The sequence below is a fragment of the Variovorax sp. GW821-FHT09B05 genome (assembly GCF_059418265.1).
The window spans coordinates 136,957-251,615 of the sequence record NZ_JBWKPN010000009.1 but is presented as its reverse complement, the minus strand read 5'-3'; the positions used below and the strand labels follow the sequence as shown (position 1 = coordinate 251,615).

Annotated in this window: 94 protein-coding genes (1 of these 94 running past the window's edge); 40 read left to right on the top strand and 54 right to left on the bottom strand. The window is 70.4% G+C overall.

Going from position 1 to position 114,659, the window contains the following annotated elements:
• Positions 1–718 carry the 5' end (the start) of an efflux transporter outer membrane subunit gene (locus tag AC07RM_RS23860; protein WP_495336131.1) on the bottom strand. The gene continues 749 nt to the left of window position 1, outside the view, so only the first 718 of its 1,467 coding nucleotides appear in the window; it begins with the start codon at positions 716–718; the stop codon falls past the left edge of the window.
• A 141-nt stretch (positions 719–859) separates the two neighbouring features.
• Between AC07RM_RS23860 and AC07RM_RS23855 the strand changes: the two genes are divergently transcribed.
• From AC07RM_RS23855 to AC07RM_RS23840, 4 genes are read left to right on the top strand one after another with little or no spacing between them, the layout of a single operon-like run.
• The gene (locus AC07RM_RS23855; protein ID WP_495336130.1) at positions 860–1,984 is read left to right on the top strand and encodes an HlyD family secretion protein; all 1,125 of its coding nucleotides are present in this window, start codon (positions 860–862) and stop codon (positions 1,982–1,984) included.
• Entirely contained in the window at positions 1,981–3,561 is a 1,581-nt protein-coding gene (locus AC07RM_RS23850) for a DHA2 family efflux MFS transporter permease subunit (RefSeq protein WP_495336129.1), read from the top strand. The genes AC07RM_RS23855 and AC07RM_RS23850 overlap by 4 nt, the downstream gene beginning before the upstream one ends.
• Before the next feature lie 46 nt (positions 3,562–3,607).
• Entirely contained in the window at positions 3,608–4,105 is a 498-nt protein-coding gene (locus AC07RM_RS23845; protein WP_495336128.1) for a winged helix-turn-helix transcriptional regulator, read from the top strand.
• A 16-nt stretch (positions 4,106–4,121) separates the two neighbouring features.
• Positions 4,122–5,102 carry a LysR family transcriptional regulator gene (locus AC07RM_RS23840; RefSeq protein ID WP_495336127.1) on the top strand — a complete coding sequence of 327 codons (981 nt, stop codon included), beginning with the start codon at positions 4,122–4,124 and terminating at the stop codon, positions 5,100–5,102.
• Positions 5,103–5,122: 20 nt separating this feature from the next.
• Here the strand turns inward: AC07RM_RS23840 and AC07RM_RS23835 are convergent, their stop codons facing one another.
• The 9 genes from AC07RM_RS23835 to AC07RM_RS23795 form a co-directional block, all read right to left on the bottom strand.
• Complete coding sequence (locus AC07RM_RS23835) at positions 5,123–6,235, bottom strand: class II histone deacetylase (protein WP_495336126.1); 1,113 nt, start codon at positions 6,233–6,235, stop codon at positions 5,123–5,125.
• Complete coding sequence (locus tag AC07RM_RS23830) at positions 6,207–7,268, bottom strand: branched-chain amino acid ABC transporter permease (protein ID WP_495336125.1); 1,062 nt, start codon at positions 7,266–7,268, stop codon at positions 6,207–6,209. The genes AC07RM_RS23835 and AC07RM_RS23830 overlap by 29 nt, the downstream gene beginning before the upstream one ends.
• 6 nt (positions 7,269–7,274) lie before the next feature.
• The gene (locus AC07RM_RS23825) at positions 7,275–8,141 is read right to left on the bottom strand and encodes a branched-chain amino acid ABC transporter permease (protein ID WP_057590101.1); all 867 of its coding nucleotides are present in this window, start codon (positions 8,139–8,141) and stop codon (positions 7,275–7,277) included.
• Between the two features lie 10 nt (positions 8,142–8,151).
• Positions 8,152–8,850 carry an ABC transporter ATP-binding protein gene (locus AC07RM_RS23820; protein WP_208514101.1) on the bottom strand — a complete coding sequence of 233 codons (699 nt, stop codon included), beginning with the start codon at positions 8,848–8,850 and terminating at the stop codon, positions 8,152–8,154.
• Positions 8,837–9,598, bottom strand: coding sequence for an ABC transporter ATP-binding protein (locus AC07RM_RS23815; RefSeq protein WP_495336124.1), 762 nt, complete (start codon positions 9,596–9,598; stop codon positions 8,837–8,839). Before AC07RM_RS23815 ends, AC07RM_RS23820 begins: the two co-directional genes overlap by 14 nt.
• Before the next feature lie 11 nt (positions 9,599–9,609).
• The gene (locus AC07RM_RS23810) at positions 9,610–10,917 is read right to left on the bottom strand and encodes an ABC transporter substrate-binding protein (protein WP_495336123.1); all 1,308 of its coding nucleotides are present in this window, start codon (positions 10,915–10,917) and stop codon (positions 9,610–9,612) included.
• 104 nt (positions 10,918–11,021) lie between these two features.
• Complete coding sequence (locus AC07RM_RS23805) at positions 11,022–12,005, bottom strand: Bug family tripartite tricarboxylate transporter substrate binding protein (RefSeq protein WP_209544360.1); 984 nt, start codon at positions 12,003–12,005, stop codon at positions 11,022–11,024.
• A gap of 41 nt (positions 12,006–12,046) precedes the next feature.
• The gene (locus AC07RM_RS23800) at positions 12,047–13,483 is read right to left on the bottom strand and encodes an amidase (RefSeq protein WP_495336122.1); all 1,437 of its coding nucleotides are present in this window, start codon (positions 13,481–13,483) and stop codon (positions 12,047–12,049) included.
• Positions 13,484–13,610: 127 nt separating this feature from the next.
• A complete protein-coding gene (locus AC07RM_RS23795; protein WP_495336121.1) occupies positions 13,611–14,594 on the bottom strand; it encodes a helix-turn-helix domain-containing protein in 984 nt (327 codons plus the stop codon).
• Between the two features lie 177 nt (positions 14,595–14,771).
• On the opposite strand from AC07RM_RS23795, the gene AC07RM_RS23790 reads away from it, so the two are divergent.
• Positions 14,772–15,251: an SRPBCC family protein gene (locus AC07RM_RS23790; RefSeq protein ID WP_495336120.1), complete on the top strand. Its 480-nt coding sequence runs from the start codon at positions 14,772–14,774 to the stop codon at positions 15,249–15,251.
• A 5-nt stretch (positions 15,252–15,256) separates the two neighbouring features.
• On the opposite strand, the gene AC07RM_RS23785 is transcribed toward AC07RM_RS23790, so the two are convergent.
• A complete protein-coding gene (locus AC07RM_RS23785; protein ID WP_495336119.1) occupies positions 15,257–15,754 on the bottom strand; it encodes a MarR family winged helix-turn-helix transcriptional regulator in 498 nt (165 codons plus the stop codon).
• 136 nt (positions 15,755–15,890) lie between these two features.
• On the opposite strand from AC07RM_RS23785, the gene AC07RM_RS23780 reads away from it, so the two are divergent.
• From AC07RM_RS23780 to AC07RM_RS23750, 7 genes are read left to right on the top strand one after another with little or no spacing between them, the layout of a single operon-like run.
• Entirely contained in the window at positions 15,891–17,333 is a 1,443-nt protein-coding gene (locus AC07RM_RS23780; RefSeq protein WP_495336118.1) for an NAD-dependent succinate-semialdehyde dehydrogenase, read from the top strand.
• Positions 17,330–18,700, top strand: a complete 1,371-nt coding sequence (locus AC07RM_RS23775; RefSeq protein ID WP_093345479.1) for an aminotransferase class III-fold pyridoxal phosphate-dependent enzyme — start codon at positions 17,330–17,332, stop codon at positions 18,698–18,700. Before AC07RM_RS23780 ends, AC07RM_RS23775 begins: the two co-directional genes overlap by 4 nt.
• Positions 18,697–19,941 (top strand): Tm-1-like ATP-binding domain-containing protein, encoded by a 1,245-nt coding sequence (locus AC07RM_RS23770; protein ID WP_495336117.1) that lies wholly within the window; start codon positions 18,697–18,699, stop codon positions 19,939–19,941. The genes AC07RM_RS23775 and AC07RM_RS23770 overlap by 4 nt, the downstream gene beginning before the upstream one ends.
• Complete coding sequence (locus AC07RM_RS23765) at positions 19,938–20,621, top strand: HAD-IA family hydrolase (protein WP_495336116.1); 684 nt, start codon at positions 19,938–19,940, stop codon at positions 20,619–20,621. Before AC07RM_RS23770 ends, AC07RM_RS23765 begins: the two co-directional genes overlap by 4 nt.
• On the top strand, positions 20,618–22,009 hold the full coding sequence (locus AC07RM_RS23760; RefSeq protein WP_495336115.1) for a transaminase: 1,392 nt from the start codon (positions 20,618–20,620) through the stop codon (positions 22,007–22,009). Before AC07RM_RS23765 ends, AC07RM_RS23760 begins: the two co-directional genes overlap by 4 nt.
• Positions 22,006–22,800, top strand: a complete 795-nt coding sequence (locus AC07RM_RS23755; RefSeq protein ID WP_495336114.1) for an SDR family oxidoreductase — start codon at positions 22,006–22,008, stop codon at positions 22,798–22,800. The genes AC07RM_RS23760 and AC07RM_RS23755 overlap by 4 nt, the downstream gene beginning before the upstream one ends.
• Positions 22,797–23,567 (top strand): SDR family NAD(P)-dependent oxidoreductase, encoded by a 771-nt coding sequence (locus AC07RM_RS23750; protein ID WP_495336113.1) that lies wholly within the window; start codon positions 22,797–22,799, stop codon positions 23,565–23,567. Before AC07RM_RS23755 ends, AC07RM_RS23750 begins: the two co-directional genes overlap by 4 nt.
• Positions 23,568–23,818: 251 nt before the next feature.
• Here the strand turns inward: AC07RM_RS23750 and AC07RM_RS23745 are convergent, their stop codons facing one another.
• Together AC07RM_RS23745 and AC07RM_RS23740 are read right to left on the bottom strand one after the other, a co-directional pair.
• On the bottom strand, positions 23,819–25,213 hold the full coding sequence (locus AC07RM_RS23745; protein WP_495336112.1) for a hypothetical protein: 1,395 nt from the start codon (positions 25,211–25,213) through the stop codon (positions 23,819–23,821).
• Positions 25,214–25,656: 443 nt separating this feature from the next.
• Positions 25,657–26,775, bottom strand: coding sequence for a Fic family protein (locus AC07RM_RS23740; RefSeq protein ID WP_495336111.1), 1,119 nt, complete (start codon positions 26,773–26,775; stop codon positions 25,657–25,659).
• 254 nt (positions 26,776–27,029) lie between these two features.
• On the opposite strand from AC07RM_RS23740, the gene AC07RM_RS23735 reads away from it, so the two are divergent.
• The 4 genes from AC07RM_RS23735 to AC07RM_RS23720 are packed head-to-tail and all read left to right on the top strand — an operon-like array spanning position 27,030 to position 33,711.
• On the top strand, positions 27,030–28,925 hold the full coding sequence (locus AC07RM_RS23735) for a diguanylate cyclase domain-containing protein (protein ID WP_495336110.1): 1,896 nt from the start codon (positions 27,030–27,032) through the stop codon (positions 28,923–28,925).
• Positions 28,926–28,957: 32 nt separating this feature from the next.
• Positions 28,958–30,016 (top strand): TRAP transporter substrate-binding protein, encoded by a 1,059-nt coding sequence (locus AC07RM_RS23730; RefSeq protein ID WP_495336109.1) that lies wholly within the window; start codon positions 28,958–28,960, stop codon positions 30,014–30,016.
• A complete protein-coding gene (locus tag AC07RM_RS23725; RefSeq protein ID WP_495336108.1) occupies positions 30,013–33,033 on the top strand; it encodes a bifunctional diguanylate cyclase/phosphodiesterase in 3,021 nt (1,006 codons plus the stop codon). The genes AC07RM_RS23730 and AC07RM_RS23725 overlap by 4 nt, the downstream gene beginning before the upstream one ends.
• Positions 33,034–33,078: 45 nt before the next feature.
• A complete protein-coding gene (locus AC07RM_RS23720) occupies positions 33,079–33,711 on the top strand; it encodes an NAD(P)H-binding protein (protein WP_495336107.1) in 633 nt (210 codons plus the stop codon).
• Between the two features lie 102 nt (positions 33,712–33,813).
• Here AC07RM_RS23720 and AC07RM_RS23715 read toward each other — a convergent pair whose 3' ends face one another.
• The 6 genes from AC07RM_RS23715 to AC07RM_RS23690 form a co-directional block, all read right to left on the bottom strand.
• Positions 33,814–34,818: a Bug family tripartite tricarboxylate transporter substrate binding protein gene (locus AC07RM_RS23715; RefSeq protein ID WP_495336106.1), complete on the bottom strand. Its 1,005-nt coding sequence runs from the start codon at positions 34,816–34,818 to the stop codon at positions 33,814–33,816.
• A gap of 131 nt (positions 34,819–34,949) precedes the next feature.
• A complete protein-coding gene (locus AC07RM_RS23710) occupies positions 34,950–35,555 on the bottom strand; it encodes a thiamine pyrophosphate-dependent enzyme (RefSeq protein ID WP_495336105.1) in 606 nt (201 codons plus the stop codon).
• Positions 35,556–35,563: 8 nt separating this feature from the next.
• Positions 35,564–36,082 carry a thiamine pyrophosphate-binding protein gene (locus AC07RM_RS23705; RefSeq protein ID WP_398494878.1) on the bottom strand — a complete coding sequence of 173 codons (519 nt, stop codon included), beginning with the start codon at positions 36,080–36,082 and terminating at the stop codon, positions 35,564–35,566.
• Positions 36,083–36,126: 44 nt separating this feature from the next.
• The gene (locus tag AC07RM_RS23700) at positions 36,127–37,605 is read right to left on the bottom strand and encodes an aldehyde dehydrogenase (RefSeq protein WP_495336104.1); all 1,479 of its coding nucleotides are present in this window, start codon (positions 37,603–37,605) and stop codon (positions 36,127–36,129) included.
• A 117-nt stretch (positions 37,606–37,722) separates the two neighbouring features.
• Positions 37,723–38,625 carry an amino acid ABC transporter substrate-binding protein gene (locus tag AC07RM_RS23695; protein WP_495336103.1) on the bottom strand — a complete coding sequence of 301 codons (903 nt, stop codon included), beginning with the start codon at positions 38,623–38,625 and terminating at the stop codon, positions 37,723–37,725.
• A 35-nt stretch (positions 38,626–38,660) separates the two neighbouring features.
• A complete protein-coding gene (locus AC07RM_RS23690) occupies positions 38,661–39,950 on the bottom strand; it encodes an aspartate aminotransferase type Ic (RefSeq protein ID WP_495336102.1) in 1,290 nt (429 codons plus the stop codon).
• Positions 39,951–40,203: 253 nt separating this feature from the next.
• On the opposite strand from AC07RM_RS23690, the gene AC07RM_RS23685 reads away from it, so the two are divergent.
• Positions 40,204–41,046, top strand: coding sequence for an HpcH/HpaI aldolase/citrate lyase family protein (locus AC07RM_RS23685; RefSeq protein ID WP_495336101.1), 843 nt, complete (start codon positions 40,204–40,206; stop codon positions 41,044–41,046).
• A gap of 49 nt (positions 41,047–41,095) precedes the next feature.
• On the opposite strand, the gene AC07RM_RS23680 is transcribed toward AC07RM_RS23685, so the two are convergent.
• From AC07RM_RS23680 to AC07RM_RS23610, 15 genes are all read right to left on the bottom strand, one after another.
• Positions 41,096–42,022 carry a LysR family transcriptional regulator gene (locus AC07RM_RS23680; RefSeq protein WP_431513755.1) on the bottom strand — a complete coding sequence of 309 codons (927 nt, stop codon included), beginning with the start codon at positions 42,020–42,022 and terminating at the stop codon, positions 41,096–41,098.
• 46 nt (positions 42,023–42,068) lie between these two features.
• Positions 42,069–43,445 carry an MmgE/PrpD family protein gene (locus AC07RM_RS23675; RefSeq protein ID WP_495336100.1) on the bottom strand — a complete coding sequence of 459 codons (1,377 nt, stop codon included), beginning with the start codon at positions 43,443–43,445 and terminating at the stop codon, positions 42,069–42,071.
• Positions 43,446–43,458: 13 nt separating this feature from the next.
• On the bottom strand, positions 43,459–44,655 hold the full coding sequence (locus AC07RM_RS23670; protein ID WP_495336099.1) for a CaiB/BaiF CoA transferase family protein: 1,197 nt from the start codon (positions 44,653–44,655) through the stop codon (positions 43,459–43,461).
• Between the two features lie 5 nt (positions 44,656–44,660).
• Positions 44,661–45,824, bottom strand: coding sequence for an acyl-CoA dehydrogenase family protein (locus tag AC07RM_RS23665; protein WP_495336098.1), 1,164 nt, complete (start codon positions 45,822–45,824; stop codon positions 44,661–44,663).
• Positions 45,825–45,842: 18 nt separating this feature from the next.
• The gene (locus AC07RM_RS23660) at positions 45,843–46,697 is read right to left on the bottom strand and encodes an HTD2 family dehydratase (protein WP_495336097.1); all 855 of its coding nucleotides are present in this window, start codon (positions 46,695–46,697) and stop codon (positions 45,843–45,845) included.
• A 123-nt stretch (positions 46,698–46,820) separates the two neighbouring features.
• On the bottom strand, positions 46,821–48,578 hold the full coding sequence (locus AC07RM_RS23655; protein WP_495336096.1) for a sigma-54 interaction domain-containing protein: 1,758 nt from the start codon (positions 48,576–48,578) through the stop codon (positions 46,821–46,823).
• Positions 48,579–48,702: 124 nt separating this feature from the next.
• Positions 48,703–49,833, bottom strand: a complete 1,131-nt coding sequence (locus AC07RM_RS23650; protein WP_495336095.1) for a branched-chain amino acid ABC transporter substrate-binding protein — start codon at positions 49,831–49,833, stop codon at positions 48,703–48,705.
• Between the two features lie 33 nt (positions 49,834–49,866).
• Positions 49,867–50,553, bottom strand: coding sequence for an HAD family hydrolase (locus tag AC07RM_RS23645; RefSeq protein WP_495336094.1), 687 nt, complete (start codon positions 50,551–50,553; stop codon positions 49,867–49,869).
• A 14-nt stretch (positions 50,554–50,567) separates the two neighbouring features.
• Positions 50,568–51,326 (bottom strand): enoyl-CoA hydratase/isomerase family protein, encoded by a 759-nt coding sequence (locus tag AC07RM_RS23640; RefSeq protein ID WP_495336093.1) that lies wholly within the window; start codon positions 51,324–51,326, stop codon positions 50,568–50,570.
• 50 nt (positions 51,327–51,376) lie between these two features.
• Positions 51,377–52,699, bottom strand: a complete 1,323-nt coding sequence (locus AC07RM_RS23635; protein WP_495336092.1) for a phenylacetate--CoA ligase family protein — start codon at positions 52,697–52,699, stop codon at positions 51,377–51,379.
• Complete coding sequence (locus tag AC07RM_RS23630) at positions 52,696–53,181, bottom strand: thioesterase family protein (protein WP_495336091.1); 486 nt, start codon at positions 53,179–53,181, stop codon at positions 52,696–52,698. The genes AC07RM_RS23635 and AC07RM_RS23630 overlap by 4 nt, the downstream gene beginning before the upstream one ends.
• 199 nt (positions 53,182–53,380) lie before the next feature.
• Positions 53,381–53,833, bottom strand: a complete 453-nt coding sequence (locus tag AC07RM_RS23625; protein ID WP_209544425.1) for a PaaI family thioesterase — start codon at positions 53,831–53,833, stop codon at positions 53,381–53,383.
• 16 nt (positions 53,834–53,849) lie between these two features.
• Positions 53,850–54,566, bottom strand: coding sequence for a helix-turn-helix transcriptional regulator (locus tag AC07RM_RS23620; RefSeq protein ID WP_495336090.1), 717 nt, complete (start codon positions 54,564–54,566; stop codon positions 53,850–53,852).
• A gap of 7 nt (positions 54,567–54,573) precedes the next feature.
• Entirely contained in the window at positions 54,574–55,569 is a 996-nt protein-coding gene (locus AC07RM_RS23615; protein ID WP_495336089.1) for a LysR substrate-binding domain-containing protein, read from the bottom strand.
• Positions 55,570–55,663: 94 nt separating this feature from the next.
• On the bottom strand, positions 55,664–56,704 hold the full coding sequence (locus tag AC07RM_RS23610; RefSeq protein ID WP_495336088.1) for a VWA domain-containing protein: 1,041 nt from the start codon (positions 56,702–56,704) through the stop codon (positions 55,664–55,666).
• Between the two features lie 228 nt (positions 56,705–56,932).
• Here AC07RM_RS23610 and AC07RM_RS23605 point away from each other — a divergent pair, with 228 nt between their 5' ends.
• The 19 genes from AC07RM_RS23605 (at position 56,933) to AC07RM_RS23515 (ending at position 75,105) form a co-directional block, all read left to right on the top strand.
• Positions 56,933–57,442: a DinB family protein gene (locus AC07RM_RS23605; RefSeq protein ID WP_093345409.1), complete on the top strand. Its 510-nt coding sequence runs from the start codon at positions 56,933–56,935 to the stop codon at positions 57,440–57,442.
• 174 nt (positions 57,443–57,616) lie between these two features.
• On the top strand, positions 57,617–58,657 hold the full coding sequence (locus tag AC07RM_RS23600; protein ID WP_495336087.1) for an ABC transporter substrate-binding protein: 1,041 nt from the start codon (positions 57,617–57,619) through the stop codon (positions 58,655–58,657).
• Between the two features lie 34 nt (positions 58,658–58,691).
• Positions 58,692–59,783 carry an ABC transporter ATP-binding protein gene (locus tag AC07RM_RS23595; RefSeq protein WP_495336086.1) on the top strand — a complete coding sequence of 364 codons (1,092 nt, stop codon included), beginning with the start codon at positions 58,692–58,694 and terminating at the stop codon, positions 59,781–59,783.
• On the top strand, positions 59,780–60,646 hold the full coding sequence (locus AC07RM_RS23590; RefSeq protein ID WP_495336085.1) for an ABC transporter permease: 867 nt from the start codon (positions 59,780–59,782) through the stop codon (positions 60,644–60,646). Before AC07RM_RS23595 ends, AC07RM_RS23590 begins: the two co-directional genes overlap by 4 nt.
• Before the next feature lie 61 nt (positions 60,647–60,707).
• Positions 60,708–61,502 (top strand): ABC transporter permease, encoded by a 795-nt coding sequence (locus AC07RM_RS23585; RefSeq protein ID WP_444813603.1) that lies wholly within the window; start codon positions 60,708–60,710, stop codon positions 61,500–61,502.
• 2 nt (positions 61,503–61,504) lie between these two features.
• Positions 61,505–62,431 carry a polysaccharide deacetylase family protein gene (locus tag AC07RM_RS23580; protein WP_495336084.1) on the top strand — a complete coding sequence of 309 codons (927 nt, stop codon included), beginning with the start codon at positions 61,505–61,507 and terminating at the stop codon, positions 62,429–62,431.
• Positions 62,428–63,138 (top strand): GntR family transcriptional regulator, encoded by a 711-nt coding sequence (locus AC07RM_RS23575; RefSeq protein ID WP_093345398.1) that lies wholly within the window; start codon positions 62,428–62,430, stop codon positions 63,136–63,138. Before AC07RM_RS23580 ends, AC07RM_RS23575 begins: the two co-directional genes overlap by 4 nt.
• Positions 63,135–63,788: an aspartate/glutamate racemase family protein gene (locus AC07RM_RS23570; RefSeq protein ID WP_495336083.1), complete on the top strand. Its 654-nt coding sequence runs from the start codon at positions 63,135–63,137 to the stop codon at positions 63,786–63,788. Before AC07RM_RS23575 ends, AC07RM_RS23570 begins: the two co-directional genes overlap by 4 nt.
• 167 nt (positions 63,789–63,955) lie before the next feature.
• Entirely contained in the window at positions 63,956–64,687 is a 732-nt protein-coding gene (locus AC07RM_RS23565) for a DUF3348 domain-containing protein (RefSeq protein ID WP_495336082.1), read from the top strand.
• A gap of 10 nt (positions 64,688–64,697) precedes the next feature.
• Complete coding sequence (locus AC07RM_RS23560) at positions 64,698–67,355, top strand: DUF802 domain-containing protein (protein WP_495336081.1); 2,658 nt, start codon at positions 64,698–64,700, stop codon at positions 67,353–67,355.
• Positions 67,355–68,029: an OmpA family protein gene (locus AC07RM_RS23555; RefSeq protein ID WP_203207664.1), complete on the top strand. Its 675-nt coding sequence runs from the start codon at positions 67,355–67,357 to the stop codon at positions 68,027–68,029. The genes AC07RM_RS23560 and AC07RM_RS23555 overlap by 1 nt, the downstream gene beginning before the upstream one ends.
• Positions 68,022–68,690, top strand: coding sequence for a DUF2894 domain-containing protein (locus tag AC07RM_RS23550; RefSeq protein ID WP_495336080.1), 669 nt, complete (start codon positions 68,022–68,024; stop codon positions 68,688–68,690). The genes AC07RM_RS23555 and AC07RM_RS23550 overlap by 8 nt, the downstream gene beginning before the upstream one ends.
• Before the next feature lie 129 nt (positions 68,691–68,819).
• Positions 68,820–69,809 carry an SMP-30/gluconolactonase/LRE family protein gene (locus tag AC07RM_RS23545; RefSeq protein WP_490876902.1) on the top strand — a complete coding sequence of 330 codons (990 nt, stop codon included), beginning with the start codon at positions 68,820–68,822 and terminating at the stop codon, positions 69,807–69,809.
• On the top strand, positions 69,806–70,501 hold the full coding sequence (locus AC07RM_RS23540; protein WP_296783744.1) for a GntR family transcriptional regulator: 696 nt from the start codon (positions 69,806–69,808) through the stop codon (positions 70,499–70,501). Before AC07RM_RS23545 ends, AC07RM_RS23540 begins: the two co-directional genes overlap by 4 nt.
• A 54-nt stretch (positions 70,502–70,555) precedes the next feature.
• Positions 70,556–71,539 (top strand): Bug family tripartite tricarboxylate transporter substrate binding protein, encoded by a 984-nt coding sequence (locus tag AC07RM_RS23535; protein WP_495336079.1) that lies wholly within the window; start codon positions 70,556–70,558, stop codon positions 71,537–71,539.
• Positions 71,540–71,547: 8 nt separating this feature from the next.
• Complete coding sequence (locus AC07RM_RS23530; protein WP_495336078.1) at positions 71,548–72,615, top strand: hypothetical protein; 1,068 nt, start codon at positions 71,548–71,550, stop codon at positions 72,613–72,615.
• Complete coding sequence (locus AC07RM_RS23525) at positions 72,612–73,718, top strand: isocitrate/isopropylmalate dehydrogenase family protein (protein WP_296783752.1); 1,107 nt, start codon at positions 72,612–72,614, stop codon at positions 73,716–73,718. Before AC07RM_RS23530 ends, AC07RM_RS23525 begins: the two co-directional genes overlap by 4 nt.
• On the top strand, positions 73,711–74,799 hold the full coding sequence (locus AC07RM_RS23520; RefSeq protein WP_495336077.1) for a Gfo/Idh/MocA family protein: 1,089 nt from the start codon (positions 73,711–73,713) through the stop codon (positions 74,797–74,799). The genes AC07RM_RS23525 and AC07RM_RS23520 overlap by 8 nt, the downstream gene beginning before the upstream one ends.
• A gap of 21 nt (positions 74,800–74,820) precedes the next feature.
• Positions 74,821–75,105 carry a putative quinol monooxygenase gene (locus AC07RM_RS23515; protein WP_208508729.1) on the top strand — a complete coding sequence of 95 codons (285 nt, stop codon included), beginning with the start codon at positions 74,821–74,823 and terminating at the stop codon, positions 75,103–75,105.
• Positions 75,106–75,115: 10 nt separating this feature from the next.
• On the opposite strand, the gene AC07RM_RS23510 is transcribed toward AC07RM_RS23515, so the two are convergent.
• Entirely contained in the window at positions 75,116–75,436 is a 321-nt protein-coding gene (locus AC07RM_RS23510; RefSeq protein ID WP_208508730.1) for an ArsR/SmtB family transcription factor, read from the bottom strand.
• Positions 75,437–75,535: 99 nt separating this feature from the next.
• Here AC07RM_RS23510 and AC07RM_RS23505 point away from each other — a divergent pair, with 99 nt between their 5' ends.
• Positions 75,536–76,627: an NADH:flavin oxidoreductase/NADH oxidase gene (locus tag AC07RM_RS23505; RefSeq protein WP_495336076.1), complete on the top strand. Its 1,092-nt coding sequence runs from the start codon at positions 75,536–75,538 to the stop codon at positions 76,625–76,627.
• 49 nt (positions 76,628–76,676) lie between these two features.
• On the opposite strand, the gene AC07RM_RS23500 is transcribed toward AC07RM_RS23505, so the two are convergent.
• From AC07RM_RS23500 to AC07RM_RS23475, 6 genes are all read right to left on the bottom strand, one after another.
• Positions 76,677–77,360, bottom strand: coding sequence for an RNA polymerase sigma factor (locus AC07RM_RS23500; protein WP_495336075.1), 684 nt, complete (start codon positions 77,358–77,360; stop codon positions 76,677–76,679).
• Between the two features lie 68 nt (positions 77,361–77,428).
• Positions 77,429–89,161, bottom strand: coding sequence for a filamentous hemagglutinin family protein (locus tag AC07RM_RS23495; RefSeq protein ID WP_495336074.1), 11,733 nt, complete (start codon positions 89,159–89,161; stop codon positions 77,429–77,431).
• A 377-nt stretch (positions 89,162–89,538) separates the two neighbouring features.
• Entirely contained in the window at positions 89,539–90,531 is a 993-nt protein-coding gene (locus tag AC07RM_RS23490; protein WP_495336073.1) for a FecR family protein, read from the bottom strand.
• A gap of 72 nt (positions 90,532–90,603) precedes the next feature.
• The gene (locus tag AC07RM_RS23485; protein WP_495336072.1) at positions 90,604–91,131 is read right to left on the bottom strand and encodes an RNA polymerase sigma factor; all 528 of its coding nucleotides are present in this window, start codon (positions 91,129–91,131) and stop codon (positions 90,604–90,606) included.
• 3 nt (positions 91,132–91,134) lie between these two features.
• Positions 91,135–91,740, bottom strand: coding sequence for an STN domain-containing protein (locus AC07RM_RS23480; protein WP_495336071.1), 606 nt, complete (start codon positions 91,738–91,740; stop codon positions 91,135–91,137).
• A gap of 280 nt (positions 91,741–92,020) precedes the next feature.
• Positions 92,021–92,191, bottom strand: coding sequence for a hypothetical protein (locus AC07RM_RS23475; protein ID WP_495336070.1), 171 nt, complete (start codon positions 92,189–92,191; stop codon positions 92,021–92,023).
• A 36-nt stretch (positions 92,192–92,227) separates the two neighbouring features.
• Here AC07RM_RS23475 and AC07RM_RS23470 point away from each other — a divergent pair, with 36 nt between their 5' ends.
• Together AC07RM_RS23470 and AC07RM_RS23465 are read left to right on the top strand one after the other, a co-directional pair.
• The gene (locus AC07RM_RS23470; protein ID WP_495336069.1) at positions 92,228–92,851 is read left to right on the top strand and encodes a TetR/AcrR family transcriptional regulator; all 624 of its coding nucleotides are present in this window, start codon (positions 92,228–92,230) and stop codon (positions 92,849–92,851) included.
• Between the two features lie 87 nt (positions 92,852–92,938).
• The gene (locus AC07RM_RS23465) at positions 92,939–94,138 is read left to right on the top strand and encodes an MFS transporter (protein WP_495336068.1); all 1,200 of its coding nucleotides are present in this window, start codon (positions 92,939–92,941) and stop codon (positions 94,136–94,138) included.
• Between the two features lie 44 nt (positions 94,139–94,182).
• Here the strand turns inward: AC07RM_RS23465 and AC07RM_RS23460 are convergent, their stop codons facing one another.
• The 10 genes from AC07RM_RS23460 to AC07RM_RS23415 all read right to left on the bottom strand — a co-directional run bounded on the left by AC07RM_RS23460 (position 94,183) and on the right by AC07RM_RS23415 (position 106,382).
• Entirely contained in the window at positions 94,183–96,315 is a 2,133-nt protein-coding gene (locus tag AC07RM_RS23460; RefSeq protein ID WP_495336067.1) for a tripartite tricarboxylate transporter substrate-binding protein, read from the bottom strand.
• Between the two features lie 191 nt (positions 96,316–96,506).
• A complete protein-coding gene (locus tag AC07RM_RS23455; RefSeq protein ID WP_495336066.1) occupies positions 96,507–97,253 on the bottom strand; it encodes an ABC transporter permease in 747 nt (248 codons plus the stop codon).
• 1 nt (position 97,254) lies between these two features.
• On the bottom strand, positions 97,255–98,517 hold the full coding sequence (locus AC07RM_RS23450) for an ABC transporter substrate-binding protein (RefSeq protein WP_495336065.1): 1,263 nt from the start codon (positions 98,515–98,517) through the stop codon (positions 97,255–97,257).
• On the bottom strand, positions 98,514–99,377 hold the full coding sequence (locus AC07RM_RS23445) for an ABC transporter ATP-binding protein (RefSeq protein ID WP_495336064.1): 864 nt from the start codon (positions 99,375–99,377) through the stop codon (positions 98,514–98,516). Before AC07RM_RS23445 ends, AC07RM_RS23450 begins: the two co-directional genes overlap by 4 nt.
• On the bottom strand, positions 99,374–100,450 hold the full coding sequence (locus AC07RM_RS23440; RefSeq protein WP_495336063.1) for an acyl-CoA dehydrogenase family protein: 1,077 nt from the start codon (positions 100,448–100,450) through the stop codon (positions 99,374–99,376). The genes AC07RM_RS23445 and AC07RM_RS23440 overlap by 4 nt, the downstream gene beginning before the upstream one ends.
• On the bottom strand, positions 100,440–101,024 hold the full coding sequence (locus AC07RM_RS23435; protein WP_495336062.1) for a carboxymuconolactone decarboxylase family protein: 585 nt from the start codon (positions 101,022–101,024) through the stop codon (positions 100,440–100,442). The genes AC07RM_RS23440 and AC07RM_RS23435 overlap by 11 nt, the downstream gene beginning before the upstream one ends.
• A 61-nt stretch (positions 101,025–101,085) precedes the next feature.
• The gene (locus AC07RM_RS23430) at positions 101,086–102,114 is read right to left on the bottom strand and encodes a cupin domain-containing protein (protein ID WP_495336061.1); all 1,029 of its coding nucleotides are present in this window, start codon (positions 102,112–102,114) and stop codon (positions 101,086–101,088) included.
• 57 nt (positions 102,115–102,171) lie between these two features.
• Positions 102,172–103,887, bottom strand: a complete 1,716-nt coding sequence (locus AC07RM_RS23425) for a response regulator (protein ID WP_495336060.1) — start codon at positions 103,885–103,887, stop codon at positions 102,172–102,174.
• 10 nt (positions 103,888–103,897) lie between these two features.
• Positions 103,898–105,394 (bottom strand): ATPase domain-containing protein, encoded by a 1,497-nt coding sequence (locus AC07RM_RS23420; RefSeq protein WP_093345336.1) that lies wholly within the window; start codon positions 105,392–105,394, stop codon positions 103,898–103,900.
• A 208-nt stretch (positions 105,395–105,602) separates the two neighbouring features.
• A complete protein-coding gene (locus AC07RM_RS23415; protein WP_495336059.1) occupies positions 105,603–106,382 on the bottom strand; it encodes a sulfite exporter TauE/SafE family protein in 780 nt (259 codons plus the stop codon).
• Positions 106,383–107,010: 628 nt separating this feature from the next.
• Between AC07RM_RS23415 and AC07RM_RS23410 the strand changes: the two genes are divergently transcribed.
• Positions 107,011–107,781: a winged helix-turn-helix domain-containing protein gene (locus tag AC07RM_RS23410; RefSeq protein WP_495336058.1), complete on the top strand. Its 771-nt coding sequence runs from the start codon at positions 107,011–107,013 to the stop codon at positions 107,779–107,781.
• A 13-nt stretch (positions 107,782–107,794) separates the two neighbouring features.
• On the opposite strand, the gene AC07RM_RS23405 is transcribed toward AC07RM_RS23410, so the two are convergent.
• The 3 genes from AC07RM_RS23405 to AC07RM_RS23395 form a co-directional block, all read right to left on the bottom strand.
• A complete protein-coding gene (locus AC07RM_RS23405; protein WP_296783808.1) occupies positions 107,795–108,220 on the bottom strand; it encodes an ANTAR domain-containing protein in 426 nt (141 codons plus the stop codon).
• 69 nt (positions 108,221–108,289) lie between these two features.
• Positions 108,290–109,165, bottom strand: a complete 876-nt coding sequence (locus AC07RM_RS23400; RefSeq protein WP_495336057.1) for an OmpA family protein — start codon at positions 109,163–109,165, stop codon at positions 108,290–108,292.
• Between the two features lie 17 nt (positions 109,166–109,182).
• Positions 109,183–114,552 (bottom strand): YadA-like family protein, encoded by a 5,370-nt coding sequence (locus AC07RM_RS23395; protein ID WP_495336056.1) that lies wholly within the window; start codon positions 114,550–114,552, stop codon positions 109,183–109,185.
• Positions 114,553–114,659 lie beyond the last annotated feature (107 nt).

Below are 114,659 nucleotides of genomic sequence, written 5' to 3'. Positions count from 1 at the left end.
CGGTCGACATGCCCTGGCTCAGGCGCATGCGCACCAGGCTCAGCAGTTCGCGGTCGGTGTCGAGCTGCGACTGCGCGACCGCGAGGCGGGCCTGCGCGGCGCGCACGCGGAAGTAGGCATCGGCGGCTTCCGCGGCGATCGAGATGCGCACGCCCGCGTGCTCGGCCTCGGCCGCCTGCGCTTCGGCCGCAAAGGCCTCGGCGCCGCGGCGCAGGCCGCCCGCGAGGTCGAGCTCCCAGCTGGCGCCGATGCCGCTGTCGTAGAGCGAGGCATCGCGCTGGTAGCCGGGGTGCGCGCTGGCCAGCGCGCCGAGCGGGCTTTCGAGCGACTGGCGCTGCCTCGCGGCCTGCGCGTCGGCGGCGATGGCCGGGCGCTCCGAGGCCACCGCGCGCTGCGCCGCGGCGCGTGCCTGCGCGACGCGCGCGAACGATGCGGCGAGGTCGAGGTTCTGCACGAGCGCGCGCTCGACGATGCGCTCGAGCACCGGATCGCCGAAGCCCCTCCACCAGGCTTCCAGCCGCACCTCGGGAGCGGGCGACGGCACTGCGGCGTGCTGGAAGCGCTCGGGCATCGCGGATTCGGGCTTCGCGTAGTCCGGGCCGACGGCGCACGCGGCGACACCGAGCGAGGCGATGACGATGCCGACGCGCAACCGGCGAAAGCCGGGCCAACGCGGGCGGCGGGGCGGTATCGGCAACGGAGTCTGGCGGAGGTTCATGGAGGTTCCTTGGCGGCGGGATTCGAAGGTCGATCGGTCAGTTACTTGCACGATGCAAGTCGCAACTGTATAGTAACTTGCATATTGCAATCCACATGAATGCAAGCCACCCGATTCCCATCCGACCAAGGAAAACAACACATGACGGACTCCTCCGTTGAAAAGGCCCCGGCAGGAATTCCGCGGCACCGGCGCCCGCACGGGCGCAGCCTCGTCGCGAGCTGCGCGGCCATCGCCGTGGTGCTGGCCGCGGCCGTCTATGGCTGGCACTGGTGGAACGGCGGGCGCTTCGTCGAACGCACCGACGACGCCTACGTGGGCGGCGACATTACCGTCGTCAGCCCCAAGGTGCCGGGCTACATCGTCAGCGCCGCGGCCACCGACAACCAGGCGGTGCATGCGGGCGACCTGCTCGTGAAGCTCGACGACCGCGACTACCGCGCCGCCCTCGACAAGGCCGAGGCCACGGTCGCGAGCCAGGAGGCCGTGCTGGCCAACCTGCTCGCCACGCGCAGCCTGCAGCAGGCCGTGATCGCGCAGGCCGAAGCGAGCGTGAGCGCCGCCGCGGCCGAGACGCTGCGCGCGCGCGACGATGCCCAGCGGCTGCAGAACCTCTCGGCCACCGCGGCCGTGTCGGTGCAGAGCGCGCAGAAGGCCGAGGCCGACTACAAGCAGGCCGTGGCCAACGGCCAGAAGGCGCAGGCGAGCAAGCTGGCCGCCGAGCGCGAGCTCGACGTGATCGCCACCCGCCGCCAGCAGGCGCAGGCCGCGCTCGCGCAGGCCACGGCCGAGCGCGACATCGCGCGGCTCAACCTTGGCTACACCGAGCTGCGCGCGCCCATCGACGGCACGGTCGGCAACCGCAATGCGCGCAACGGCGCCTTCGCGGCGGCCGGCGCGCACATGATGTCGATCGTGCCGGCGCGCGGCCTGTGGATCGACGCCAACTTCAAGGAAAGCCAGCTCGCGCGCTTCCGTCCCGGCATGCCCGCCACCGTCGAGGCCGACGCCGTGCCCGGACGCCGCTTCCACGGCCACGTGGCGAGCCTCTCGCCGGCCACCGGCGCGCAGTTCAGCGTGCTGCCGCCCGAGAACGCGACCGGCAACTTCACCAAGATCGTGCAGCGCGTGCCGGTGCGCATCGTGCTCGACGACGCCGACGGCGTGCTCGGCCTGCTGCGCCCCGGCCTGTCGGTCACGGCCGAGGTCGATGCGCGCGACGTGCAGCTCGCGAACGCACGCACGGGCACGGCAGGCGAACCATGAGCCAGCCCGCCTCGGAGATCGTCGACCCCGCCGGCATGACCACCTCCGCCAAGGCCCTGGCCTTCGCGGCGATGTGCGTGGGCATGTTCATCGCGCTGATCGACATCCAGATCGTCTCGGCATCGCTGCGCGAGATCGGCGGCGGCCTGTCGGCCGGCACCGACGAAACGGTCTGGGTCCAGACCAGCTACCTGATCGCCGAGATCATCGTGATCCCGATGTCGGGCTGGCTGTCGCGCGTGCTGTCCACGCGCTGGCTGTTCGCCGTCTCGGCCGCGGGCTTCACGCTCACCAGCCTCCTGTGCGGCATCGCCTGGAACATCCAGAGCATGATCGCCTTCCGCGCGCTGCAGGGCTTCCTCGGCGGCTCGATGATCCCGCTGGTCTTCACCACCGCCTTCGCCTTCTTCCAGGGCAAGCAGCGCGTCTTCGCGGCCGCCATCATCGGCGCCATCGCCTCGCTGGCGCCCACGCTCGGGCCCTCGGTCGGCGGCTGGATCACCGACAGCTACTCGTGGCACTGGCTGTTCTTCGTCAACCTCGTGCCCGGCATCTTCGTCACCATCGCGGTGCCGCTGCTGGTGAAGATCGACCGCCACGACTGGTCGCTGCTGCGCAATGCGGACTACCTGGGCATGGTGCTGATGGCGCTGTTCCTCGGCTGCCTCGAGTACACGCTCGAGGAGGGACCGCGCCTCGATTGGTTCGGCGACCCCGCGATCGCGGGCGCCGCCTGGGTCTCGGGCACGGCCGGCGTGCTGTTCGTCTGGCGCTCGATGACCTACGCGCACCCGGTGGTCGACCTGCGCGCGCTGAAGGACCGCAACTTCGCGCTCGGCTGCCTGTTCTCGTTCATCACGGGCATCGGCATCTTCGCCACCATCTACCTGACGCCGCTGTTCCTCGGCCGCGTGCGCGGCTTCAGCGCGCTGCAGATCGGCCTGGCCGTGTTCTCGACCGGCGTGTTCCAGATCCTGGCCATTCCCGTCTATGCCTTCTTCGCCAACCGCGTCGACCTGCGCTGGCTGATGATGTTCGGGCTGGCCTGCTTCGCGCTGTCGATGTGGCAGTTCACGCCGATCACGCACGACTGGGGCCCGGCCGAGCTGCTGCTGCCGCAGGCGCTGCGCGGCATCGGCCAGCAGTTCGCGGTGCCGCCCGCGGTCACGCTGACGCTCGGCGGCCTCGCGATGAACCGGCTCAAGCTCGCCTCGGGGCTGTTTAATCTGATGCGCAACCTCGGCGGCGCGCTCGGCATCGCGGCCTGCGCCACGCTGCTCAACGACCGCACCAACCTGCACTTCTACCGGCTGGCCGAGCACCTCACGCGCAGCAACGAGGCCACCACCGCATTGCTCGACGGCGTGGGCAGCCGGCTGCAGGGCGCCACCGACCAGCTGGTGGGCGCCTCGGCCGCGCTGCGCCAGCTGTGGAGCCTGACCTTCCGCGAGGCCCTGACGCTGACCTTTTCCGACGTTTTCTTTGGCATCATGGTCTGCTTCATCATCGCCACCGCGATGGTGCCGCTCATGCGCAAGGTCGGGCCGCCGAAGGCACCGTCCGCCGACGCGCACTGAGTCCCGCCGACTTCCGCGCCACCGACGTTTCCAAGAAGAGCCGCCCATGACCCCGAAGACCCCCACGCCCATCAGCCCCGAGCAGCGGATGAAGTACTGCCCCATCGTGCGCAGCCTCGAGCGCGTGGGCGAGCGGTGGAGCATCCTGATCCTGCGCGACGCCTTCTACGGCATCACCCGCTTCGACGACTTCGTCAACAGCCTGCAGATCGCGCCCAACATGCTGACGCGCCGGCTCAACTCGCTGGTCGAGGACGGCCTGCTCGAGAAGCGCCAGTACAGCGAACGCCCGCCGCGCTACGAGTACTGCCTCACGCCGCTGGGCCGCGACTTCCGGCCGGTGCTGCTCTCGCTCGTGACCTGGGGCAACCGGCACTTCGCCACCGAGGGCAAGAGCGTGGTGCTGCAGGAGAAGGAAACGGGCCGGCAGATCGACCCCGTGCTGGTCGACCGCAGCAGCGGCGAGCCCATCACCGAGAGCACGCACGTGCTGGTGCAGCGGCGCCCGGCCGCGCGCACGGCCGGCGCCGCCAAGGCGTCCTGAACGGAGCAGGGATTCGATGGACGGTCTCGAGCACCTGCGCACCTTCCTCGAGGTCGCCAAGCGCGGCAGCTTCTCGCGCGCCGCCGACATGCTGGGCATCTCGAAGGCCAGCGTCAGCAAGCATGTCGCGCAGCTGGAGGCCAGCTTCAGCGTGCGGCTGTTCAACCGCTCGACGCGTTCGGTCACGCTGACCGACGCGGGCAGGCTGCTGCGCGAGCGCAGCATGCCGCTGATGGAGATGGTCGAGGACACGCAGAACGAACTGCAGGCCCATGGCGCGCGCCCGAGCGGGCGCCTGCGCGTGGCCGCGCCGCACGGCCTCGTGCAGACCGACTTCCCCGGCCTGCTCGGCGAGTTCATCACCCTGCATCCCGACGTCCACATCGACCTGCACCTGAGCAACCGCATGATCGACCTGGTCGAGGAAGGCGTGGACGTCGCCCTGCGCGTGGGCCGCATCGGCGACGAGAACCTGATCGTGCGCAAGCTGCGCCCCATGGCGCTGGTGCTGTGCGCCACGCCCGGCTACTGGGCCCGGCGCGGCATGCCGCGGGTGCCCGACGACATGCGCCGCCACGAGGTGCTCGCCTACTCGGCCGGCGGCGGCCCCGCGCACCTGCCCTTCGAGGTCGACGGCAAGCCGCACAGCGTGCCGGTGAACGCGCGCATGGACGCCAACGATGCGGCCGCCCTGATCGCCGCGGCGCTCGCGGGCGTCGGCGCCGTCTGCGTGCCCGCGCTGCTCGCGCAGCCGCACATCGACGGCGGCCGGCTCGTGCCCGTGCTCGAGGACTTCATGCCCAGCGACCTCTGGCTGTTCGCGGCCTACACGCAGCGCCGCCACAACAGCGCGGCGCTGCGCGCGCTGCTCGACCTGCTGGAGGCGCGCATGCAGACGGCGAGCGCGGCGCCGCCGAAGGCCGCGCCGGCGAGCCGCCAGCGCGCCGGTTCGCACTGGCATCCGTTCCAGGCGCTCGGGCACGCGCAGCCCGCCTGAGCCCGGGCCCGGCGTGGCGCTCAGAGCCCGTGCAGCGCCGCCATCTCGTCGATCAGCCCGCGCTGGAACGCATCGAAGCGCGCCGAGGGCTGCTGCAGGCCGAAGAAGTCGCTGAAGGGGTCCTGCACCTCGGTGCGGTGGCCCGAGAGTTCCTCGACCACCGCGAGCCCACAGAAGGGCACGCAGGCCTCGGAGTAACCGCCCTCGTGCACCACCACCACGCGGCCTTCGCTGTGCCGCGCCGCGAGCGCGTTGACCTGCTTCATCATCTGGCGGAACGACTCGGGATGCAGCTGCATGCGCGCCAGCGGATCGACCGCATTGGCATCGAGGCCACTGGCCACCACGATCAGCTCGGGGCGGAAGCGCTCGACCACCGGCGCCACGATGCGCTCGAAGGCATACATGTAGCTCGCGTGGCCGCCGCCGGGCTGCAGCGGCACGTTGACGTTGAAGCCCAGGCCCTCGCCCTCGCCGCGGTCCTCGGCGCCGCTGTAGCCGGGCGGGAAGCAGTTCTCCTGGTGCAGCGAGACGGTCAGCACGTCGGGGCGGTCGTAGAAGATGGCCTGCGTGCCGTTGCCGTGATGCACGTCCCAGTCGATCACGGCCACGCGCTTGACGCCATGGCGCGCCTTCATGGTCTCGATCGCCACCGCGATGTTGTTGAACAGGCAGAAGCCCATGCTGTGCTCGCGCAGGCAATGGTGGCCCGGCGGCCGCGTGAGCGCGAAGGCGTTGCGGTGGCGGCCCTGCAGCACGCTGTCCATGGCGGCGATGGCCAGGCCGGTCGAGAGCTTGGCGATCTCGTAGCTGCCGGGACCGAAGGGCGCGACCTCGCCGAGATCGCCGCCGCCCGCGTCGCTGGCGGCCTTGAACTTCTCGAGGTAGCTCGCGGGATGAACGCGCCGCAGGTCTTCCTCGCTCGCCATCGGCGCGCCCAGCAGGTCGAGCTGCGCGCTGAGGCCCGACACGTCCATCAGCGACTTGATGCGGCGCTTGGAATCGGGCGACTCGGCCATGCCGCTGCCGGCCATGGGCTGGACCCAGCCGCCGACCGGCAGGAACAGGGCGTGCAGCCCGCCCGGCACGTGCCAGAAGGTGCGTTCATCGTGAAAGAAGGCGGTGTTCTTCATGCGTTGCGTCCTCGGTGGTGGGGGAAATGGAAGGAGAAGAAGGGGAAATCGATGCCGCCCTGTGCGGCGGATGGCGCTGCACGCTGAGGCCGCGCCAGCCCCAGCGCTCGCGCGCCAGGCCCCAGAGGCCGCGCGGCGCCAGCAGCATCACGGCCACGGCAATGCTGCCCATGGCGATCAGGTACCAGCCGCCCGACATCGCGAACCAGGTGTTGAACAGCTCGCGCAGCCCGAAGTAGATCAAGGTGCCGATCAGCGGGCCCTCGATGGTGCCGATGCCGCCGATGATGACGATGAACATCGCGGTCACGACCCAGTTGATGTCGAAGGCCGAGTCGGGCGAGACGAACATCGTGCCCATGAAATGCGCGCCGCCGGCCAGCCCGAAGCCCAGTCCCGAGAGCACGAAGGCGATGAAGCGGTTGCGCCAGACGTTCACGCCGATGCTGGTGGCGGCCAGCTCGTTGTCGCGCACCGCCATCAGCCCGAGGCCGAAGGGCGAGCGCATCAGCAGGTAGACGCCGGCCACGGCCGCGAGGCCGATCGCGCCCGAGATCCAGAACGCGTTGCGCTGGAAGGTCTCGGCATCGACCAGCCGCACCGCCTGCAGCGGCACGCCCGATTCGCCGCCGAACAGCGGGAACTTGGCGACCAGCAGCCGCACGATCTCGGCCAGCACCCACATGCCGATCGAGAAGTAGGCATCGCGCAGCCTGAACATCAGCGGCGCCACCGCGGCCGCCAGCAGCGCCGCGCCGACGCCGGCCAGCGGCACCATCCAGTAGGGCGAAAGGCCGAGCCGGTCGGAGACCACGAACACCAGGTAGGCGCCGATGCCGACGAAGGCTTGGTGCCCCATCGACACCAGCCCGGTGTAGCCGGCCAGCAGGTTCCACATCTGGGCCATGGCCAGCACCACGAGCACCTCGCTCAGCAGGCGCAGCAGGCCGGCATCGGCCACCGTGGGCGCGAAGGCGATGGCGAGGGCCGCGGCGAGGAAGCCGATCGAGGGAAGAAGAGAGGGGTTGCGCATCGGATGTCAGGCCCGTTGGCCCGCGATGCCGTTCGGGCGCACCATCAGGACGATGAAGAACAGCAGGTGCGCATAGAGCGCGCCCGCGTTGGAATCGAGCCGCTGCCCCGCGAGCTGCGCCACGCCCAGCGCGATGCCGCCGGCCAGCGCGCCCCAGAACGAGCCCATGCCGCCGATGATCACGACCTCGAAGGCACCGAGCAGCCGCTCCACACCCGAGAACGGCGTGAACGAGCTGCGCAGCGCCAGCAGCAGCCCCGCCACCGAGGCGAAGGCCAGCGACAGCCCCATGACCACGCCGTAGACATGGCGCGGCCGCACGCCCATGGTGCGCACGATCTCGCGGTGGTCGGAGGTGGCGCGCACGATCAGGCCGAAGCGCGAGTGCCGCAGCAGCCACTGCAATGCGCCGAAGGCCAGCACCGCGAGCCCCAGCACCAGCACCGGGTACCAGCCGATGCGCAGGCCGCCGATCTCGAAGCCGGCCGTGGCCAGCGCGCCGCCGTCGAGCGCGCGCGGGTCGGCGCCGAACAGCTCGACCATCAGGTTGCGCAGCACCACCGCGATGCCGAAGGTCACCAGCACGGGCGTGAGCGGATCGTCGGTCGCCACCGCGCGGTTGAGCAGCAGCCGCTGCAGCAGGTAGCCGGTGCCGAAGGCGGCCAGCGCCACCGGCACCAGCAGCAGCAGCGGCGACACCTGCGGGAACTGCGCGGCCAGGAACACCGCGAAGTAGGCCGCGAGCACGACGAACTCGCCGTGCGCGAGGTTGACCATGCGCATCACGCCGAAGACCAGCGCCAGCCCGAGGCCGAAGAGCGCATAGAGGCCGCCGAGCAGCACGCCGTTGATGAGGGTTTCGATCCAGGCCATGGTGCTTTTCTCAGTGCCCGAAGTAGGCGTTGGCGATCTGCTGCGCGCTGAAGTCCGACGCGCGGCCGGCCAGCGTGACGCGGCCCTTGAGCAGGCAGTACACACGCTGCGCGATGCGGCAGGCGCGCGTCACGTCCTGCTCCACGATCAGCAGGGCCGTGCCCTGCGCCTGGATGTCGCCGAAAGCGCGGTAGATCTGCGCGATCACCACCGGCGCCAGGCCCAGCGAGATCTCGTCGCACAGCATCAGCCGCGGGTTGGCCATCAGCGCGCGGCCGATGCTCACCATCTGCTGCTGACCGCCCGACAGCCGCGTGGCCGGCCGGTGCCGGAACTCGCGCAGGATCGGGAACAGCGCATACACGGTGGCCAGGTTCCAGTGGCCGGCCCGGCCGCACAGCGCGCCCATGCGCAGGTTCTCCTCCACCGTGAGCGAGGCGAACAGCATGCGGCCCTCGGGCACCAGCGCGATGCCGCGGCGCGCGATGCGCTCGGCCGGCTCGGCCTCGATGGCCTGGCCGTCGAAGCGCACCGTGCCGCGGCTGCGCCGGCCCAGGCCCGCGATGGCGCGGATCAGCGTGGACTTGCCGGCCCCGTTGGCGCCGATCAGCGCCGTGGCCTCGCCCTCGCCCACGTCGAGCGACAGATCGAACAGCGCCTGCAGGTCGCCGTAGTGGCTGCAGAGGTCTCGCACTTCAAGCAGCGGCATGGGCGCCCTCCTCTGCTTCTTCCTCTGCTTCGTCTCCGACGCCCATGTAGATCTCGCGCACCTCGCGGCTGGCCATCGCGGCGGCCGGCGCGTCCTCGAGCAGCTTGCGGCCGAAGTTCAGCACCATGATGCGGTCGGCCACCGCCATCAGCGCCTGCGCGATGTGTTCGATCCAGATCATCGCCACGTCGCGCTTGAGCTCGAGCACCAGCGCGACCAGCACCTGCACCTCGGCCTCGGTCAGGCCGCCCGCGATCTCGTCGAGCAGCAGCAGGTGCGGCCGGGCCGCGAGGCCCTTGGCCAGTTCGAGCCGCTTGCGGTCGAGCAGCGGCAGCCGGCCCGCGGGCACCTCGGCGCGGTCGGCCAGGCCGGTGCGCTCGAGCACCTCCCAGGCCAGCTGCGCGGCCTGCGCGCGCGGCAGCCGCGCCGCGAAGCTGGCGGCGGCCAGCGCGTTCTCGTAGGCGGTCAGGTGCGCGAAGGGCTGCGGGATCTGGAAGGCGCGCGCCACGCCCAGCCGCGCGCGCGCATCGGCGCGCAGGCCGACCAGCTCGCGGCCCTCGAGCCGGATGCTGCCGGCATCGGGCACGGCCACGCCGGTGATCAGGTTGAACAGCGAGCTCTTGCCGGCCCCGTTGGGGCCGACCACGCCGAGGCACTGGCCGCGCGCGAGCGCGAGCGACACGCCGTCGGCCACCACGATCTCGCCGTAGCGCTTGCACAGGCCGTCGATGACGAGGCAGTCGGTCATGCGTCGCGGGCTCAGGCCTTGAGCTGCGACAGCAGCTTGAGTTCGTCTTCCACCGGGATCTGCTTCGCGGTGCTGTTGTGCGTGATCACCAGCTCGTAGGGGAACTTCGCGCCCGCGGCGGTCTTGCGCCACTGGCCCGCCACCATCGGCGTGACGGCCACGCTCTTGATCGGGCTGCCCTTGAAGTCGATGCGCCCGACCACCGAGTCGAGCTGCAGGTTGGCCAGCGCATCGCGCACCGCCTTCTTGTCTTTTGGATTGGTCGCGTTCTTCAGCGCCGCGATGCCGACCTCGAACAGCGCATGGCCGTAGCCGATGGGCTGGGTCCACTGCTTGCCGGTGGAGCTCTCCCAGTCGGCCGCCAGTGCCTTGGCGCTCTGGCCGGTCAGCGAGGACTTGAACGGAAAGTTGGGCGTCCACCAGACCTCGGTCGACATGCCGTTGCCGGCCGCGCCCAGCGACTCGACCGCGCTCGGGAACAGGAAGGCCGCCGCCATCGTCACCACCTCGGGCCGGTAGCCCGACTGCTGCGCCTGCTTCCAGAAGGTGGCGAAGTGGTTGGCATAGGCGAAGCCCGAGACGATGTTCGCGCGCGCCGCCTTGAAGCTCGAGACCTGGTTGCTGAAGTCGTCGGTCGCGATCTTGAAGAAGCCGCCGTTGGTCTCCTTGTAGCCGCGCTGCTTCGCGCCGCCCGGGATGCCGGTGGCCGGATCGGCGAAGGCATGGCCCGGGCCGTTGTCGATGTAGAGCGTGCCCAGCGAGCGCTCCACCTTGAGCGGCTCCCACATGCCGAAGAAGTTCTTCAGCACGTCGTCGGCGCCCCAGAAGAAATGGAACGAGAACGGAAAGCCCTTCTGCGGCGTGGAGCCGCGGCCGAAGGTGATGGCCTGCCACGGACCCATGGTCGAGACCATCGGCACGCCGTTGACGTCGCAGAGCTGGCCGGCCGCGAGCGCGGCATCGCTGTCCTGCACCAGCAGCAGGTCGACCTTCTCGCGCAGCAACAGCTCGCTGGCCATCGTGGCGCCGCGGTTGGCGTCGGACTGGGTGTCGCGCACCACGATCTCGACCTTGTAGGTGGTGCCCGCGATGGTCAGGCCGTCCTTCAGCGCGGCGCGCACGCGCTCCAGGCTCCAGGGGTCGGCCTCGCCGAAATTGGCGCGCACGCCCGACAAGGTCGTGAGGTAGCCGATCTTGATCGTCTTCGACTGCGCGTGCGACAGCGCGGGCACGCCGGCCAGCGCGGCCGCGCCGCCGCCGATGACGAGTTGGCGGCGCGTCAGCGCGCCGGAGGCTGCAAAAGGGAAAGCGGCGGGCATGGAATGCTCCTTGGCGATGGAGGATGGACAGGGCCGCATCCTCCCTCCGCGCGCCGGCTCGCCGTTATCGAAAACTGGCAAATCGCGGGCCGCAGCCGCCGCCCTCATTCGGGGCGCAGGTTGACCGACTTCGCGATCGCGCGGTAGCGCTCCACGTCGGCCTGGTAGCCGCGGCGCAGCTCGGCCAGCGTCTGCTCGGGCGCCACCTTGCTGCCGCCGAGCTCGATGGCGCGGCGCAGCTCGGGCTTGCGCATCATCTCGTTGAAGGCCACGTGCAGCCGCTGCTGGGTTTCCTCGGGCACGCGCTGCGACACCTGCGCGCCGGCCCAGAGGCTGTAGACGAAGTCGTCGAGCCCCTTGCTGGCGCGGATCAGCGGAATGGCGCCGAAGCGCTCGTGCGGCGCGGCGGCCGCGATGCCCAGCGCCTTGACCTTGCCGGCATCGAGCAGGTCGGGCACGTTGCCGGCCAGCGGCGCGAACACCAGGTCGATCTGGCCACCGAGCAGATCGTTGATGATCGGCGCGAAGCCCTTGTAGGGCACGTGCAGCATCTTGGTGCCGGTCTGCTGCGTGAAGCGCTCGCCCAGCAGGTGGTAGAGCGAGCCCGGGCCGATGCTGCCGTAGCTCAGCTCCTTCGCGTCGGGCTTGCGCAGCTGCGCGATCAGCTCGTCGACGCTGCCCGGGCCCAGGTCCTTGCGCGCCAGCAGCACCATCGAGGTCACGGCCATCATGCCGATGGGGCGGAAGTCCTCGGCCTTGTAGCGCGCGCTGGCGAGCGTGAGCGGCGTGAGCATCAACTCCATCGGCGAGCCCATCAGCAGCACCGAGCCGTCAGCCGCGCCGTTGGCGGCCTTCATCACGCCCAGCGATCCACTGGCGCCGGGCACGTTGTCGACCACGGCCGGCTGGCCCAGCAGCCGCGACAGCTCGGGCGCGGCCAGCCGCGCGTTGATGTCGGAGCCGCCGCCGGCCGGGTAGGGAACGATCAGGTTCAGGGTCTTGCCGGCCAGCCCCTGGGCCAGGACGGAGCCGGCCATGGTGGACAGGCCGGCCGCCAGGCCGGCACCGATCATCGAACGTCTGCGCATGCGCTTTTCTCCTCGGGTGGTTGTTGTCTGTTCTCGGAAATTCAGGCCGCGGCCAGCAGCGGCGAGCGCGCATCGGCGAAGGGCACGGCCTGGTGCCAGCCGTGCGCGAGCCGCAGCACCTCGAGGTCGGCGCCGGGCCGGCCGATCAGCTGCAGGCCCATCGGCAGGCCGCGCGTCGCGCCGTCAGGCGAGAAGCCGGCCGGCACCGCCATCGCGGGCAGGCCCGCGAGCGAGGGGCAGATGGTCACTTCCATCCAGCGGTGGTAGGTGTCCATCGCGCGGCCGCCGACCTCGCGCGGCCAGTGCAGCTCGGCCGGCAGCGGAAAGGCCTGCGCGGCCGGCAGCACCAGCACGTCGAAGCGCTCGAACAGCTCGAGCAGCGTGGCATGCCACCGGGTGCGCGTGACGGCGGCCTCGTGCAGCGCGGGCACGGCCAGCCGCTGGCCCTGCTCGATCTCCCAGCAGGCCTCGGGCTTGAGCTTCGCGCGCAGCGCCGGATCGGCATGCAGGCCCTGCAGCGCGCCGGCCACGATGAAGCCGCGCAGGCGCAGCCAGGCGGTCCACAGCGCATCGAAGTCGAAATCGGGCACGGCCGGCTCGACCGTGCAGCCCAGGGTGTCGAAGTGGCGCAGCGCCGCCTCGCACAGCGCCATCACGCCGGGGTCCATCGCCAGGTGGCCGCCGAGGTCGCCGAGCCAGGCCACGCGCGTGCCGCGCAGCTCGGCATCGAGCGGCTGCGCGAAGGCCTCGCCGTCGCCGACCAGGCTCAGCGGCGAGCGCGGATCGTGGCCGGCCTGCACCGACAGCAGCCAGGCCACGTCCTCGGGCGTGCGGCCCATCGGCCCTTCGCAACCCAGTTGCTGGAAGAACAGCTCGGGCCCGGGCCCGGTCGGCACGCGGCCCAGCGAGGGCCGCAGGCCATAGACATGGTTCCAGGCCGCCGGGTTGCGCAGCGAACCCATCATGTCGCTGCCGTCGGCCACGGGCAGCATCTGCAGCGCGAGCGCCACCGCGGCGCCGCCGCTGCTGCCGCCGGCCGCGCGGTCGAGGTTCCAGGCGTTGCGCGTGGTGCCGAACACCGTGTTGTAGGTGTGCGAGCCCAGGCCGAACTCGGGCGTGTTGCTGCGCCCGACGAAGATCGCGCCGGCGCGGCGCAGCCGCTCGACCATGATCGCGTCGTGCGGCACGAGCTGGTGGGCGAACAGCGGGCTGCCCATGGTGGTGGGGATGCCCGCGGTGGCGACGAAATCCTTGGGCGCCATCGGAAAACCGTGCAGCCGGCCCACCGGCTCGCCGCGCGCCAGACGCGCGTCGCAGGCATCGGCCTCGCGCAACATCCGTTCGGCCGGCTGCAGCGAGACCAGCGCGTTGACTTTCGGGTTGAGGCTGTCGATGCGCGCCAGGCAGGCCTGCATCAGTTCGCGGCACGAGAACTCGCGGCGCTTCAGCGCCGCGGCGAGCGCGCGGGCGCTCGGCAAGGTGGACGGAAAGGACGACATATGGCGATCGACGATAGCGATCGCGCCGCGAAGCGGGTATCAAGAATTGGCAAACCTGGCGTGCCGCGGCCCCCGGGGTTTCCCCTGGGATCGCCCGGTCGGCCCTTCAGTGGTGCATCAGCGCGGCGCCACGCAGCGTCTGCGAGGGCAACTCGCCGAACTGGCGCCGGTAGTCGGTCGCGAACTGGCTCAGGTGCCAGAAGCCCCAGTGGGCCGCGACGTCCTGCACCGAGCCGGCGCCCAGGCGCTTGAGTTCGCGCCGCACGCCGTTGAGGCGCAGCGCCCTGAGGTAGCGCGCCGGGCTCAGGCCCAGCGTTTCCTGGAAGCAGTAGTTGAGCTTGCGCTGGCTCGCGCCGATGCGGCTGCAGACCTCGAGCATCGACAGCGGCTCGTCGGGCCGCGCCATCATCAGCTCGCAGGCGCGGCGCACCACGCGGCGCTGCGCCTCGGTGGAGCGCAGCTCGCGCAGGTCCACGTCCTCGGGCAGCGCCTCGAGCCAGGCCAGCAGCACGTCGTCGCGCAGCTGCGTGGTGGCGGTCGGGTCGGCGAGCAGCGCGGGCATCGCATCGAGCGCGGCGAAGGCGCCGAGCAGCGTGCCGCGCAGCGCGCGCATGGTCGCGTCGTCGAAGTGCAGCACCACGCGCCGCGCCAGCCAGGCCGGCGGGCCGCGCTCGTCGAGGCGCTCGGCCAGCGACTGCAGCAGCGCGTTGTCGACCACGATGCCCATCAGCTCGAAGCCCGGCGGGCTGCACAGGTCGAGCTCGTCGCAGCGCCCGACCATCACCGATCCGGTATCGAGCCGCTGGCCCGAGAAGCGCGCCTCGCCCTCCTGCCGGCAGGTCAGCGCGAAGCCGCAGCACTCGGGATTCATTTCGCCGTGCTGGCGCAGCGCGCGGTTGGTGGTCTCGCGCACCAGCCGCAGGCCCGGCAGCTGCACATGGTCGAGAAAGCCCGCGAAGCTGCCGCCCGACAGCATGTCGCACTCCAGGTGCCAGCCGCTCTGGCTGCTGGCATAGGCGTCGATGTCGTGCGTGGTGAGGGTCCAGCGCTCGATGGGAAGGCGGGGGGTGGAGGCGGTCTGGCAGTTCATGGCGGATATCCACGGGGACGGGGGATCCCCTGGACCGAAGCAATCTCCAGACCAGATTGTTTCGTTGACAACGATCTCAAAGCACCGGGAGAAACCCTCGGCGCCCAGGCCTGAATTCCTTCGGATCCACGCGCCCCGAAGAGAATGCGTGGCGATCCACGAACGCCAGGAGACTGCATGAGCCCCCAAGCCACCGGCCGGCTTCAAGGAAACGACCTGATCATCGAGCGCAGGTTTCGCGCGCCCATCGACGACGTCTGGGTCAGCGTCACGAGGCCCGGGAAGACCGCGCTCTGGTTCGGGCCCTGGGAAGGCGAGGCCGGCCAGGGCATGACGGTGCGGCTCCAGCTGGTGCACGAAAAGGACCAGCCCTGGACCGAGCTGAGGATCGATGCCTGCGAGGCGCCGCATCGCCTCGCGGTCGCGACCGTGGACGAGTTCGGCGAGTGGCGACTCGAGCTGACGCTGGCGCAGCAGGACGACATCACCACGCTGCGCTTCGTGCAACGCCTGGACGATCCGGCGCTCGCGGCAGAGGTGGGACCGGGCTGGGAGTACTACCTCGACATGCTGGTCGCCGCGCGCGAGGGCCGCGCGCTGCCCTCCTTCGGCGACTACTACCCCGCGCAGAAGGCCCACTACCTCCAGGGCCTGTAACCCGCCTACTCGAGCTCGCCGCTGGGCTCGAAACCCGAGGTGCTGTCGAACAGCTTCTGCACGAGGGCCTGCAGCACGCGCCGCTCGTCGGCCGTGAGCTGCGCGAACAGCCGCTGCGCGGTGTCGTGCGCGAGCGGCACCATGTCGCGGTAGAGCGCAAGGCCTTCTTCCTCGAGCGAGACGATGACCTTGCGCCGGTCCTCGGCGGAAGGGTGCATGTTGGCCAGGCCGAGGTCGACCAGCCGGTGCTGCGCGCGGCTCACGCGTGCCTTGTCCATGCTGGTCTTGCGCGCGATCTCGAGCGCCGACAGCGCGCCGTACTTGCCGAGCACCACCACGATGCGCCACTCGGGGATCTGCAGCGCGAAGCGGCCGGCGATCGCCTGGCCCACCGACTGGCTCACGCGATTGGCGACCACCGAGAGCTGGAACGGCAGGAAGGTCTCGAGGTCGAAGGCATCGGCGATCGAGCGCGGCGGCGAGGAGGTGCGTGAACGGGGCACGGTGCGAGCGAGGAGGTGAAGGGCGCGGACAGTATAGGAACGCGTTCATGCATCGTGCCCACACAGCGACGATGGACGCACGAGGTTTGCCAGTTTTCGATAACGCGGCAGGGGGTGCGATCCCTATCGTCGCGGCATGGACTATCCCGAACTCGCCCTGCACATCGCCGGCCGATGGCGCACGCAGACCGCAGGCGGCCAACGCGCCGTCGTCGATCCCGCCACCGAAGCCACCCTCGCGCAACTGCCGCTCGCCAGCCGCGACGAACTCGCGCAGGCCGCCGAGTCCGCGCGCCGCGGCTTCGCGATCTGGCGCGCGAAGAGCGCGCTCGAGCGCTGCAACATCCTGCGCACCGCCGCGCAGGCGATCCGCGACCGGGCGAAGACCATCGCGCAGGTGCTCACGCTCGAACAGGGCAAGCCGCTGGCCGAGTCGCTGCGCGAGGTCACGCTGTCGGCCGACATCGTCGACTTCCAGGCCGAGGAGGCCAAGCGCCTGTATGGCCGGCTGGTGCCGCCGCGCGTCGAGGGCATCCTCTCGCAAGCGGTCACGCGCCAGCCCGTGGGGACCGTGGCGGCCTTCACGCCGTGGAACTTCCCGGCCAACCTGCCGACGCGCAAGCTCGCGAGCGCACTGGCCGCGGGCTGCAGCGTGGTCATCAAGCCGGCCGAGGAAACGCCGGGCACCTGCATGCTGCTGGTGCGCGCCTTCCTCGACGCGGGCGTGCCGCCCGATGCGCTCAACATGGTGTGCGGCGATCCGGCCGAGGTGTCCTCGTTCCTCATCGACCATCCCGCGATCGCCAAGGTCTCGTTCACCGGCTCGGTCGCGGTGGGCCAGCTGCTCGGCGAGCAGGCGGCGCGCCACGTCAAGCGCTTCACGGGCGAGCTCGGCGGCCACGCGCCGGTGATCGTCTGCGAGGACGCCGACTTCGCGTTCGCGCTCAGGAACTCGATCGCCGCCAAGTTCCGCAACGCGGGCCAGGTCTGTGCCTCGCCGATCCGCTTCTACCTGCCGCGCGCACGCTTCGGCGAATGGGCCGAGGCCTTCGTGCAGGCCGCGCGCGCGCTGCGCATCGGTGCCGGCACCGATCCCGCGACGCAGATGGGCCCGCTCGCGCATGCGCGCCGCATCGAGGACATGCAGCGCTTCGTCGACGACGCCGTCGACCGCGGCGCGCGGCTGCTGTGCGGCGGCCGGCGCATCGCGCGGCCCGGCTACTTCTTCGAGCCCACGGTGATCGCCGATGCGCCCGACGACAGCCGCGTGATGCGCCAGGAACCCTTCGGCCCGATCGCGGTGCTGCAGCCCTACGACACGCTCGACGAAGCGATCGCCGCCGCCAACGCCCTGCCCTACGGCCTCGGCGCCTATGCCTTCACGCGCGACCTGCAGACCGCGCACCGCCTGGGCGAAGCGCTCGAGGCCGGCATGGTCGGCATCAACCATTTCGGCGTCTCGCAGCCCGAGATGCCCTTCGGCGGCTGGAAGCAGAGCGGCATCGGCCAGGAGATGGGCGCCGAGGGCCTGCTGCACTACACCGAACTCAAGACCATCACCGTGGGAGTCCCCGCATGACGACGACAGACATCGACGCACTCAAGGAAGACAACGCCCGCTACCTGTGGCACCCCATGGCCCATCCGCAGGCCATGCAGAAGAGCAAGCCCGACATCGTCGCGCGCGGCCAGGGCTGCTGGATCTGGGACGTGGACGGCCACAAGATGCTCGACGGCGTCGGCGGCCTGTGGGCCGCGAACCTGGGCCACAGCAACCGGGCGGTGCGCGACGCGATCGTGGCGCAACTCGACGAGCTGCCGTTCTACAACGTGTTCCGCGGCACCACGCATCCGCGCGCGATCGAGCTGTCGAAGCGCATCGTGCAGACGATGGAACCCGACGGCGTGGCCGCGGTGTTCTTCAGCAACGGCGGCTCCGACGCGGTGGAGGGCGCGCTCAAGCTCGCGCGCCAGTACTGGAAGCTGCAGGGCCAGGCCGACCGCTACAAGTTCATCGCGCTGCGCCAGGGCTACCACGGCGTTCACTTCGGCGGCATGAGCGTGAACGGCAACCTCAACTTCCGCCGCGCCTACGAGCCCCTGCTGCCCGGCTGCTTCCACGTCGACACGCCGTGGCTCTACCGCAATCCCTACACGCAGGACCCCGAGGCGCTCGGCGAGATCTGCGCCACGCTGCTCGAGCGCGAGATCCAGTTCCAGGGGCCCGACACCGTGGCGGCCTTCATCGCCGAGCCGATCCAGGGCGCCGGCGGCGTGATCGTGCCGCCGCCCAACTACTGGCCGCGCGTGCGCGAGATCTGCGACAAGTACGGCGTGCTGCTGATCGCCGACGAGGTCGTCACCGGCTTCGGCCGCGGCGGCGCGCTGTTCGGCACGCGGCTGTGGAACGTCAAGGCCGACCTCTGGTGCCTGGCCAAGGGCATCTCCTCGGGCTACGTGCCGCTGGGCGCCACCGCCATCGGCGCCAAGGTGGCCGAGGTCTTCCTCAACGACCCCACGGGCCAGGCCGCGGTGGGCCATGGCTACACCTACAGCGCGCATCCGGTGGCCGCGGCCGCGGCGCTCGCCACGCTCGACCAGATCGAGGCGCTCGACGTGCCCGGCAACGCGGCGCGCGTGGGCGCGCATTTCCAGGCCCGCGTGCGGCCCTTCGTCGACCGCTTCAGCTTCGTCGGCGACGTGCGCGGCATGGGCCTGATGCTCGGCATCGAGATGGTGGCCGACAAGGCCACGCGCACCACGCTGCCGCGCGGCAACCCGATCGCCGCGAAGGTGGCGCAGGCGGCCTACCGGCGCGGGCTGATGGTGCGCATCTCGGGCCCGAACCTGATCCTGTCGCCGCCGCTGGTCATCACGCGCGAGGAGGTCGACTACATGGTCGATGCGCTCGAGGGCGCCTTCGCCGACGTGGAAGCCACGCTGTGAGCAAGGTGCCGACCGTTCTGCTGATCGGCACCGCCGACACCAAGAGCGCCGAGCTGCTGTTCATGCGCGAGTGCATCGAGGCCGGCGGCGGCCGCGTGGCGGTGATGGACGTGGGCGTGCTCGACGGCGCGCCCTTCGTGCCCGAGATCACGAATGCCGAAGTGGCCGCGGCCGCCGGCCGCAGCGTGGCCGAGGTGGCGGCCAGCGGCGACGAGAACAGCGCCATGACCCTGATGGCGCGCGGCGCCGCCAGGCTGGCCGCGCGCTGGCATGCCGAGGGCCGCATCGACGGCCTGCTGGCGCTCGGCGGCACCATGGGCACCGACCTCGCGCTCGAGGTGGCGCAGGCGCTGCCGCTGGGCGTGCCGAAGGTGGTGGTCTCGACCATCGCCTACTCGCACCTGCTGCCGCCCGAACGCATACCGCCCGACCTGATCATGGTGCTGTGGGCCGGCGGCCTCTACGGCCTCAACAGCCTGTGCCGCTCGGCGCTGAGCCAGGCCGCGGGCGCGGTGCTCGGCGCCTGCCGCCAGGCGCGCGCGCCGGCCTTCGAGCGGCCGCTGGTCGGCATGACCTCGCTGGGCTCGAGCGCGCTGACCTACATGAAGACGCTCAAGCCCGCGCTCGAGGCGCGCGGCTACGAGGTCGCGGTGTTCCACACCACCGGCATGGGCGGTCGTGCCTTCGAGGCGCTGGCCGCCGAGGGCCGCTTCTGCGCCGTGATGGACTTCAGCCTGCAGGAACTGGCGAACCAGCTCGGCGGCTCCTGCGTGACCGCGGGGCCCGACCGGCTGCTGGGCGCCGGCCGCGCGGGCACGCCGCAGATCGTGGCGCCGGGCGCCATCGACATGCTCGACTTCCCGGCCTGGCAGCCCACGCCCCGAGGCCTCGAAGGCCGGCCGGCCCACACCCACAACCGGCTGCTGGCCTCGGCGCTCAGCGCGCCTGCGTTCCGGCGCGGCGTGGCGACCGAGATCGCGAGCCGCCTGGCGCGCGCGGAAGGCGCCACCTGCGTACTGCTGCCGCTGCAGGGCATCGAGGGCTGGGACCGGCCCGGCGAGCCGCTGCACGATCCCGAAGGCCTGGCCGCCTTCACCGCCGCGCTGCGCGACAGCGTCGGCGCCACGCGCATGATCGAGCTCGACGCGCACATCAACGACGCCGCCTTCTGCGAGGCCGCGCTGCAGGTGTTCGATGCCTGGGTCGCCGACGGCACCGTGCCCGCGGGGAGGCCCGCATGAGCGCGACGCACGCAACACAGGCACTGGTGCTCGACTTCGGCGGCGTCATCAGCCGCACGCTGTTCGAGACCCATGCGCTGACCGAGGAAGCGCTCGCGCTGCCGCGCGGCACGCTGACCTGGCGCGGCCCCTTCGACCTCGCGAGCGATCCGCTCTGGCGCGACATGCAGGCCGACAAGCTCTCGGAGCGCGACTACTGGATGGTGCGCACCCGCGAGGTCGGCGCGCTGGTGGGCGAGCGCTGGGACGCGATGGAGACCTTCGTGCAACGCGCGCGCGGCGCCGATCCCGAAGCCGCGATCCGGCCCGAGGCGCTGGCCGCGATCGAGGCCGCTCGCCGCGCCGGCTGCCGGCTCGCGATCCTCTCGAACGAGCTCGACCTGTTCTACGGCGCCGACTTCCGCCGCCGCCTGCCCTTCATGGCGGCCTTCGACGTGGTGGTCGACGCCACCCACACCGGCATCCTCAAGCCCGATGCGCGCGCCTACCGGCAATGCCTCGACGAACTCGGCCTGCCGGCCGAGGCCTGCGTGTTCGTCGACGACCAGCTGCGCAACATCGCCGGCGCCGAGCGCGTGGGCCTGCGCTGCGTGCACTTCGACGTGATGCAGCCCGCCGCGAGCTACGCGCGGGCCCTCGCGCTGCTCGGCATCCCCTCTTCCTCTTCGCAACGACCATGACCCCGACCTTCGAACCCACCGTGCCGCGCGAGCGCGTGCAGGCCCTGATGCGCACCGAGCAGGAGCGCTACGCGCGCACCCATGCGCGATCCGGCGAACTCTTCGCGCAAGGCCAGCAGGCCTGGCTCTATGGCGCGCCCTCGCACTGGATGCGCCGCTGGATCGGCGGCTGGCCGCTCTACGTGCAGGACGCGAAGCTGCCCTACGGCGCGCGCTTCGTCGACGTCGACGGCCACGGCTATGCCGACTTCTGCCTCGGCGACACCGGCGGCATGTGCGGCCATGGCCATCCGGCCGTGGTGGAAGCGCTGGCGCGGCAGGCGCGCATCGGCAGCTCGCTGATGCTGCCCACCGACGACGCGGCCTGGGTCGGCGAGGAACTCGCGCGCCGCTTCGGCCTGCCCTACTGGAACCTCACGACCTCGGCTTCGGACGCCAACCGCGCCTGCATCCGGCTCGCGCGCATGGTCACGGGCCGGCCGCGCGTGCTGGTGTTCTCGGGCTGCTACCACGGCTCGGTGGAAGAGGCGCACGTCGAGCTGCGCGACGGCGCGGTCGCGATGCGCAACGACATCCATCCCAACGGCTTTCCACACGACCGCCTGTCGGCCGTGGTCGAGTTCAACGACCTGCCCGCGCTCGAACGCGCGCTGCGCGCGGGCGACGTGGCCTGCGTGCTGGCCGAGCCGGCCATGACCAACTACGGAATGATCGCGCCCGCGCCCGGCTTCCACGACGCGCTGCGCCGCCTCACGCGCGAGACCGGCACCCTGCTGGTCATCGACGAGACCCACACCATCTCGAGCGGCCCCGGCGGCTACACGCGCGCGCACGGCCTCGCGCCCGACATGTTCGTGATCGGCAAGGCCATTGCCGGCGGCATTCCCGCCGCGGCCTTCGGCCTCAGTGCCGAGACCGCCGAGCGCGTGTGGCAGGTGCTGCCCAAGCTGCATCCCACCAAGCGCCAGTCGGCGCATGCCGGCTTCGGCGGCACGCTGGCCGGCAATGCGCTCACCGTGGCCGTGATGCGCGCGGTGCTGTCGCAGGTGCTGACGCCCGAGGCCTTCGAGCGCATGCTCGCACTCGCCGAGCGGCTGGCCGATGGCGTGAACGCGAGCATCGCCAGGGCCGGCCTGCCCTGGCACGCGACCCAGGTCGGCGCGCGCGTCGAGACCCTGTTCTGCCCCGATGCACCGCGCAACGCCGCCGACGTGCGGCGCACGCGCGACGGCGAGCTCGAGGCGCTGCTGCACCTCTACATGATGAACCGCGGCGTGCTGATCACGCCCTTCCACAACATGATGCTGTGCTGCCCCGGCACCACCGAACGCGAAGTAGACGAGCACGATGCGGCCTTCGCCGATTTCGCGCGGGAGTGCAGCGCATGAGCGGCAACGATCCCTTTGGCCTGCATGGCAAGGTCGCGCTGGTCACCGGCGGCGGACGCGGCATCGGCGCCGCGATCGCGCGGGCCTTCGCCGAGGCCGGCGCCTCGGTGCTGATCGCCAACCGCACCGGCAGCGCCGGCGAGGCCGTGGCGGCCGCGCTGCGCGCGCACGGCTTCGCCGTGCAGGCACTGGCCTGCGACATCGGCCGGCGCGACGAGGCCGAGCGCGCGGTGGCCGAGGCGGTGCGCGTCTTCGGCGCGCTCGACATCGTGGTCCACAACGCCGCCGTCAATCCCTGGGCAGCGATCGACGCCATGAGCGACGAGCAGCTCGAGCGCACGCTGGCCGTGAACCTCAAGGCCTGCTTCTGGCTCGCGCAGGCGGCGGTGCCGCACCTGCGCGCGCGCGGCGGCGGACGGCTGCTCGTCACCTCCTCCGTGACCGGCCCGCGCGTCGCCATGCCCGGCAGCGCCCACTACGCGGCCAGCAAGGCCGGCGTCAACGGTTTCATCCGCAGCGCCGCGCTCGAGTACGCGCGCGCGGGCATCACCGTCAACGGCGTCGAGCCCGGCTACATCGCCAAGCAGGGCGGCTCGCTGCTGTCCGATCCCGCGAAGGCCGCGCGCATCGCGCGCCACATCCCGATCGGCGAGCTGGGCCGGCCCGAGGACATCGCCCTGGCGATGCGCTTCCTGGCGAGCCCGGCCGCGCGCTACATCACCGGGCAGACCATCGTGGTCGATGGCGGCTCGACCCTGCCCGAGAGTCCCTTCTTCGCGGAGCAGGCATGAGCGGACGCTTGCAAGGCAAGGCCTGCCTCCTCGTCGGCGCCGCGAGCGGCATCGGCGCCGCGGTGGCCGCGCGCTTCGCAAGCGAGGGCGCGCGCGTCGCCGTCGCCGGCTGGCCACGGCCGCAACCGGTGGGCGACGGCCCCGCGCTCGACTGCGACGTGACCGACGACGCCGCCGTGCGCGCGGCCGTGGCCGCGGCGATCGCGGCCCTCGGCCGCATCGACGTGCTCGTGAACTGCGCCGGCATCGTGCGCAACGACGACGCGGCCGACATCGACGACGAGGACTGGCGGCGGCTGCACGAGGTCAACCTCGGCGGCACCATGCGCTGCCAGCGCGCGGTGCTGCCGGGCATGGTGGCGCAAGGCGGCGGCGCGATCGTCAACATCGCCTCGGTGGCGGCCTTCAATGCCGGTGCCGGCATGGCGAGCTACGCCGCCAGCAAGGCCGGCGTGGTCGCGCTCACGCGCTCGGCCGCGCAGGCCTACGGGCCGCGCGGCGTGCGCGTCAATGCACTGTGCCCCGGCTGGGTCGACACGCCGATGAGCCGGCAGGAGATGCGCGACCTGGCTGCCGAGCGCGGCATCTCCGAGGAAGCCGCGCATGCACAGACCGTGGCGCGCATCGCGCTCGGGCGCATGGCCTCGGCCGAGGAGATGGCGGCCGCGTGCCTGTTCCTCGCGAGCGACGAGGCGTCGTTCGTGACGGGTGCGGCGCTGGTGGCCGATGGGGGGGCGCGGGTGCCGGCTTCGGCGCGGGCGGCGTAGCAGGCTGTTGAATTTTTTCGTGTCGAACTGACCGATGTAGCCTGCGCAAATCCAACAGGCCCAAATGGACGCCTTTGGGAGCCAGCTCGGGCCTCGCGATCACGCTTCCGTGCTGCTTTCTTCGACCAGGCACAGGCCAGTCGCCGCCTCATGGCATCGCTCCTAGCGGCACGCCGTACGCATTCGGGCCGTCCGCACGACAGGAAAATGAGCTATCCCTGTGATCAAACGACAGGCTGATTTTGCGAGAGTCACAGCAATGGCTCCATCCAGGCTCGGAGCGACGGCGTGTCGTAAATATCTCCCGAAAATATGTGTTCAGGAATGAGTGGCTCGTTTGCCTTCCGGCTCCGACCAATCCATACCTTTTGGGGGACGGCCATCTGCAAGCCGCTCGGCAGATCAACCACCGTGATGTCGAGGTAATCGGAGTCCGAGCTGGTCGATTCACCTACATGCAAAGAACCCGGGACTGCGAGCACCAGATCCGAAAAATTCAGGCAGGCGCTCGCGCAGTGCTTATCGGTCAACAGAACAACCCGACCTTTGAATGAATTTCCGTCGGGAGGGGGCGGGTACTGGCTTCCTTCAATTGCACTATCGGCTACCAACACACTCGGCCCGGATTTTTCATGAGCCTCTTTCAGGAAATTTTTCATTTCCAGAATCTTCTTGTATCTAATGCTCTTTGGCCCAGTGCGTACCAATTCATCACGCGCAAGACGATCAAACCAATCGACTGAAATTCGAGAGGGGCGCCACCAAGCCTGCGCGCCACTGTCGATTGTCGGTGTATCTCGACGCATTAGTGCTGCGAGCAATTGATAACCGAAAAGGCTGCTACCACCGTTGTTGCCACGCGCATCAAATACAACGACCTCTGCTTTCTCCGGAATAGTTTGAATGGCCGAAATGGCGTTCTCCAATTCATTTTCTGCCAAGCGAGCAGGCAGAAACTGCTGCGCATATATCCAATATCTATTCTCACCCCATGATTCAACGCCTATCCGCGGTTGTTGCACATTGAAGAAAGAAGTACCTTCGTCCGAATTTTTCCAATCGAGCTGATGTTCGATGGTTTTTCCATTCGATTCGAAAGTACAAGTGCGCGGCGTTTCTGCCTCCCAGATGCTGTCACGAGGAATTCGATTGGAGAGCAGCAGTGCCAGCCTGTCCAGAACGGATCCAAGCTCGGTACGCCGGTCCACGAAAGGCGCTATGTAGGTATCTATGTATTCGAAAGGCTTCAATCCATCGCAGGCGATCAACATGGCGCCTTTTTCCGGCAGCGAAGTTGGCCATTTTGAAGCGGCATGCACAACGCGCCATTCGCCACTCCTCAATTGCGCAGTCCACCCGGCCCACATTGCCTTGCTGGAGGCATTCGGATCCCAGACGGCTACATGACCATCGCGAAAGCCTGAGATGTAATAGCGCACCGCTGCCAGTGCTTGGGCCCGGTTCGCGGCCCGCATTGCCAATTTCATAGCTTCGTCATAGCCTCGAATGAACCAATCGTTGAACGCTTGGTCTGTTTTCAATGCCACTGCCGGATGGGCATCAAAAATGACCTGCTTTGCTCGTGCAAGATCCGACAAGGCGATTGCAGAATAGTTTGGATCCGCTGCATTTGATGCAATATGCAAGGCGCCCAATAACAGGAAGCAACACTTGAGTCCTCGCAGAATGAGCCGCCTCGCTAATGATTCATTTTTACAAGCACGTGCACCGGTCTGATGGAGCGTCGCTTTGCAGCGTAAGATATATATCGCCATAAAAATAAATGCGCCCGAAACGCGGGCTCAACTGATTTTTTTAAGACTCCCTGCCGATACAGGAACTGCACCGCATTCAGTCCTCCCTCCCGCATCATCGAGTCATTGGATACTTGAATCACACCCCTGCGGTAACGACTACCGCCCCATCGAGAGCAACTGGCATCCTCACAACGCATCGCCGGCAGCGCCGCGGCGGTCGTCGCGTTCATGGAGACTGCGGCCACGGGCAGCAACACCGACAGCTCGATCCGCATTCCCACGACGCTGTGCCAGAGCAACGCGGGAAGCGGGTCCCGGGTGCGCCTTGAGGCTCAGGAGTCCATGAGCTCGTAACCCGTACTGCGCCCACCTCCCGCCGACTTCTTCAGCACCCCCAGCGCCAGCAACTGCGTGATGTCGCGCAGCGCCGTGTCCGGCGAGCACTTGGCGATGGCGGCCCACTTGCTGCTGGTGAGCTTGCCTTCGAAGCCGTCGAGCAGGCGGTTGAGCAGCTTCGCCTGGCGTTCGTTCACCGGCGTACCGGCCCAGCGCTGCCAGAAGCGCGCCTTGGCCAGCACGCCGTCGAGCGTGAGCTGCGCGCTGGCGGTGGCCCGACCCAGCGTGCCGAGGAACCAGGCCAGCCATGCGGTGACATCGAGCGAGCCCTTCTGGGTGCGCTCGAGGATCTCGTAGTAGGCCTTGCGCTCGCGCTGGATCTGCGCCGACAGGCTGTAGAAGCGCTGCCCCGCGCCATCGGCACGGGCAAGGAACAGGTCGCCGACGGCGCGCGCGATGCGGCCATTGCCATCGTCGAAGGGATGCAGGGTGACGAACCACAGGTGCGCCAGGCCCGCCTTGAGGAGGGCCGGTTCGTCCGTCTCCCGGTTGGCCCAGTCCAGGAACGCTTCCACCTGCGCGGGCAGCGTGTCCGCGGGCGGCGCCTCGAAGTGGACCTTGCGGCGATTCACCGGGCCGGAGACGACCTGCATCGGACCGGTCGCGTCATCGCGCCAACAGCCCACGGCGATCTTCGACAGGCCCGAATAGCCGGTCGGGAACAGTGCCGCGTGCCAGCCGAACAGACGCTCGGCGCTCAGGGGCTCGCCACTGCGCGAAGTGGCGTCGAGCACCATCTCGACCACGCCTTCCACATGCCGGTCGACGGGCGCCAGCGCGCCGATGTCGAGCCCGAGCCGGCGCGCGATCGACGACCGGACCGAGGCCACGTCCAACACCTCGCCCTCGATCTCGCTGGTCTTGACCACGTCGTCGGTCAGCGCCGCCAGGCTGGCCTGGTCGCGCAGCGCGAGCCCCACGTCGGCCAGGCGGCCGAGCAAGGTGCCCTGGGCGCGGCTGACATCGGCCAGGGGCTGGGCCAGGGCGGGCAGGTCGTAGCGCCACCGGGGCCAGTCGTCGGCCTGCCAGATGTAGAGGTTTTCTCCGCGCTCCATGCGGAGATTAGACGCCTGATTCGCCGCAAGCACAAACCATTCACCGCAATATCTGCGGTGAATGAGCCGTGCAATCACCGCACGAAAAAGCGGAAACGGCCCCGATCCGGCCTCCCTCGGGAAGACCCCCAAGCCGTTCGTCGGCCACCCGTGGCAACCAGGCCACGTCCCGCCCCACCCACCGAAGTCCGTAGGACACAATTGCAAACTTCTTCATTCATGCCGCCTGGCAGCGGCGCGTCTCCGTTCGCCCCATGTCCCTGGTATCCGCGTTCGTCCGGTCTCGCGCCTTCGAGGATGAGGACGGACCGGCACGCCCACGCGCCGCGCACCGCAGGCCCTGCCGGCACTGGCTGCTGGCGCTGTGGCTGCTGTTCGCCGCGCTGACGCCGGCCCTGGGCGCGCCGCCGCCCGACACCCGGGCGCCGGTGCTCTCGCTCGCGCGCCAGGCCGCCGGCCTGCCCGCGGTGCTGCAGCTCCAGTTCTTCGAGGACACGACCCGCGCCCTGGGCATCGACGAGGTCCGCACCCCGGCCCAGGAAGCGCGCTTCACCCTGCCCGACCAACCGCTGCGCGGCCAGGAATCCGACCGCGTGCTGTGGTTCAAGCTGCAGATGCAGCTGCAGGATCCGGCCGACGCGGCACGCGAATGGCTGATGCTGGTGCCCACGGTGTCGACGCGCGACATCCGCTTCTATGGCCCCTTCGACACCACGGGCCACGCGCTGGCCGAGCCCGTGGTCACCGGCATGCGCCACCCCTGGGCCACGCGGCCGGCCGCCTCCGAGCAGATGGCCTGGCGCTTCGAGCTGCCGGGGCCGGGCGTCTACACGGTGTACTTCCGCGTCGAGTCGACCTTCGCGCGCATCTACGACGTGACGCTCTGGGACCCGGCCGACTACCTGCAGTCGACGCAGGACAAGCGCATGTTCGACGGCGTCAGCTACGGCCTGCTGCTCGGGCTCACGGTCTATGGGCTGGTGCTGTTCGTGGTGTTCGGCGAGGCGCTCTATGCCTACTACATGCTGGCCTGCCTCTGCGGCCTGCTGGCGCTCGCGAGCATCAACGGCCATGCGCTGCGCTATCCCTTCGCCCACTGGCCGGCCGGCGCCGGCTTCGCCTACACGGCCGGGCCCGCGCTGTGGGCGCTGTGCAAGCTGCAGTTCGGCCGGCGGCTGCTGCGGCTGTCGCACTTCGCGCCGCTGCTCGACCGGCTGGTGCAGGCCTTCTCGGTCGCGCTGCTGCTGGCCATTCCCTACGCGCACTGGGGCGCGCATCCGCTGATCACCTTCCGGCTGGTGCAGATGTCGGTGGTGGCCTCGACAGCGGTGATGGTGATCGGCGCGATGTTCGCGATTCGGCGGCGCTACTGGCCGGCCGTGCTCTATTGCATCGGGGTCGGGCTGCTGCTGGCCGGCATCGGCGCGATCGTGTTCGCGAGCTGGGGCTGGATCGAATGGGCGCCCGGCCAGATGAACGTCTCGCAGGCGGCGCTGGTGGCCGAGTTGGTGGTGTTCGCGGTGGCGATGGCCTCGCGGCTGCGGCTGGTGCTGCGCTCCGAGCAGGCGCTGACGGCGCGCACGCAGCAGCTGGTGGAAGCGCTGGGCACCGACGCGCTGACCGGCGCCGCCAGCCGCGCCGGCCTGGAGAGCCGCGGCGAGGAATGGCTGCGCAACGGCCAGCCCTTCGCGCTGATGCTGCTCGACCTCGACGGCTTCAAGGAGGTCAACGACGGCCACGGCCACGCGGTCGGCGACGCGGTGCTGGTGCAGACGGTGGCGCGGCTGCGCGCGCAGCTGCGCGCGAGCGACACGGTGGCGCGCCTGGGCGGCGACGAGTTCGCGATCCTGGTGCCGGGCCGGCCCTCGCGCGAGGCGCTCGCGCAGATGGCACGCCGCATCGTCGACGCCGGCCTGCAGCCCATCGAGGCCGATGGCGCCGAGGTGTCGGTCGGCATGAGCCTGGGCATCGCCTGCAACCCCGAGGACGGCCGCACGCTGGCACAGTTGCTGCGTTGCGCCGACCAGGCGATGTACCGCGTCAAGCAGCAGCGCCAGGGACCGGGCTTCGCCTTCTTCGGCGACACGCACGCGGGCCCGGCGCGCCCCACCCAGGCCGGGCCGCTGGCCGGCGGAACGGGCATCGCCTGATGCGCCCGCCCACGCGAAGAAGGAGCCACGCCATGCCCCGCCTGCTCGCCGCCCTGCTGCTGCTCGCCGCGTTCGCCTGCCAGGCGCAGACCACGCCGGCGCCGGACACCCCGGTGCAGCGCCTGCGCATCGTCGGCGGGCTCGGCGGCATCACGCAGTACACGCGGCACGAGGAGAACTTCTGGGCCCGGGAGCTCGCCGAACGCACCGGCGGTCGCTACAGCGCCAGCATCGTGCCCTTCGACCGCGCGGGCGTGCCGGGCCAGGAGATGCTGAGCCTGATCCAGCTCGGCGTGGTGCCCTTCGGCACCGCGCTCATGAGCCAGATGGCGATGCAGTTCCCCGAGCTCGGCACGCCCGACATGGCCGGGCTCAACCCCGACATCGCGACCCTGCGCCGGGTGGTCGCTGCCTTTCGCCCCTACCTCGCGGGCGCGCTGCGCGAGCGCTACGGCGCCGAGCTGCTGGCGATCTACATCTACCCGGCGCAGGCCGTGTTCTGCAACCGGCCGGTCGCGCGGCTGGCCGACCTCGCGAAGCGGCGCGTGCGCGTGTCGAGCGCCACGCAGGCCGACTTCATCCGCGCGCTCGGCGCCACGCCGGTCTACACCGAGTTCGCGGCCATCCTGCCGAACATGCGCTCGGGCAACACCGACTGCGCGATCACCGGCACCATGTCGGGCCACACGCTGGGCCTGCATGCACTCACGAGCGCGCTCTACACCATGCCGCTGAGCTGGGGCCTCGCGGTGTTCGCGGCCAACCGCGAGAACCTCGAGGCGCTGCCGCCCGACCTGCAGGCGGTGCTGCGCCAGGAGCTGCCGAAGCTCGAGGCCGCGGTGTGGGCCGAGTCCGAACGCGAGACCACCGAGGGCATCGCCTGCAACACCGGCGCCGACGCCTGCACCAAGCCCGTCCGGGGCCGCATGACCGCGGTCGCGCCCACGCCGCAGGACGAGGCGCGGCGGCGCGAGATCTTCGCCATCCGCGTGCTGCCGGCCTGGCTGCAGCGCTGCGGCCCGGTCTGCGCGCAGGTCTGGAACGACACCGTCGGTCCCGTGGTCGGCATCCGCGCCCCGCTCGTGCGATGACACAGCGCTTCTCCCGTCGCGTCGCCGCCGTGGTCTATGGCGTGGCGCTGCTGTTCCTCGGCACGCTGGCGACCGTGGCCGCCAGCATCACCTGGGAGGCGCGCGGCCGGGCGATCGAGAACGCCGAGACGCAAGCCATGCGCTTCGTGGGCGGCTCCGAGGCGGCGCTCAACCGCGCGCTGCTGAGCATCGACATGCTGCTGGCCGGCGCCGGCGAGCAGCTGCGCGCCGTGCCGCGCGAACGCCTCGCCGAGGAGGCCGGCCGGCCCGAGGTGCAGCGACTGATCGTCAACCTGGTGCGACAGAACCTGCTGGTGCGCTTCGTCGCCTTCGTCGACGCGGACGGCACGCCGCTCGCTTCCTCCGACCGGCGCGGCGCGCGACTGCCGATGGCGCTGCCCGAAGGCTTCGCGCGCTCGGTGCTGGCGCAGCCGCTGTCGACCATGGCCGTGAGCGCGCCGATCGCCAGCCCGGCCACGCTGCAGAAGGTGGTGTTCTTCGCGCGCGCCGTGCCGCTGGCCGACGGCAGCCGCGTGCTGGCCGTGGCCGAGGTGCAGATCTCGCTGCTGGCCATGGTGACGACGCAGGGCGCGGCGATCCCGGGCCTGGAGATCACGCTCGAGCGCGATGCCGGTCCGCTGCTGGTGAGCGTGCCGGCACGCGACGACCTGCTGGGCCGGCAGCTCGAACCCGCGCTCAGTGAGCAGACCAGCGACGGCAAGCCCGTGCGCATGGCCGCGCGCCTGAGCGGCGTGCCCGCGATCCTGGTGGCGCGCCCGACGCTGCACCGCAACCTGCTGATCGTCGCGAGCATCCCGCTGGCCGCGGCGCTGCGCGACTGGCGCGAGGAGCGCGACCGCATCGCGTGGACCGGCGCCGTCATCGGCGCGCTGATCCTCGCGATCGCGGCCTTCACCCACCTGCAGCTGCGGCGCCAGTGGCAGTCGCGGCAGGAGCTGGTGCGCTCCAAGGCCACGCTCGACCAGGCGCTCGAATCGATGATCGGCGGCTTCGTGCTGCTCGATGCCGACGACCGCGTGCTGGCCTGGAACCGCAGCTTCGTCGCGATGTTCCCGTGGGTGCGGCCGCTGCTCGCGCCGCAGTTGCCGTTTCGCGAACTGGTGGCCGAGACCGCGCGCCACGTGGTGCACGAGGGCGGCCCGCCCGGCTGGATGGCGCTCAACATGCCGCAGCTCGCGCAGGACCATTCCGAGCAGGAGGCGGTGCTCGAGGACGGCCGCGTGCTGCATGCCACGCGCAGCCGCACGCCCGACGGCGGCACCGTCTGCGTCTACCAGGACATCACGGAGAAGCGGCGCCACATGGCCGCCATCGTCGAGAGCAAGGCCCAGCTGCAGGCCACGCTCGAGGCGCTGCCCGACCTGCTGCTCGAGGTCGGCCTCGACGGCATCTGTCACGGCCACCATGCGCCGCGCGTGCCGCTGCCGGGCATCCAGGTCGACCAGCCGGCCGGCCGCCGGCTGCAGGAGCTGCTGCCGCCGCAGGCGAGCGCGGAGGTCATGGCGGCGTTGAAGGAAGCCAATGAGACCGGGCGCTCGAGCGGCCGCCAGTTCGAGCGCCGCTACGCGCGCAGCAAGGCCTGGTTCGAGATCTCGGTCTCGCGCAAGGCCAGCGGCGCGCAGGCCGATCCGCGCTTCATCGTGATCCTGCGCAACATCACCGAGAGCAAGCAGGCGGCCGACGAGGTCGAGCAGCTCGCCTTCTACGACACGCTCACCGGCCTGCCCAACCGCCGGCTGCTGGTGGACCGCATCAAGCACGCCATCGATGCCGTGCCGGGGCGCTCGCGCTGGAGCGCGCTGCTGTTCCTCGACCTCGACAACTTCAAGACCGTGAACGACGCGCACGGCCACGACACCGGCGACGTGATGCTCAAGCAGGTGGCGCAACGCCTGACCGCCTGCCTGCGCCGCGGCGACACGGTGGCGCGGCTGGGCGGCGACGAGTTCGTCGTGATGCTGGCCGAGCTGCACGAGCGGCGGCTGATCGCGACCTCCGAGACCGAGGCCATGGGCGCGGCCATCCTCGAGCAGCTCAACCGGCCCTACCAGCTCGGCGGCCAGCAGCACCACAGCACCTGCAGCATCGGCGTGGCGCTGTTCGACACCGCCGATGCCTCGCTCGACGAGGTCATCAAGCAGGCCGACATCGCGATGTACTACGCCAAGACCGCCGGCGGCAACGCGCTGCGCTTCTTCGAGACCAGCATGCAGACCAGCATCACCGCGCGCGCGGCGCTCGAGAACGAACTGCACGCGGCCGTCGAGCAGCGGCAGTTCGTGCTGCACTACCAGAGCCAGGTCACGAGCGAGGACCGCGTGGTCGCCGCCGAGGTGCTGGTGCGCTGGCAGCATCCGACGCGCGGCCTGCTGGCGCCCGGCGAGTTCATCGCCGCGGCCGAGGACACCGGGCTCATCATCCCGCTCGGCCTCTGGGTGCTCGAGACCGCCTGCCGCCAGCTCGCGGCCTGGAGCGAGGACCCGCGGCGCGCGCACCTGCAGCTGTCGGTCAACGTGAGCGCGCGGCAGTTCCGCACCGACGACTTCGTCAAGCAGGTCGCCCGCGTGCTCGAGCGCACCGGCGCCGATCCGCGCCAGCTCAAGCTCGAGCTGACCGAGAGCCTGCTGCAGTTCAAGGTCGCCGACACCATCGCCAAGATGAAGACCCTGGCCGGCATGGGCATCCAGTTCTCGATGGACGACTTCGGCACCGGCTTCTCGTCGCTGTCGTACATGATCCAGTTGCCGCTCAACCAGATCAAGGTCGACAAGTACTTCGTGCACGGCATCGGCCTGAACCCGAAGGTGGAGCTGGTGATCCAGACCATCATCGGCATGGCGCTCAACCTCGAGCTGCAGATCGTCGCCGAAGGCGTGGAAACGCAAGCGCAGCGCGAGTTCCTCGCGCGCCACGGCTGCCACCTGTACCAGGGCTATCTGTTCGGCAAGCCGAAGGCGCTGGAGGCCTACGAGCAGGACCTGGACGCGCAGGCCTGATCGGGCCGCACAATGGCTTCCGGTGAACCACGCGAGGCGATCGACATGAAACTGCTGCTGTTGGGTGCGACGGGATTGGTGGGCGGCCGGGCACTGCAGCTCGCGCTCTCGAACGACGCCTTCTCCCAGGTGATCGCGCCGACGCGAACGCCGCTCGCGGCCCACGCCAGGCTGGTCAACCCGGTCGCCTCGCGGCTCGAGGACCTGGTGCCGGCCTGCATCGCGCACCGGCCCGATGCCGTGGTCTGCGCACTGGGCACGACGCAGGCGAAAGCCGGTTCGAAAGAGGCCTTCCGCCACGTCGACCACGAACTGCCGGTCGCGTTCGCCGAGGCCGCGCATGCCGCCGGCGTGGGCACCTTCGTGATCGTGACGGCCATGGGTGCCTCGGCCAGCTCGCTCTTCTTCTATCCGCGCACCAAGGGCGAAGTGGAGCGGGACGTCCGCGCGATCGGCTTCCGCTCGCTGACGATCTGCCGGCCCAGCCTGATCGGCGGCGAGCGCCATGAGGAAAGGCGCGCGGAAGGCATGGCGCTGACCTGGGCGCGGCGCCTGGGGCCGGTGCTGCCGGCGCGATGGCGTGTCAATCCGGAAGCGGCCATTGCCGCGGCGCTGCTCGACGCGGCCATCGCCGCGAAGCCCGGCTGCCACTTCATCTCCTCCGACGCCATGCATTGAGCGGCAACGCGAAGGCCACGGGTGACTGGGTCCTTCGCAGCGCCCCCAACCTTCGACTGGGCCACGAGTTCGACCGGGTTCATGCGAGCCCCATCGGCCGCGTCACTCGGGCTTGATGCCCGCGGCCTTGACCAGCGGGCCCAGCCGGTCCATGTCCGCGCGCAGGGCGCGCGAGAGCTGCTCGGGCGCGCCGCCGAGGATCAGCGCGCCATCGGCCTCGAGCCTGGCCTTCACGTCGGGCGTGCGCAGCGTCTCGTTGAGCCTGGCGTTGAGCGTCGCGACGATCGCCGCCGGCGTTCCGGCCGGCGCCACGATGCCGTACCAGCTCACGAGCTCGAAGCCCGGGAAGCCGCTCTCGGCGATGGTCGGCACGCCTGGCAGCGCGGGCGAGCGCTGCGCCGAGGTGACCGCGATGCCGCGTACCTTGCCGCCGTCGATGAAGCCGCGCATCGTGACGCTGGTCCCGACCCAGGCGTCGAGCCGGCCGCCGAGCATGTCCGGCATGCCCTGCGCGATGCCGCGATAGGGGATCAGGTTGAACTTCGCGCCCGACTGCTTCTGCAGCAGCTCGGTCGCCAGCAGCGGGCTCACGGTCGGATAGCCGATGCTCACCGAGCCCGGATCCTTCTTCGCCTTCGCGATGGCGGCCGCGAGATGGGCCGCGCCGCTGGCCGCGTCGACCGTGAACACATAGGGCGTGGAGGCGATCAGCCCGATCGGCTGGAAGTCCTTCAGCGGGTCGAAGGGCAGCTTGTCGTAGAGCGAAGGACTGAGCGCGATGTGATCGGTGAGCGTGAGGCCGAGCGTGTAGCCGTCGGCCCTGGACTTGGCCACCGCCTGCAGCGCGATGTTGCCGTTGGCGCCCGCGCGGTTGTCGATGATGACGCTGGTCTTGAGCAGCTCGCCGAGCGTCGGCGCGAGCACCCGCGCCAGCTTGTCGCCGCCGCCGCCCGGCGGGAAGGGCACGATCAGGCGCACGGGCTTGTCGGGGTAGTCGGTGTCGGCGCGTGCCGGCAGGCACGAGGTGAAGGCGAGCGCGAGGCCCAGGAGGCTCGCGACGGCGAGGCCGCGGCCCCGCGTGTTCGATGCGCTGTGGGTGTGGCCCATGTGATGTCTCCGGTAAGTTGTTGTGTGGCCAGCGGCCGCGCCACGGCCGCCGGCGTTCGAGCCAGCCGTTGTGCGGCCTCCACGCATCCGCGACGTCGCGGTGCACGAAGGGTTCGCGGCGGCCGCGGGCCTCAGACGTGCGCTTCGGCGCCCAGCAGCGCGGTACGGAAGCGGCTGCGCAGGAACGGGCCGTCGCGTGGCGGCAGCGCCGTCGGCGCGGGGTCGGTGGTGACCTTGAGGGTCGCGAGCACCGGGCCCTGGCCGTGGAGGATCCTGTCGACCGCCTCCTCGAGCTCCGCGGCCGTGCGCACCGTCAGCGCCTGCGGGAAGCCCGTGGCCTTCGCGACCTCGGTGATATTGACGCCACGGCCCGCGTGGGCCGGCTGCATGCCGGTCTCGGCGTAGTGCTCGTTGTCGATCACGACGACGGTGAGGTTCTCGGTGCGGTCGACCGCGGCGGTCGCCAGCGAGCCCAGGCCCATCATCATCTCGCCGTCGCCGACGAACACGATGACGCGCTTCCTCGGCTGCGCGCGGGCCAGGCCCAGGCCCACCATCACGGCGCCGCCCATCGCGCCCCAGAGGTAGAAGTTCTGCGGACCGTCGCCCGCGGCGGCCACGTCGAAGGTCGGGTTGCCCAGGCTGGTGATGGCCAGCGCCTCGCCCCGGTCGCGCAGGATGCGCGCCACCACTTCGCGGCGATTCAGGACGGCTTGGTTCTTGGCTGTGGATGACATGGCGGTGCTCACTTGTTGAAATTCTTCGTGCCGATGACGCGCTGCCCGATCAGCACCGCGACGCTGCGCCCGGTCTGGTAGGCGAACTTCGCGCCGGCGAGCACGGTGGGCGGAACCTCCTCGGGCGAATCGGCGCGGTACACGTACACGCCCGAGTCCTCGAGCACCGCCTGCGTCGACTTGCCCATCGCGACCTGCCAGGGGTTGAACTCGCCCCACTCGCCGCGCATCGTCACGATCATGAACAGCGGCATGCGCGTCTCGTGCTGCAGCGACAGCATGTTGATGCAGTTGCCGACACCGCTGGACTGCAGCAGCAGCACGCCGCGGTCGCCGCCGAGCCAGGCCCCGCCGAGCATCGCGACCCCCTCCTCCTCGGTGGTGAGCGAGACCGCGTGGATCCCGGGGTCCGCCTCGCACAGGCGGATCAGCTGGCTGTGGCCCGCGTCGGGCACGTAGGCGACCTGCCGGACGCCGAGGTTCTTGAAGCCTTCGAAGATTTGCTGGGGCCAATCGATGGTGGACATGGGAGTGGGTGGGGTGGTGAATGATGGAAGGAAGGGATCGATGCTCAGCGCATGACGAAGGGGTTGGCCGTCGCCGCGCCGGTGTTGATCCAGACGCTCTTGGTCTGCAGGTATTCGTTGATCGCGTCCATGCCGTTCTCGCGGCCCAGGCCCGAATCCTTGTAGCCGCCGAACGGCGACATGAAGCTCACGGCGCGGTAGGTGTTGATCCACACCATGCCCGCCTGCAGCCGCTCGGACATCCGGAACGCGCGGCCCATGTCGCGCGTCCACACGCCCGAGCCGAGCCCGAAGCGCACGTCGTTGGCGATGCGCACCGCGTCGTCCTCGTCCTGGAAGCGGATGATCGAGAGCACGGGGCCGAAGACCTCTTCCTGCGCGATGCGCATGCCGTTGTCGACGTCGCCGAAGATCGTCGGCTGCACGAACCATCCGCTGCCGCAGGCCTCGCCCGTGGCGGGACCGCCGCCGAGCAGCAGCCGGGCGCCCTCGTCCTTCGCGATCCGGATGTAGCTCAGCACCTTGTCGTACTGGGGCCGCGTGGTCACCGGGCCGACCTGGGTGTCCATCGACATCGGATCGCCCATGCGCGCGGTGCGCGCCAGCGCCAGCAGGCGCTCGACCACCTCGTCGTACACCGCCTCCTGCACCAGCAGGCGCGAGCCCGCGATGCAGGTCTGGCCGGTGGCGGCGAAGATGCCCGAGACCGCGCCGTTCACGGCGTCGTCGAGCTTCGCGTCCGCGAAGACGATGTTCGGCGACTTGCCGCCGAGCTCCAGGCTCACGTGCTTGAACTGGCGCGCTGCCGCCTCGTTGATGGCGCGGCCGGTGGCATCGGCGCCGGTGAAGCTGATCTTCGCGACCCGCGGATGCTCGACGAGCGTGGCGCCCACCTCGCGGCCGAAGCCCGTGACCACGTTGACCACGCCGGCGGGAAAGCCCGCCTCCTCGAACAGCCGGGCGAACTCCAGGCTCGATGCCGAGGTGAACTCCGAGGGCTTGATCACCACCGTGCAGCCGGCGGCGAGCGCGGGGGCGATCTTCCACGTGGCCAGCAGCAGCGGCGAGTTCCAGGGCGTGATGGCGGCCACCACGCCGAGCGGCTCGCGGCGCGTGAAGTTGAAGTAGCCCGGCTTGTCGAGCGGCATCACGCGCCCCTCGACCTTGTCGGCCAGGCCGCCGAAGTAGTAGAACCACTGCGGGATGTAGTGGAGCTGCCCCAGCATCTCGGCCAGCAGCTTGCCGTTGTCGCGCACCTCGATCTCGGCCAGCCGGCGCGCATCGCGCGCGATCAGGTCGCCGACGCGGCGCAGCAGCGCACCGCGCTCGGTGGCCGTGAGCCTGGCCCAGGGCCCCTCGGTGAAGGCCCGGTGCGCCGCCTGCACGGCGGCGTCGACGTCGGCCGCGCTGCCCGAGGCGATCTCGGCCCAGGTCTCGCCGGTGTAGGGGTTGTGTGTTTCGAACCAGGTGCCGCCGAGGGGGGCGGCTTCCTGTCCGTCGATCCAGTGTGAGTAGCGTTTCATATCGGTGGACGAAGCTTCCTACATCGATGCGCGCGGCGCCATTTGCGATTCGCAAACAGGCACTTCAGGAGTGCTCAAGACGGCGCGCGACGAATGGGGCATGGATGGGTCCGAGGCCTATTCCTTGGCCACGTAGGCTTCAGCGGGCTTGTCGCTCGGATTGGCCCAGGCGTTCTTCGTGGCCTCGCCCAGCGGCAGGTTGATGGTCACGTCCACGGGCGGGATCGGCTTCAGGAACCACTTGTCGTAGAGCCTGGCGAGCTCGCCCGATCGGGCCTGGGCCTTGATGCTCTCGTCCACCGCGGCCTTGAACGCGGGGTCGTCCTTGCGGATCATGATCGCGATGGGCTCCACGGCCAGCACGTCGGGCAGCAGCCTGAAGTCCTTCGGCGACTTGGACTTCGCCGCCAACGAGGCCAGCACCGAGGCGTCGAGCACGAAGGCATCGGCGCGGTCGGACTCGAGCAGCAGGAAGCTGTCGGAATGGTCCTTGCCGTAGACCTCGGAGAAGCTCAGGTTCTCGGCGCGCTTCTGCTTGCGCAATGTCTGCAGCGGCGTGGTGCCGGTGGTCGTGACGACCGTCTTGCCCTTGAGGTCCGCGAGCGCATGGATGCTCGAACTCGCCTTCACGAGGATCTTGGTTTCCTCGATGTAGGTGGTCAGGCCGAAGGCCACGTCCTTCTGCCGCGCGGCGTTGTTGGTGGTCGAGCCGCACTCGAGGTCGACGGTACCGTTCTGCACCAGCGGGATGCGGTTCTGCGAGGTCACGGGCTGGTACTTGACCTCGAGCTTGCGGCCGAGCGACTTCTCGAGGTCCTTGATGATGTTGGCGCAGACGTCGAAGTGGAAGCCCGTGTACTGGCCGTTGCCCAGCGTGTAGGCCAGGCCCGAGGACTCGCGCACGCCCTCGGTGATGGCGCCCGAGGCCTTGAGCTTGGCGAGGGTGTCGTTGGCCTGCGCGAGCGCGCCGCAGGCGGCCAGCGTGGCGATGACCAGGATCGATGCTTGTTTCTTCTTCATGCGGAAAGCTCCAGCGGGGATGGGGAAAAGGGAGGTCAGGCGGCGCGCGCCGCCAGCAGCTGCTCGGCGGCGGCCAGCCGCACGCACAGCGCCACCACTTCGGCGGCGCGGCCCAGTTGCTCGATCGACGGCGAGGACGGCGCGATGCGCAGCGTGCGGTCGAGCGGATCGATGCCGCCCGGAAACGGCGCGCCGGCCGGCGTGAGCGTGACGCCCGCGCGGCCCGCGAGCTCGACCACGCGGCGGGCCGTGCCGGGTTGCACGTCGAGCGCGATGAAGTAGCCGCCGCGCGGTCGCGTCCATTGCGCGATGCCCAACGGGCCCAGTTCGCGCTCGAACACATCCAGCACGCGGTCGAAGCGCGGCGCCAGCAGCGCGCGGTGGCGCAGCATCAGCATCTCGAGACCCACGCGGTCGCGCAGCAAGCGCACATGGCGCAGCTGGTTGAGCTTGTCGGGCCCCACGCTGCGCACCGCCGCATGACCGAGCCACCAGCGCAGGTTCTCGGGCGAGGCACCGAACAGCGCGACGCCGGCACCGGCGAAGGTGATCTTCGAGGTGGAGGCGAAGACCAGCGGCCGGTTCGCATGGCCGTGCGCCTGGCAGCGCTCGGCGATGTTCGCGATCTGCACCTCCTCCACGCCGAGGTGGTGCAGACCGTAGGCGTTGTCCCAGAACAGGCGGAAGTCCGGCGCGGCCGTGGGCATGGACGCGAGCGCCTCGACGACCGCGTCCGAGTACACGGCGCCGGTCGGGTTGCTGTACTTGGGCACGCACCACATGCCGCGCACCGACGGGTCCTGCACATGGGCGCGCACCGCGTCCATGTCGGGCCCGTCGTCGTGCAGCGGCACCGGGATTAGCCGGATGCCGAAGGCCTCGCAGATCGCGAAGTGGCGGTCGTAGCCGGGCACCGGGCAGAGGAAAGCCGCGCCCGAGGGCACGGCATGCCATGGCTCGCCGCCGCCGGGCACGCCGGCGCGCCAGGCGTGCGAGACGCAGTCGTACATCATCGACAGGCTCGAGTTGCCGCCGGCGACCACCTGCTCGGGCGGCACGCCGAGCATGAACGCGAACAGCCGCCGCGCTTCGGGCAGGCCCTGCAGGCCCATGTAGTTGCGGCAGTCGGTGCCGTCCTCGGCGAGGAAGTCCTGCGGGCCGGGCAGCGCCAGCAAACCCTCGGACAGCGCGACCTGCTCCGCCGACGGCACGCCGCGCGCCATGCTGAGCTTGAGCGGCTGCGCGCAGAGCGCTTCATGGGCCCGGGCCCACTGTCGATGCAAGGTGTCGAGTGCCGGGCGGGAAGCGTGGATCAGTTCGTTCATGGGTCCGTGGTGTTGCGCACGGCGTTGCATGCCGGCGCGCGGAGCTTCCTGGATCCGCGTGCCGCGCGCTATTTGAGATTCGCAAACGGGCACTTCGCGAGCCCTCAAGTCACGGGCGGTGCGGGGGTCGATGTCGAACAGGGCCTGCTCGTCCGGCCGGTGTTTGGCCACGCGCAATGGCGGCTTGTGGAAGCGCAAATTGCGCGGCCCGCGCGCGGTGGGCATTCTTCAGGGCGAACTCACTGGCGAAACCATGACACTGCCCCAACGCTCCTTCCTCTTCGTGCCCGCGAACCGACCCGACCGCTTCGACAAGGCGCTGGCCTGCGGCGCCGATGCCGTCGTCATCGACCTCGAGGACGCGGTGCCTCCCGAGAACAAGACCGAGGCGCGCCATTCCGTGGCCGCCTGGCTGGCGGCCCACCATCGCGTGATCGTCCGCATCAACGCGGCCGACACGCCCTGGTTCAAGGACGACCTCGCGCTGGCCCGGCTGCCCGGTGTCGCGGGCATCATGCTGCCGAAGACGGAGCGCATCGACGAGGTGTTCAGCGTGTCGTGCATCGGCGCGGGCACGGCGGTGTTTCCGATGATCGAGACCGCGGCCGGGCTGCACAACGTCCACACCATCGCGCGGGCGCAAGGCGTGCAGCGGCTGGTGTTCGGCTCGATCGACTTCCAGCTCGACCTGGGCATCTCGGGCGACGAGCTCGAACTGCTGCCCTACCGCGCGCAGTTGGTGATGGCCTCGCGCCTGGCCCGGCTGGCCGCGCCCATCGATGGCGTCAGCACCTCGATCGACGACCAGGCCGCGCTCGCGGCCGACACGCTGCGTTCGCGGCGGCTCGGCTTCGGCGCCAAGCTGTGCATCCACCCGAAGCAGGTGGGCGCGGTGAACGCGGCCTTCTGCGCCAGCGCAGAGGAGCTCGCCTGGGCGCGCCGCGTGCTCGAGGCGGCCGCGCGTTCGGCGGGCGCCGCGGTCGCGGTGGACGGCAGGATGGTGGACCGCCCCGTCATGATGCGTGCCCAGGCGATCGTGCAGGAAGCAGGCGAGCGTGCGTTGCGGCTGGCCGGCGCGGCAGCGACGCAGTCATGAACAAGAGCGCCCCGGTGCTCGCGCCCTGCTCGAGCCCGGGGTCTGAAAATCAATCGGCCTCGCCGCCCGGGGACCGCGTGGCCGACAACGCATCGGCCTTCAGCAGCTCGACCAGGTCGCGCGCGAAGCCCGGCAGCGCCTCGAGGCTGCGAAAGCAGATCTGCAGGTTGCGCAGGGCCCAGTCGTCCTCGAGCTGGATGACCTGGACCGCCATGTACTGCCGGTAACGCTCGGCCGAGGTGCCCGGCATGATGCTGATGCCGACGTTCGATTCGGTCATCTTGCAGCAGGCCTCGAAGTTGCCGACCTGGATGCGTGGCCTGAGCACGCGGTTCATGTCGCGGGCGATCTGGTTCAGGAACGAATGGATGGCCGTGCCCTCGTTGAGCACCACGTGCTCGTATTCGAGGGTCTCGGCAAAGGGCACCGGCGAGCGGGCCGCGAGCGCATGGCCATCGGGCACCACCAGCACCAGCCGGTCCTCGCGATAGGGCACGACCTCGAGCCCCTCGGTGCGCACGCGCCCCGAGACGATGCCGATGTCGGTGTGGCCGTCGGACACCGCGCGCACGATGTCGCCGCTGCCGCGCTCGCGCAGGTCGACGTTCACGTCGGGATGGGTGATGAGGTAGCGGCTCATCACGGCCGGCAGGAAATCGGTGATGGCGGTCGTGCTCGCGAACACGCGCAGATGGCCCTTGATGCCGCTCGCGTACTCCTGCAGGTCATTGCGCAGGTGCTCGAGCTGGCCGACCACCAGGCGCGCGTGATAGGCCAGCGCCTGGCCCGGCGGCGAGAGGGTCACGCCCTGGCTGCTGCGGTACAGCAGCTTGGTGCCCACGCTCTCCTCCAGGTTCTTGACGCGGATGCTCGCCGCCGAGACCGACATGAACGTGGCCTCGGCGCCTCGCGTGAGGCTGTTGGCCTCGGCGATGGCCAGGAACAGCCGCAGGTCTACCAGATCGAAATGGATCATCTTGCTTTCCGACTTTTCCCCTCGCCCGCCGCCGCCCTTCCCTGAGTCAACGAGGAACGACAGGCTCCAGCAGGGGACCGACGCGCGGCACCGACATCAGCGACCAGACCCAGCCAATGACGCTCTGCATCTCGGCGGCCGTGGCGCCGTGGCGGTAGAGCGCCAGGCGCGTCGCCTTCTCTTCCAGTTCATGGCGCTCGAGGGTGTTGCCGGGATCGCCCTTGGGCTCGTCGACGCGGCCCTCGAGACGACGGCCGTCGATGGTATCAACATGCACCTTGCCGATCCATCGCGCCGGGTAGGCCCGGTCCACCTCGGGGTCGAGGACCATGCTGACCTTGTCGTGGAAGGCCGAGACCGCGGCGTCCTTGAAGTGCCCGTCGAACTCCGCCAGGCCCGCACGGCCATGCACGGCCACCAGGCCGAGCACGGTGCCCATCGAGAACTTCGACTGGTGCACGGTCTGTGGATCCGTGACCGGGCCGAGGACGTCGATGGCCGCCTGGTGCACCTGCGCCGTCACCGCCTTCACGTCACCGGCCGCGAGCTGGTGGCGCTGCAGGATCTGCTGCAGCGCATCGGCCGCGGGATGCGTGTGGCGGCACGAGGCGTGGAACTTGAACGAGGTCTCGGGCAGCGCCCAGCGCGTACCGAGGCCGTCCGTGAGCCGGGCCGGATCGGCATCGCTCGACATGCCCGCGGCCATGCCCTGCGCGCCGGTCAGGATGCGCCGCGCGCCCGTGAAGTCGTCCTTGGCCAGGTAGGCGGCCGTGAGGCCGGCGCCGGCCGCGTGCGCCGTGTGCAGCTGCTTCGAATCGGCGGCATCGCGCAGGAACTCCCACAGGCCCGAGGCCTGGGTGCCCGCGGAACCGATCGCATGCAGCATCTGCTCGGGCGTCAGCGCCAGCAGATGGCCGGCCGTCACCGCGGCCGCCACGGCACCCGCGGTGCCGGTGGTGTGGAAGATCTTGTAGTGCGAGCGGCCCAGGAACTCGCCGACGCGGATGCCGACCTCGTAGCCGGCGACCGCCGCGGTCAGCAGCTGCGCGCCGCTGAGGCCATGCGCCTGGGCGATCGCGAGTGCCACCGGGAACACCACGGCCGCCGGATGGAACACGGAGCCGTTGTGCACGTCGTCCTGCTCGGCGAAGTGCGAGGCAGCGGCATTCGCCATCGCGGCCATCAGGGGGCTGGAGCGCGTGCGGTGGATCAGGATCTCGCTGCGGCCGTCGCCCGCGCCCATGGCGGATGCGAAGCGGGTGATGGTCTCGACCGGGCGCGCGCCCTTGCCGGCCAGCGCCGAGCCGATCCAGTCGAGGAACAGGTCCTCGGCGCGGCGCAGCACGGCCGGCGGGATGTCGTCGGCCTTCAGGTCGGCGGCGAAGCTCGCCAGGATGGACTCGGGGGTGTTCGAGGTCGTCATGTCGGATGTTCTTTCAGAGGATCTGGCTGTCGCGCAGGCGCGCGATGTCTTCGGGACCATAGCCCAGCGCTTGCAGGATGGCATCGGTGTGCTCGCCCAGCGCGGGAACCGGGTCCATGCGCGGCGCGAAGCGGTCGTTGTCGGCCGGCGGCTTCAGCGCCGGGATCGGCCCGACGGGCGAGCCCACCTCGCACCAGCGCTCCCGCGCGCGCAGCTGGGGATGGGCCCACACGTCGGCGATGTCGTTGACGCTGGCGTTGCCGATGTGGGCGGCATCGAGCCGCTCGATGCACTGGGCCGCGGTCAGCGGCTGCAGCAGCGACTCGATCAGCTGCTTGAGCTCCACCCGGTGGGCGCTGCGCTTGGCATTGGCATCGAAGCGCGCGTCGGTGGCCAGTTCCGGGTGTGCGAGCACCTGTTCGCAGAAGGCCTTCCACTCGCGCTCGTTCTGCAGGCCGAACAGCACGGTCTTGCCGTCGCCCGCCATGAACGGGCCGTAGGGATAGATGCTCGGATGGCTGGCGCCCGCGCGCGCGGCCTGCGCCTGGCCCTCGAAGCCGTAGTAGAGCGGGTTGCCCATCCATTCGGCGAGGCACTCGAGCATCGACACGTCGATGTGGCTGCCCTCGCCGGTGATGCCGCGCTGGATCAGTGCCGCCAGCACCGCGCTGTAGGCATACATGCCGGCGGCGATGTCGGCCACCGAGATGCCGGCGCGCGCCATCTCCTCGGGTGATCCGGTCACCGACAGCAGGCCGGCCTCGGCCTGGATCAGCAGGTCGTAGGCCTTCTTGTCGCGGAACGGTCCCGCGCTGCCGTAGCCCGAGATGTCGCAGACGATCAGGCGCTTGTGCGTCGGGCGCAGCGCTTCCTCGGACAGGCCGAGCCGCGCCGCGGCGCCGGGCGCGAGGTTCTGCACCAGCACGTCGGCCTGGCCCAGCAGCTTGGCGAGCACCTGCCGCGCCTCGGGCTGCTTGACGTCAAGGGTGATGCTTTCCTTGGACCGGTTGATCCAGACGAAATAGGAGGCCTCGCCCCGCACGCGCCGGTCGTAGGCGCGCGCGAAGTCGCCGGCGCCCGGGCGCTCGATCTTGATGACCCGCGCACCCATGTCCGCGAGCTGGCGCGTGGCAAAGGGCGCCGCCACCGCGTGCTCGAGCGTGACGACGGTGATGCCTTCGAGCGGGCGCCTGCCTTGGGTTCGCGTCATGGCGCTCAGAAGGAACGCGGCAGGCCGAGCAGGTGCTCCGCCACGTACGCGTAGATCAGGTTGGTGGAGATCGGCGCGACCTGGTAGAGGCGCGTCTCGCGGAACTTGCGCTCGATGTCGTATTCGTTCGCGAAGCCGAAGCCGCCATGGAACTGCAGGCAGGTGTTGGCCGCTTCCCAGCTCGCCTTGGCCGCCAGGTACTTCGCCATGTTGGCCTGTGCGCCGCAGGGCTGGTGCGCATCGAACAGCTCGCAGGCCTTGAAGCGCATGAGGTTGGCGGCCTCGACCTCGATGTAGGCGTCGGCGATCGGGAACTGCACGCCCTGGTTCTGGCCGATCGGGCGGCCGAACACCACGCGCTCGTTGACGTACTTCGTCACGCGGTCGATGAACCAGTAGCCGTCGCCGATGCACTCGGCCGCGATCAGCGTGCGCTCGGCATTGAGCCCGTCGAGGATGTACTTGAAGCCCTGTCCCTCCTCGCCGATCAGGTTCTCGGCCGGGATCTCGAGGTTCTCGAAGAACAGCTCGTTGGTCTCGTGGTTCACCATGTTCGGGATCGGCCGCACCGTCATCCCGCTCTTCTCGGCGGCGCGCAGGTCGACCAGGAAGATCGACATGCCCTCGGACTTCTTCTTGACCTCGGCCAGCGGCGTGGTGCGGGCCAGCAGGATCATCCAGTCCGAATGCTGCACGCGCGAGATCCAGACCTTCTGGCCGTTGACGACGTAGCGGTCGCCCTTCTTCACGGCCGTGGTCTTGATCTTGGTGGTGTCGGTGCCGGTCGTGGGCTCGGTCACGCCCATCGACTGCAGCCGCCATTGGCCCGAGGCGATCTTGGGCAGGTAGAGCTGCTTCTGCTGCTCGGAGCCGTGGCGCAGCAGCGTGCCCATGTTGTACATCTGGCCGTGGCAGGCGCCGGAGTTGCCGCCCGAGCGGTTGATCTCCTCCATGATCACCGAGGCCTCGGTCAGGCCCAGGCCCGAGCCGCCGTACTCGGCGGGGATCAGCGCCGCGAGCCAGCCGGCCTTGGTGAGCGCATCGACGAAGGCCTCGGGGTAAGCGCGCTGCTCGTCGATCTTGCGGTGGTATTCGTCGGGGAACTCGGCGCAGAGTGCGCGCACGGCATCGCGGATGTCTTGGTACTTGTCGACGGCGTTCTTCGTCATTGGATCGCTGCTTGGGGGTTAGAAAAAACTGGCGCGGGCTTCCATCGCCAGCACACCGTCATGGTTGCGTGCCCACAGCGTCTGGGAACCGTCGGCCTGGGCCTTGCCGCACAGCTCGAAGGCAGCGGTGTCGAACAGGGGATGCACGGCCCGGAAGGCGAAGCCGCGCACGCGGCGCTGCGGCAGCCGGCGGCTCGCGAGCCCCAGCAGCAGCGTGGCCACCATCGGGCCATGGACCACCAGGCCCGGGTAGCCCTCCACCTCGGTGGCGTAGGGCCGGTCGTAGTGGATGCGGTGGCCGTTGAAGGTCAGCGCGGAATAGCGGAACAGCAGCACCGGATCGGGCACGACGGTCTCGCGGTAGTCCTCGTCCGTGGCCGCCTTCGTTCCCGCCGGGGCGGGCGCGCCCGCGGCCGGCATGTCGCGATAGACGATGTCCTGCTCCTCGGTGATGGCCAGGCCCCTGGCATTCGAGATCTCGTGGCGGACCTTGACGAAGACCAGCGCCCCGCTCTTGCCCTGCTTGGCATCCACGTCGAGGATCCGCGACTGGCGCGTGATCTCGTCGCCCACCTGCAGCGGATGGTGGAACTGCAGCTCGCCGCCGGCCCACATGCGGCGCGGCAGCGCGATCGGCGGCAGGAAGCCGCCGCGCAGCGGGTGGCCGTCGACGCCGATCTGGTCCTGGCGCGCCAGCGGGATGAAGTGCAGCCAATGCCACAACGGGGGCACGTCGCTGCCCAGGTTGAAGGCGAGGTCGTCCCGGTCGAACGTGGCGGCCAGCGCCGACAGGGACGCGGCGCCCACGTCGTCGCCCCTGCGCTCGGTGCGGCCGATCCAGGCCCGGAGGTCGACGGAGGTCTCGGTAGTCATGGCCGCAGCATTGCCCGATCCGGCGGAAGGCGCAATTTGCCATTCGCAAAGTGCGCCTTGTTGGACATTCAACGCGCCGGCAGCCGCCCGGTGCCGGACGCCTTCGCGCCCATGCCATCGGGGTCAGTGCCCGGCCGGCCGCGCCTCCTCGGCATCGAAGGCGCCGCGCCCGCCGCGCTGCAGCCGCAGCCCATAGCCGCGGATCTTCGCGTAGAGCGTGGGTTTGGCGATGCCGAGCCGGCGCGCGGTCTCGGTCACGTTGAAGCCGCAGGCACGCAGCGCATTCGCGATCGCCTCCTTCTCGACCTCCTCGAGCGTGCGCACCTCGGAGGCCGGGCGCACCGGCGGCGGCGGCGCGGCGTCGGGCTTCGGGCCGCCGGAGAACCATGCGGGCAGGTCGTCGACGCATGCGGTCTCGGCATCGGTCATGTTCACCAGCCGCTCGACGGTGTTCTCGAGCTCGCGCACGTTGCCGGGCCACGGATGCGCGACCAGCCGCTGCATCAGGGCCGGCGAGACGCGGAACACGTTCTTGCGCAGCAGCTGCGCGTACTTGCGCAGGAAGTGGTGCACCAGCACCGGCACGTCCTCGGGCCGCTCGCGCAGCGAGGGCAGCTCGATGCCGATCACGTGGCAGCGGTAGTAGAGGTCCTCGCGGAACTCGCGCCGCTCGATCATGGCCTGCAGGTCGCGGTTGCTGGCCGAGATCACGCGCACGTCGATCGGAATGCTGCGCGTGTCGCTCACGCGCACCACCTCGCGCTCCTGCAGCACGCGCAGCAGCTTGGCCTGCACGTCGATCGGCAGCTCGGAGATCTCGTCGAGGAAGATGGTGCCGCTGCTGGCCGCCTCGAACTTGCCGGGCCGGCCCTCGCGCGTGGCGCCCGTAAAGCTGCCGGGCGCATAGCCGAACAGCTCGCTCTCGATCAGGTCGCGCGGCAGCGCGGCGCAGTTGATCGCGATGAAGGGCCCCGCGGCGCGCGCGCTGGCGTTGTGGATGGCCTGGGCGAAGACCTCCTTGCCGACGCCGCTCTGGCCGATCAGCAGCACGTTGGCGAAACCGCGCGCGGCCTTGCGCGCGGCCTCGACGGCCGCCACCAGCGGCGGCGCCGTGCCCACCACGTCGTCGAAGCTGTAGCGCGCATGGTTGCCCGCGATGCGGTCGGCCATGCGGCGCGCGCGCTGGATCTCGCGAAAGGAATTCACGATCGACACCACCTGGCCCGCCGCGTTCTTGATCGGCACCGCGGTATCGACCAGGTGCAGGTGCCGCTGCGGCGAGTCGATGATCAGCTCGCGGTCGATGTAGCCCTCGCCGGTTTCCAGCAGTGGCTGGATGATCGGCGCGAAATCGAGCAGCGAGCCGAAGGGCTTGCCGATGCTCTCGCGCGGATGCAGGCTCAGGATGCGGCCGGCCGCGGCATTCATGTGCTTGACCATCAGGTCGCGGTCGACCACCAGCAGGCCGTCGGTGATGTGCTCGACGATCGCGGACTGCTCCTGCAGCAGCGCGCCCTGCTGCTCGGCTACCAGCTCGGCCGAATGCGCCGCGGCCCACAGGTGGGCCAGCAGGCGCAGTTCGTCGCCAAGGTCCGCGCTGTCCGGCCGCGCGAGCAGCGCCACGAACAGCGCCTCGCCGGTCTTCGAATCGGCGGCGCGCAGGTGCAGGCGATCAAAGCCCTGGGGCTGCACCACCGGCAGGTACGGCGCCAGCGCCGCGCCCTCGGCCGGCAGCGCGGCCATCAGCGCCGAAGCCTCGATGCCGGGCGCGGTCCAGGCGCGCCGCAGCACGCGCCCCGCGCCGAACAGCAGCGCGCCGTGGCCCTGGGCAACCGCCCGCTCGACCAGCACGTCCCAGACCTCGTCGAGCATCGGCGTCATCGCGTTCCTTGTCCTCGTCAGCCCGGCGCGCGCGGCGAGGACGCCGCGGCCGACCGGTCGCGCCGATTCTGCCAAGGAAGCGCGGGCGGCGGAACGCTGGTGCCATCCCTCGGCACACGCGCGCTCACGGCTTGCGCTCGACCGGCACCAGCTTGCCGCCGGCGATCTGGTAGGCCGTGACCGGCGCCTTGAGCCACTCGCCGGTGGCATCGAACTGCACCGGGCCGAGCATCGACTCCATCTTCAGCGTCTTCAGCGCGGCCGTGACCTTCTTCGGCTCGTCGCTGCCGGCCTGCTGCATCGCGCGCGCGACCACCAGCGTCGCCACGTAGAAGGCCGGCGCATAGGCGTCGATCGGCGCGTCGAAGGTCTTGGTGAAGCGCTCGCGGAAGGCTGGGCCGCCCGGCAGGCTGTCGAGCGGGCGCCCGCTCTGCGCGCAGAAGTAGCGGCCCTCGAGCAGCTTGCCGCCCAGCGGCACCACCTCGGCCGTGCAGATGCCGTCGCCGCCGAGCAGCATCGCGTTGATGTCGAGCTGGCGCATCTGGCGCGCGACGCCCGCGCCCTGCGCGTAGTAGCCGCCGAGGAACACCGCCTCGGGCGCGAGCCCCTTGAACTTGGTCAGGATGGCGGTGAAGTCGGTGGCCTTGTCGTTGGTGAACTCGCGCCCCACCACCTCGAGGCCCAGCCCCTTGGCGGTCTGCACGAAGATGTCGGCCACGCCGGTGCCGTAGGCGGTGCGGTCGTCGATCACCGCCACCTTCCGCAGGCCGCGCGCGGCGGCGAACTCGGCCATGGCCGCGCCCATCACGTTGTCGTTGGCCGCGAGCCGGAAGATGCTCGCGAAGCCCTGGCGCGTGAGCTGCGGGTTCGAGGACGCGCCCGTGATCATCGGGATGTCCTCCTGGCTGTAGATGCGCGAGGCGGGAATCGAGACGCCCGAGTTGTAATGCCCGATGACCGCGCGCACGCCGGTGTCGACCATCTTCTGCGCCACCTGGGTGCCGGTGCGCGGGTCGCCCTGGTCGTCCTCCGAGACCAGCTCGAAGCGCGCGCGCCTGCCGCCGATGCGGAAGTCCTGCGCGTTGAGATCGGCGATGGCGAGCTTCACGCCGCGCTCGTTGTCGCGGCCCGCGTTGGCCTGCGGACCGCTGAGCGGGCCGGCATGGCCGATCTTGACGACCAGGTCCTGCGCGCTGGCCGGCAGGAGGGAGGCCCACAGGCCCAGGGAAGCAGCAAGAAGCAGGAAACGGCGCATGTTCTGTACCTCGAAGTGAATGGAAGAAACCGACTAGTCCAGGAGGGCGAGCACGCCCTCGAGAGTGGGGAACTCGTGGTCGGGCCGCGGTTGCCAGACGCTCAGCCGCTCGGCGCCGCGGTTGATCCAGGCCACCTGCATGCCCAGCGGCTTGGCACCGTCGATGTCGGCCCAGCTCGCGAGCGAGCAGTGCAGCACCGACTCCGCCGGCACCGCAAGGCGGTCGAGCGCGAGCCTGAAGATCGATTCCGAGGGCTTGTAGGCCCGTGCCATCTCGGCCGTGGTGACCTGGTCGAAGAAGCGCACGAGCTGGCTGCGCTGCCACAGGTCGCTGTCCATGTTGGTGATGGGCATCAGCGGAAAGCGCTCGGCCAGCCGTTGCAGGATGGCCTCGACCTCGGAATGCGGCGGTGCCGACTCGACCAGGTGGCCGAGGTACAGCTCGTTGAGCAGGTCGATGTCGAGCCGCGCCGTGACGCCGGGCTCGATGGCCTCGAGCGTCTCGCGCAGCGCCTCGCGCGCCACCTGGCGATAGGGGCGCCAACGCCCGCCGCGGTAGCGCTGCACGTTGCGGATGTCCCAGTCGAGGTAGAGCTCGAACAGCGGCCGCTCGGTGCGCAGGCCGGCCTCGGCCAGCACGGCCTCGATGCCGGCCATGCCGCCGCGGTCGACGTCGACCAGGGTTCCGAAGTAGTCGAAGGTGATGGCGCGGACGTTCATCGCGGTCTCCCCGTTCAGGCGCGACGCCCGAACTTGAGCACGCGCTCGGCGGCGTCGGGCGTGGCGAAGGCGGCCACGGTGGCCTCCTGCTCGAGCTCGAGCGCCACCGCGAGGTTCGACTGCGCCTGCATCGTCACCACGCGCTTGAGCCGCGACACCGAGCCCTGCGACTTCGAAGCCACCACCGCCGCCACCTCGAAGGCGCGCGCCAGCACCCGCTCCGGCGGCACCACCCAGTTCGCGAGCCCCAGGCGCAGCAGGTCGGCGGCCGACTGGCGCTCGCCCAGCAGCCAGAGCTCCATCGCGCGCTGGTGGCCCACGGCCTGCGGCAGCAGCCAGGTCACGCCGCCGGTCACGAACTGGCCCCAGTCCATCTCCGGGAAGAAGCACACCAGGTCCTCGGAAGCCACCACCAGGTCGCAGTTCAGCAGCCATTCGAAGCCGCCGCCGACCGCGAAGCCGTGGATCGCGCCGATCACCGGCGTGCCGCCGAACATCAGGTCGCGCGTGATGGCCTGAATGCGCTCGATGTGATGGCGGATCGAGGCCGGCGTGCGCGTCTGCTCGCCGAACTCCTTGAGGTCGTCGCCGGCGCAGAAGGCCCGGCCCGCGCCCGAGAACACGATCGCGCGCACGTCGGCCGAGGACTGCGCCTCGCGCAGCGCCTCGTGCAGGTCGTCGAGCACCACAGCGCTGATGGCGTTGAGGCGCTCGGGCCGCTGCAGCCGCACGTGCGCGATGCCGTCGCTGGTTTCGAGGGTGACGTAGTCCATGGCGAAAAATCCTTTGCTCGTTCGTTTGTTCGTTGGTCCCGGGCGGGTCTTCAATGCTTCTCGACCCACTGGGTCTTGCCGTCGGTGCGTTCGTAGAACTCGAACGGCACCATCTCCACCAGCGCACTGGCGCCCGCGCGCTCGCGCACCGCGATCTCCAGGCGGCGCGCGGCCGCGTCCCAGTCGGCCGCCGCGAGCCCCGCGGCCGCTTCGGCCCGCAGCTCGACGCGGTCGTAGGGACCGGGCCCGCGCAGCACGATGCGAAAGTGCCCCGAGCTCAGCGCGGGCAGCGATTCGATCGCCGTGCGCACCGCGCTCGGAAACACGTTGATGCCGCGCACGTTGAACATGTCGTCGGTGCGCCCGCTGACGCGGAAGCGCCAGGCAGTGCGGCCGTCGGGACCGGGCTCGGTGCCGGTCACCGTCACCACGTCGCGCGTGCGGTAGCGCACCAGCGGCTGGCACTCCTTGCGCAGGTGGGTGCAGACCAGCTCGCCGACCGTGCCCTCGCGGATCGGCAGCCGCTGCAGGGTGGCGGGATCGAGGATCTCGGCGAACACCACGTCGCCGGCGTGGAACAGCAGGTCGGTGGTCCAGTCGGTCTGGCCGCCGAGGATGCTCATCACCTCCGACAGGCCGAAGTTCGCGTTGCGCACCTTGAAGCCCCAGCGCGCCTCCATCTGCGCGCGGAACTCGGTGTTGTCGAGCCCAGCCTCGCCGCCGAACAGGCCCAGCTTCAACCCCAGGTCGGCCGGCTGCAGCCCTGGATAGTGCTGGCGCAGCACGCTCTCGAGCAGCGCGGGATAGGACGGCGTGCACGAGATCGCCGTGATCTTCAGGTCGAGGATGGCATCGATCAACTGCCGCGTGTTGCCCACGCCGAAGGGCAGCACGGTGGCACCGGCCGCCTCGAGCGTCGTGTGGTCGGTGAAGCCGCCGGTCCACATGCAGTAGTTGAGGCAATGCACCACACGGTCGCTGGGCCGCAGGCCCGAGGCCCACATCGAGCGGCCGCCGACCTCGGCCACGATCTCGGCATCGCGGCGCGAATTGGCGAGGATCAGCGGCCGGCCCGTGGTGCCCGAGGTGCGGTGCAGCCGCACCACGCGCTTCTCGGCGCAGGCCACGTAGTCGCCGAACGGATAGTCGGCCTCCTGGCTCAGGCGCAGTTCGTCCTTCTCGGTCAGCGGCAGCTCCTGCAGCTCGTCGAGCGTGAGCGCGCGGTCGAGCCAGCCCGACAGCTTGCGCCGGTAGAAGACCGAGCTGGTGCGCACGTAGCGCCACTGCTCGGTCCAGCGCGCTTCCTGCAGCGAACGCAGGGTCGCGGGCGCGAGCGTCTCGACCTCGGGATGCAGCATCGCGGCGGTGCTCATCGCGCAGCCTCCGCGGCCTCGTTCGCGCGGCGCAGCGCCGTGGCCTCGACCGCGGCGGCCGGCACGATCGCGCGCGAATGCTCGCCCGTGGCCACGACGCCCGCGTCGTCGCGCGCCTCGACCTCGAACACGTAGAGGCGCTTCTCGCGGCGCAGCAAGGTCGCCTTCGCGCGAACCACCTGGCCGGGCGCCGTGGGCGCGCCATGCACGAGCCGGACCACGTGGCCGACCGACATCTCGCCCGCGCGCAGGGCGGGCACGAGGATCGCCGCGCAGGCGCGCTCGAGCAGGCCGACCAGGGCCGGCGTGGCGAGCACCCGCGGATAGGCTTCGCCACTTTCTTCGGCGAAGGCGCTGGCCAGGTGCTTCGGCGCGACGACGAGCGTGGCGCTGCCGGTCGCGCCCTCGCGAAGCGCGGGCCGGCCGTCGGGATCGGCGCCGTGCGCGCCGGGTGTTTCGGGGGTGGCTGTGGTGGAGGTCATGCACACGACATGGCAAGCGCCGTGCCAACGCCAAACCTCGTGTTTTGCACGCCGAAAGCGATAGTTTCGAGGCTTTTCAGGGCCTTTTGACGCCCTTCATGCCATCCACGCGCGGCCACCGAACAACTCCTGAACGTTCAGCTTCTGAACGGACGGCAGCATTCGACCCACCCGCCATGGTGGCGGTCGCCGCGGCCCGTCAGTGCCGGATGTCCTCGCGCCCCACCACCGCCATCAGCGTGGCCGTCATGGTCGCGATCAGCGACTCCTTCCCCTCGCGCAGCGCATAGGCCCGGCCGTCGCTCACGCTGATCGTGCGGCCCGCCTTGGTCACGCCGGCGCGGAACACGAAGCGCTCGCCGGCCGCCGGGGCCAGCAGGTTGATCTTGAACTCGACCGTGAGCACGGCCGCCTCGGGCGGCATCAGCGAGAAGGCCGCATAGCCGCAGGCGCTGTCGAGCCCGGTGGCGACGATGCCGGCATGCAGGAAGCCGTGCTGCTGGGTCAGCCGCTCGGAGGCCGGCATCGCCAGCTCGACCTCGCCGGGCCGCACCTCGACCAGTTCGATGCCGAGCGCGCGCATCGCGTTCTGCCGCTCGAAGCTGGCCCTCACCCGTTGCGCATCGGCGGGGTCGATCGTCTCTCGCACCATGGAATCGCTCCGTTCATCACGTGGAAACCAGGGTGTGTACCCGCTGCCGCAGCGCCGGGTCTTGGAAGAATCGGCCAACATCGCCGCCGGCCTCGGCGCGCGAGCGCGCGACGAAGCGACCGGGCGAGGTGCCGGCGCGGCGCTGGAAGTCGGCCGACATGTGCGACTGGTCGGCATAGCCGCGCGCCTGCGCGGTGTCGGCGAGGCCGGCCGGCGAACGCGCGAGGTCGAGCAGCGCGCCGCGAAAGCGGTGCAGCGCCTGCCAGGCCTTCGGGCCCAGGCCGACACTGGCGTCGAAGCGGCGCCGCAGCGTGCGTTGCGACACCGCAGCCATCGCCGGTGCTCCGCCGAGGCGTGGGCAGAGGTCGGCCGCGAGCGCATCGAGCGCATGGACCACCGCGTCGAGCGATCCCTCGATGCCGATCGGCCCGAGCTCCGGCAACGCGCCGGGCGATGGCTGCGCATGCGCGCGAAAGCCGACCACCATGCCCGCGAGCGCGCGCTGCCGGGGCCGTGCGGCGGCCACGGGCCGCGACCACGAGGCCTGCCATGGCGGGTCGTCGTCCGGCCGCCGCAGGTAGCGGATCTCGGAGAACGGCGTGGCGAAGCGGTGCCGGCCCGGCGCGGTCAGGGTGCCGTCGTCGACGAGGATGAACAGGTGGTCGAGCAGCGCGCGGTGCGCCGCGAGCGGTGCCAGCTCGACGTAGACGCTGTTGCCGCGCTCGCCGCTCACGCGGCGCTCATGCGGCGTTCTGGCGCCGTGCCACCGGCGCCTCGTCGTCGACCGCATCGCCGATCGCCGCGCGCGTGAGCACCGCCTGCTGCTGCAGCCATGCGCCGAAGGCCTGGAGCTCGGGCCGGTCGGCGCTGCGCGGGCCGCTCACGAGCCAGTAGGCCATCGGCGAATCCATGCGCTGGCGCGGCAGCACCTCGACCAGGTCGCCGTTGGCCAGGCTCTCGGCGATCAGCGGGCTGCGCGCCAGCACCACGCCCTGGCCGGTCAGCGCGGCCTGCGCCATCTGGTAGTCGTAGTTGAAGTAGAGCCAGCGGCGCGGCTGGATCCGGGCCAGGCCGTTCGATTCGAACCAGCGGCGCCAGACCAGCCACTCGACATAGCTGGGGTGCGCATCGCCGACCTCGATCAGCGTGAAGCGCGCGAGGTCCTCGGGCTTCTCGATCGGCGGGTTGCTCTTGATGAGCCAGGGGCTGGCCACCGGCGTGAGGTGCTCGCCGAACAGCCGCACCGCGCCCTCGGGCATGTGCTCGGCGCGGCCATAGCGCAGCGCGAGGTCGATGTCGCTGACCTCGAGGTCGATCACCGCGTCGGAGGCATCGATGCGGATGTCGATGTCGGGATGGTCGCGCTGGAAGGCCTCCAGGCGCGGGATCAGCCACATCGAGGCGAACGAGGCGAAGGTGGTCAGCCCCACGCTCTTGCGCGACGCGCTCTGGCGGATCTGGCGGATGGTGGCGTCGATGCGCGGCAGCGCCTGCTGCACCGACAGCAGCAGCAAGGCGCCCGCGCTCGTGAGCTCGACCGCGCGCGTGTGGCGCAGGAAGAGGCGCACGCCCACCTCCTCCTCGAGCGCCTGGATCTGGCGGCTCACGGCCGGCTGCGTGAGCGACATCTCCTCGGCCGCGGCGCGGAAGTTCAGGTGCCGCGCCACGACCTCGAAGGCGCGCAGGTTGCCAGCGCCGATGGGGCGTGTGCGCAGGAGGAACGGGGAATGCTGCATGGAGGATCGGCCGGTGGATGCGACACGGTGGCCGGCGGGCCAGCGGGTGCAGCCGCGATTGTGGCGCCGCCGCGCGGGAGCGGCAAACCGCGGCTCAGACGATGCGCCCGAACCACAGCACCGACAGCCCCGCGCCCGTGATCGCGAGCAGCGCCGACAGCAGCGCCAGCAGGCCCGAGAGCTCGTTCTCGCGCGGCTGCACCTGCACGCGCGAGCCGAGCTTCTCGTAGACGCCGTGCAGCGCCTCGGCGGTGCCGGCGTGGTGGTACTCGCCGCCGGTCATGCGCGCCACCTCGCGCAAGGTGGGCTCGTCGAGCTTCATGTAGATCGCCATGCCGTCGGGCGCGGCGATGTCGCCGTCGAGCGTGCCCATGCCGATCACGTAGACGCGCACGCCGCGGTCGGCCGCCATCTTCGCGGCCTCGAGCGTGTCGATGCCGGTGGTGCGGCGGCCGTCGCTCAGCAGGATGATCGCGGCGGCATCGTAGGAGCCGGGCGCCACCGGCGTGATCTGGCGCGGCGGCGGCTTCGCCTTGTCGTCCAGGCTGCGCCCGCGCGGCGCGTTGCCGCCGAAGGTCATCTCGCCGAGGCTGATGTTGTCCTGCGGGAACAGCTCGGCCAGGCACAGCACGAGCGCGTCGCCGACCGCGGTGCCCATCTGCATCTGGAAGGCGTCGATGCTGGCCGCGAGCGCGTCGCGGTCGAGCGTGGCGCGCTGCGCGACCTGGCTGCTGCCGGCGAAGGTGACGAGGCCGACCTCGATGCGCCGCGGCAGCTCGCGCAGGAAGGACTTGGCCGCCGCCTGCGCGGCCTCGAGCCGGGTCGGCTTGACGTCGTTCACGCGCATGCTCAGCGAGACGTCCATCGCCAGCATGATCGAGGTGCGCGCCCAGGGCAGCGGCACGCGCGCCACCGGCCGCGCGGCGGCGAACAGCAGGCCGGCGCAGGCCAGCAGGAACAGCGCGGGCGGCAGGTGCCGGCGCCAGCCGCGCCGCAGCGACGCGGCGCCCTCGGTCTGCAACCGACCATAGCGCTGGGCCAGCCGGCCGCGGCGCCGCAGCAGCCAGGCATAGGCCAGCGGCAGCGGCGCGAGCGCCAGCAGGAACCAGAGGTAACCGGGCCACAGGAAGGACATCGGCGCTGCCTTGGAGGTGGAGGATGCGGATCGGCCGTACGCCGGCGCATCCGCAAGCATCGTGCCCATGAAGCCGCGCCCGCGCAATCGGCCGCCCGGCCAGGCCCTGCATTGATGCGGGGCTCTTATCAGTGGGCCGGTTGCATTTCATTGGACCGCGCCATGGGCGCCGGGGATCATCGTGCCCCGAAGCGCGCCGCGCCGCGGCGCTTCGCCAGGAGACCTCCGATGAGCGCACGCACGCTGCTGACCTCGATGTTCCGCTACAAGGCCTGGGCCGACGAGAGCCTGTTCGCCGGCCTGCTGGCCGCGCGGGGCACGCTGCCCGAGGACGACCTCGAGGCGGCCTGGGCCACCCTCGACCATGCCCATGCGGTCGATGGCATCTTCAGGGCCCACCTCGAGGGCCGGCCCCATGCCTACACCGGCACCCATTCGCCCCAGCGGCTGGCGCCCGGGCACCTGCTGCAGGCGGTGCGCGACAACGACCGCTGGTTCGTCGCGCACGTGCAGGCGATCGGCGACGACGACCTGGCGGCCCCGCTCGCCTTCGACTTCACCGACGGCTCGGCCGGCCGCATGTCGCGCGAGGAGATGCTGGGCCACGTGATCGCGCATGGCGGCTACCACCGCGGCGAGGTCGGGCAGATCCTCACGCGCCACACGGGCTCGTCGCCGCGCGACACCTTCACGGCCTACCTGCACGAGGCCGAACCGGCGCGCAGGCTGCGCGCGTAGCGCCCCTCCCGGATTTCTCTCGTGGCACCCCGCGCCTGCGGGTTGGCACGGATTTAGCTTCCTGCATGGATTGTGCACAATTTCTTTTGAAGAGCGCACAATTGTTGGGCTGACTGGCGGCTGCCACGGCCTTCCATCCACCCATTTGGGGCATCGCCCCCCAAGGACATGCAGATGAATCGCTCAGCATCCGGCCTCTCGCGCCGCGCCTTCGGGCAGGGACTCCTCGCCGCCTCCACGCTGGCCGCGCCGGCCTGGGTGCGCGCCCAGGGCAAGGGCCGCGAACTCGTGGTCGGCGGCGCGGGCAGCCACAAGGCCTTCCTCGATCCGCTGATCCCGGTGTTCGAGAAGCAGACCGGCTGCAAGGTGATCTTCGAGGGCACGCGCTCGCTCGTGAACCTCGAGAAGATGGTCAACAACAAGGGCCGCCAGTACATGTCGGTGGTGCTGATGGACGACCCGGTGATGATCCCGTCCGTCAAGGAAGGCGTGCTGGAGCCGCTCACCGCCAAGGACATCCCCAGCCTCGCGAAGCTCAAGCCCGGCACGGTCCACATGGACGGCATGTGGGCCAACTACATGCAGTCGACCACCGGCGTGGCGGTCAACACCGGCAAGCTCAGGCAGCTGCCCTCGTACGCGGCGCTGTGGGAGCCGGCCAACAAGGGCAAGGTCGTGATCCCCTCGCTGCAGAACACCGAGGGCCTGTCGATGTTCCTGGTGGCGGCCGCGCTCGAGACCGGCAAGCCGATGAAGGATGCGCAGTACCAGCCCGAGGCCGCCTTCCGCAAGCTCAAGGCGCTCAAGCCCAACCTGCTGACCGTCTACACCCAGCTGCCGCAGGCGCTGAACCTGCTCGAGCAGGGCGAGGCCACGGCCATCGCGGGCATGATCGGATTCAACGCCTTCGATCGCAAGGCCAAGGGCGCGCCGATCGACTTCGTGCTGCCGAAGGAGGGCGGCATGGCCATGCCGACCGGCATCGCCAAGGTCCGGGGCGGCCCGCAGGCCGACCTCGCCAATGCCTTCGTCGAAGCGATGCTCGGTGCCTGGCAGCAGCAGATCGCCGAGATCTCGCTCGCGATGCCCACCAACACCGGCGTGGCCGCACCGGCCGGCCTGCCCAAGGGCGAGGTGTTCATTCCCGACTGGGCCTACATCGCCGAGAACCGCAAGGCCTGGGTCGAGCGCTGGGACCGCGAGATGGCACTGTGAGGCGCGCGCCGCGAACCCCGACGGGAAGCAACGCATGAGCACCCTCGAACTGAGCGGGATCGTCAAGCGCTACGGCGCGCAGACGGTCGTGGACGGGCTGGACCTGCAGGTGGGTTCCGGCGAATTCGTGTCGCTGCTCGGCCCCTCGGGCTGCGGCAAGACCACGCTGCTGCGCATCGTCGCCGGGCTTGCGGCGTGCGACGCCGGCACGGTGCGCGTGGGCGGCAGCGACGTGACCGCGCTGCCCGCGCACCAGCGCAACATCGGCGTGGTGTTCCAGAGCTATGCGCTGTTCCCGCACCTCACGGTCAGCGAGAACATCGCCTTCGGCCTGAAGGCCCGCGGCACGCCGCGCGCCGAGCTCGCGCAGGCGGTGGACGCGGCGCTGCGCTCGGTGCGGCTCGCGGCGCTCGCGGACCGGCCGATCTCGGCGCTGTCGGGCGGCCAGCAGCAGCGCGTGGCGGTGGCGCGCGCGATCGCCACGCGGCCGCGGCTGATCCTGCTCGACGAGCCGCTGTCGGCGCTCGACCGCAAGCTGCGCGAGACCATGCAGGTCGAGCTGCGACAGATCCTGCGCGACGCGGGCATGACGGCGATCTTCGTCACGCACGACCAGGAAGAGGCGCTGGTGATGTCCGACCGCATCGCGGTGATGAACCGCGGCGCGATCGAGCAGCTCGACGCGCCCGAACACATCTATGGCCAGCCGCGCACCGAGTTCGCGCTCAACTTCGTGGGCCTGTCCTCGCAATGGCGCGGCACGCTCGACGGTGCGCGCGTGCGCACCGCCTGCGGCGAGATCGAGGTGCCGGCCGAGCGCGCGCGCGACGTCGGCGCGGGCGGCCTGCGCCACGAGGTGCTGGTGGGCGTGCGCCCCGAGCGGCTGCGCGCCTCGCGCGATCCGCAGCCCGCGGCCGAGGGCATGAACCGGCTGTCGCTGGTGGTGAGCCAGACGGTCTACCGCGGCGCCAACCGGCTGGTCTACTTCAGCGCGCCCGGCGGCGGCGCGACGCTGCTCGCGGAATTCCCGGCGCACGACGACCTGGCGCCGCGCCCCGGCGAGACGCTGTCGGTGCAATGGCCGGTGGCCGACACGCTGCTGTTCGCGGCCGAGGCGGCGCCATGAGCGGCGCCATGCGCCGCGCCGAAGGATCGCCGGGCTGGCTCGCCGTGCCGGGCGCGGGCTACCTCGTGCTGCTGTTCGTGCTGCCGCTGGCCGCGCTGCTGGCCACCAGCTTCCAGGGCGAACAGGGCGGCTTCTCGCTCGCGGGCTACGCGCGCTTCGCGACCGATCCCTTCAGCGCCGTCGTGGTCTGGAACACGCTGAAGATCGCGCTGCTCGTCACGCTGCTGTGCCTGCTGATCGGCTACCCGGTGGGCTTCGCGATGGCGCGCGCCTCGCTGCCGGTGCAGGGGCTGATGTTCCTCGCGCTGATCCTGCCGCTGTCGGTGGGCGTGGTGGTCAAGAGCTTCGCCTGGACCATCCTGCTGCGCAGCAACGGCCTGGTCAACCAGGTGCTGCTGGGCCTGGGCCTCGTCGACGAGCCGGCGCGGCTGCTGTTCAACGAGCGCGGGCTGGTGATCGCCGCGGTGCACGTGTTCCTGCCCTTCATGGTGCTGCCGGTGTTCACGGTGGCGCGCCAGATCGACTCGCGCCTGGCCGAGGCCGCCGCCACGCTCGGCGCGAAGCCGCTGCATGCCTTCGTGCGCGTGACCTGGCCGCTGTCGCTGCCGGGCGTGGTGGCGGGCTCGGCCTTCGTGTTCTCGATGGCGGTGTCGATGTACGTGATCCCCGCGCTGCTGGTGGGCGACCGCTACCAGACGCTGCCCGCGCTGCTGGCGCGCGCCTACCTGTTCATGCGCGACCGGCAGTCGGGCTCGACGCTGGCGGTGATCCTGCTGGCCATCGCCGTGGCGGTGGTGGTGGGCAGCACGCTGCTCACGCGCCGGCTGCAGGCGCGCGGGCAGCAGCAGGGAGCCACAGCATGAGCGCCGCGCCGGGCCGCCCCAAGCAAGCTCGCACCGCAGTGCGAAGCACGGAGGTACTTCGATGAGCGCGCGCTGGAACCGCATCGCGGGCGGGCTGCTGATGGCCGCGACCGCGGTCTTCATGCTGGCGCCGCTGGTGGTGGTGGTGCTGGTCTCGTTCAGCCCCTCGCCGGTGTTCAACCTGCCCGAAGGCCAGTGGTCGCTGCGCTGGTACCGCGCGATGCTGGCCAAGGAGGGCCTGGCCGACACCGTGCTGCTGTCGGCCGCGGTGGCCGCGGGCGCGACGCTCGCGGCGCTGGTGCTCGGCACGCTGTGCGCGATCGCGATCGAGCAGGGACGCTTCCGCGGCCGCGAGGCGCTGCTGGCCTTCCTGGTATCGCCGCTGATGATGCCGGGGCTGGTGATCGGCGTGGCGCTGCTGCAGGCCTTCCGCGCGGTCGGGCTGGCGAACGTGTTCTGGAGCCTGCTGATCGGGCACGTGGTCATCACCCTGCCCTACGTCACGCGCACGGTGCATGCGAGCCTGGCGCTGTTCGACACCCGGCTGCTCGAGGCGGCGCAGACCCTGGGGCTGTCGCGCCCGCGCGCGCTGCTGCAGGTGATGGTGCCGGCGCTCGCGCCGGCCTTCCTGACATCGGGGCTGTTCGCCTTCCTGGCCTCGATGGACAACTACCCGATCTCGATCTTCCTGACCGACGCGCGCAGCAAGACGCTGCCGATCGAGATCCTGCACTACCTGGAGGAGTCGCCCGACCCCACCATCGCCGCCATCTCGGCCTGCCTGATCCTGCTGGCCGCCGTGGTGCTCTTCATCGCCGAAAGGCTGGTCGGCCTCCGCCGGCTGGCCCAGTTCTGACCATGGCCGATTCATCCCCTGCTTCCACTCCACCCGCCACGCGCGACTTCATCGGCTACGGCCGCGACCTGCCCGCCGTGCGCTGGCCCGAGGCGGCGCGCGTGGCCGTCTCCTTCGTCGTCAACTTCGAGGAAGGCGCGGAGTTCTCGATGACCGACGGCGACAGCCGCAATGAGGCCATCTACGAGGTGATCGACGGCCAGCCGGTGCCCGACCGCTGCATCGACAGCCACTTCGAATACGGCACGCGCGTGGCCTACTGGCGCATCGCCGACCTGTTCGAACAACATGGCGGGCACTTCACGCTCAGCGCCTGCGGCCGCGCGGTGGAGCGCTCGCCGTGGCTGGCGCGGCACGCGGCGCAGGCCGGCCACGAGGTCTCGGCGCACGGCTGGCGCTGGGAGCGCGGCATCGACCTCACGCTCGACGAGGAGCGGCGGGCCATCGACCGCTGCTGCACCGCGATCGAGGCCGCCACCGGGCGCCGCCCCGTGGGCTGGCACACGCGTTCCAACCCGAGCCCGCACACGCGCCGCCTGCTGGTGGAGCGCGGCTTCCTCTACGACAGCGACGCCTACAACGACGACACGCCCTATCGCGTGGCGGTCGACGGCCGGCCGCACCTCGTGCTGCCCTATGCTTTCGACACCAACGACATGCAGTTCCAGAACACCCAGCGCTTCGATACCGGCGACGCCTTCGCCGACTACGTCTGTGCCGCCTACGACTGGCTGTGGCGCGAGGGCGGCCACGCGCCGCGCATGCTGTCGGTGGGCCTGCACCTGCGCATGATCGGCCGGCCCGGACGCATCGGCGCGCTCGAGCGCATCCTGCGCCACCTCCACGACAAGGGCGGCGCCTGGGTGACCAGCCGCGAACGCATCGCCCGCCACTGGCTGGCGCACACCGATGAGGGCACGACCGCATGAAGGAACGCGAGGACGCGGTCTACGACACGCTCTCGCGCGCGCTGCTGGCCGGCGCGCTGGCGCCCGGCGCGCCGCTGCGCGAGACCGCGCTGGCCGAGGTCTTCGGCGTGAGCCGCGAGCGCATCCGCAAGATATTGCTGCGGCTGGGCACCAACCGGCTGATCGAGATGATCCCGAACCGCGGCGCCTTCGTGGCCGCGCCCTCGCTCGAGCAGGCGCGCTCGATCTACGACGCGCGCCGCATCCTCGAGGGCGGCATCGTCGCCCACCTGGCGCAGAACGCGGGCGCCGAGGCGCTGCGCCGCCTCGACGAGCACATGGAACGCGAGCAGGCCGCGCTGGCCGAGGGCGACCGCGCCACCTCGGTGCGGCTGTCGGCCGACTTCCACATGATCCTGGCCGAGGCCACGGGCAACACCTTCATCCTGCAGCAGATGCAGGAGCTGGTGAGCCGGACCTCGATGCTGGTGGCGATGTACGAGGCGCCGCATTCGGCGCAATGCGCCTGCGACGAGCACCGCGACATCTTCACCTCGCTGCTCAAGGGCGACGGCGGTGGTGCCGCGCGCGCGATGCGCTCGCACCTGTCGCTGGTCGAGACCCGGCTGCGCCCCGGCGCGGCCGCGCCCTCGCAGGACGTGGTGGGCGTGCTGCTGCGCATGTGGGCCGGCCAGCGCGCCGCGCAGTCCACGGACGAAGGCCGATGAGCGACGCCACGCTGCTGGTGCTCAACCCGAACACCAGCCAGGCGATGACCGAGGCCGTGGTGTCGGCCGCCCGCGCGCTGCTGCCGCCGGGCCTGCGGGCCATCGGCTGGACCGCCTCCGCCGGCCCGCCGGTGATCAAGGACCGCCCCAGCTACGACGCGGCCGCGGCCGCGATGCCCGCGCTGCTGGCCGAGGCGCCGCGCGCCGACGCCATCCTGCTGGCCTGCTTCGGCGACCCCGGGCTGGCGGTGCTGCGCGAACGCGCCGGCGTGCCCGTGACCGGCCTGGCGGAGGCCGCCATCCTGGCCGCGCGGCAACGCGGCGAGCGCTTCGCGATCCTCACGGCGGGCGCGGCCTGGGTGCCGATCCTCACGGACTGCGCGGCGGCCGGCGGCGCGGCGCACCTGCTGGCGGGCGTGTTCGCGCTCGATGGCGATGGCGCGGCGCTGCGCGCCGATCCCGAACGCTTCCGTGCGCAGGTGCGCGCGCTGTCGGCCCGCGCGCGCGCGGCCGGCGCAAGGCGGCTGGTGCCCGGCGGCGCGGCCTTCGAAGGGCTGCGCTTCGATTGGGCCGAGGGCCTGGCGGTGGACCGGCCGGTCGAGGCGGCCGTGGCCTTGCTCGCACACGCGCTGCCCAAGCCCCCAGCCTGAGCGCCGGGCCCGGCACGGGCAGGTTGGATTTCGATACAAAATTCCCGCCGCCTCGGCGGCCCGCGCCGCCCCTGGCGAAACGCCGTTCGCGCCACTGCCAGCGGGCCCGGCCCCGGGATTCCCCCGAGGGTCGGCGGTGTAGACTGCCGGGTTTTTCCGACTCTGGCATGGCGCACGTTCCACAGCGCACTGGTTTCAACGGTTCGGCGCTCGTCCGCTTGCTTTCCCGACTGACCGATGGCGACATCCGCGAATCCGAACAGGCTTCGGCGGACCGGCTGAGCCTATGGTTCGGCTGGACCGACGCGATCTCGCTGTCGGCCGCCCTCAACGGCACGCCGGCCAGCCTGCCGCCGGCCCCGCGGGGTTCGGTGCGCGCCGATGAAAGCGAATGCGCGCGCGTGCGCGCCGCGCTGGCCCAGGCGATCGCCGAGGACGGCAGCTTCGCGCCCGCCAAGGCACGCCCCGCCGCGGCCACCGCCGACGCCGAGACGCCGCCCGACTTCGCGCCGATGCGCCAGCGCTACCTCGCGCGGCAGCAGGCGATGGAGACGGCCATCGGCCCGTTGCGCGGCCGGCTGCGCGCGCGGCTCGCGGCTGGTTCGCACGACATGGCGCGGCTCGCCGCCGTCGACGTGGTGATGGAACAGGTGCTGGGCGCGCGCGAACGCAGCCTGCTGGCGAGCGTGCCGGCGGCGCTCGAGAAGCGCTTCGCGCGGCTGCGCAAGGCCCGCCAGGACGAGGAAACGGGCGCGGAAGACAACGCCGCCGGCGGTCATGCCGACTGGCTCGCGGTCTTCCGCAAGGACATCCAGGACGTGCTGCAGGCCGAACTGGACTTTCGATTTCAACCGGTCGACGGGCTGCTCGAAGCCCTGCGCGCCGGTCACAAGGGCTGACTGGATACACATGACCCGATTTCTCCATCACGCCGTGTTCGTCGCGGGCCTGGCCGTCGTCGGCTGGGTCGGCGCCGGCTACATCGGCACGAACACGCTGGCGCTGGCCGTCACCGGGCTCGTGGCCGCGTTCTACCTGATGGGCGGGCTCGAGCTGCACCGCTTCCAGCAGGCCACGGGCTCGCTGGTGCAGGCGACGAACGCGCTGTCCGAGCCTCCGGCCAGCCTCGGCGACTGGCTCGCCTCGCTGCACCCCTCGCTGCGCAACGCGGTGCGCCTGCGCGTCGAGGGCGAACGCGTGGGCCTGCCCGGGCCGGCGCTGGCGCCCTACCTCGCGGGCCTGCTGGTGCTGCTGGGCATGCTCGGCACCTTCCTCGGCATGGTGGTCACGCTCAACGGCACCGGCGCGGCGCTGCAGGGCGCGACCGACCTCGAAGCGATCCGCGAATCGCTCTCGGCCCCGGTGCGCGGCCTCGGCCTCGCCTTCGGCACCTCGGTGGCCGGCGTGGCCGCGTCGGCGGCGCTGGGCCTGGTGTCGGCGCTGTGCCGGCGCGAACGGCTGCAGGCCTCGCAGGCGCTCGACGCGAAGATCGCGAGCACCCTGCGCGTGCACTCGCAGGCGCACCGGCGCGACGAATCCTTCAAGCTGCTGCAGCGCCAGGCCGACCTGATGCCCGAGCTGGTCGGCCAACTGCAGGCCATGATGGGCGCGATGGAGCGCCAGACCCAGGTGCTCAGCGAGCGCCTGATCGGCAACCAGGCCGAATTCCACGGCAAGGCCGAGGCGGTCTACGCCGGCCTCGCGAGCTCGGTCGACCAGTCGCTCAAGCACAGCCTGATCGAGAGCGCGCGCGTGGCCGGTGCCGCGATCCAGCCGGTGGTCGAGGCCACCATGGCCGGCATCGCGCGCGAGACCGCCTCGCTGCACGGCAGCATCGCGCAGACGGTGCAGCAGCAGCTCGAGGGCCTGTCGTCGCGCTTCGAGGCCAGCACCGGCCGCGTGGCCGACACCTGGCAGGGCGCGCTCGCCGCGCACCAGCGCACCAGCGAGGCGCTGTCGAGCGACCTGCGCGGCTCGCTCGAAGGCTTCGCGCAGAGCTTCGAGCAGCGCTCCACCGCGCTGGTCGATGGCGTGTCGACGCGACTCGAGACCACGGTCGGCAAGGTGTCCGACACCTGGCAACAGGCACTGGCGCGGCATCAACAGACGAGCGACAAGCTCTCGGGCGACGCGCAACAGGCACTGTCGGCCGCGGCCACGGCTTTCGAGGCGCATGCGGCCTCGCTGCTGCGCACCGTGGGCGACGCACAGGGCGAGCTGCAGGCCGCACTGGCCGCACGCGACGAGCAACGGCTCGCGGCCTGGACCGAATCGCTGACCTCGATGGGCGCGGCCTTGCAGAAGGAATGGCAGCAGGCCGGCGCGCAGGCACTGGTCCACCAGCAGAAGCTGCTCGACACCCAGGCCGATCTCTCGTCGCGCGACGAGGAACGGCTGTCGGCATGGACCCGCTCGCTCGCGGCGATGGCCTCGTCGCTGCAACAGGAATGGCAACAGGCCGGCAGCCATGTGCTGGGCCATCAGCAGAAGCTGCTCGAAACGCAAGCCGACCTCGCCGCGCGCGACGAGGAGCGCCTCACGGCCTTCACCGGCTCGCTCGAGGCCATGGCCGCTTCGCTGCGGCAGGAATGGCAACAGGCCGGTGCCCATGCGCTCAACCATCAACAGAAGCTGCTCGAGACGCAGGCCGACCTCTCGTCGCGCGACGAACAGCGCCTCGCCGCCTGGACCGGTTCGCTCGAGTCCATGGCCGCCTCGCTGCAGCGTGAATGGCAGCAGGCCGGCGCCCATGCGCTCGACCATCAGCAGAAGCTGCTCGAGACGCAGGCCGACCTCGCCTCGCGCGACGAGCAGCGCCTCGCGGCCTGGACCGGCTCGCTCGAAGCCATGGCCGGCGCGCTGCGCCAGGAATGGCAGCAGGCCGGTGCGCACAGCGCCGACCAGCAGCGCCAGCTGCTCGATGCGCTGACGAAGACCGCCGGCGAGATGTCGTCGCAGCACGAGGCGCATGCCAAGCGCACCGTCACCGAGATCGCGCAGTTGCTGCAGGCCGCCGCCGAAGCGCCGCGCGCCGCCGCCGAGGTGGTGTCGGAACTGCGCCAGAAGCTGTCGGACAGCATGGCGCGCGACAACACGATGCTCGAGGAACGCAACCGCCTGCTCGAGACGCTGGGCACGCTGCTCGACGCGGTCAACCATGCCTCGACCGAGCAGCGCAGCGCGGTCGACGCGCTGGTGGCGGCCTCGGCCGAGGCCATGGAACGCGCGGGCAGCCGCTTCGCCGAACAGGTGGAAACGCAGACCGGCAAGATGGCCGAGGTGGCCGCGCAGGTCACGGGCAGCGCGATCGAGGTCGCGAGCCTCGGCGAGACCTTCGGCTTCGCGGTGCAGCGCTTCGGCGAATCGAACGACAAGCTGGTGGCGCACCTGCAGCGCGTGGAAGGCGCGCTCGGCAAGTCGATGGCGCGCAGCGACGAGCAGCTGGCCTACTACGTGGCGCAGGCGCGCGAGGTCATCGACCTCAGCATCATGTCGCAGAAGCAGATCGTCGAAGACCTGCAGCAGATCGCCAGCCGGCAGCCAGCCGCCGTGGCCAGCGAGGCGTGATGCGCCAGGACGCGGACATCGACGACGCCGGCCTCGACACCAGCGTGCCGGTCTGGGCCGTCTTCGGCGACCTGATGTCGGGCCTGCTCGGCGCCTTCGTGCTGATCCTGGTCTGCGCGATCGGCATGCAGCTCGACCTCGCGGCCAGGCTCGAATCCGAGGTCAAGCAGCGCCAGGCCGAGGCGCAGCGCCGCGAGGCGCTCGAGAAGGCGCTGGCCGGGCCGCTGGCCGCGGGCCGCGTCACGCTCAACAACGGGCGCATCGGCATCAGCGGCAGCGTGCTGTTCGCCTTCAACTCCGCCGACCTGCAGCCCGAGGGCCGGCAGGTGCTGCGCAGCCTCGCGGCGCCGCTGGCCACCTACCTGCGTTCGCGCGACGAGATCCTGATGGTGAGCGGCTTCACCGACAACCGCCAGATGCGCGAGGGTGCGCGCCTGTTCGCCGACAACTGGGAGCTTTCGGCCCAACGCGCGCTGACCGTGACCCGCACGCTGATCGAGGAAGGCGTGCCTTCCTCCTCGGTGTTCGCCGCGGCCTTCGGCGCCGAGCAGGCCGTGGCCTCGAATGCCGATGCCGATGGCCGCGCGAAGAACCGGCGCGTGGAGATGGCGCCGACGCCGCGCCCATCGTATGCGGCGAGCACCACCGGCACTGCAGCGAAGGCCCGTGAGTAGCGACGCGCCCATCGACGCGAACGACGACCCGCTCGCGGTCGTCGCGGTCTGGCGCGCGCGCGGGGCCGAGCGCTTCGATCCGGTGCGGCTGCATTTCATCGAGACGCTTGCGAAGCGCACCGCGGCGCAGCGTGGCGAGGCCAGGCGGCTGCTCGACGAGCGGCTGCGGCAGTTGCTCAGTGCGTATGGCGAGGACTTCGAGAAGGCGGGGCCGGAGATGGCGGCCGCGGCGGCGCAGCCATTGCCGCGCGGTGCGCTCGCAGAGCTCGTCGAACATATCGCGCGCCAGTCGCCGCTGCCCGAAGCGCCGGCATCGAGCGGTGCCGCACCGACCCGCGCCACCATGGCGAGCTCCGCCGCCGCGCCCGCCGAGCTCAAGACCATGCGCTACTTCCGCGGCACCTGGTCGCGCCTGAGCGCCGATCGCCGGCTCACGCAGTCGCTCGCGAAGATGCCCGAGAACGCGGGTCCGCTCAATTCGCACCACCTCGTGCACCGCGCGCTGATCCTCATGCGCGATCTGTCGCCGGAGTACCTCAATCGCTTCATGACCTACGTCGATACGTTGCTGTGGGTGGAGCAGTTGCAGGCCAGCCAGGCTTCGGCACCCACGGCGCGAGCCGAAGGCGCCAGGAAATCCGGTCGCGGCAAGACGCCCTGAGCGGGCACTCCCCTCGAGCCCACGCGGCTCTCCAGCTCATCGACCCGCTTCGTGACTTCGGGCGCACGCGCGTGCCCCGGGTTTACCCCAGATAGTGACGCGTGCATCAATGCATACATTAATAAATGCATGAGCACCCCACCCCCTGACATCCCGCGCCTCTCCCCCGCCGGCGCCGCCTGGACCGGCACCGGCCTGCACCGCCCCGAATGCGTGCTGGCCACGCGCGCCGGCGATCTCTACTGCGCCGACTGGCGCGGCGGCGTGACGCGCATCCATCCCGACGGCACCCAGACCGCCTACCTCGGCCACGAGATCGACGGCGAGGTCATGAAGCCCAACGGCATCGCGCTGCGCGCCGACGGCAGCTTCCTGATCGCCCACCTGGGCGCGCAGACCGGCGGCGTGTTCGCGCTCGAACGCGACGGCCGGGTGCAACCGCTGCTGCGCACGGTCGACGGCCTCGACCTGCCGCCGACCAACTTCGTGCTGCCCGATGCACGGGGCCGGCTCTGGATCACGGTCAGCACGCGGCAGACGCCGCGCGCGCTCGGTTATCGCCACGATGTGGCGGATGGCTTCGTGGTGCTGGTCGACGCGCGCGGCGCGCGCATCGTGGCCGACGGCCTGGGCTACACCAACGAGTGCCTGGTCGACCGCGACGGCGCCTTCCTCTACGTCAACGAGACCTTCGGCCGCCGGCTCTCTCGCTTCGCGATCCGGCCCGATGGTTCGCTGGGCACTCGCGAGACCGTGGCCCGCTTCGGCGCCGGCACCTTTCCCGACGGCCTGGCGCAGGACGTCGACGGCGACTTCTGGATCACGAGCATCGTGAGCAACCGCCTGATCCGCGTCGGCCGCGACGGCGCGCAGTCGGTGCTGCTGGAAGACGCCGACCCGGCGCGCCTCGACGCGGTGGAAGACGCCTTCCAACAGCACCGCATGGGCCGCGAGCATCTCGACACCGTGCACGGCCACACGCTGCGCAACATCTCCAGCCTCGCCTTCGGCGGGCCCGACCTGCGCACCGGCTACCTGGGCTGCCTGCTCGGCGACACGCTGGCCACCGTGCGCATGCCGGTCGCCGGCCTGCCGCCCCTTCACTGGAACCACGCATGAACACCAAGCCCTCCACCACCGCCGCGGGCGCCGACACCACCACGCTCGTCGATGGCGCCTACCAGGCGATCCGCCGCCGCATCCTCGACAACGTCTGGGCGCCCGGCTACCAGGCGATGGAGCAGGAGATCGCGCTGCAGCTCGGCATGAGCCGCACGCCGGTGCACGAAGCGCTGATGCGGCTGCACGGCGAAGGCCTGATCGAGGTGATCCCGCGCCGCGGCATGCGCGTGCTGCCGGTGTCGCCGACGGCCATGCGCGAGATCTACGAGATCCTCGGCGCGCTCGAGAGCGCCGCCGCCGAGAGCTTGGCGCGCAGGAAGCCCGACGCGGCCGAGCTGCAGCCGCTGGTCGAGGCCACCGAGACCATGGCCGCCGCGCTGCAGGCCAACGACCTCGACGCCTGGGCGCGGGCCGACGAGTCCTTCCATGCGCAGCTCGTGACCATGGCCGGCAACAAGCTGCTGGCCGACGCGGTCTTCAACCACTGGGATCGCGCGCACCGCGCGCGCATGGTCTCGCTGCGGCTGCGGCCCGTGCCCCACAACTCGACGCAGGAACACATGGAACTGGTCGAGCGCATCCGCGAGGGCGATGCCGAAGGCGCAGCCCGCGTGAACCTCGAGCACCGCCGGCGCGCGAGCCGCGAGCTGCTGGCCATCTTCGAGCACTACCGCTTCCAGCATCTCTGATGCACCCCGGGGGCGCCATGCAGGGCCCCATCCAAAAATCGACAGGAGACAGACTTGAAACGCAGGACTTTCATCCGTGCGGGCGCCGCCGCGCCCCTGGCCGCGACACTGGGACCGCGGGCCTTCGCGCAGAACGACTATCCCTCGCGCCCCGTGCGCATCGTCGTGGGCTTCTCGGCCGGCGGCGGCGTCGACCTGGTCGCGCGCCCGCTCGCGCAGCGGCTCGGCGAGGCGCTGGGCCAGGCCACGATCGTGGAGAACAAGGCCGGCGCCAACGGCAACCTGGCCGCGATGTACGTCGCCACCGGCGTGCCGGCCGACGGCTACACGCTGCTGCAGATGAACTCGGCGATGGCGACCAACAACCCCTTCCTCTACAAGTCGGGCGTGCCCAACTACCTCGAGGAGTTCACGCCGATCACCGGCATCACCGAGACGCCGCAGGCGGTCATCGTGCCGGCCTCGCTGGGCGTGAAGACGCTCAAGGAATTCGTGGCGCTGGCGCGCGCGCCCAAGACCGAGATGAACTTCGCCTCGGGCGGCGTCGGCACGCTGGCCCACATCGTGTTCGAGCTCTTCAAGAAGGAAGAGTCGCTGCAGATGGTGCACGTGCCCTACAAGGGCACCGGGCCCGCGATCCAGGACATGCTCGCGGGCCGCATGCACCTGATGATCGACAACGTGAGCCAGGTCAAGGGCCAGGTCGAGAGCGGCAAGCTGCGCGTGCTGGCCGTCACGGGACCGCAGCGCGTGTCCTACCTGCCCGATGTGCCGACCACCGCCGAGGTCGGCTTCCCCAAGCTGCTGGCCATCGGCTGGCAGGCGCTGCTGGCACCGGCCAAGACGCCGCCGCAGGTGCTGCAGAAGCTGCGCACCGCCGCCAGGAGCGTGGTCGACAAGAAGGACTGGACCGACTTCATGGCCGAGCGCGGCGCCGTCGCCAAATGGGCTTCGCCCGAGACCGTCACGCAGCGCATCAAGGACGAGAGCGCCGTCTGGGGCGAGGTCATCCGAACCGCGGGCATCACCGCAGACTGAAAGAGAGCATGAGCGACACCACCGTTTCGATCCAGGGCGACCAGATCCTCATCAATGGCCGGCCGACCTACGAAGGCCGCCACTGGAAGGACCAGAAGATCCAGGGCCTGCTGTTCAACAGCCGCATGGCCAACGCCATCGCCGACGACGAGAACCCGAGCACGCGCGGCGTGTGGGCCTACCGCGACGGTCCGTGGGACGCCGATCGCAACACGCGCGAGTTCTGCGAGGCACTGCCCGAGCACCGCGCGCACGGCCTGCTGGGCGTGTGCCTCAACCTGCAGGGCGGCAGCCCGCACGGCTATTCGCAGATCCAGCCCTGGACCATCAGCGCCTTCGAGGCCGACGGCACGCTCAAGGCCGCGTGGGCCGAGCGGCTGCGGCGCGTGCTCGAGGCCACCGACCGGCTCGGCATGGTGGTCGTGCTCGGCCTGTTCTACGGCCCCGCCACGCGCCACCTGGCCGACGAGCAGGCGGTGCGCCGCGCGGTCGACCAGAGCGTGGACTGGCTGGTGACGCAAGGTGCGCGCAACGTGCTGCTGGAGATCGGCAACGAGATCGATCACACCGTCTACCACCACCGCATCATCGAGGCGCCGCGCTGCCACGAGCTGATCGAACAGGCACAGCGGCGCTCCGAAGGGCGGCTCGACACGCCGGCCGGCCGGCTGCTGGTGGGCGCGAGCCTCTTGAAGCCGCGCACCGACGCGCACAACATCATCGGCGCGAGCGACTTCCTGCTGCCGCACGGCAACCACGTCAACGGCCTCGCGGGACGCGAGCAGTCGAACCCCGACGGCATCCGGCTGCAGCTGCTGCGCCTGCGCAACTCGCCCGCCTACCGCGGCCAGCCGATCTTCTACAACGAGGACGACCACTTCGATTTCGAGCACGAGGACAACCACCTGCTCGCGGCCGTCGAGGGCTATGCGGGCTGGGGCTACTTCGACTACCGGCGCTCGCGCGAGAAGCTCGAGGACGGCTTCCAGTCGCTGCCGGTGGACTGGCGCATCGGCTCGGCGCGCAAGAAGGCCTTCTTCGGCAAGCTCAAGGAAATCACCGGGGGTGCGGCATGAAGGCCAGCCACCACATCGCCGTGCTGCCCGGCGACGGCATCGGCCGCGAAGTCATGGACGCGGCGGCCCAGGTGCTGCATGCGGCGGGTGCCAGGGCCGGCATCGGCTTCGAGCTCGACACCCGCCCCGCGGGCGCCCAGCACTACCTCGACAGCGGCGTCGCGCTGCCCGACGAGACCCTGGCCGTGTGCGAGCGCGCCGACGCGATCCTGTTCGGCGCCATGGGCCTGCCGCACGTGCGCGGCAGCGACGGCACCGAGATCATTCCGCAGCTCGACCTGCGCTTCCACTTCGACCTCTACGCGGGCGTGCGGCCGATCCGCACCTTCCGCGGACTGCGCACGCCGCTGTCGGACCCGCGCGCGCAGCAGATCGACCTGGTGCTGGTGCGCGAGAACACCGAGGGCCTGTTCTATGCGCGCGGGCGCGGCGATGCGCGCCGCGATGCGCAGGGCCGCACCGTCGAGGTCTTCGACACCATGCGCATCACGCGCCACGGCACCGACCGCATCTGCGCGTTCGCCTTCGAGCTCGCGCAGCGGCGCGCCGAGCGGCTGGGCCGCGCGGGCCGGGTCACCAACGTCGACAAGGCCAACGTCTTCGAGTCGATGGCCTTCTTCCGCGAGGTGTTCGAGGACGTCGCGTCGCGGCACCCGGCGATCGGCGCCGACAGCGCCTATGTCGATGCGATGGCGCTGAACCTCGTGCTCAAGCCGTGGAGCTACGACGTGCTGGTGACCGAGAACATGTTCGGCGACATCCTCTCGGACCTGATCGCCGCGCTGGTGGGCGGCATGGGCATGGCGCCCTCGGCCGACCTCGGCGAGCGGCACGGACTGTTCCAGCCCGCGCACGGTACCGCGCCCGACATCGCGGGCCAGGGCAAGGCCAATCCCACGGCCATGATCCTGTCGGCCGCGATGATGCTCGACTGGCTGGCCGAACGGCATGGCGACGCGCGCCTGGGCGATGCGGCACGCGGCATCGAGCGGGCCGTCGAGGCCGTGTTCGCGGGCGGCGCCGTGCTGCCCTTCGAGTTCGGCGGCGGCGACGGCACGCGCGCGATCACCGAGGCGGTGCTGGAGCGGTTGCGCCATGCCTGAGGCGCGCGGCGGCACACGCCACCGGGTTGCAGTGGTCGGCGCCGGCTACTTCAGCCAGTTCCATCTGCGCGCATGGCAGGCGCTGCCCGGTGTCGAACTCGTCGGGCTCTGCGATGCGCAGCCCGAGCGCGCGGCCGTGGCCGCCCGCGGCTTCGGCGTGCCGCGCGCCTTCTCGCGCCTCGACGAGATGCTCGACGCCACGGCGCCCACGCTGCTGGACATCGTGTCGCCGCCGGCCAGCCATGCGACGCTGCTGCCGCAGGCGCTCTCATATGGCATCGCGACCATCTGCCAGAAACCCTTCTGCACCGACTACGCGCAGGCACGCGAGCAGAGCGAACGCTTCGCGCGAGCCGGCGTGCCCTTGGTCGTGCACGAGAACTTCCGCTTCATGCCCTGGTTCCGCGAGGCCCGGCGGCTGATCGACACGGGACACATAGGCCGCCTGCACGGCGCGAGCTTCCGGCTTCGGCCCGGTGACGGACAGGGGCCACGCGCCTACCTCGACCGGCAGCCCTACTTCCAGCAGATGCCGCGGCTGCTCGTGGCCGAGACCGCCATCCACCTGATCGACAGCTTCCGCTTCCTGCTCGGCGAGGTGGCCGATGTCTCGGCGCGGCTGCGACGCCTCAACCCCGCGATCCAGGGCGAGGATGCCGCCACGATCGAACTGGGCTTCGCCGGCGATGCCATCGGCCTCATCGACGGCAATCGCCTCAACGAACACGCGGCCGCGAACCAGCGCCGCACCATGGGCGAGATGTGGCTCGAGGGCGAAGGCGGCGTGCTGCGGCTCGATGGCGATGCGCGCCTGTGGCTCAAGCCGCATGGCGAGCCCGAGGCCGAACTCGCCTACGACAGCGGGCCGTCCAGCGAATTCGGCGGCGGCGCGGTGGCCGCCCTGCAGGCCCATGTGCTCGACGCGTTGGAGCGCGGCATCGCGCCCGAGAACAACGCCTCGGCCTATCTGCAGAATCTGCGCATCCAGGAAGCCGTCTACGAGTCCCACCGCAGCGGCCGGCGCATCCGCATGAGCGACTTCGAGCCTGCGGCCGATGCGCATCTGCGGCCGGTCTTCTGATCCATCGAGAATCCATTCGCCATGCACATCGTCACCGTCCACTTCCACATCGCCCCCGAACACCGGGAAGACTTCCTCCGCGAGATCAAGGCCAACGCCTCGCGCTCGGTCGAGCACGAGCCCGGCTGCCGGCAGTTCGACGTCTGCGTGGCGCCCGATGACGCGGGCCATGTCTTCCTCTACGAGGTCTACGACGACCGCGCGGCCTTCGACGCGCATCTCGCGAGCGCGCACTTTCAGCGCTTCAATAGCCTGACGACGGATTGGGTGGTCTCGAAGCAGGTGGAGAGCTTCGAGCGGGTCTGAGGCGACGCCCCTAGCCCTGTCTCGCGGCCGGCTCCTGGGCCGCGAGCACGGCCTTCAGCAGGCCGGGAAAGCGCTTGTCCACTTCCTTGCGGCGCAGCTCGTTCACATGCGCGGGGCCGTCGGTGCGGGTGCGCACGATGCCCGCCTCGCGCAGCACCCTGAAGTGATGCGACATGCTCGACTTCGCCCTGCCCCCGCCCAGCGCGGCACAGCTGGCTTCGCCGCAGCCGGCGAGCTCGTGCACCACGCGCAGCCGCTCGGGATCGCTCAGGGCATAGAGGACCTGGGTCAGCGAGACATCGTCGAGGGCCGGATGGTTGAGGCTGCGCATCGCGCGACCATAGCACGGATCGGCTTTTGTCCTATTGTTCGATAGTTATCGAACTAAGGTACGATCAGACCTTGTCTTCACACCTTCTCCAGGGATCCGATGCCAAGCCTCTTCTCGCCTTTCGCTCTGAAAGATGTCACGCTGAAAAACCGCATGGTCGTCTCGCCGATGTGCCAGTACTCGGCCGTCGACGGCGTGGTCAACGACTGGCACCACGTCCATCTGTCGGGCCTCGCGCGCGGCGGCGCGGCCCTGGTCATCGCCGAAGCCACGGCCGTCTCGCCCGAAGGCCGCATCACGCCCGGCTGCGCCGGGATCTGGACCGACGCGCAGGCCGAGGCGTGGCGCAGGATCGTCGCCTCGGTCAAGGCCGCCGGCGCCGTGCCCGGCATCCAGATCGCCCACGCCGGGCGCAAGGCGAGTGCCAACCGGCCCTGGGAAGGCGACGACCACATCGCCGCCGACGACGCGCGCGGCTGGCAGACCATCGCCCCCTCGGCCGTTGCCTTTGGCGGCGGCCTGCCGAAGGTGCCCGAGGCCATGACGCTGGCCGACATCCAGCGCGTCAAGGCAGACTTCGTGGCCGCGGCCAAACGCGCGCTCGATGCGGGCTTCGAATGGCTCGAGCTGCATTTCGCGCACGGCTACCTGGCGCAGAGCTTCTTCTCGACCTGGTCCAACACGCGGACCGATGCCTACGGCGGCGACTTCGAAGGCCGCGCGCGCTTCCTGATCGAAACGCTCGCCGCCGTGCGCGAGGTCTGGCCCGAACGCCTGCCGCTCGCGGCCCGCTTCGGCGTCACCGAGTTCGCGGGCCAGGACGACCTCGAGGAAGGCATCGAGCTCGTGCGCAGGCTCAAGGCGGCCGGCCTCGATTTCATCGACGTCAGCATCGGCTTCTCGACACCCAAGGCGAAGATCCCATGGGGCCCGGCCCTGATGGCGCCGATCGCGCAGCGCGTGCGCCGCGAGACGGGTCTGCCCGCCACCACGAGCTGGTTCATCAGCGAGCCCCGGCAAGCGGACGAACTGGTCGCCGGCGGCACCGTCGACCTGGTCACGCTGGGCCGGCCGCTGCTTGCGAATCCGCACTGGCCGTACCGCGCCGCGCTCGAGCTCGGCGTGGACAAGGCGGCCTGGACGCTGCCTGCGCCGTATGCGCACTGGCTGGAGCGGTATCGGTCTTCGTGATCGCCGGGCGCGCCAGCCGAGCTGCGTGGATCCCGCTGTCGCGCCCTGGTCATTCGCGGCCGCTGGCGCGCATCGGGGCGACGACTTTCTCCTGCCATCGTCGAGAAGGACCCGGTCGGGGCGAAGAGACTTCCGCCCACGCTGTATGACCGGACGCATGGGCGCAATAGTCCAGGGCCTGACGAAGTGCAGTGTCCACCCTGCGCAGAGAGATGCAATGCCGGTCCGCCACGTCCTGGCGGGTCATCTCCTCTATTCGCAGCGCAACGAGTACCGAACGATGCCGATGCGAAAGCCGCTGCATTGCCTCCTCGACGGCCTCCACGGCCGAACGCGCCTCGGCGATGGCATCCGGGCCGGGCGCATGATCGACCAGGAGATCGAGTGCGCTATCCCACTCGGCCACGTACTGCCAGGACCGATCGTGGCGCAGGCGATCCATGGCCAGGTTGCGAGCCGTTCGGTAGACGTAGGCCCCGGGACTGCGCACGGGCTCCGATGCCGTCATGTCGCCCAGGCGCAGCCAGGCGTCGTGCAAGCACTCGCTGGCCCGATCGGAACAGCCGAGATCGCGGGCCAGCCGGCGATGCAGGTACGCGTAGTTCGCCGTCAGGAACGCCCGCAGCACCACGCAGGGGAGCTCGCCGTTGCCCACGAATTCAGGATCGGGATCAAGAGACGATGCATCGGCCGCGCCGGCGACGCCCGGACAACACGAAGAATGTGCATTCATAGCGGACCGCCTTCGCTCATCGCCCCTGGGAACAAGGACCGAGACCGAAGTCGAGCGGGGAAAGCGTCTTACTTGGCATGCCGCAACCTGGTCTTCTCGGTTTCGGTCAGCAACGACATCACGGACGCGTCGAACTGGTTGCCGTGTCCGAAGACCTGCACGGAGTGGGCAGGGTCGTATCGAAGCGAAACGCTCGATGGCGAGCCGGGGCGCGGCGACGGCGATGTATCCGCACCTCCCGGGGACAGGCTTTCGTTGCCGAAGCCCAGCACCCGCACCGTGAACACCGACGGCAGGCTGCGCCGCGCTGCGTCCCGCTCGTTTCGCAGGGATTCCTGCGCCGCCATGGCCGCCGACGCCGCCGCCGCGCTGGCGTTGGTCAGTGCACCGATGTTCACCGCAGCCACCATCGGCAGACCGGTCGCTTCGCCTTCGACTTGAATGTTGTCGGCGTTGAGCACCTGCAGCGCGGCGATGTTGAGGTTGCTGGCGACCCGGATGCCGGCATCGCCCGCATCGATGGTCCCCCTGGGCGCGACCAGGTCCACGTCGCCTTCGCCCACGGTGCCGATGCCGGCGCCGCTCATGTCGCGCTTTTCCTGCACGGTGATGTTGCCGTCCGCGTCCGACGTGACTTCCGGCGCCTGCGGGATGCGCACCGTCTTCGCGCCGCGGCCGGCGTCGATGTCGCCCTGGCTGGACCACAACACCTGGTCGCTGCCCAGGGGCTCGGCCTGCGAGACGAAGGACAGGATGCGCGAGCGGTTCACGATGATGTCCCGGTCGGCGAACACATTGACCTGCCCCGGCGAGGCCAGCGTCACCAGGCCGTATCCGTCCGGCACCACCGCGCCCAGCCCCGCCACCTGCAGGCCGCCACCGGGGGTGAAGACGTTGATGTCGCCCCCCTGGTGGGTGCGCGCCGCCATCCGGGTCGCGGCGATGCTGCCCACGCCGGACCAGCTGCTGCGCCAGTTGTCCGGCAGGTCCGCGGCGTAGCGAACGGGCTGGCCTTCGGCCGTCGCACCGCGGAACAGCGTGTCGATGGCCGCGGAGCCGCGGCGGTAGCCGCCGTTGATCGGACCGTTCTGCCCGTCGCCCCCGTTCTGGTCGCGCCCTCCTTCGCGCAGTTCATAGACGAAGACCTGGCGCAGGAACTGCTCGCGCACCAGGGGCGGCAATTGCCGGTATTGCTCCCACGCCTGCTGCGGGCTCAGCTTGCCGTCCGCGCGGCCGGTCAGGCCGGCGACCTTGTCGGCACCGAGCACGCCTTCCACGAAGGACCCCAGGCCCCGGCGCGTGAGCTTGGGCAGGTCGCCGCGGTGGTCCACGCCGTCGGTCAGGTACAGCGGCGCCACCGTGCCGTCCGCCAGGGTGGTCTTCAGGTACTGCGGCATGGCGGCCACGTTGGCCGGGTTCAGGTAGGCCGACTCGAAGGCGTCGTAGCTGGCGGCCCTGTTCATGCCGGCCATCAGGGTGATGTCGGCACCCTCGACGGGCAGGGCCTTGATGATGTTCGTTTCCTCGCCGCGCGGCGTGGCCGACACGTAGTCCCAATAGCGATTGCCGTTGGTGTACAGCGAGAAGTTGTTGCCCTGGATGTCGCGCCCGGCCAGCAGCAGCAGCTCCCCCGGCCCTTGCAGCGCGGTACGGCTGCCCCTGTCGTAGTAGTACGAGGCCGCGCCTCCGCTGGCTCCCGCATAGGGATGCGACAGGAACCGGTTGGCGACGGCCAGGATGTCGTTGCCCGCCGCCAGCACCGTGCTGTCGGTGGCGCGCAGGTTTCGCGCGCTCAGCTCGAAATTGCGGATGTCGGTGCCGGCCTGCACGCGCACCGATTCCGACGCGATCAGGTTCAGGTCGCTGATGGAACCGGCCCCCGCGTAGAGGCGGCTGGGCGCGAAGTCGTGCGCCTGCATCGGCAGCGTCTGCGGGTTGTCGAACAGCTCCGCCCCCCCATTGGCGCTGTTCGTCAGGAAGGCATTCGTCACCGAGAAGCCGCCATAGACGGACTTCAGCGGCGCGCCAAACGCCGACGCACCGCCCAGCACGGTCGTGAGGCCTGTCCACGGGCGGAAGATCGAGGGCCACTTGTCCAGCGTGGTCTGGGTCATCACGATGGCCCCCGTGTTCAGCAGGCTGCTGCCGCGCAGGAAGCGCAGATCCTGGGCAGCCAGCAAGGAGAGGTCGCTGGTGTTCTCCGGCGCCATCGCCAGCAGGCCTGCGATGTCGATGCTTCCGCTCAGGGCCGACACGCTCAGCTTGGCCGGATACAGGCCCACCATGTCCGTCTGGAGCTTGGTGTCCGTCATGCCGTTCACCAGCTTGGTGGTGTTGCCCGTGTCGTTGCCCGCCACGTATTCCGACTGGTTTTCCAGGCGCACGTTGCCGCCGGTGGACACCAGCGTGACGGCGCTGCGCTCGGTCTGGCTGCTCATGAACATCGCATGGCTGGCCCCGCCACTGGTGTCCTTGTCGGCCTGGTCGATGTAGGCACGGCGTATCTGCATGGGGTCGATCACGGTCTGCAGGACCAGGTCGCCCAGCGTCTGCAGCTTGAGCGTGGCGTCCGACAGCGCCAGCACGGGCGCGATGTCGTAGGCATAGGTGGCGCCGGACCCGTTGCTCGACGTGCCGGTCATGACATAGCCGGCGGCGCTGGTGCCGGCGTCGATCTCGCCGGCGCCGCGGCCCACGTAGTACTGGCCGGCCTTCAGGGCGCCGCCCGCGCTCACCTGCAGCTGCCCGCCGTTGCGCGTCACGATGGAGGCCGCGGCATCGCCGGCGGAACGCCCGCCCGTCACGCGCATGGTGCTGGGCAAGGCCACCACCAGGTTCACCAGGTCGCCGCCCGCCGACAGCTTCACGTTGCCGCCGCCCAGCGCGCCCAGGCCCTGCTGGAAGCTGGCGTGGTTCACCCACCAGCTCGGTTGCTGGCCCCGGTCGGACATGACCGGCGCCCAGCTGTCGCCCATGTTGTACGCGTCGTAGTAGCCGGTGGGGCTGCCGAACTCGCCCCCGTAGCGCCCCTGGCGGAACAGCCATTCGGTCAGGATCTGGTCCGAACGCACGCCCTGCTGGGTCGGCGCGCGCACGCTGCCCTGGACCGCGACGTCCAGGTGGCCGCCCGCGGTGCCGTACTGGGCATCGACGCTGGCGGTGTCGAAGCCGCCACCCAGGGTGGGATCGGCCTCGGCCCGGCCCGCCGTGTACAGCGCGGACTCCTTGTGGGCGAGCACCAGGTCGCGCCCGGCGCGCACCGTCAGGTCGCCGCTGCCGGTGCGCACCAGCTTGCCCGCGCCCGACTCGGCACCGGCCGTGCCCACGCGGATCGTGCCGGCATCGCTCGCGAGCGCACCCGGCGCCCGCGTGGCCAGTGCGTCGACCGAATTCAGGTCCGCGCCCGCCACCAGGCGCAGGTTCCACGACGCGGCCTGCTGCAGCCGCGCCGCCCGGCCCGCGCCGTTGTCGCGGCCCGCCACGTCGAAGCCGTCGCTCAGATGGCCGTCGATGTTCAGGTCGCCGCCGGCGCGCAGCGTGAGCGTGCCTTCGCGGTGCGCCGCACCGAAGCTGTCGAACAGATTCCAGTCGCGGCCCAGCGTCAGGTCGCCCGGGCTGGTGATCTCGATGCCCGCCGCCAAGGTGTAGGCGCCGGCGTTGCCGCCCAGCCGCGTCAGGATGCCAGTGTGGCCTGCAAAGGCATTGGCCTCGGCGATCGCCCGCGGGGCCACGGATTCCACCGTTCCGTCCGTGCTGGCATGGCGGCGCACGCCTTCGAGCACCGCGGAGCGCGCGCCCTGCACGGCGGCGTTCAGCGCCGTGACGTTCAGGCCGTCGTTGCCCGCGGTGCGCTGCGCCCGCAGTCGCAGCTTGCCGCCTTCGCCGCCGCTCAGGTCCAGCGTGCCGCCGGCCAGGTTCAGTTGGCCGTCGACCGCTTCCAGGTCGATGCGGCTGCTGCCCAGGCCGTCGATGGCGTCGGTGGCATGGGCTGCGAGCACCGCGCCAGGCTGCATCGTCAGCCCCGCCCCGCCGACCAGGCGGATGCTGCCGCCGTAGGCCGCGTTGGCCTCGACGCGCGCCGTGCCGTCGACAGAGATCACGCCGCGGTCGGTGATGACTTCGAAGTCGGCCACCCGCGTGGTGCCCGCGATCGTCAGGTCGCCCTGGCGGACGCGGAACTGCCGCGACCGGCTGAAACCCGAATCGTTGAGCGTTCGCGCCAGCGCGCCGAAATCGTCCAGCCGATCGATGGCCAGCGCAAAGTTGCCGCCATTGCCCCCGGCACCGGCCTGCGCCTGCAGCGTGCCCCCGAAGTGGACCCGGCCGCCGGCCGATGCATCCACCGTTAGGCGGCCGGCGTCGCCGCCGTGCGGATGGGCGGACAGGTCCAGCAGGCTGCCCGGGGCCAGGTCGATCAAGCCGCCCCGCGTCGCGAGGCTGATCTGGCCGGCATCCACGTACTGGGCCGCGTCGAAGAAGACTTTTTCCAGGCCGCCCGCGTGCAGGCGGCCCGACTCTGCGACCGTGAGCTTGCCCGTGCCGGCATCGACCGCAATGCTGCCGCCCAGCGCGAGCACCGGCAGCGCCACGGTCACGCCCTGGCCCGACAGGCTCAGGCGCGCGCCCAGGCTGGCGCGGCCCAGTGCCGCCATCTCTTGCGCATCCAGTTGCGCCTCTTGCTGCAACACCAGCTGCCCCTGCGTTCGCAGGGCCTGGTCGGCGCCGGACACCCCTTGCAGCACCGGCGTGCGCAGCGTCAGCGCCGCCGTCCCGGCGTCCAGGCCCCCGGTGCCTTCGCCGGCGATGCGCCGGCTGGCCGACAGCAGCACCTGGTCGAAGCCGGACATCGTCTTGTCGCCCGCGCCCAGCACCAGTTCGCCTGCCGACAGCTCGAGGCGACCACTGCCCGTGCCCGCGCTGCCGAGCGACGCGCCCGTGTTCTGCAGCGTCAGGTGGGAGGCCTGTACCTGCACGGCATCGGCGCCATGACCGCGCAGGGCCGCGGCGTCGAACACCACCTGCGCCAGGCCGCGCATGTCCAGCGAGCGATAGAAGTCCAGGCTGCCGTAGCTGTGCAGCGTCAATGCCTGCGCGCGCGACAGCTGCGCCAGGGCGTCGGCGTCCAGCACCAGGCCGCCGCTGCCGCCGCCGATGCCGATGCGGCTCGCGGCCACCGACAAGGCCTTGCCCGACAGCTGCGCGCCGGCAGCCATCTCGGTGTTGCTGGTGGCGTCGAGCAGCAACGCCTCGCCGCCCTGCAGCAGCGCGCCGGCGCCGATGCGCACCTGGCCGCCGACCGTGGTGTCGACGTTCTCGCGCAACGCCCGCACGGCCTGGCCACTGCTCACTCGCACCAGCGCACCCCAGTCCCTGGAGGGTGTGACGATGTGGTCGTCGCTGGTGTCGTTCGGCGTGTTGTTGTCGCTCCACACGGCCGCCACCTGCGGCTTGAGCACCAGGTTCGCCTCGTCGCCCGAGGCCCGGCCGTCCGCGCGCAGCACGCTGCCCGACTCGATCGACACCGCATTCGCCGCGGCCAGGATCACCTCCGGGCCGCTCAGCGCGGTGCCTGCGGTGTTGCGCAGCACCACGTCGCTGGCGGCCACGTCCACCTGCAGGCCCCGCACATCGCCCGTGCGCGTGCCGCCCACCAGCAGGCTGCCCGCGCCGAAGCGCGTCAGGCTGCCGGCGTCCACGACCAGGTAGCCGTCGGCGCGCAGGTCGTTGCTGTCCTGCCCCGCGCCGACGATGGCGATCTTCGCGGCGGCAATGTCCACCAGGCTGCCGCGCCCGCCCGCATCGGGTTGCGCGCGCAGCTCGCCGTCCAGCGTCAGCGCGCGGTCGGCCTTGAACACCACCGCGCCGCCATCGCGGGCCAGGCGCGGGGTCACGACGTCCTGCCCTGTCAGGCGGTACTGCGTCAGCTTGAACGCGTCCGACGAGAAGAAGGCGTTGCCCCGCGCTTCGTTGTATTCGCTGACCTTGCGCACCAGGCTGGCGGGCAGCACGCGCCAGCCCGAGGCCGTGGCATCGCGCGCGCCGCTGATCGTGTCCTGTTCCCGCCCGGCCACGATCGTCGAGCCGTCACGCAGGCTCGCCACCTCGCCACGGGACGCAGCCCACGCCGGCAAGGCCTGGCCCGTGCTCTGCACCGCAAAGGCGCCGGGCAGCAGCGCATAGCGTGCCGGCAGGAGCGTGTACCAGCCGGCCCCCAGGCCGCCGCCGGCCAGCCAGACCTTCCGGCCCGCCGCACCGCCCGCCACGGGCGACAGGCCCTGGTAGCCCGGCAGCACCGCGTACATGCCGGGCAGCGTCAGCACGTCGTGCGAGCCGCCCGAGCCGGGCACGTGCTCCCACGCATGCAGATCGCCCCCGCCCGCGATGTCCACCACCGCGCCCGCGGCCATGGCCACGTCCGGCGCTTGCAGGAGCACGCGCTTTTCCGGCAGGGACGACAGATAGCGGTTTTCGTCCAGGGAACTGGCATCGCCGGCATTCGCACGATTGCGGCCCTGCGGGTTGGCAGGGTCCAGCCAGTATTCGGCGTTGCGCAGGCTGCCGTAGAGCACGTCCAGGCCCGCGCCGGACACCGAGGTCAGGCTGTTCGTGCCCAGCGTCAGGCGCTCGCTGGCATTCAGCGCAATCTGCCCGAAGGGCGCGCGCAGCACGCCGTCCTGCTCGATGACGGGCGCGTTCAGCGTCAGGCTGCCGCCGGCCGACAGAGGCGCCGCGGCGCTCCCGTTGCCGCGCACGGTGATGGACCGGTCCGAGTTGATTCGCGCCGTGACGGCCGTGGCCGGGTAGACCTGCGCGGCCTTGATCTCCAGCGCGCCACCCACGTCCAGCGTGGCCCTGAGCTGGGAGTCGTCGTAGTCGGTGCCGCCTTCGCTGTAGGCCCCTGCCACGAAGCGCAGGTCGGCGGTTTCCAGCACCGTGCGTTCGAAGCCGCGCAGCTTGACGTCGACGGGCGACGCAGACTCGCCCTTCGCACCCCTGCCTGCGATGTCGATGGCCTGGCTGGCCGACAGGATCAGTTCGCCGGCATTGCCGGCCGTGGCGCCGACCGTGCCTGCCAGCGGGTTCAGTTGCAGATGGCGGGCGTGCAAGCGCACCACGCCGCCCTGCCCGTCGCTGCTGATGACCGGGGCGGTGATGCCCAGGCGACCGGCGACGCTCAGGTCGACGCCGCCGGCCAGCCGCACGCCCACTTGCGTGGAATGCAGATCGACCGCCGAGAAGCCCGTGTCCTGCAGCGCCTTCGCCGACACGTGCAGGGTGCCATCCGAGGTGGCGATGTTGCCGATGTCGATCTTGTGGGTCAGTGCCGTTCCGGTGCCGCTCCAGAAATACTTGTTGAGCAGTTCGACCACGCGCTTGTCGATGCTCGCGTCGTGCTCCCACGGCGCCCTGTCGGCGCCCGGTCCCGCGGCAAGCGCCGCACCCGCGTCGAGGACGAGCCCCTGGCTGCTGGACACCGACGTTGGCAGCATCGTGTTGAGCGCGGTGCGCATGGCACTGCTCATCTTGACGTCGCCGGCGTACTCGTCGTGGACGTCGAGGTTGCCGCTGGTGCCGATGATTCGCGCGTACCTTTCGCCGTTGAAGGTGTACGTGCCGGTGGGGCTCTTGTAGTAGAGGAAGGAGCCGATGTCCGGCGCCACCAAGTCCCCGGACGCACTCCCGGCCGCGCTGGTGTCCGTGATGGACAAGGACCCGCCCGCGGCCTGGGCATTGCCGCCGTGGGCGCGAAGCCTGGCATTCATGGCACCGCCGGCCGCGGCCGCCATCACGACCGCGCCGCCATCGCTGCCCAGTTCCTGGTTCACGCGCCGCAGGGCGCCGAGCGCACCCGTGCCGCGATCCCAATACGCCACCGTGCCCCGCGCGCCCGACACGTCGATCAGCGCACCCGCTTGCGCATCCAGCGTGCCGGCATTCAGCGTGACCGTGCCGCCCGGCAGCACCCTGCCCTGGGGCAGGCGCATGACCGGGTCGTGGAAGATTTGCGCCACGCCGGGCAGCAGCAATTCGGCCCCGTCGGCCAGCGTCAAGGTGTTCTTGGCGCGGATGTTCAGCGTCCCGGCCGGCGCCTGAAGACGGCCCGCCACGAGCACGGAAGCCTGCCCGGACCCGTCGGCGTCCAGCGAGATCGCGCCGCCGGTTTCGGTCTGGATGCTGGCGTTCGCGTCGATGCGGATGCCGCCGCCGGACGCGGCGGTGGCCAGCGACAGGCCGCCGGGCGCGCGCGCGGCGCGGCGCGGCTCGCTCAATTCGTCCAGTGCCCTGGGGGCCAGCACATCGCCCAATGCGCTGCCGCTGGGCAGCGTGCGCAGCGTCGATACCGCGGCGGGCATGTCCCAGCTCGCGGGTTGGATGTGGACCCGTGCGCCTTCCGCGACCACGATGTCTCCGCCGAGCGAACGGATGCCGATCGTGCCGAAGCCGCGCTCGGCGTACAGGGTCTGCGGCAGGTGCAGCGGCTTGGCTGCGCCCGATGCACTTCCGCCCGTTGCCCCGCCCGCGGGCGCGGAGCCGCCCACCTGCACGTCACCGGTCGCAGTGAGGGTGAGCCGGGACGCATCGCCCCCCGCCCAGCCGCGCAGGTCCAGCGTGTCGAGCGCCGTGTTGTCGAACGCCGTCAGGCTGATGGCCCCGCCATTGCCCGCCTGCACCTTGCCCGCCTTGCCGCCCGACGTGACACCGGACAGCCAGCCGCCACCGGACACGTCCAGCGCCGCGCCGGCGGCCACGTCCACGTTGCCGTACACCGTGCCGAGGCCCTCTTTCATCGGGGTCCCCAGTGCAATCGAGCCACCATGGATGGCGCGGCCCAGCGTGACGCCCCCACCGGTGTCGTTGACCCACTGGCCCGCGACGCTCAGCAGGCTGTTCGCACCCAGGCGCAGCACGCTGTCCGCCTGGCCGCCTGCGCTCAGGGCAATGGAGCCACCCGGGGCGATGAGCTTGCCCTGAATGTCGAAGTTGCCGGGGAGGCCCTGGCCGTCGTAGACCGCGGCCGTGAAGCGCGCCCCCGGCTGCAGATTCACCACCGCGTTGTCTTCCAGCACGAAGCCCGTGTTGAGGTTCAACTCGATGGCGCCCAGGCCTGAATGGCTCAGCCCCGCGGCGGACAGCCACGTCGTGCGGCCCACGCCCGCGCCGGCGCCGGGGGATTGCCCTTCCGGCTCGGTCAGGAAGGCGTCCCTGCCCAGCGGGCTGTCGATGGAGAAACCCGCCGGCAGCAGCGCGGGCCTGTCGCTGATGATGACCTGCCCCAGGGTCCACATGCCCTCTTGCGCCCGGTTGGAACCCACCGTGAGGCGGCCGGCCCGAGGCAGCTCGGACGCTTCCTGCACCCGGTCGCCGGGCTGCACCGAGCCCCTGAACTCACCCTCCAGGATGAAGGCGCTGCCGGCACGGATGTCGATCGAACCGGCATTCCGGCCTTCCTCGTAGCCCGGCTCCCAGCGCCGCCCCGACAACAGCGGATTGACATAGGTCTGCGTGACACCCCAGCGCGCATGCGTGTACTGGTACTGGCCCGCGATGCCCTCGTAGGTCATGTCCGCCGGAGCGGACGACATGGTGTAGCTGCGTCCGTCCACGCCTCGCAGCAGGGTTTCCGTGTTCCAGCCGTCGCTGTAACGCACCGAGCCGCCGGACACGTCCAGAATGGATCCCGGCCGCGTGATCACCGAGCCGTTGGATTGGATCGTGATGTCGCCGCCTCGCGCCGCCAGCTCGGACAAGCCGATCAGGCCGTTGCCCACCCAGCCCGTCACGTCCGCCAGCGGGGTGCCGACCCAGACGCCCTTGACCGCCTTGCCGGACTCGTCGGTGACCCATTCGACCCCCGCCATCAGCCCCTTGAAGGTCCCCGACTTGCGTCGATCCACGACGACCTTCCGGCCGTACAGCCAGGTATTCGCTTGCAGGTGGGAGTCGCGCAGTTCGTTGATGCGCAGTTCGGCTTCGATGAAGTTGCTGGCCATGTCCACCGGCATCTGCATCAGTCCCGCGGTACTGACGGTGGCATGTTCACCGATGAGAATGCGGCTGCCGTCGCCCACCTGGGTGTTGCGCTGCAGGGCCGCAGGGTTGGCCTGGGCCTGGATGTCGATGTTGCCCGCAGCGGCGGTGACCTGGGCACGGGTCTGCACGTCGATCGTCTTGCCGTAAAGCTCGATGCGGCCGGGCTGGTAGCGGTTGGCCAGCGAGCCGCTTTCGATCCGGGTGGTGTCCTGCCAGTCGTTGACGACTTGCGTGATGCTGTCCGGCCCGAGGGTCAGCGTGCCGCCCGACCAGGCCGCCAGGTGCGAGACGTTGGCCGCCAGATTGATGTCGATGTTGTGGATGCCCTGGCCCCAGGCGTGCAGGCGGATGGAGCCGGTCCGGTTGTTCAGCGCGGTGCTGGCTTGCAGGATGCCGTTCTGATTGATTTCGCGCGACACCATGGTGATGTCGCCGTGATCGGCCTGGACGATGCCGGTGTTGAGCACGCTGTAGCCGACCTGGGCCGCGCGCTGCTCCATCAGCGGCATGATGTCGGACACGATGCGCCCGATGAGGTAGGGCTGGAAGGCGGGCGCTGTCTGCGGATTGATCAGGAACTTGGCCGGAAAGACCCAGGGCCGCACCGACGAGGCGACGGCATCGAAGCCGCGCACGGTGGGGCTGATTTCCCTGGCTTCCAGCCACACGTTCTCGCCGGCGCCCAGCAGCGTCTGGCCACTCGGTGTCCGGATGCTGCCCGCATTGCTGACCTTGGGTGCGAACATCAGCACGTGGCCACCCTGGCCCGTGATCTGCGCACCGGCCAGCACCTTGACGTCGCCTGGCGGCTGGCCCGGATCGAAGGCCGGGCCCATGTCTTCGAACAGGACGTTCGAATCAGTCGGCATCTGCTTGGGGTTCTCGCCGAAGGTGGGAACCCCGACGCCGACTTCCAGGCCGCTCCAGTAACCGGGGTCGCCCGCCTTCGCGCCCAGGCGCGTGTTGAGACCGGCCTTGAACTGTTCGTCGCTGAGTTTCAGGCTGGAGGCGACCAGGTTGCGCACGTTGACCTGGCTGCTGCCGGTGAACAGGATGCCGTTGCGATTGATGAGGTAGACGCTGCCCTCGGCCTCTATGCGGCCGGCAATTTGGCTGGGGCGGCCGCTGGGATCGTTGATGCGGTTGAGCGCGATCCACTCGTTGACGCCGGTCTTGGCCTGGGTGCCGCCACGCTGGTCGAACTTCACCGTCGTGTTCTTGCCGACATTGAAGGTCTCCCAGTTCAGGATCGCCTTGTCGGCGGTCTGCTCGATGGTGACCGTGGTCCTGCCGTCCGCTGCTGCTTGAACGGGATTCCTGGCATTGAGCCAGCCGGCCGTCAGCGAATGGGTGTCGACCTTCAGGCCGCCTTCGGCCAGGCCGTCCTGCGGAGATTCGCCGCTGGCCAGCGCCTCGGCCCGCTTCTGTGCCTGCTGCGCCTGTTGCGCGGCGATCGTGCGCGCGGCCAGGTTCAGGTTGTTGATGGAAGCCTGCAACTGCTGGCTCGCCGCGGCCGATGGCTGCGCCGGGTTGATCAGACTGGACGCCGGGGTGCCGTTCGGCAGTTTGCCCGTTGCGATCACGCCCGCCCGAGTGGCGCCCTTGTCGGCGAACCACGCCGGACCGAACACCCGCTGAGCGTGCACGCTGCCGAGGACCCCACCCGCGGCCAGCGCCACCGCGATGGCCCGCGCGACTGGCGCCATCCTGAAAACCTGCCGCGCCGCGCGTGTCGGTCGATTCTTCTCGTTGTACCCACTGATGGTCATTTCTTGTTCCCGCCGAAGTAAGGACTGTGCCGAAGGGGCTGCTCGCGTCGCGCAGGCAAGCCGCATTCAAGAAGCCCCTGCGATGGCGATCAAGAGCCAACGCGCTAGGAGCCGTCAGTTCCTTGACGGGACGGAAACGTCGAATTCCAGAAGAATATTTTTGGACTCGTTGCGGGCACGCGCTCGCCGCTGCGGCCTCCATCTGAAAAGTCCTTGCAGATCAACGGCGGGGACGCGCTGCACCTCGGCAAAGTCACGAAAGCTTCACAGTGGCTGCGCACGACAACCATGAGAAGCTTCGACAACGCCACCGATCATTCGACGTGGACCCGACGCGACGTCGAGACAGAGTCACCACCCGCCCCCGGGACCTGCCCCTAGCTCAGGACCAGCACACCGGCGGGGAGCGACCGGGCGTTCAAGCCGAAGGAACGCTGCATCTGGAGCAATGCCAGATCGAGACGGTCGAGCCTGAAGGTCGCGGTGACCGTTTTCTCCCGCAGCGAATCCGCCATCAGCACCACACGCCCGGGGCGGTAGCGATTGATCTCATCCAGCACCGCGGACAAGGGGACCTGCTTGAACACGAGTTCACCGCGCCGCCAGGCAGAAGCCACCTTGGGGTCGACGGTGGCGATGCCGCTGATCGAGTGATCGCGGTAGACCGCTTGCTGGCGTGCCAGCAGCAGACGGTCGCCGGCCGGATGCTCGATGCGTACGCGCCCCGCCAGGCAGGTAACGCACACCCGTCCTTCCAGGCGGCTGATCTCGAAGCGAGCCGATTCGGCAATGCTGCGACCGGCGCCAGCCACGACGCTGAAGTCGCGCGCACTGGCCAGCATCTCGATCGCCGCTTCGCCGTTCAGCAATTCCAGCCCCACGGTCTGGCCGTCCGAGGTCAACCGTCGGACGCTGGTCCGGGTGTTCAAGGTCACGCCGATCTGATCGGACAACGCGATCGCACGCTGCTCGCCGGCGACCGTGCGCCAGTCCGCATTCCATTCATTGGCCGCGGGCCACAACCCCAAGGGCGAATAGACCGCCACCCCCGCGACACCAGCCACGGCTGCCGCTCCGGCCGCGCCCAGGAAGGCCCGGCGGCTCGCCTCGGGCGTGCGCAGGGTTTCGCGGTGAAGGTTCGCCGCTTCGGCGTCGCTGCGCACCAGACCGTTCAGCGCGGGTTGAAGCACTCGCCACTGCTGCCGGGCCTCGATGAACGCCGCTTGATGCAAGGGACTTGCGTCACGCCAGCGCCGGAACGCCTGTGCCTCCCATTGCGTCGCGGCGCCCGAATGCAACTTGCGCACCCAGGCGCGCGCGTCTTCGCGCAGGGTCTCGGGCAGCTTCAGTGGTTGAGGGTGCGTCGTCATGATGGTCTCAGGGGGCCCGTACCTTGTAGACGGTTGCGGACGCCGCAATCCTCAAACTGTTTCTTCGTGCCGTCATGAGAACCCGCCGGATTTCGGTTCCAGTCGCGAGAACAGAAAATCCTGCGCGGCTTTCAGTTCGTACTCGACGGTCCGTACGGGAATACCGAGCCGCTTGGCCACGTCCCGCTGGGACCAGCCCTCCAGCCGAATCAGCAGCAGGATTTCGCGGCGGCGCGGCGGCAAGCGCGACAGAAGGTCATCCAGCGCCTCCAGCTGCGAACGGGCTTCGGCCACCTCGGCGGGACCGGGCGCCGGGTCCGGCAGTTCGTTCATCAGCGCCTCGATGTCGTCGGACAGCAAGACCTGGCTCTGCGCGCGCCGCACATCGATGGCCAGGTTGACCGCCATGCGCAGCAGGTACGCCTGGGGCGTGGCAATGGGCCCCGGAATGGACTGGCTGCGCTGCAGCTTCAGCCAAGTCTCGTGCAAGGCGTCTTCCGCCAGTTCGGCATTCCCCAGCCGCAGGGCCAAGCGTTGCTTGAGCTGATCGTAGCGTTGAACCAGGAAGCTGCGCAGCAGCGGGATGACGTTCTCCGTCATGCGTCAGTGCACCGTGGCGCAGCGGGGTCCGGGCAATACGTCGTGCGGGAGGATGGCGAGCGTGAGCGGCAGAGCCAGGTCCGCTGGTGGTGGGCCGTCCATCTTCAGATTCGCCAATGCCGCGAGCATGGCCGCATCCCGCCCAGGATCCCCCGAAGACGAAACCAGGCTGGCCTGGCTGATGTGGCCCGACGCGGCCACCCGCAGTTGCAGGATCGAGCGGTAGTGGCCCGGGGCAGTGCGGAGATCGGCACACAATGCCTCCCAGACACGGGCCTGAACCAGGGCGTCGTACCGGCGTTGCGAACCGGCAGCCGATGCCACCGCGGGCGCCCCTGCGACGCGCTTAAGTATGAAGGCACCGGAAAGCTGGGTGTCCACGTCATCCGCAGTGAAGCCTGTGCCGGCCAGCAAGATCCGCAAGGCTGCATGCGAGGTATAGCGCCCTCGCACCGGTGCGGAAGTTCGCCCGGCCACCCATTCGTCGATGAACATCACCGATCGCCCCGACACCGTGGCGTATTGCGCCAAGGCAGTCACCAATGGCTGCGCCGGCACATCGAAGTCCAGCATCTGCGATTCGGACGAAGCGCCAGTGGCGATATCCACCGACTGCGCGTCAGTGCCCGCGGCGACCGCCTTCGCTGTCGATATCCAGGCGATGCAGACGCAAACTGCGGTACACGTCAGGCCGGAGGCAACGGCTCGCACGAGCCTGTCGTCCTTGCCCCGGCCAGAGCCCCGTACGACAACTCGCCCACAACCACCATGCACGGAAGCCGACAAGGAAGAAGAGGATCGTATCGGCAAGCTTGTGGACGGCATTTCAACTACTGCGAGGATCACATTCGCGAATGACGGTCTCGTGACCACCGGCATGGCAGCCCCCTCACCCATGCGTCCACCGCGCATGCAGCCAGCGCGCGAATCCATCGAGCTGATACCCCAGCGTCCCGATCGGCACGATCCAGTTGATGCCGATGGCCAGCCGGATGCCCGCGAGCAGGTCTAGGGAGCGCAGTTCAGCGGCCGGGAAAGCCTCGCCTTTGCCGGTCCGCATAATAGGGATCGATCATTCCCTATATACTCGCCGCCCATGCCCTCCTCCCCTTCGATCCAGGTCAACACCACGCGGGGCCGCGGCCGCCCACGCGAGTTCGACATGGACGAGGCGCTCGACAAGGCCGTGCTGGTCTTCCGCGAACGCGGCTACCACGGCACCTCGATCACCGACCTGACATCCGCGATGGCGCTGACCTCGGGCAGCGTCTACAAGGCCTTCAAGGACAAGCGCGGCATCTTTCTCGCGGCCTTCGACCGCTACAAGGAGAGGCGCGATCCGCTGATCCGGGCCCAGGTCGAGCGCGGCGCCACGGGCCGCGAGCGGCTGTTCAACGTGCTCGGCTTCTTCGCGGGCTCGTCGCATGGCGTCGAGGGCGAGCGCGGCTGCCTGGTGGTCGGCACGGCCACCGAACTGGCCACGCTCGACGACGAGGTCGCGCAGCGCGTCAAGCGCTCGCTCGACCGGAACGAGGCGCTGCTCGAGGAACTGATCCGGCAGGGCAAGGACGACGGCTCGATCGCCACCGCCCTCGACGACAGGACCGCCGCGCGCCTCGTGCTGTGCGTCCTTCAGGGCATGCGCGTGGTCGGCACCACGGGCCGCAGCAAGAAGGAGATGCTGGCGGTCGCCGAGGCCGCGATGCACATCTTCGACTGACCTTCGACCGATCTTTTTTTTGCCAATTTGGGACATGAACATTTCCTTATTTGGCGTTTTCCTTTCTTCCACGCTCTCACGCTCCCCATGACGACCTCCACGAACACGGCGACGCCACGCGCCACCGCCGCGCAACCCCATGCCTGGCTGGTGCCGCTGGTGGCCACGGCCTGCGGCCTGGCCGCGGCCAACCTCTACTACGCGCAGCCACTGGCCGGACTGATCAGCGCCGCGCTCGGGCTGTCGCCCGCCGCCACCGGCCTGATCGTCACGCTGACGCAGCTTGGCTACGGACTGGGCCTGCTGTTCATCGTCCCGCTCGGCGACCTGGTCGAGAACCGGCTGCTGGTGCTGGTCCTGCTGTGCATCGATGCGTTGTCGCTGCTGGCCGCGGGGCTGTCCACCCATCCGCTGCCCTTCCTGGCGGCGGCGCTGTTCATCGGGCTCGGCACCGTGGCGGTCCAGGTGCTGGTGCCCTACGTCACCCACCTGGTGCCCGAGGCCCGGCGCGGGCGTGCCGTCGGCAGCGTGATGAGCGGGCTGATGCTGGGCATCATGGGGGCGCGGCCGGCGGCGAGCTTCGTCGCGCAGCTGTCGTCATGGCACCTGGTGTTCGTGCTGTCCTCGGCGCTGATGCTGGTGCTGGCCCTGGTCCTCGCGCTGGCGCTGCCGACGCGCACGCCGTCGCACCGGCTGCGCTACGGCGAGTTGCTCGCATCGATGGTGCGGCTCGCGCGCACCACGCGGGTCCTGCAGCGGCGCGCGCTCTATCACGCCTTCCTGTTCGCATCGTTCAGCCTGTTCTGGACCGTCACGCCGCTGCTGCTGGCGAGCAGCGCCTACGGGCTGTCGCAGGCCGAGATCGCCCTCTTCGCGCTGGTGGGCGTGGCGGGCGCCGTGGCCGCCCCCTTGGTCGGCCGTGCCGCCGACCGCGGCTGGAGCCGCGGCGCGACCATCGGCGCCATGCTCGCGGTGGCGGGCAGCTTCCTGATGGCCCACTTCACCCATGGCGGATCGCCGCTGTCGCTGGGCCTGCTGGTGGTCGCGGCGGTGGTGCTGGACTTCGGCGTGGCGGCCAACATGACCCTGGGGCAGCGCGCGATCTTCGGCCTCGGTGCCGAACTGCGCTCGCGGCTCAACGGGCTCTACATGGCGACCTTTTTCCTCGGTGGTGCGGTGGGGTCGGCACTCGGTGCCTGGGCCTATGCGAAGGGCGGATGGCCGCTGGCGTCGTGGATCGGGTTCGCGTTGCCGGCGATGGCGCTGGCGTGGTTCGCGACGGAATGAGCGCGACCGTCGAGGCCGTCACGCCCGAAGACCCGGCAGCGCGATCAACGCCCCGACGAAGAAAGCGCACGCAGCCAGCGTTCGCGCTCTTCGTCTTCCAGCGCCAGCAAGCGCTCGGGTGAACCGCCGCCGCCGACCACCTGAAGGTCTTGCAGCTGCTTTTGCACCTCGGGCCTGGCAAGCACCTGGGCCACGGCTTGCTGCACGATGCGATTGGACGCGGCATCCGAATTCGCGGGTGCCCAGAGGCTGAAGTGGTCGTACGTCGCGTAGCCGCTCAAGGGCGCGCTCGAGGCCAGCGTCGGCCACGACACACCGTCGAAGCTTTGCGGGCGCGCCGGGTCGGCGGTGGTGCCCAGCACGCGCAACTGGCCGCGTCGTACGGCGACCGCCACGCCGTTCACGGGCGCGAACAGCAGGTCCACCGCATGCTCCTTCGTGACGACGTCGGAGTCGGGATACATGCCCTTGAAGACCACGCGTTGCACATCGACGCCACTCAGCGCGCGGAACTGGCCGAAGGCGAGGTGGCCGGTCCAGCCGTCTTCGCCCGTGCCGATGCGCAGGCTGCCGGGGTGGGCCCGCGCGTAGGCGAGCAGGTCGTCCGTGTCGTGAATGCCCAGCGTGTCGGCCCTCGTGCTGTCGATGGCCAGCACCAGCGGCTGCGACGCCAGCAGCGTGACGGGACGAAGGGCCTGCATCAGCGCATCGATCGGCGGGCCCTGGTGCACGCCCTCGATCCCTCCGCGCGGCAGCCTCAGTGCCGCGAGCAGGATCTTCTCGTTGCCGCCCTCCGTCATCAGCCGGCGGTAGTCGGCCTCGGTGGCTTGCGGCACGTGATCGACCTGCACGCCGCGTCCCAGCAGCCGGGGCAGGTGGCTCGCCAGCATCCCGGCATAGTGGCTGCTGCGGCCACCGGGTGGAAACGGCACGGTCACGTGCAGCGTGGGCTGCGGCACGGCGGCCAGCCATTGCCCCGCATCGTCGAGCAGGCCGTAGCGTATCTCCCATGCGCGGGCGGTGGACGCGTTGCGCACCAGGGCTTCGGCCACCCAATGGCGGCCCATGCGGTGGAACTGCCGGATGATCGGCCGCTCGTCCTGCCACCCGGGCGGCCGCCAGTCCTGGGGGAACGCGCCCGCGACGACGGCATAGCCATGACGGAACGCTCGCGCCTCCTGGAACTGCGGCGCGATCGCCCATTGGCCCTGCGCGTTCCGGTAGCCCCATCGGCCGGTGTCCGCATCCTTGGCGGGCCGCAGTGCGGCGTCGGTGTTGCTGCCGTGCAGCCGTTGCCAGCGGCACGCGTGCGGCGTGCTGGCGTTGCGCTGGCGATCGAGTCCGACGGCGGTGCACAGCCGGATGCGCCGCTGGGCCGTCGCGTCGGGCAGCCCGCCGAAGATGAACGGGATCACCATCCTGCCTCGCGCGTCGATGAGGCCCGAGCCAGTGGAGCCGGGTGCCGGCCTCTGCCGCTGGTAGTCCATCCATTGCGCCGTGGTGATGTCACGCGGCGGCGGCGGCGTGCGCCACTGCCCCGCGGCATCGCGCAAGCCGGGCTGTGCGTAGACCGTGTCCACCTGCAGGTCGGAAGCCGCTGGCCTGGATTCGTCGGGCATCAGGTAGGACAGGGCGGCGGGGGAGTCGATGGATGTCGTGTCCTTGCCATCGCAATGCACGGGCGGCACGGCCCACTGCCCTTGCGCATCGATGCGCCCGATGCCTACGGTGGTCCGTTGACCGCCGCCGGGCTTTTGCTCCACCAGCCACGCCTTGAGCGTCGGCTGGAGTGCGCCGTCGATGCCGATGATGCCGATGCGCTCCAGCCACGCGACCTGCCAGCGGCCATCGCAGAAGCTGCGCGCCGTCGGTGACAGGAAAAGCACTCGCCCGTCGAGGGCGTCGAACAGCGCGGGCGCGCGCTCGCTGTTCCTGCCCGGATTCAGGCTCAGCCAACGCGCCTTCTCGATCAGGTCCGGGGCGATGCCGATGGTGAAAGTGAAGATGTCTTCCCAGGGCGGTGCTGATGCATTCACCGGCCGCAATTGCCAGGTTGGCTGCATCGGCACAGTGCCCGGGTCGGCCTGCAGATCCTGGTAGGTCGGCGGCGCCGCGTTGGCCGAGCCGAGGGCGATGCAAAGCCACAGCAGGATTGCGAAGAGAGGCAGGCGCTTCATGAAGCTCGCCTGGTCGTGGCAGACAGGGGGATCGGTCTTTCGCTCATGGCTTCCGGTTCTTTTGCCGGTTGATTCTGCTTAAAAAACCAATGTATTCAACGCTTTGTATGAAGTCCTTGCGTCATTCAGAAGGCTGAATTTTCCAGTTCGCTTTCCTGTTCGGTTGCCCCTGCCTGCCGCACGCGCTCCCCTCACCCATGCAGCCACCGCGCATGCAGCCACCGCGCCAACCCATCGAGCAGATACCCCAGCGCCCCGATCAGCACGATCACCGCCATCAGCTCCGAATAGGCGAGCCGGTCGCGCGTGTCGAGGATGAAGTACCCGAGCCCGGCCGACACGCCGAGCATCTCGGCCGGCACCAGCACGATCCAGATGATGCCGATGGCGAGCCGCACGCCCGTGAGCAGGTGCGCGGTGATGCCCGGCAGGATCACGCGCAGCACGGTCTCGCGGCGCGTGGCCGACAGGCTGCGCGCGAGCGTGAGCCAGTGCGGATCGAGTTGCGCCACGCCGGCCGCGGTGTTGAGCAGGATCGGCCACACGGCCGCGAAGGCCAGCAGGAAATACACCGGCAGGTCGCCCACGCCGAGCACCATCACGGCGATCGGCATCCACGACAGCGGCGAGATCATGCGCAAGAACTGGAACACCGGCGTGCTGGCCTGCGCGAAGCCGCGCCACAGCCCGGTGAGCACGCCCAGCGGCACGCCGAACACGATCGCCAGCGCCAGGCCGACGGCCACGCGCTGCAGGCTCAGCAGCGCGTGCTGCCAGATGTCGGGGCCGGAGACGAGGCGCGCGAGCGCCAGCGCCGACGGCCAGGGCGCGAAGGCCGCGGCGATGGGCGTGCGCTGCGCGAGCCAGGCGCTGCCGGCCCACCACAGCACGAGCGCCAGCGCGAGGCCGGCCAGCGGCAGTCCGAGGCGGCGACCCACGTCAGACCGCGATGGTCTCGCGCCGCTGGTAGTCCGGCGCCACGCCGAACACCTGCGGCCCGCCCACGGCCTCGATCGCCTTGCGCACGAAGCGGTCGTCGACCAGGTCGCGCGCCACGAACTTCGGATCGAGCGCGCGCAGGAAGGCGTTCTCGCCCTCGACCCGGGTGCCCTGCACGGCGCGCACCAGTTGCTCGGTGTAGGAGGCGAAGGGATAGGGCTGGAAATCGATGCGCCGCTGGCTCCAGCCCTTGTGACGCACCACGCCGCTGGCCTCGTAGCTCGCGTAGTCGGTGGCGGCCAGCACCTTGGCCAGGGTCTGCGGCGGATGCGGCGTGTAGCGCCGCTCGCCGGCATTCGACAGCAGCCGCGCCGCGTCGAGCCGGTTGTCGCGCGTCCACAGCTGGGCCTTGACGATCGCGTGGGTCACGCGCTGCGCCCACTCGGGCTTCTCGGCGATGTCGCGCTCGGCCAGGAAGGTGACGCAGCAGGCGTGGTCCTTCCAGACGTCGCCCGAGAAGCGCAGCACCTTGCCGACGCCCGCGATCTCGGCCGCCGCGTTGAAGGGCTCGGCCACGATGAAGCCCGCGATGGAACGCGCGGCCAGGGCCGACACCATCTCGGCCGGCGCCAGCACCACGAGGTTGACCTCCTTCGGGCCCACGCCGCCGCCGGCGCCCGCGCCCTTGGTGACGGCGCTGAGGCCCTCGGCACGCAACATGTCCTGCAGCAGCACGTTGTGGATCGAATACCAGAACGGCACAGCCACGGTCTTGCCGCCGAGGTCGGAGAGCTTGCCGATCTCGGGCAGCACGGTGAGTGCCGAGCCGTTGATGTGGTTCCAGGCCGCGATCTTGGCCGGGAACTTCGAGCCGTAGCGCACCCACAGCGTGGCCGGCGTGAGCAGGTGGATCACGTTGACCTGGCCCGCGACGAAGGCCTCGACGATCTGCGCCCACGAACGGAACATGCGCGGCGCCTCGGCACGCAGCCCCTCCTTGTCGAACAGCCCGCGCGCATGCGCGATCAAGAGCGGCGTGGCATCGGTGATCGGCAAATAGCCGATCTTCACGGGCTGGTCGTCGCCCTTGAAGCCTTGGGCCATCGCATCGCCGGCCGAGAGAAAAGGCGCCGCCACCGCCGCGCCGGCCAGAGCCGACAGCCGCAGCATGTCGCGCCGCGTGAGGCCGCAGTCGCAGGCGGACGAGGCGCAGACATGGGTGGCGCGCAGCGCGGCGCCGTGGGCGGGATTCGGGTCGGTCATTCGACGGGCTTTCTTTCTGGCATGCCGGGTGGCGATTCGATGGAGGAATGACGGCGCGTGGCCTGCAGCGCGGCGAGGATGTCGAGCCGCAGCGCGGTGAAGGCGGCGCCATCGCTGCGCGGGCGCGGCATGTCGACGCGCCATTCGCGCACGATGCGGCCCGGCCGCTCGCCCATCAGCAGGATGCGGTCACCGACGAGGATGGCCTCGTCGATGTCGTGCGTGACCAGCAACGCGGCGGTGCGCCAGCGGTGCACCACATCGACCAGCAGTTCCTGCATCTCGGTGCGGGTGATGGCGTCGAGCGCCGAGAAGGGTTCGTCGGCCAGCAGCAGCACCGGCTCGCGCGCGAGCGCCCGGGCCAGCGCCACGCGCTGTGCCATGCCGCCCGACAACTGCGACGGATAGAGCCCGCCCTGCCCCGCGAGCCCCACGGCCGCGAGCGCGTCGTGCACGCGGCGCGCGCGCAGCTCGCGTTCGAGCTTCGGCTGGCGCGTGAAGTCGAGCCCGAAGCCCACGTTGCGCGCCGCATCGAGCCATGGCAGCAGGCCCGGCTGCTGGAACACCAGCGCCGCGCGCGGATGCGGTGCGCTCGAGGCCTCGCCGAGAAAACGGATCTCGCCCTCGGCATGCCCGACGCCGGGCACCTCGAGCCGCGCGAGTTGGCGCAGCAAGGTGGACTTGCCACAGCCGCTGCCGCCGAGCAGGCAGACGATCTCGCGCGGCGCCACCGCGAGCGACACGCCGCTGAACACCGGCCTTGCCGCATCGAAGCCGAAGGCCAGATCGCGCGCCTCGAGCACCGGGTGCGGCGCGTTCGCGGCATCGTCGAGGCCGATCTCGGCAGCCAGGGCGCTCACGATGCGGACTGCGCCGCGCGGCGCGCGAGTTCGCCACGCAGTTGCACCACGCTCGGCGTCACGATCGGCACGAACGCCACCTCGCGCCAGTGCCGCGCCAGGCTCAGCGGCTGGTCGCGGTGGTAGCCGCGGCCGCCGCTGGCCTGCAGCTCGAGCTGCACCGCGGCCTGCGCGATGTCGGCCAGCGCGAGCCGGGCGCGGAACAGCGCCTCGGGCTGGGTGCGGAAGCGGCCATCGGCGATGCCCGCGTAGAGCCCATCGACCGTGGCATCGAGCGCTTGCCGCTGCTCGACGAGCGATGCGTCGAGCACCGCGCGCCCGGCACCGCCGATCTGCGCCGCGGTCGCGAGCGCGGCGCGCGCGAGCCCGATCGACAGCCCGCATTGCAGGCCGAGGAACTCGGGCCGCGCCGTCGGCAGGAAGCGGTTGGCCTCGTCGTGGATCAATTCGTCGGCCGCGAGCCGCGCGCCTTCGATGCGCAGCGAGGCGGTGTTGCTGCCGCGCAGCGCGATCAGGTCGAGATCGGCGCTGCGCTCCACGCCCGCCTGCCCGCCCTGCAGCGCAGCCACGAGAGGCGCGCCGCCATCGGCACGCTGCACCACCACCGCGGCCACGAAGCCCTGCGGCCGCAGGTTGGTGCACCACGGCACGCTGCCGTCGAGCCGCCAGCCGGGCGCGCCCTCCTGCCGCGTGGCCGTGATCTGCAGCGCCTCGATGCCGCCGAGGAACTTCATCGCGTTCGACAGCCCCGAGGCACCGGCCAGCGAGCCGTCGAGCAGCGCGGGCAGCCAGCGCTCGCGCAGCGCCTGGTTGGGCGACTGCAGCAGGTATTCGATGAAGACGCGCTGGCCCCAGAAGGTGAAGGCGGCCGCGAGCGAATGGCCGGCCACCGCGGCGATGGCCTCGATGGCATCGCGCACGTCGCCGCCCTGACCGCCGATCACACGCGGCACGCCGAGCCCGAACAGCTGCGCGCCCGCGAGCCGCGGCAGCACCGCGTGCGCCTGTGCGCTGTCGCTGTCGAGCGCCTCGGCCTGCGCGTCGAGCCAGTGCCGGTCGGCCTCAGCCAGCATGGGCGGGCGCTGCGTCGGCGCGCAGGTTCTCGGGCAGGTAGGGCTGCAGTTGCAGGTTGACCGCGCTGCCGGCCAGGCTGTTGGCGAAGTTGCACAGCGTGGCCAGGCTCACGCCGAGCACCACCTCGAGCACCTGACGCTCGGAGAAGCCCACGCCGCGGAAGGCCGCGAGCGCCTCGTCGCTCACCTTGCCGCGGCTCGCGATCACGGCCTCGGTGAAGGCGCGCACCGCATCGAGCCGCGCCTCGCCCGTGGCCTCGCCGCGCTGCAGCGCCACCACGGCCGAGGCCGGCAATTTGGCCTGCTTGAGCGCCGCGGCCGAATGGCCAGCCACGCAGAAGTCGCAGCCGTGGATGCGCGCGGCCGTGATCTGCAGCACCTCGCGCTCGGCCAGCGTGAGTTCGCCGCGCGCGGTGGTCTGGGCCACGCTGAGGTAGGTCTCGAGCGCCTGCGGCGAATTGGCGAGGATGCCGATCAGGTTCGGCAGGAAGCCGTTGTTGGCGGCGGCGCGCGCCACCAGCGCACGGCTGGCTTCGGGCGCGGAGGTCTCGGTGTGCAGGGTCAGGCGTGTCATGTCGGTGCGGCTCGTGTAGTGCGGAAACTGGCACCGATTCTTCGCGGCGCGCCCGCGGGCATCAATGACCGGGCGTCTCGGATCTGTGCCGGTTCGTCTCGCCCGCGGTCACGCCGGCGGCCTCGCTGCGGTCGAGCCGGCGCGCGCGCTGCCAGGCGCCCGGCTGCTCGCCGATCACGCGCTTGAAGGTGCGCGAGAACGCGGCATAGGAGTCGTAGCCCACGGCCTCGGCGGCCTGCGCGATCGACTCGCCCTGCGTCAGCTTGCGCGCCGCGATCTGCATGCGCAGCAGTTGCAGGAACTGCAGCGGCGACTGGCCGCAGGCCTCGCCGAACTGGCGGAAGAAGGCCGCGCGCGAGAGATGCACGCGCTGCGCCATGTCGGCCACGCTCCAGGGCCGCTCGGGCGACTGCAGCAGCGCCGCCAGCAAGGGCGCGAAGCCGCGCCGGCGCAGCAGGCCCCAGAAGCCGCGCGCGTTCGCGTCGCTGCGCGCCACGTGGCGCAGGCCATAGAAGAACAGCAGGCCGGCCAGCCGGTCCATCAGCACCGAGGGCTCGGTGCCGGCGCGCAGCGCCTCGCTGCGCATCAGGTCGAACAGGGTGGCGGCCGAAGCCATCGCGAGGTCGTCGGCGCGCAGCACCAGGCAGTCGGGAAAGGACTGCGCGACCAGGTCGCGCAACGGCCCGTCGAACGAGAAGAAGCCGCAGGCCAGTGCCGTTTCGCCGAGCGCGGGGCTGGCCGACAGCGGCTGCATCGCGCGCGACGCGCAGTCGATGCCGGGGTCGGCATAGGGCGAGAGGAAATGCGGCACGTCGCGCATCAGGAACACGCCGTCGCGCGGCGACAGCGCCACCGATTCGAGCCCCGGCCGGTGCAGCCAGCAGCGGCCCTCGAGGATCAGGTGGAAGCTCGCGCGCGCACGGCCCGCCGTCGAGGCGCGCCAGCGGCCGCAGTACTGGCCCACGTGGAACAGCGTGGCGTTCCACTCGAGGCTGCCGAGCAGCCAGTCGGCCACCCGGTCGGCCTGGGCATCGAACCCGGCATCGGCCGACGGGCTGGCTGCGTCGGGAATGACGGTGAGGGAAGGCATGGGCCCCGCAGTGTGGCCTAGACCCCGCGCGGCGCCAAAGAACGAATCGCTGTGAGCTTATGACCCGGAAACGATCCGTTCGCGCTCGTCCGCGGCCTGCGCCGTCGTCCGCGCACGGCCGAGCTCCGCGCTCACGGCGCCGCTGAGCGTCTCGAGGTCGAAGGGCTTGCGCAGCACGGAGTGCGAACCGACCACCTTCTGCACCTCCGCCATGTCGGCATAGCCGGTCGCGACCAGCACGGGCATCTGCGGATAGAGCCGGCGCGCGGCGGCCGCGAGCTCGGCGCCGTTCATGCCCGGCATCAGGTAGTCGACCATCAGCAGGTCGGGCCGGCGGCGCTGCAGCTCCTGCAGGCCGCTGTGGCCGTCGCTGGCCTCGCGCACGGTGTACTGCAGCAGGCGCAGGCCTTCGGCGATGCCCTGGCGGACCTCGGCATCGTCCTCCACCACCAGCACCTCGCTGCGCGGGTCCTGCCGTGCGGGCGCGGTGCCTTCGCGCTCGCGCGGCAATGCGGTGTCATCCGCCTGCTCGGGCTGCGACAGCGGAAAGCGCAAGGTCACGGTCGCGCCCTCGCCCGGCGTGCTGCGGATCTCGGCCTGTCCGCCCGACTGGCTGGCGAAGCCGTAGACCTGGCTCAGCCCCAGCCCCGTGCCATGGCCGTTGGCCTTGGTGGTGAAGAAAGGATCGAATACCTTCGACAGCACCGCGCTGGGTATGCCGCTGCCGGTGTCCTCCACGCTCACCAGCACCTGCGGCGAACCGTCGGGCGCGCTCGCCAATGCCGTGCGGATGGTCAGCTGCCCGCCTTCGGGCATCGCGTCGCGCGAATTGACCGACATGTTCAGCAGCGCCATCTCGAGCTGCGCGCCATCGAGCATCACCCAGAGTTCGCTGGGCCAGAGATCGAATGCCACCCGAACCTTCGAGCCGACCGAGACCTCGATGAGCTCGCGCAGATTGGTGACCAGCGCATTCACGCCATGCAGCCGCGGCACCAGGCTGCGCGCCCGCGCAAACGACAGCAGCTGCCCGGTCAGGCGCGAACCGCGCGCCACGGACTCCTTCGCGCGGCGCGCGTAGTCGGTCAGCTTGCCCTCGGGCGCCAGCCGCGCGATGAACTCCAGGTTGAGGTTGACCACGTGCAGCAGGTTGTTGAAGTCGTGCGCGATGCCGCCCGTGAGCCGGCCGATGGCCTCGAGCTTCTGGCCCTGCACCACGTTGGCCTGCAGCCGTTCGCGCTCGGCGATCTCGCGCATCAGCCAGTCGTTGGCGCCCGCGAGCTCGGCCGTGCGGGTGGCGATGCGCCCTTCGAGCTCGGCATTGAGCCGCTCGACCGTGGCCTTGGCCGCCTCGATATCGTTCAGGTGGCGGCGCGTCGCGTACTGCCGCTGGCGCGCGCGCAGGGCGGAACGCGCGGCGCTCGCGAGCGTCTCGGGATTGAGCGGCCGCTCGAGCAGCACCGAGTTGCCCAGCTGCTGCAGCGAGGCCTGCGCGCTGGCCGAACGCCGCCCCGACTGGCGCATCGCCAGCACCACGAAGGGCAGGTCGGACCAGGCCGGCTGCTTCGCCAGGCAGGCGCCGAGCGCGCCGTCGAAGCCGTCCGCCAGCGACTCCTCGGTCACGATCGCGGCCGCGGCCGCGGTCTCCAGTTCCGCCAGCAGCGACGACGCGTCGGGGCAGACCAGGCATTCGATGGCCTGGCCTTCGAGCACGGCCCGGATCACCTGCGCATCCCGGCCGCGCGGCGCGAGGATCAGGATGCGGTTTTCCACACCGGCCCTTTCATGGGGTCGGCGTGGCGATATCGCTATCGCCCAGCAACGGCTGCGTGCCCGTGTAGCGGGCCGCGCCCGACAGCACCCCCTGGAAGTCGCTCAGCGCCTTGCCGACCTCGACCCCGTGCGGTCCCAGGCGGAACTCGCGGATCGATTGCTCGTGCGCGTTGGTGCGGCTCTTGATCACCGAGATCGCCTTCAGCAGGTTGCCGCGCGCCTCGAAGTACCTGAAGTTCAGCATCGCATCGCTCAGGTAGCTCAGGTCCACGTCGGCGCGCATCTCGCCCACGGTGCCATGCAGCGACAGGATCAGCAGCGTGGTGAGCCCGCGCAGGTTCAGGTAGGCCAGCAGCTCGTGCATCTGCAGTATCAGGTACTTGCCGCCGGGCATGGCGTGCAGATAGGCATTGAGGCTGTCGATCACCACCATCTGCACGCCGTCCTGCTCCACCGCCATGCGCACCGAATGCGCGAACTGGCCCGGCGAGACCTCGGCCGGGTCCAGCGTGCGGATCGTGATGTGGCCCGAGCTCATGTAGGGCTCGACATCGAGCCCCAGCGCCCGCGAGCGCTGCCGCAGCGTGCCCAGGCCCTCGTCGAACAGGTAGTAGGCGACCTTCGCACCGCGCCGCGCGGCGGCCACGGCGCAGCTGATCGCGGTGGTGGTCTTGCCCACGCCCGCCGGCCCGGCCAGCAGCAGGCTGCTGCCGGGCGTCAGGCCGCCGCCGAGCAAAGCGTCGAGCGCCGGGGTGCCGGTCGAGACCAGCCGCTCGTCGATCTTCTGCTCGTGCTCGCTGGCCACCAGCCGCGGAAATACCTGCAGGCCGCCGCGGTCGAGGTTGAAGTCGTGCTCGCCGCTGCGGAACTTCACGCCGCGCAGCTTCACCACGCGCAGCCGTCGCTTGTCGGCGCCATAGTCGTTGGTGTTCTGCTCCAGGTGCAGCACGCCGTGCGCGATGCTGTGCAGGTGCTGGTCGCCATCGCCGCCCGAGCGGTCGTCGAGCATCAGCACCGTGCAGCCGCGCTGCGCGAAGAAGCGCTTGAGCGCGAGGATCTGGCGCCGGTAGCGCAGCGCGCTCTGGGCCAGCAGCCGCATCTCCGACAGGCTGTCGAAGACCACGCGCTGCGGCTTCTGCTCGTTGACCAGGCGCATCACGTCGCGCGTGGTCTCGCCGAGTTCGAACTCCGAGGGATGCAGCACGGTCTGCTCGGCCTCCTCGCTGAGCCCCTCGTCGCTCACCAGGTCGTAGACCTCGATGCCGTCGAGCGACCAGCCATGCGAAGCCGCGACCTGGGTCAGTTCCTCGGAGGTTTCGGACAAGGTGACGTAGAGCCCGCGCTCGCCCGCGGCGCGACCGGCCTGCAGGAACTGCAGCGCGAGCGTGGTCTTGCCCGTGCCCGGCGTGCCCTCGACCAGATAGAGGTGCTGCGCGGGCAACCCGCCGCCCAGGATGTCGTCGAGGCCGGGAATTCCCGTGGAGGTGAGGGATGACGAGGATGGCATGACAGCGAGGGCGGTTTTTTTTGGAAGGAACACACGCCCGGGGCGACCGGAGCCTGTCTTCGTGCAACGCGAACGACCTGGGGAGGTTCTGGCCGGATTTTCCAATGCGCCATGCGCCGCGACAGGGGCGGTTCGGGCACTTCGCGTGTAAGCCGCCGCCTCGTGAAGGCCCCGCGCGGCGGCGCCATGCCACCGCGATCGGTGGCGCTCAGCCGTGCGCGATCGCGGCCCAGGCCGCGGCGAACAGCGTCGAACCCGCGGCAGCCAGCAGTCCGCCCACCAGCCATTTGAGCGTGCGCGGCTGCAGCCGGTTGGGCAGCCGGTGGTGCAGCCGCGTGGCCGCATAGACCACCGGCATCGCGCAGGCCGCGAGCAGCGCGGCATGCCACGAGAAGTGCCCGGTCGGCACCACGATCACGAGCCGCACCAGCGAGTTGAACGCGAACATCAGCAGCAGCGCGCGCCGCACCAGCTCGCGGTCCAGCGGCTGCCGGTACATGTGGAACACGATCGGCGGCCCCGAGCTCGAGAACAGCCCCCCGAGCACGCCCGACAGGCAGCCGACGATGGCGAAGCTCTTGCGCCCCGAGATCGCGGGCAGCGGCTTCGCCTGCAACACCAGCAGCACCGCGCAGCCAAGGATCGACACCCCCAGCAGCGCGCGCAGCCAGTCGACCGCGCTGCCGCTGAGCCAGGTCAGCAGCATCAGACCGACGATCACGCCCACCGTGCTGCCATTGAGCGCCGGCTTCATCAGTTGCCAGGGCACCGGGCCGGGCCGGGCGCGGAAGTAGGTCCAGGCATTGATCAGGCTCAGCACCGTGGCCGCGTTGGCCGCGTCGCTGACGCTCGCGATATGCAACACCGAGACCAGGCCGAGGAGGATCAGGCTGAAGGCGAAGCCGGTGAGGTTCTGGGCGTAGGTGGCGAGGGCGACGCAGGCCATGAAGGCCAGCACCGGGCTGGCGCCGGAGAGAAGGTCTTGCACGGGGCGGGCTTCAGCGGCGCGGGGCGTTCAGCGCTGCTGCGCCGACAAAGCCGTTGCGAGGCCGCGGGAGCGAGAGGCGATGCGTGGGAAGCGATCCGGCTGGATCGGAAACGAACGGGGACACGGGCGAAGGCATGGGGAAGCGGGGGAGGCGCGATCGCGAGAGGAGGCGCCTGCATTTCGAGGGGGATGTCAGGGGCGACATCGGCCGTGAATTATAAGTAGGCCACCAGCGAGGGCCCGGGCCGCCGGGACACGCGCGGCCCGAACGCCTCATAGGAAAGGCGGTCTCGAGCCCGCGGTTCCCGCCATCACCGAACCAGATCACGGCCCCGATCAAGGGTCGGCCGGGCAGAAAACCCGCGCCAAAGATCACACTTTTTTCCGGAGATCGCAGCGCATCCTGACCAATTGTCGCGGCACGCAAGCAGCCTTCCCGCTCCCTCGCCACCATCCAGGACTCGAGCGCAAGGCATGCCGCCAGCGACAACCAGAAACCCCGACCATGGCCCTTGCCGCGAGAGCACCGGATGCGGACACCGTGATGCCGGGAGCCTGGCGGCATGCCATTGCGCCTTCACGGTTGGAGCTCCCGGCACCCGCGCACAGGCATGTCAGCAAGATGGAAATGAAAACGCCCTCCCTCGACAGGACCGATGGGGCAGGCGGGGCGCACGTGGCATTGATCGACGATCGGCACGGCGACGGCGGCCGCCTGCTCGGCCAGTTGCGGCGCATGGGCCACGACGCCGTCGCGTTCGCGGGACCGACGAGCTTCCTGGCCGCGCTTAGTGCCGGCGAGCACTTCGACCTGCTGCTCGTGGCGGTGGAAGACGAACTGACGCGCCGCAGCCTGTTCGCCGTCTGCCGCACGCTGGAACTGCCCACGCTGCTCGTGGTGCGCACGCGGCAGTGGGCGCAGCTCGCCTCCTGGCACGGCGCGCCGGGCTGGGACGACCTGATCGAGTTCGACGAGGTCCCGAGCGAGAGCGCGACGACGGAACTCGAATGGCGCCTGCGGGCGCTGCTGTCGAAGCAGCGGCCGCCCCGCAACGCGCCGGCCGCCACCTCGGGTTTCGGCGCCTGGGGCGACTACCGTTTTCTCGGCACGGCCAGCACGGTGCTGCACCGCCATCGCAGCATCCGGCTGCAGCCGCGCCAGTACGCCTTCGCGCTGACCCTGTTCCGCCACCTCGGCCAGGTGGTCACGCGCGAATGGCTCTGGCAATCGGTCTGGCAGACGCCCACGCCGCGCGCCGGGGCGCGCGTGCTCGACGTCTGCGCCACCAACGTGCGCAGCCGGCTCGACCTGCGCGCCGAGAACGGCTTCGTGCTGCGCGCGGTGTACGGCCAGGGCTACCAGATCGTCGCGGTGCCGGCCGAGCCCGCGCAGCCATAGCGGCCGCCTTGCTTCAGGCCCGTGCGCGCAGCGTTCCGCGGCCCCAGGCCGCCAGCGTCTCCAGCCAGGCCAGCAGCTGCGCGTCCTCGACCGGCGAGCACAGCAGCTGGAACGACCGGCCCGCGCGCAGGGCGGTCGGCACGGCATCGACGGCCTGCAGCTCGCTGCGGTGCGTCACGTACACCAGCGGCAGCGCACGGCCGGCCGCGGCCTCGAGGTCGGGCACGCGCGACAGCGTCCGCCGCGCATCGGCATGCAGGCCCACGACCACGCCGTCGAACTTCTGCCGGGCATCGAAGGCACCGACGAGGTCGGCGAGATGCACGAAGGGCACGACATCGGCCCCGAGCGCGGTGAGCGAATTGGCGGTGCAGGCACGCTGCAGCGCATCGGCGTCGACCAGCGCGATCCGCAGCCCGAGCTGGACGCGCTTGCCCATCGAAACACCGCCGTGCGTCGCGCCGCGATGCGGGCTGGCCAGGGGGCGGCTCGGCGCCGCGCGCATGGCCTACTGCTCCCCCGCCACGTCGATCTCGACCCGCCGGTTGGGCTGCAGGCATTGCAGCAGCGCCGGCGATGCGCGCGTGCCCTCGCAGTCGCTGACCACGGGCTGGCGCTTGCCCATGCCGGCGGTCCGGATCAGCTTGCGCTCGATGCCCTGCTGCACGAGCAGGTCGCGCACGGTGTTCGCGCGCGCCAGCGACAGGGCCTCGTTGTAGGCATCGCCGCCGAGCCGGTCGGTGTGACCGGTCACGATGACGTAGTGCAGCGCGCGGAAGCCGTGGCGCAGCTCGCCGGCCAGGCGCTCCACCCGTGCACGGCCCTCGGGCAGCAGGTCGGTGGCCGCGGCGCCGTCGAAGCGGAACAGGCCGTCGGCGCTGAGCGTGAGCTTCTGCGGCGGCGCGAGCCTGGTGCTGGCGGGAATCGGCGTGACCGCGGGCGGCTGCGCGAGCAGCGCGCACTCGGGGTTCTTCCACCATGCGCCGGTCGCCAGGTTGTCGGCATTGAAGCGCACCATGTACTGGCAGGTGGTGTAGTCGCTGCCCTTGCCGTTGTAGAAGTGGAAGATGTAGTTCCACTCGCGCACGCCCCACAGGCCCTCGCTGAAATGCGGCCAGCCCAGTAGCTCGCGCAGCGGGTCCTTGCCCATGCCGGGGCGCACCCGCTCGAACGCCTTCGGCGCCGGGAACGCGCCCTGCTTCCAGTTGGCCCTGGCCGGATCCGGAAACTCCTCGGGCTTCGGCGGCGCGGGCTGCTCCGCGGCGGCGCGCGCCTGCGCCTCCTTGTCGATCGCCGCACCGGGCGACGCGCAGCCCTGGATCAGCGTCCCCGCGATGACCAGCAGGGCCAGCCCCGCCGCCTGCTTCGTTCGACTCGTGCTCATCGTCCTTCTCCCCGTGCTCAATTGAAGACCCATTCCGCGCCCACCGTGGCCGACGCGCCGGCACGGCTCAGGCCGACGCCGCCGGTCAGGCTCCAGGCGTTGCTCTCGGCCGTGCGGCGGAAGCTCACGCCCATCGCGCTCTCGCCCTTGAAGACGCCATAGCCCATGCGCATCACCGTCTTGCCCGGCACGTAGGAGCCCGGCATCTGCACCGCCATCGCGGCCGCGACGCCGGCGTAGGCATTGCGCGCCACGCTGCGGATCTCGTTGCCCAGCGCATTCGCGCGCATGTCGGTGTAGGCGTTGTTGGCGGCGCTCGACTGGTTGAGCTGCTGCACGTTGACCGCGTCGGTGGGCGCGACGCCCGGCGCCACGTTCTGGATCGTCACCGGCCCGTTGGAGGCGCCGTTGCCCATCGTCACGCTGTTGTAGTTGACGGTGCCGTCGGGGTTGGTGTCGTAGCGCACCGTGCTCTGCTGCACCGCCTGCAGCTGCCGCACGTTGACCGCGTCGGTGGCCTGCGTGCCGCCGGCCACGTTGGTGATCTGGCGTTCGTTGCCGCTCGCGCCGACCGACAGCGCGCCCTGCGCGGAAGCCACGGCCACGCCCGAGAACATCTCGCGCTGGCCGTTCATGCCCGCGCGGTCGGCCACCGCGCCATTGCCCAGCGCCACGCCGTTGCTGCTCGAGGCCAGCGAGTTGCCGCCGAGCGCGAGGCTGCCCGCGCCGATGGCGCGCGCGCCGTTGCCGGTGGCGACCGCGCTGTGGCCCAGTGCCTCGGCGCGCGGGCCGATGGCCACGCTCTCGGCACCGGCGGCGTTCGAGTCCGCCGCCTGCGAGTTGGCATGGAAGTACTTGATGCCCGAGCCGGTCTGGATGTTGTTGATGGCCTGGTTGGTCGCGTAGAGCTGGCTGCCGTTCACCGCGTTGGTGCTGGTGGCGCTGATCTCGCCGGCCGCGACGTTGGTGATCTGGCGCTCCTTGCCTTCCGAGCCCACGCTGACCACGCCCACCGGCTTGGCGCCGGCGAACTTGTAGGTCGTGCCCTGGATCGTCACCTCCTCGGTGGGCCTGGCCTTCGAGGTCGTCGAGTCGTTGCCCAGCGCCACGCTGTTGTCGGTGCTGACCACGGCACCGGTGCCGATCGCCACGCCCCTGTCGGCCTTGACGACCGCGCCCGATCCCACCGCGGTGCCGTCCTTGCCGCTGGACGTCGGCGCCACGTAGGTGGTCGGCGAACCGGTGATCCACTTGTTGCCCGCGCTCGCGGCCTGGCTGGCCACGGCCTGCAACTGCGCCACGTTGACCGCATCGGTGAGCGCCGAGCCCGCGGCCACACCGGTGATCTGGCGCAGCAGGCCGTTGGCCGCATCGCCGACGCCGACGGCGCCCGACGTGGCGGTGGTGGAGGCGATCGCCTTCGATGACGCGGCATCGGCGCCCGGCGGCACATAGCCCGCCGTGCCCGCCGCGCGGTCGGCCGCCGAGAGCGCGCCCAGCGCCACGCCGCCATCGGCGGTCGCGGTGCTGCCCGCCCCCACGGCCACGCTGGCCGTGCCCGCGGCGGTCGAGGCCGCGCCGGCCGCCACGCTACCGTTGCCCAGGGCCCGCGACCAGGCACCGAAGGCGGTGCTGTCGATGCCGCCCGCGGTCGAGAAGTAGCCCACCGCGGTGCCGCGGTCGCCGAGCGCCCAGGCGGCGTTCCCGAGCGCCGTGGCGCTGGCGCCGGTGGCCTGCGCCGCCGTGCCCATGGCCACCGCGTCGTCGCCCGCGGCCTTCGCGTCCTTGCCCGAGGCGATGGCGTCGGCACCGGTCGCGCCGTCGTTCTGCGCGTTGCCGCCGCCGGTCGAGTTCACGCTGTAGTACCTGGTCTTGCTCTTGTCCACCGTGTCGTTGAGCTGGCTCACGTTGACCGCGTCGGTGGCGGCCACGCCCGGCGCGACGTTGGCGATCACCTTGCCGCCGGCATCGATGCCCGAGGTGGTCACGCTCGGACCGCCCGCGATCGTCAGGCCGGTCGATCCGAGCTTGACGTCCGGACCCACGGCCACGCCGGCGTTGTTCATCACCGTGTCGCCCACGGTCACGCTGTGGTTGACCTTGACGTCGTCGGCGAGCTTGAAGTCGAGGTCGGTGCCCGTGCGCTGGATCGCGACGTTGCCGTCGGAGCTGCCGAAGTTCACCTTGCCGCCGGGCGCCACATTGCCGCCCGTGGCTTCGCCGTTGGCGGCCACGTTCCAGCCTGCGCTGGCGGTCTGGTCGACGAGCTTGAGTTGTTCTTCGGTCGCTGCGCGGCCCACGGTCGCGAATGTCGGGTCGGTCAGGGTCTTGTTGCTCAAGCCCTGGATGTCGTTCGTGACACCGCTGAGGTTCACAGTACCGCTGCTCACGCCGCCAGCCGACACCGCCGTCGTGGTGGTCCCATTGTTGACCGTCAGGCCCGTCGTGTTCACGACGCTCTGGCCCACCGTCACGCTGTTGTTGACCTTGACGTCGTCGGCGAGCTTGAAGTCCAGATCGGTGCCCGTGCGCTGGATCGTGACGTTGCCATCCGAGTTGCCGAAGTTCACCTTGCCACCCGGTGCCACGTTGCCGCCCGTGGCTTCGCCATTGGCCGCCACGTTCCAGCCCGCGTTGGCAGTCTGGTCGACGAGCTTGAGTTGCTCTTCCGTTGCAGCACGGCCCACGGTCGCGAATGTCGGATCGGTCAGGGTCTTGTTGCTCAGGCCCTGGATGTCGTTCGTGACACCGCTGAGCTTGACGGTGCCGCTGCTCACGCCACCGGCCGACACGGCTGTCGTGGTGCTCCCGTCGTTCACCGTCAGGCCCGCGTTGTCGACCCGGCTGTTGCCCGTGCTCAGGCTGCCCGCGGCCGTGAGGTTCACGTCCTTGTTGAGCGCCACCTTCACCTGCCCGTCATTGGCCACGCCGTTCTGCGTCACGGTCATGTTGCTGTCGCCATTGAACGTGACCTTGCCGTTCGCGCCGATGTTGGCCGTGGTCGAGCCCGCGCCATTGGCCGTCACGTTCCAGCCTGCGCTGGCGGTCTGGTCGACGAGCTTGAGCTGTTCTTCGGTCGCTGCGCGGCCCACGGTCGCGAATGTCGGATCGGTCAGGGTCTTGTTGCTCAGGCCCTGGATGTCGTTCGTAACGCCGCTGAGGTTCACCGTGCCACTGGTCACGCCGCCCGCCGATACGGCCGTGGTTGTCGCGCCGTTGTTGATGGTCAGGCCCGTCGTGTTCACGACGCTCTGCCCCACCGTCACGCTGTTGTTGACCTTGACGTCGTCGGCCAGCTTGAAGTCGAGATCGGTGCCCGTGCGCTGGATCGCGATGTTGCCATCCGAGTTGCCGAAGTTCACCTTGCCACCCGGTGCCACATTGCCGCCCGTGGCTTCGCCGTTGGCGGCCACGTTCCAGCCTGCGTTGGCGGTCTGGTCGACGAGCTTGAGCTGCTCTTCGGTCGCTGCGCGGCCCACCGTCGCGAATGTCGGGTCAGTCAGGGTCCTGTTGCTCAGGCCCTGGATGTCGTTCGTGACACCGCTGAGGTTCACCGTGCCGCTGGTCACGCCGCCAGCCGACACGGCCGTCGTCGTGGTCCCATTGGCAACCGTCAGGCCCGTCGTGTTCATGACGCTCTGGCCGACCGTCACGCTGTTGTTGACCTTGACGTCATCGGCGAGCTTCACGTCCAGGTTGGTCCCGGTACGGGTGATCGTGACGTTGCCGTCCGAGTTGCTGAAATCGACCTTGCCACCCGGGGCCACATTGCCGCCGGTCGCTTCGCCGTTGGCGGCCACGTTCCAGCCTGCGCTGGCGGTCTGGTCGACCAGCTTGAGCTGCTCTTCCGTTGCGGCACGGCCCACGGTTGCGAACGTCGGATCGGTCAGCGTCTTGTTGCTGAGGCCTTGGACGTCGTTGGTGACCCCACTGAGGTTCACCGTGCCACTGGTCACGCCACCGGCCGACACGGCCGTCGTCGTGGTCCCGTTGTTGACCGTCAACCCCGTGGTGTTGAGCACACTCTGCCCCACCGTCACGCTGTTGTTGACCTTCACGTCGTCCGCGAGCTTCACGTCCAGGTTCGTACCCGTGCGAGTGATCGTGACGTTGCCATCCGAGTTGCTGAAGTCGACCTTGCCGCCCGGCGCGACATTGCCTCCCGTGGCTTCGCCGTTGGCAGCCACATTCCAGCCGGCGCTGGCGGTCTGGTCGACGAGCTTGAGCTGCTCTTCGGTCGCTGCGCGGCCCACGGTCGCGAAGCTCGGATCGGTCAGCGTCTTGTTGCTCAGGCCCTGGATGTCGTTGGTGACGCCGCTGAGGTTCACCGTGCCGCTGGTCACGCCACCGGCCGAGACGGCCGTCGTGGTAGTTCCGTTGTTGACGGTCAGGCCCGTCGTGTTCACGACGCTCTGGCCCACGGTCACACTGTTGTTGACCTTCACGTCATCGGCCAGCTTCACGTCCAGGTTCGTACCCGTGCGCTTGATCGTGACATTGCCATCCGAGTTGCTGAAGTCGACCTTGCCGCCCGGCGCCACATTGCCGCCCGTGGCCTCGCCATTGGCCGCCACGTTCCAGCCCGCGCTGGCCATCTGGTCGACCAGCTTGAGCTGCTCTTCGGTTGCCGCACGGCCCACGGTCGCGAACGTTGGATCGGTCAGCGTCTTGTTGCTGAGGCCTTGGATGTCGTTGGTGACGCCGCTGAGGTTCACCGTGCCGCTGGTCACACCTCCCGCCGAAACCGCCGTTGTCGTGGTTCCGTTGTTGACGGTCAGACCCGTGGTGTTCACGACGCTCTGGCCCACCGTCACGCTGTTGTTGACCTTCACGTCGTCCGCGAGCTTCACATCCAGGTTCGTACCCGTGCGAGTGATCGTGACGTTGCCGTCCGAGTTGCTGAAGTCCACCTTGCCGCCGGGCGCAACGTTCGCGCCTGTGGCTTCTCCGTTGGCTGCCACGTTCCAGCCCGCATTGGCGGTCTGGTCGACGATCTTCAATTGCTCCTCGGTCGCCGCACGGCCGACAGTCGCGAATGTCGGATCGGTCAGGGTCTTGTTGCTGAGGCCTTGGACATCATTGGTGACGCCGCTGAGGTTCACTGTGCCGCTGGTCACTCCACCTGCCGAAACCGCCGTCGTGGTGGTTCCGTTGTTGACCGTCAGCCCTGTCGTGTTCACCACGCTCTGGCCCACCGTCACGCTGTTGTTGACCTTCACATCGTCGGCCAGCTTCAGGTCCAGGTTCGTACCCGTGCGGGTGATCGTGACGTTGCTATCCGAGTTGCTGAAATCCACCTTGCCGCCGGGTGCAACGTTCGCGCCTGTGGCTTCTCCGTTGGCCGCCACGTTCCAGCCCGCATTCGCGGTCTGGTCGACGAGCTTCAATTGCTCTTCGGTCGCCGCACGGCCGACTGTCGCGAATGTCGGATCGGTCAGGGTCTTGTTGCTGAGGCCTTGGACATCATTGGTGACGCCGCTGAGGTTCACTGTGC

Excerpts from the sequence above, each read along its gene's own strand:
- AC07RM_RS23730 (WP_495336109.1), top strand. The coding sequence starts at position 28,958 with ATGCCCCGCCTGCTCGCCGCCCTGCTGCTGCTCGCCGCGTTCGCCTGC.
- AC07RM_RS23635 (WP_495336092.1), bottom strand. The coding sequence starts at position 52,699 with ATGAGCACCGCCGCGATGCTGCATCCCGAGGTCGAGACGCTCGCGCCC.
- AC07RM_RS23670 (WP_495336099.1), bottom strand. The coding sequence starts at position 44,655 with ATGACGCGAACCCAAGGCAGGCGCCCGCTCGAAGGCATCACCGTCGTC.
- AC07RM_RS23410 (WP_495336058.1), top strand. The coding sequence starts at position 107,011 with ATGAAAACGCCCTCCCTCGACAGGACCGATGGGGCAGGCGGGGCGCAC.
- AC07RM_RS23490 (WP_495336073.1), bottom strand. The coding sequence starts at position 90,531 with ATGACGACGCACCCTCAACCACTGAAGCTGCCCGAGACCCTGCGCGAA.
- AC07RM_RS23510 (WP_208508730.1), bottom strand. The coding sequence starts at position 75,436 with ATGCGCAGCCTCAACCATCCGGCCCTCGACGATGTCTCGCTGACCCAG.
- AC07RM_RS23815 (WP_495336124.1), bottom strand. The coding sequence starts at position 9,598 with ATGACCGACTGCCTCGTCATCGACGGCCTGTGCAAGCGCTACGGCGAG.
- AC07RM_RS23545 (WP_490876902.1), top strand. The coding sequence starts at position 68,820 with ATGAGCACCCCACCCCCTGACATCCCGCGCCTCTCCCCCGCCGGCGCC.
- AC07RM_RS23610 (WP_495336088.1), bottom strand. The coding sequence starts at position 56,704 with ATGTCCTTCCTGTGGCCCGGTTACCTCTGGTTCCTGCTGGCGCTCGCG.
- AC07RM_RS23520 (WP_495336077.1), top strand. The coding sequence starts at position 73,711 with ATGCCTGAGGCGCGCGGCGGCACACGCCACCGGGTTGCAGTGGTCGGC.
- AC07RM_RS23845 (WP_495336128.1), top strand. The coding sequence starts at position 3,608 with ATGACCCCGAAGACCCCCACGCCCATCAGCCCCGAGCAGCGGATGAAG.
- AC07RM_RS23505 (WP_495336076.1), top strand. The coding sequence starts at position 75,536 with ATGCCAAGCCTCTTCTCGCCTTTCGCTCTGAAAGATGTCACGCTGAAA.
- AC07RM_RS23440 (WP_495336063.1), bottom strand. The coding sequence starts at position 100,450 with ATGCTGGCTGAGGCCGACCGGCACTGGCTCGACGCGCAGGCCGAGGCG.
- AC07RM_RS23600 (WP_495336087.1), top strand. The coding sequence starts at position 57,617 with ATGAATCGCTCAGCATCCGGCCTCTCGCGCCGCGCCTTCGGGCAGGGA.
- AC07RM_RS23630 (WP_495336091.1), bottom strand. The coding sequence starts at position 53,181 with ATGACCTCCACCACAGCCACCCCCGAAACACCCGGCGCGCACGGCGCC.
- AC07RM_RS23650 (WP_495336095.1), bottom strand. The coding sequence starts at position 49,833 with ATGCGCCGTTTCCTGCTTCTTGCTGCTTCCCTGGGCCTGTGGGCCTCC.
- AC07RM_RS23420 (WP_093345336.1), bottom strand. The coding sequence starts at position 105,394 with ATGCCATCCTCGTCATCCCTCACCTCCACGGGAATTCCCGGCCTCGAC.
- AC07RM_RS23710 (WP_495336105.1), bottom strand. The coding sequence starts at position 35,555 with ATGTCATCCACAGCCAAGAACCAAGCCGTCCTGAATCGCCGCGAAGTG.
- AC07RM_RS23565 (WP_495336082.1), top strand. The coding sequence starts at position 63,956 with ATGGCGCACGTTCCACAGCGCACTGGTTTCAACGGTTCGGCGCTCGTC.
- AC07RM_RS23760 (WP_495336115.1), top strand. The coding sequence starts at position 20,618 with ATGACCCCGACCTTCGAACCCACCGTGCCGCGCGAGCGCGTGCAGGCC.
- AC07RM_RS23690 (WP_495336102.1), bottom strand. The coding sequence starts at position 39,950 with ATGAACGAACTGATCCACGCTTCCCGCCCGGCACTCGACACCTTGCAT.
- AC07RM_RS23675 (WP_495336100.1), bottom strand. The coding sequence starts at position 43,445 with ATGACGACCTCGAACACCCCCGAGTCCATCCTGGCGAGCTTCGCCGCC.
- AC07RM_RS23590 (WP_495336085.1), top strand. The coding sequence starts at position 59,780 with ATGAGCGGCGCCATGCGCCGCGCCGAAGGATCGCCGGGCTGGCTCGCC.
- AC07RM_RS23645 (WP_495336094.1), bottom strand. The coding sequence starts at position 50,553 with ATGAACGTCCGCGCCATCACCTTCGACTACTTCGGAACCCTGGTCGAC.
- AC07RM_RS23450 (WP_495336065.1), bottom strand. The coding sequence starts at position 98,517 with ATGACCGACCCGAATCCCGCCCACGGCGCCGCGCTGCGCGCCACCCAT.
- AC07RM_RS23805 (WP_209544360.1), bottom strand. The coding sequence starts at position 12,005 with ATGCGCAGACGTTCGATGATCGGTGCCGGCCTGGCGGCCGGCCTGTCC.
- AC07RM_RS23725 (WP_495336108.1), top strand. The coding sequence starts at position 30,013 with ATGACACAGCGCTTCTCCCGTCGCGTCGCCGCCGTGGTCTATGGCGTG.
- AC07RM_RS23720 (WP_495336107.1), top strand. The coding sequence starts at position 33,079 with ATGAAACTGCTGCTGTTGGGTGCGACGGGATTGGTGGGCGGCCGGGCA.
- AC07RM_RS23840 (WP_495336127.1), top strand. The coding sequence starts at position 4,122 with ATGGACGGTCTCGAGCACCTGCGCACCTTCCTCGAGGTCGCCAAGCGC.
- AC07RM_RS23585 (WP_444813603.1), top strand. The coding sequence starts at position 60,708 with ATGAGCGCGCGCTGGAACCGCATCGCGGGCGGGCTGCTGATGGCCGCG.
- AC07RM_RS23780 (WP_495336118.1), top strand. The coding sequence starts at position 15,891 with ATGGACTATCCCGAACTCGCCCTGCACATCGCCGGCCGATGGCGCACG.
- AC07RM_RS23595 (WP_495336086.1), top strand. The coding sequence starts at position 58,692 with ATGAGCACCCTCGAACTGAGCGGGATCGTCAAGCGCTACGGCGCGCAG.
- AC07RM_RS23820 (WP_208514101.1), bottom strand. The coding sequence starts at position 8,850 with ATGCCGCTGCTTGAAGTGCGAGACCTCTGCAGCCACTACGGCGACCTG.
- AC07RM_RS23810 (WP_495336123.1), bottom strand. The coding sequence starts at position 10,917 with ATGCCCGCCGCTTTCCCTTTTGCAGCCTCCGGCGCGCTGACGCGCCGC.
- AC07RM_RS23715 (WP_495336106.1), bottom strand. The coding sequence starts at position 34,818 with ATGGGCCACACCCACAGCGCATCGAACACGCGGGGCCGCGGCCTCGCC.
- AC07RM_RS23615 (WP_495336089.1), bottom strand. The coding sequence starts at position 55,569 with ATGCAGCATTCCCCGTTCCTCCTGCGCACACGCCCCATCGGCGCTGGC.
- AC07RM_RS23765 (WP_495336116.1), top strand. The coding sequence starts at position 19,938 with ATGAGCGCGACGCACGCAACACAGGCACTGGTGCTCGACTTCGGCGGC.
- AC07RM_RS23560 (WP_495336081.1), top strand. The coding sequence starts at position 64,698 with ATGACCCGATTTCTCCATCACGCCGTGTTCGTCGCGGGCCTGGCCGTC.
- AC07RM_RS23575 (WP_093345398.1), top strand. The coding sequence starts at position 62,428 with ATGAAGGAACGCGAGGACGCGGTCTACGACACGCTCTCGCGCGCGCTG.
- AC07RM_RS23540 (WP_296783744.1), top strand. The coding sequence starts at position 69,806 with ATGAACACCAAGCCCTCCACCACCGCCGCGGGCGCCGACACCACCACG.
- AC07RM_RS23750 (WP_495336113.1), top strand. The coding sequence starts at position 22,797 with ATGAGCGGACGCTTGCAAGGCAAGGCCTGCCTCCTCGTCGGCGCCGCG.
- AC07RM_RS23625 (WP_209544425.1), bottom strand. The coding sequence starts at position 53,833 with ATGGTGCGAGAGACGATCGACCCCGCCGATGCGCAACGGGTGAGGGCC.
- AC07RM_RS23665 (WP_495336098.1), bottom strand. The coding sequence starts at position 45,824 with ATGACGAAGAACGCCGTCGACAAGTACCAAGACATCCGCGATGCCGTG.
- AC07RM_RS23515 (WP_208508729.1), top strand. The coding sequence starts at position 74,821 with ATGCACATCGTCACCGTCCACTTCCACATCGCCCCCGAACACCGGGAA.
- AC07RM_RS23830 (WP_495336125.1), bottom strand. The coding sequence starts at position 7,268 with ATGCGCAACCCCTCTCTTCTTCCCTCGATCGGCTTCCTCGCCGCGGCC.
- AC07RM_RS23525 (WP_296783752.1), top strand. The coding sequence starts at position 72,612 with ATGAAGGCCAGCCACCACATCGCCGTGCTGCCCGGCGACGGCATCGGC.
- AC07RM_RS23460 (WP_495336067.1), bottom strand. The coding sequence starts at position 96,315 with ATGAAGCGCCTGCCTCTCTTCGCAATCCTGCTGTGGCTTTGCATCGCC.
- AC07RM_RS23470 (WP_495336069.1), top strand. The coding sequence starts at position 92,228 with ATGCCCTCCTCCCCTTCGATCCAGGTCAACACCACGCGGGGCCGCGGC.
- AC07RM_RS23660 (WP_495336097.1), bottom strand. The coding sequence starts at position 46,697 with ATGACTACCGAGACCTCCGTCGACCTCCGGGCCTGGATCGGCCGCACC.
- AC07RM_RS23605 (WP_093345409.1), top strand. The coding sequence starts at position 56,933 with ATGAGCGCACGCACGCTGCTGACCTCGATGTTCCGCTACAAGGCCTGG.
- AC07RM_RS23855 (WP_495336130.1), top strand. The coding sequence starts at position 860 with ATGACGGACTCCTCCGTTGAAAAGGCCCCGGCAGGAATTCCGCGGCAC.
- AC07RM_RS23735 (WP_495336110.1), top strand. The coding sequence starts at position 27,030 with ATGTCCCTGGTATCCGCGTTCGTCCGGTCTCGCGCCTTCGAGGATGAG.
- AC07RM_RS23400 (WP_495336057.1), bottom strand. The coding sequence starts at position 109,165 with ATGAGCACGAGTCGAACGAAGCAGGCGGCGGGGCTGGCCCTGCTGGTC.
- AC07RM_RS23485 (WP_495336072.1), bottom strand. The coding sequence starts at position 91,131 with ATGACGGAGAACGTCATCCCGCTGCTGCGCAGCTTCCTGGTTCAACGC.
- AC07RM_RS23465 (WP_495336068.1), top strand. The coding sequence starts at position 92,939 with ATGACGACCTCCACGAACACGGCGACGCCACGCGCCACCGCCGCGCAA.
- AC07RM_RS23740 (WP_495336111.1), bottom strand. The coding sequence starts at position 26,775 with ATGGAGCGCGGAGAAAACCTCTACATCTGGCAGGCCGACGACTGGCCC.
- AC07RM_RS23405 (WP_296783808.1), bottom strand. The coding sequence starts at position 108,220 with ATGGGCAAGCGCGTCCAGCTCGGGCTGCGGATCGCGCTGGTCGACGCC.
- AC07RM_RS23825 (WP_057590101.1), bottom strand. The coding sequence starts at position 8,141 with ATGGCCTGGATCGAAACCCTCATCAACGGCGTGCTGCTCGGCGGCCTC.
- AC07RM_RS23775 (WP_093345479.1), top strand. The coding sequence starts at position 17,330 with ATGACGACGACAGACATCGACGCACTCAAGGAAGACAACGCCCGCTAC.
- AC07RM_RS23640 (WP_495336093.1), bottom strand. The coding sequence starts at position 51,326 with ATGGACTACGTCACCCTCGAAACCAGCGACGGCATCGCGCACGTGCGG.
- AC07RM_RS23570 (WP_495336083.1), top strand. The coding sequence starts at position 63,135 with ATGAGCGACGCCACGCTGCTGGTGCTCAACCCGAACACCAGCCAGGCG.
- AC07RM_RS23695 (WP_495336103.1), bottom strand. The coding sequence starts at position 38,625 with ATGAAGAAGAAACAAGCATCGATCCTGGTCATCGCCACGCTGGCCGCC.
- AC07RM_RS23555 (WP_203207664.1), top strand. The coding sequence starts at position 67,355 with ATGCGCCAGGACGCGGACATCGACGACGCCGGCCTCGACACCAGCGTG.
- AC07RM_RS23755 (WP_495336114.1), top strand. The coding sequence starts at position 22,006 with ATGAGCGGCAACGATCCCTTTGGCCTGCATGGCAAGGTCGCGCTGGTC.
- AC07RM_RS23680 (WP_431513755.1), bottom strand. The coding sequence starts at position 42,022 with ATGATCCATTTCGATCTGGTAGACCTGCGGCTGTTCCTGGCCATCGCC.
- AC07RM_RS23495 (WP_495336074.1), bottom strand. The coding sequence starts at position 89,161 with ATGACCATCAGTGGGTACAACGAGAAGAATCGACCGACACGCGCGGCG.
- AC07RM_RS23655 (WP_495336096.1), bottom strand. The coding sequence starts at position 48,578 with ATGACGCCGATGCTCGACGAGGTCTGGGACGTGCTGGTCGAGCGGGCG.
- AC07RM_RS23835 (WP_495336126.1), bottom strand. The coding sequence starts at position 6,235 with ATGAAGAACACCGCCTTCTTTCACGATGAACGCACCTTCTGGCACGTG.
- AC07RM_RS23790 (WP_495336120.1), top strand. The coding sequence starts at position 14,772 with ATGAGCCCCCAAGCCACCGGCCGGCTTCAAGGAAACGACCTGATCATC.
- AC07RM_RS23795 (WP_495336121.1), bottom strand. The coding sequence starts at position 14,594 with ATGAACTGCCAGACCGCCTCCACCCCCCGCCTTCCCATCGAGCGCTGG.
- AC07RM_RS23500 (WP_495336075.1), bottom strand. The coding sequence starts at position 77,360 with ATGAATGCACATTCTTCGTGTTGTCCGGGCGTCGCCGGCGCGGCCGAT.
- AC07RM_RS23530 (WP_495336078.1), top strand. The coding sequence starts at position 71,548 with ATGAGCGACACCACCGTTTCGATCCAGGGCGACCAGATCCTCATCAAT.
- AC07RM_RS23685 (WP_495336101.1), top strand. The coding sequence starts at position 40,204 with ATGACACTGCCCCAACGCTCCTTCCTCTTCGTGCCCGCGAACCGACCC.
- AC07RM_RS23475 (WP_495336070.1), bottom strand. The coding sequence starts at position 92,191 with ATGCGGACCGGCAAAGGCGAGGCTTTCCCGGCCGCTGAACTGCGCTCC.
- AC07RM_RS23705 (WP_398494878.1), bottom strand. The coding sequence starts at position 36,082 with ATGTCCACCATCGATTGGCCCCAGCAAATCTTCGAAGGCTTCAAGAAC.
- AC07RM_RS23850 (WP_495336129.1), top strand. The coding sequence starts at position 1,981 with ATGAGCCAGCCCGCCTCGGAGATCGTCGACCCCGCCGGCATGACCACC.
- AC07RM_RS23430 (WP_495336061.1), bottom strand. The coding sequence starts at position 102,114 with ATGCCTTCCCTCACCGTCATTCCCGACGCAGCCAGCCCGTCGGCCGAT.
- AC07RM_RS23580 (WP_495336084.1), top strand. The coding sequence starts at position 61,505 with ATGGCCGATTCATCCCCTGCTTCCACTCCACCCGCCACGCGCGACTTC.
- AC07RM_RS23700 (WP_495336104.1), bottom strand. The coding sequence starts at position 37,605 with ATGAAACGCTACTCACACTGGATCGACGGACAGGAAGCCGCCCCCCTC.
- AC07RM_RS23435 (WP_495336062.1), bottom strand. The coding sequence starts at position 101,024 with ATGACACGCCTGACCCTGCACACCGAGACCTCCGCGCCCGAAGCCAGC.